Below are 115343 nucleotides of genomic sequence, written 5' to 3'. Positions count from 1 at the left end.
ATTATGAAATTTCGGAAGAGGTATTTGATTATTTAGTGGTGGTTCAGCCGGATGCCCTTGTGGCGAAGGATGTGACCCGTATCCGTCAGTTCGTAGCAACTGAATTAAATGATACGTTGATGTCTGCTGCGCCGGTTCATGTGGCCCTTTTCAGGTCGGCTTTTCCTGAGCGCTTTCAGAACGATTTTATCAATATGCTGGAAGAGGTAGCGCGCAAGCAGGCCGGATTTGCCATTTATACGGCAAAGATCGATGCTTTGCGGCATGCAGATGGCCATAACAGTGTATTCATCAACGTGGCGAATCCCAAGCCTTTGATGGATCTGCACCGGAGTATTATGCAGACATTTGAGTTAAAGCCACAGTCATTCAAGCCGCATATTATGCTGGCGAGGGGATTGCAGGATGCGGAGGTGAATATGATCATGCCGTTACTGGCGCAGCAGATTTTTGTACGCAGCTTTAATTGTCATTGTTTCAGCCTGTTGAAGCGACCAGCGGGTGGAGGTAAGTACGAACGTGTGAAAGATTTTGTTTTTGGAGACATTGAACATATGGTTGGCTCCTTATTTAATTACGCGGCTGCATAAGCTGTCAGATATTGTCTGATTCAGGAATTGCCGGATGGTAGATTCGCAGGATCGGTGAAGGAGAGACGGATAAAATAATTTGTTATCCCTCTATATCCATTTTCATCGGTGTTTGTTTCCCCCAAGTTAACCATCCTTTCATACTGTTGCTGTTGCTGCTTTTCAGTTATTTAGCAGTTGTCTGTTAAGCGCAATAGTTATTGAATCCGTCGGTACACCCTTTCGTTGGTGCTGCGGGTCCTTAATCCGGTAAATCCTGGTTCAGATAGTTGTTTGTTTTACCAATTCTTCCCGATCAGTATGCCTTGAAGGCGGCAGATTTGTAATTAGTTTTCTGGTTGTTTGTATCTTTGACGGAAATTTAGTAAGTTCTTTAGTGTGTCTTGTATTCATGTGGTATAACCCCATCCGAAGAAGACCATTACGGGGTAAATCGTTATAAATTTATGGCAACCAGGACAATTGTACACAAGGAAATCATTGTGAAGGGCCGTGTGCAGGGAGTAGGATTCAGAGCTAATGCAAAGCGTGTAGCCGATTCAATGCAGGTACAGGGACAAGTAAAAAATTTGCTGGATGGAAGTGTGTGGATACTGGCAGAGGGAACAGCGGAAAAGATGGAAGATTTTATTGCCTGGTGCAGGTCGGGACCAGCTATGGCGGCAGTGAGGGAAGTGGAGATCACTGACGGAGAGGTAGAACATATCAAAGGGTTTACTATCCTTTATTCATAAATCCCCTGGTCCGGTAACAGCAGGTGCTCGTTTACCTATGCCAATTAATCGCAGACAAAAAGTTATCCGTGACCGGTAGACAACTGGCGCAAAGAAATTTTACGGGGCAATCGCAACTGAATACAACCGTGAAAATTTCTTTGCGCTTTGTCATGCATGTTTATGGACAGCAATGTGTGGCGCCATATATGCGTAGTATGAAGGGCGTACGCGCACTAGTTGTTGCTGGTATATCTCTTTTGGAGTGTTTTATCCAGTGCAGCTTTTGGTACTACAATGGTAATCGTATTTACAGCGAAATAAGCTTCCGATACATTCATATAGCCGCCAAACGGACTGGAGTTTTTACCCCATGAATTTTTTACCAGGAAGAAGGTTTTACCTTTTGGTGATTTTTCAATCCCGGTAATATGCATCAGGTGATCATCCTGTGTAATCAGTTCCTCGTAGAGTTTTTGACGTGAATCCTGGGTATATGCAGCTTCTGTTATATCCGGATCTATGCTGTCTTTTTTAGCGCCGGCATCCGGGGAGGTGAACAGGGCGAAGCCTTTGCTACTGGCGAATCCATGATTGCTCACATCGGCATCCCATAATACCGTATAGCCTTTTTGGAGAGCTGTTTCCGTGATACTGGTCAGTTCCTTCAGTGGTATGTTATAGTAGGCGCCGTTGGAGAAGTTGTCCGGTACTTCCAGTATAAAGGATTTGTAAAAAGGGTGGTGAGTGAAAGAAGTCAGGAAGACGTAATCGTCTTCGTTGAATTTTACCACTTCTTTAGCAAAGGTTTGCGGCGTATAGGTTTTTCCATTGTATTCAAAAGTAGCCGGGGGAGCGCCCATGTATTGATCGAGTATACCGGTAAACTGGGAAACCCAGTTGTCTGGTACCGGAGATACCTTAATGATGCTATCCAGGTATTTTTTCATGGACACCACCATTTCTGAATGGTTATGAATGGTGGCGTTTCCTTTAAGGCCACTGTAAACGCTTTCGGGCTCAATGCCATAGGTAGCAATGGAGTGGATCACATCGTGTGCGAGGCCGCCTTCATCAAAACGGGCAAATCCCTGACGGCGCACATAGTTTTTTGCTTTTTCTATATAGATATTGCGGGCGGTAAACATTTCGGACAGGTCCAGTTCGGGCAGTCCTTTACGCAAACACTCCGATTCTACCATAGAAGTAGAGGAGAAAGACCAGCAGGTGCCTGTCATGCCCTGGTTTTTAACCGGTGTGGCCGCGTTGATTTTTCCGTTTTCCAGGTTGCTGATGGTAATGCCCTTTTCCTGTGCATTCGCCGCTACAGCGGCAAACATGGCAAGGGTAAAACAAAATGCTTTCATAAACTATCTCATTAAATTATTATCCTAAAGATAAGTGAACCCCTATAATAAAAAATACCATTACCGTATGAACGGTAATGGTACGGATGTAATCTGCAATAGAATGACAGTAAATCAGTTTTTTATCTCTGTACGACGGGTCTCCATATTGCTGGTCATCGTAATCTGTTTGCCCTGCAGGTATTTGCTATACTTGCCGGCAATGTTGTCTGGTTGTTTTACCCCATTGATGAAAAGTCCGTTGTCGTTTTTTTCCAGTTTATAGTTATTGGCGTCAAGCAGTTTTTCGGCGGCCATCTGGCTGATCATTTCTTTATAGCCGGTTTGTGCTGCTTTGGCTCTTTCTGCGCTTTCTTTGGCGCGTTCTATGGATTCTTTCACACGTTTTTCGGATTCTGCTGCTCTTTCAGCCGCTTCTTTTTGTCTTCTTTCCATATCTTTCGCTCTTTCGGCGCCTCTCTCCGCAGCTTCTTTTTGTCTTCTCTCCGCATCTTTCGCTCTTTCCGCACCTTCTTTGGCACGTCTGTCGCCTTCAGCGGCTCTTTCGGCTGCTTCTTTCTGTCGTTTAGCCGCTTCTATGGATTTTCCGGTTGTATCCAGGGGCATTCCTTTGCCTTTGGCAACCGCTTCCCGCTGGCGGCCGGCATCGGCTCTTACCTTTGCTGCGTTTGCAAGGGCTGAGGCTCTGTTCTTCCTTACTTCATCCATGGAGGCAGCAGCATATTGCCGGGATACGTCTGCAGCCTGGAAGCCAGCTTTTACATCCTGCCTTATTTTTTCATAGATCGCTTTGGAATTGGCGCCCATTGCGGCAGATGTCAGTTGGTTATTGAGTGCAGTGAAGTCAATTTTATTCAGGGCTTCCGTTGCTTCTTTTTGTGCGTTGGTAATCTGGGTCCAGTCGATATTGTTCAGTGCTTTGATGCTTTCCTCTCTTGCTTTGCGTGTTTCTTCCGAAAGTTCCTGCCAGTTGATATTTTTGGTAGCTTCCGCTATTTCCGCCTGCATTTTCTTTACATCCACATTCTTCATTTGTTTCATTGCCAGCTGCATGCTTTTCTGCGCTTCTTTGACCTGTTTAATGATCTCTTCTTTATTGGGCTGCTGGAACTGATAACTGAAAGAGGATTGATGATTGACGTTTTTGTTTACCTGTACGTTTGTTTTTACATCTGCTTTTACATTACTCATATCTACCACCACGATATCTGAGAGGTCAGTAGAGAGATCTCCCTGTAAAGGAGCCAGCGGGGCAAGGGGGGCTGCTACAGGCGTCTGGTTGGGTGAAGGGGCCGGATCAGGTGCCGGAGCCGGAGCAGGCGGCTCAGGTGGCGTTGGAGGTGCAGCGGGCGCCGGTATGGTGCTGTCGCATGCAATGGCATCCAACTGTTGATAGAAGCTATTGATGGGCGATGTTGCTACAGCTGCTTTTGTCTCGTTGCTGCTATTAGCGGTTACTTTTTTTGTTATCGCAGCTGGTTGCTGTGTACTGTTATCTTTCCCTTTAGCAGGATTTAACCAGGCAATGGATACAAGGCCGGTGGCGATGATGAGTACAGCTAAGAATTTCTGGCTATAATTAAGATGTTTAGTTTTCATTTCCATGATGCGTTTAATGCGGTGAAACAGATGTTGTTTACTGTCTGCAGCAGCCATGGTAAGCCGGTTGGCCGTAAGTCGGTATTCTTCCAACGCCACCAGTGCATGTGCGTATTGCAGCGGCTGGACGGTACTGGCAATGACCAGGTCGTCGCAACAATGTTCCCTTTCCATACGGATGATTTTGGAAATCAGCCATATAAAAGGATTGAAGAAGAGAATCGTTTCAACAATTGATTGGAAGATATTCAACAGATAATCATTGCGTTTGATATGGGCGAGTTCGTGTAGCAAAACTGCTTCCAGCTGGGCTTCGGAAAGATTGTTCACCATCGCTACAGGCAGGAGGATGAGAGGTTTAAGGAAACCAAGCATCACCGGAACCTGTACATGTCTGGAGATCAGGAGTTTCACCTTGCGGGGAATCTGCAGCTGTGCTGCCAGTTTATCGAGGTGTTTCTCCCAGGCCGCACCCATGGGCTCTATCCTGGTGGTGCGTATCTTCCGGAGTTGAAATAAATCCGACAGCAGTTTGCCGGTCATGGCTGCCATACCGGTAATATAAAGTGTTACCAGGATGGGAAAACAAAGTTCAAGATTGGGAAACAGCCATATCAAAGGCTCCTGGCTGGGATACACGGCAGTAATGTGAATGGGTTCGTGTATAGCATTGTTGCCTGTGATCTGAATGGCGGTTTCTCTTGCTTCCTGTAACCGTTGTACATGCATATACAAGGTGGCAAGAAACCAGGTAAATATTCCGGAGAGGGAGAGGAGCGACAGATTGTATTTTATCCGTGCGCCCGCCTGTGGCCAGAGTTTGAATACTATCCGCAGACAGGCATAGATAAAGAAGGCCTGCCACATGGAATGAAGGATCGTCCAACCAAGGGCGCGTACAAAGTCGCCCGTAATAGGTAATAGATTCATAGTACTAGATTTACCTGTTGTCCTTTTGTTGTTTTTCGATTGCAGTCAGATATTGCCGGATCTTTTCGATTTCTTCTTCAGACGACTGATGATGACCAAGGGCCTGCATCACTAATTGGGAGGCAGATCCGCCAAAGACGGTATCTATCATTTTGTTCAGTAACTGTTGTTGTGTTTTTTGCTGTGAAATGGCGGCAGTATATACATGTGTTTTGCTGCTGGTATCGCGTTGCAACAGCTCTTTCTCATGCATGATCTGCATCAGTTTAAGGGTAGTGGTGTAACCTGCATCTTTCGTCTGAGATAAGATATCATGTACCTCGCGAACGGTGCTGGGGCCTTTTTCCCAGAGTACCCCCAGGATTTCTAATTCACTTTCTGTAGGCCTGATCTGTTTCAAAGCAATGATTTATGGATGATCAATTGTTGTACGAATATCTTCGTAAACAAATGTACGATAGTTTTCGTAATAGCAAAATATTCGGGTGTATTTTTTTGAAATTGCTCTTTTTTTAACAAATGGAGAAGTGATATGGTAGGAGTGGAGCGGGTATGATGTGAAGGCGGGAAGCGCCTATGGGAGTGGTTGGAGAACTGATAGCAATGTTGTCTTTTGCAGGTTGCCGGAGGTACTCTGAGTGGAATGGAAGTATTGGGGGACAGGAAATGGAGCGATTAAGGAGCTAGTAACAACGTTATTCTCTGTACAATCTGAGAAGCATGTTGCGCAAAATTGCCCGGATGATTTGCATGTTGGATCAGCCTGTGGTGTTTTGTTCCAGCTCTTTCCTTAACTCACGGGTAGTTTTCCTGCTGCCATCGGCGCTCCAGCCGGGTGCATTGAATACATACCCGATCGCCTCCCGGAGAGAGCGGACCTGCCGAACATCGCGCCAGATATCTACCCATTCGTGGGTAGCAATCCGGAAGGGGTTATAGGTATGGATATTTTTGGTAAGGCCATATACCGGGCGTTGTTTTTCCGGCGTAAACGTGCCAAACAGGCGATCCCAGATAATGAGGATGCCGGCATGGTTCCGGTCGAGATAATCAATGTCGGAGCCGTGATGCACGCGGTGATGAGAGGGCGTATTGAAAATGAATTCAATGGGAGCTGGCAGCCGGTGAATTACTTCTGTATGGATCCAGAACTGGTAAATCAGGCTGATGGCCTGCATACTCATTACCATCACCGGATGAAATCCGAGCAGCGGCATCCATAGCCAGAACACGAAGGTGCCGGTAAGATTCCCGGTCCAGTTCTGTCGTAAAGCAGTGGCGAGATTGTATTTCTCCGAAGAATGATGGATCACATGTGAGGCCCAGAAAAACCTGATCTGGTGACTGCAGCGGTGAAACCAGTAGTAACTGAAGTCATCTGCAAAAAAGCACAACACCCAGGCCCACCAGGTAAAGCCGAAAGTAAACAGCCGGTATTGATAAATGAAGAGATAAACGCCGAAAATAACTGCTTTGGTAAAAATGCCGATAAACACATTGCCCAGGCCCATAGCGATACTGCTAAGGGCATCTTTGGGTTCGTACATATTCCTTTTATCAATGGTAGTAAAAACTATTTCCAGCAGCAGGAGCAGCACAAATCCTGGAATGGCATATGTTATCAGGTCGGGAGCCATGGTGTAATTACTTTCTGTTATGGAAGTTACTGAATTTTTGCCGGTCTTCCCGCTGTGCATAAAGCAAAAATGCAGCGGAGAAATTGCTTTTCTCCGCTGCATTTCGCATATAGGTATTACTAACTATTTAAACGTCTTCTCCGCCCGGCTAACAGCTGAGGTACCAAACCAGCCCAGGATTCTTCCTTTGCCGGAAGGGGTGGTATTCTGTACATTGCTTTTTACGTTTTCCAGTACTTTGGCAAAGAGGCCGCCGGCATTTACCTGGGCGTTCACCTGGGTAAGGAAATCGTAGCTTGGACGGGTAAGGGAGAGCATTCTTATGATCACCTTTTCATTCTGCTGGAAAGGTTTGGAATAGTCCGTGATACCTTCTCTGATCGGCAAAAGGAAATTATCACCATCTGTAATGCCTTCGTCAAATCCACCATCTATCGCGAAGTTGTCCTCGAGACGTCTGATGGTATCATTCCGGTAAGAGCGTACCCAGGAATAATCAGTCGCCCCGGGAAGATCTTTCGCATAGAAAGTGGCGTAATAACCCTCTTTACCGCTAATGGCTTCTTCTTTCTTTTTGAATTCGTAAGTGATGGAATCAATGGGTGATACCCTTTTGATGCTGTCGAACGCTTCGAATATTTCACCTTTCAGCTCTACATGCAGTTTGTATCCGTGTCCGATCACGCCTATGGCTTTAGCGCTGGCATCGTAGGTGTATTTATTGTCTTTGAATGCAAATGGATAAGATTCACCGCTAGTCAGATCGAAGAGGGTGATTTTTGCATCATCAATGATCGGCGCCGGATTGTTATCTGTATAAGGTACAGACATGGTAAATTTAATCGTCTGAACACCCTTTTCAGTAGTGATCCATGCATCCAGTACCGGATAGGATATTCCTTTTGCAATATTCAGGTCGATCTTGTCTTCGCAGGCCGTAAGACCTGCCACAGCAGCAAACAATATGAGGAATAATGATTTTTTCATCTGATCTTGAATTTTGGACAATTAGAACTTAAAGTTGTATGTGATACCTGGAATGATGGATCCTATGATAGACAAGCGGGTAGCTTCTCTCTGGGTAGGATCATCTTCATTCTGTTTGAAGTAGATGGTGTAGGCATTTCTGCGTCCATACACGTTATAGAGTGAAAACACCCATTCTCCTTTCCAGCGTTTCAGTTGTTTGCCTTTGAGTGTCATCGACAGATCAAGTCTGTGGTAGGCCGGCAAGCGATAGTTGTTTCTTTTTTCGGTACTGTTGTAAGGAATATCCCAGTCCTGGAATTCCAGTCTGTTGTCCGCAAAAGTACCTGGTGTGCCGGAGGCAAATACCCAGTTGGCCGACAGGGAAGTGCGTTTGGTGAAAGTATGTGTTAATACCAGGTTCAGGTTATGGGTACGGTCGTAGCGGTTCAGGAACCACTCGTTCATGCTGATACCTGGCGTTTTTCTTTCAGTACGTGACAGGGTGTAGCTTACCCAACCGGTGGTTTTACCGATATCTTTTTTCAGATACAGTTCCAGTCCGTAGGCGCGTCCTTCAGAAGGCAACAGATCTGCTTCGATCTGGGGATTCAGCTGGAGGTTGGCATTATCGATGTAATCGACCTGGTTGTCGGTTTTCTTGTAAAATACTTCTGCTGAAAATTCATATGCGTCGTTAGGCGCATTATAGAAATAACCTGCGGTATACTGGTCGGCTACCATTGGTTTGATGTTGTTGGTGCTCGGTGTCCAGATATCCAATGGTGTGGGCGATGCAGTATTGGAGAGCTGGTGCATGAACTGGGTAGTTCTGCTATAGGCCAGCTTTACAGCATGTTCGTCTGAAAACGCATAACGGGCGCTGATTCTTGGTTCAAAATAATAGTATCCTTTGATCAGGTCATTACCGTTATAGTCTTTGGTACCAATGAGCCTTTTACGGATACCGGGGGTGGTATCAGCGTAGTAGTAAGCGGTTCCTTTACCTATGAACTGATAAGCAGAAAGGCGGCCGCCGTACTGGATACCGAATTTCTTTGATGGCTTATACTCATGATCCAGGTATACAGCAGATTCCAGCGCATGTTGATCGTTGATCTGTTTGACATGTTCGGTTGAACCATCTTTACTGATACCGGTACCTGGTTTGAAGGTATAATAGATACCCTGTACGCCGAAGTGCAGGCTGTTGGAGGAATTGATATAATAAGTAAAGGAAGGTTTTACGCCGTAGTTGATGATATTGGAAGTCCAGTCGTAGGCCTGTGAATCTTCATTGGTTTTTTCCTTCTTGCTTTCGTTGTTGAAGCTGAGGCTATAGTCGTACTTACTATAATAAGTAGTGAAGTTCATGAACAAGCGGTTGGTGAAAACGTGGTTCCATCTCACGGTGGCAGTACTGTTGCCCCAGTTCATATTTACTTGTTTACCAAAGCCGAAAACATCTCTTCCGAAATAACCACTTACAAACAGGGAGTTGTTTTTATCAAATTTGTAGTTGGCTTTAGCGGTGATATCGTAGAAATTGAGTTTGGTATCTTTCATATCTCCTTTTACAAATGGCTTCATCAGCAGATCTATATAAGATCTTCTGGCAGCCACGATGAAGGAGGATTTATCTTTTACCAGCGGGCCTTCTACTGAGAGGCGGCTGAAGATGTTACCGATACCACCGTTTACGTCAAACTTCTGGTTATTACCGTCTTTCATGCGGATATCCAGTACAGAGGAGGTTCTGCCACCATATTCAGCGGGGAAGCCACCTTTGATGAGGTTGAGGCTTTTCACGGCATCCGGGTTGAATACAGAGAAGAAACCGAGCATGTGGGTTGAATTGTATACCGGCGCTTCGTCCAGGAGGATGAGGTTTTCATCGCTGTTACCACCGCGTACGTTGAAGCCGGAAGCGCCTTCGCCTACTGTATTTACGCCGGGGAGCGTCTGAATGGCCCGCAAAACGTCTACTTCACCCATGAAGGTGGGCATCTTTTTCATTTGCGCGATATCCAGTTTATTGATACTGGTATTGAGGGTATTGACGGTTTTTTCCTGTTTCAGGCCATTTACGGTTACCACATTGAGCTGGCTGCTGGTGGATTCCATGCTCACATCGATGGTGATATTCTTTTTCAGGCTCACCGTTGTTTTGTAGGTACCATATCCCATATAGGTGAACTGCAGTTCATGGTCTCCGGCGGGGAGTGTCAGGGAGTAAAACCCATACTGGTTAGTAACGGTACCTGTTGTGGTGCCGGGTTTACCAATAGAGATGCCCACCAGGCTTTCTCCGTTTTGTTTGTCTTTTACATAGCCGCTTACGGTATAACGTTGCTGCTGTGCGTTTGTTGATTGTCCTGCCAGGATCATGAGCAGCAGCGACAGCAACATGGTTGCCTTAGTTTTCATAAAAATCAAATGCGGTTTTATATTAGATCTATTGCATTTTCGTAGCATGCATATAAGACGTTGCAAAAGTATTGTACCCCTACGTTAATAAATTATTTTTTTCATGCATGAATGTGTTATAACGTCAATAAAGCGAAAAGGAAGACCAGTGGCCTTCCTTTTCGCTTTTATCTGAAGAAAATGCTTCGTTAATCCAGTATTGCACAGTTAAATCCCATCAGGCTTACAAAGTCGATGATGGTTTGTTCGGTCAGAGATTGGGGACTGTCTATACGCAATACTTTATCGCAGTCTTCCAGGTCTACACTGCAGGCATTGATGGCAAATTGTGCTGAAATGGCGTTAATAACGTTGTTTCTATCCTGAACAGTTGTAATATTGGTACGGAATATTCCCAACATAGGTTTTTGTTTTTTTGATGAATCGGAATATTTTTATGCAAATTTGCTGCTGTTATCCCATATAACTGTTACACGAGACGGATTATCAATTATACGAAACGGATTATTTTATGGGCGTAGTTATTACAGATGAAGCCAACCAGGTACTGTTAACGGAGGACATGCCTTTCGATTACCATAAGATCCGATCCAGGGGAATGATTGAAGAAACCCAGGTGATGCGGGAGGATTTTGGGGCTGCTACCGTACACGAATTTAATTTTGAAGGTACCAGTATTGCCTGTTGCAAAGCAGAAGTATATAAAAATATCAATATCCTTTCGGATTACCGGGAACCCCGTGTGATGATGCTTTTTATGGAACAGGGTGATATTACCACCCGTATGGAGGGGATTTCAGATCATTTCAGGTTTTCCACGCTGGAGCATAACCTGATGTTCAGCCCGGGAGAGGCAGACAGTGCGGCCGTAAAGAAGCAGCGGGACATTCTTTTTTTCGGAATGAGTTTTACGCCGTCCCGTTTCCTGGAGCTGGCAGAAAATAATGGAAAAGTGCTGGATGGGTTAGCCAATCATGTGGCGGGTAATAAGTCGGCCCGGCTGGCCGACAAGATCAATCCCCGGATTACGCCGCGTATGCGGATGGTTATGGAAGAAGTGCGTCAGTGCCGATTCCAGGGAGGATTGAAAAAGCTGTTTTTACAGTCGAAAGCCATAGAACTGCTGGCATTGCAATGCGAGCAGGTGGAAACGGCCACCGCTACTGGCATTTCTTTATCTGCCAAGATCAATCCACAGGACGTGGAAAAGCTATATTACGCCAGGGACCTGTTGTTGCAGCACATGCAACAGCCGCTCAGCCTGGAGCAGCTGGCCCGTAAAACAGGATTGAATGAGTTTAAGCTGAAATCCGGCTTCAAAGCGGTTTTTGATAATACAGTATTTGGTTACCTGAACGATCACCGCCTGGAATTAGCCAGGGAACTGGTGCTGTCGGGAACTTTGCCTATGGCGATGATTGCCGAGCAGGCAGGTTATTCTTCTCCCCAGCATTTCAGCACCGCCTTCCGTAAAAAATTTGGTGTCAGCCCCGGTAAAATCAGGGGTTAAAAAACAGGAACAGGGATCCTCCTGTTCCTGTCAGCTATTTTAATAAGCCAGTGTGAATCTTTGTTTGATATGTTCTGGTTGTTCCAGTTCATCCAATAAGGCTACTGCATAATCTGCAGTAGAAATCCTGCTCTCTCCTTTATCATTGAACACTACCTGGTCTGTGCCTAAGCGGAATTTGCCGGTACGTTCACCGGGTTCTATCATCATGGCGGGACTTAATACGGTCCAATCCAGGTCGGCAGACTGTTTAATTACGTTAAATGCGTCGCGGGTGGCAGAGGCGCCAGCTTTCCATTCGGCCGGAAATTCCGGGGTATCCAGCAATTGTACGCCTGGTTTCACTTCGAGGCTGCCAGCACCGCTTACCGCGAGGAAGCGGGTAATACCAGCTTTTTTGGTGGCATTGATAATAGCGTTGATGGCTTTGAGATAGGTAACGGAGTCGTGTGCACTGTAAGAGCTGATCACGGCTTCGTTTCCAGTCAGCAGGGTAGTTAATTCCGCTTCATTGGTGGCGTCTCCCTTTTTTACGGTGAGATGTGGGTTGGTAACAGTAATTTTTTCGGGGTTACGCACAATAGCTGTTACTTCATGACCTCTGCTCAGCGCTTCGTTTAAAATGGCTGATCCTATAAATCCGGATGCTCCGATGATGGCAACTTTCATAATTTTTATTTTTTGTAGTGATAAGTAATACAGCCTGCCCGTGCTGATTGTTTTAATTGTTACGATAAATATTACAGTTTGGCGGATAAAAAAACAGATCCGCTTGATCTGTAATAAAAATAATTACAGTACGAAGGTAGGAAGGATTTTTTAAAAAGCAAGGGCTGACTAAAATATTTTAGTCAGCCCTTGCTTTTATGTTATGTGTATGTTTATTTCTTTTCTACCACCGGGTAAACAGCTGCCACTGTTTTGGCTGCTGGTGCTGTGGGGATCGTTTTCGCAGTAGGCGTTGCCGGTACATCTTTGGTATGATACATCTGCGCCAGGGTAGGTGCAATCACCAATGACACGATAGACATCAGTTTGATGAGGATGTTCATAGACGGACCAGAGGTATCTTTAAACGGATCACCTACAGTATCGCCGGTTACAGAAGCTTTATGTGGTTCTGATTTTTTATAATATGTTTCGCCGTTGATTTCCACGCCTTTCTCGAAAGATTTTTTGGCGTTATCCCAGGCGCCACCGGCATTGTTCTGGAAGAGACCCATCAGTACACCGCTCACGGTAGCACCGGCCAGGAAACCGCCCAGTACTTCCGGACCAGCCAGGAAACCTACCAGGAGTGGGGAAATCAGGGCAATAGCGCCAGGCAGCATCATTTCACGGATAGAGGCCTGGGTGGAGATTGCCACGCATTTATCGTATTCCGGTTTACCGGTACCTTCCATGATGCCGGGTATTTCGCGGAACTGGCGTCGTACTTCTTCCACCATGGCCATGGCAGCACGACCTACGGCCGCGATAGCGAGGGAGGAGAAGATGAACGGAATCATCGCACCTACAAACAAGCCCGCGAGTACGTTGGCTTTATAAATATCGATACCTGAGATACCGGCTACGCCTACAAAGGCCGCAAACAGCGCCAGGGCAGTGAGGGCAGCAGAAGCAATGGCAAAACCCTTACCGGTAGCGGCGGTGGTGTTACCCACTGCATCAAGGATATCTGTTTTTTCCCTTACTTCTTTCGGCAGTTCGCTCATTTCGGCAATACCACCGGCGTTATCAGCAATAGGACCGAAGGCATCGATGGCCAGCTGCATCGCTGTGGTGGCCATCATACCTGCAGCGGCAATGGCCACGCCGTATAATCCGGCCAGGTGGAAGGAGCCCATGATACCGGCTGCCAGCACAATGATGGGCAGGGTAGTGGATTCCATCCCCACAGATAAACCACCAATAATATTGGTAGCAGCACCGGTAGCAGATTGACGGATGATAGATTTCACCGGGCGTTTACCCATCGCTGTATAGTATTCCGTAATAATACTGATTACGGTACCCACTGCCAGTCCAACGAGGATAGCACCAAACACCTGTCCACGGGTAAAGTCGTGACCACGGAGGGTCATTGCGCTGTCCGGCAGGATCCAGTTCACCAGGAAGTAAGAAACGATGGCGGTTAATATAATAGAACCCCAGTTACCCATGTTCAGTGCTTTTTGCACTACACTGGTACTCAGTCCGGAAGTTTCGCTGATGCGTACAAAGAAAGTGGCGACCATAGAGAAAAGGATACCGGCGCCGGCAATAATCATTGGGAGCAGGATGGGGGCAATACCGCCAAAATTATCATGGGAAATGGTTTCAGAACCCAATACCATGGTAGCTAATACCGTGGCCACATAGGAACCGAACAAATCGGCGCCCATACCGGCTACGTCACCTACGTTATCGCCTACGTTATCCGCAATAGTAGCGGGGTTGCGCGGATCATCTTCCGGAATGCCGGCTTCTACCTTACCTACCAGGTCGGCGCCCACATCGGCTGCTTTGGTATAGATACCACCGCCTACACGGGCAAACAGGGCAATACTTTCAGCGCCGAGAGAGAAGCCGGTGAGGACTTCAATGCTTTTGATCATCTCAGCGGTATTGGCTTCTGCCCCGAAGTATGCTTTCAGTATAATAAATAAGGAGCCGAGTCCGAGTACGGCCAGACCGGCTACGCCCATACCCATTACGGAGCCGCCGGTAAACGATACCTGGAGGGCTTTGGCCAGGCTGGTACGTGCCGCATGCGCGGTGCGTACGTTGGCTTTGGTGGCTATTTTCATTCCGATGAAACCAGCGGTAGCGGAAAATACAGCCCCTATCACAAAGGCCAGTGCGATAGACCAGTGCGAGTTTTCATGGGTAGCGCCCATATAGCCCAACAGCAGGGCGGCAATAATAACGAAGTAAATAAGGACTTTATACTCAGCTTTAAGAAATGCCATAGCGCCTTCAGCAATATGCTGAGCTATCTCTTTCATTTTTTCGTTACCTGCATCCTGACGTGACACCCAGGAGCTTTTAACAGCCGTAAATAGCAAAGCCAATAATCCAAAACATGGAACGAGGTAAACTATATTCATGTAAGCGAAATTTATTTATACGTGGTTGACAAAAAGAGTTTATTAGTTAAAAAGTTATAGGATTCCAAAAAAATATCTCAAATGAATATAAAACATAAATTATTAATTGTGTACGCAGTAAATAAAATTATTGTACACATGAGCCATGAATCAGTATTTCCGGGGAAAAAAAATAAAGTTGTCAGATCCCTTCCTGGAATGCTTTACCCAGGTAACTGATAATATCTCCTGCGGTCATGGCCTCCTGGGAGAGCTGTGCTGCGGCGAGGTCGCCCGCATAGCCGTGCAGCCACACGCCCAGCAGGACGGCCGCTTTGGGGGTGTATTCCTGCGCCAGTAAACCGGTGAGGATGCCGGTAAGTACATCGCCACTGCCGCCCGTTGCCATGCCAGGGTTACCGGTATTATTAAAGTATACGGCGCCATCCGGGCAAGCTACTGCAGTGTAGCGGCCTTTCAGTAAAATATAAAGCTGCAGGTTGACGGCCTGCTCCGATAACTGTTGCAACCGTTGTACCTCATTTTCTGTTTTTCCGAAAAGACGTTCAAATTCTTTGGGATGGGGGGTGAGGATACTGCCTTTGGGTACCTTATATAACAGGTATGGATATACGGAAAGAAGATTGAGGGCGTCTGCATCGATGACCATGGGGCGTTGCCATTCGTCCATCAGTACTTCCAGCGACTTGGCGGTACCAGGTTGTTTATCCAGTCCGGGGCCTATGCCAACGGCTTTATAGCCGGCTGTCCGCACGTTGCGGTGGAAATGCGTACTGAAATGCGTGTCTTCGTCGGTGATGCACATGGCTGCGGGCTCACTGATCTGCATGATCTGGGTGCCACATTGGGGCACATGACAGGTGAGTAAGCCAACGCCTGCGCGTAAACAGGCCCGGGCGCTGAGCACGGCGGCGCCCATTTTTCCGTAGCTGCCGGCAATGAGCAGGGCATGGCCGTAGGTTCCTTTGTGTGCAAACGGATCCCGTGGCCGGTAAATGGTCCGCATCATTTCCCGGTCGGCCAGGTGATAGCGTACGGGCGTTTGCGTTATGTAATCCGGATGCAATCCGATAGGTAAAACAGACACTGCGCCTGTGCAGGCGGCATTTTCCGGGAGGAGGAAAGCCAGTTTATAAAATTCAAAGCTAAGGGTGTTATGCGCCTGTATCACCGGGGTATGCAGGCTACTTTCATCTGCGCTGAGGCCGGAAGGCATATCTATGGCGACGATGGGATGTTTCTGCCGCTGATCGTTGATCTGGTGGATGATGCCGGCTACCCATCCGTCTACCGGGCGACTGATACCAGTACCAAAAATAGCATCTATGATGACGGCATTCGCTGGTAGTTCCGGGAAATCGGATACATCGCCGATAGTATGAATAGTGAAAGGATATTGTTGTTGGAGCAGTTGCAGTTGTATATCGTGGTCGGCACTGGCACGGCTGCTATGCTGGAGTATGCCGGTATAAACCTGGTAGCCGTGCTGCAGCAGTAAACGGGCTATGACCAGTCCATCTCCCCCGTTATTTCCTTTCCCGCAAAAAATATACATGGGATGCGCGGTGGAGTAGTGTTCTTCCAGCCATGCTGCGCATTTACCTGCGGCTCTTTCCATCAGGTGTGTGCTGCTGATGGGCTCATGGGCGATGGTGAAGGCATCTGCCTCTCTGATCTGTGCAGCGGAGAAGATTTTCATGTCCGGTAGTTGAACACTAAAAATACTCCAAAATAAGGAACATAAAAAAACGGACCATGCTTGCCTCATGATCCGTTTGTAATGAAGTGGTCGCCGGTTTAGAAAGTATATCTGGCAGACACACCGCCGATCTCCTCACCAAGATAGTTGGTGGGTCCAACAAACTGTACGTAAGGTTTCAGATCAGCACTGATGTTTAAAGGAATTTTCTTGAAAGTATATTCGATACCAATGATCGCATCCAGGCCGGGTGATACATAGGTGCCTTTCCCTTTGTCTACATAACGATCCCAATCATAATCACGACGGTCGTAGAAGCCCACATGCGCACCACCACCGGCATACATGTTCAGTTCAGGTAAACCTATATTCCAGTTGTATTCGTATAATGCAGTAAAAGTAACGTTGGATCTGTGTGAGTGATTGGTGCTCACGATACCTTCGATGGCATGAGGTCCCTGAATAAAATGTTTAATGGTAAAGCCCACTACCCATGGGTTTAAACGGACACCCAGTGCTGTTTCATAATTGGATGGATCACTGCTCTGGTAGCTTTTTTTCTTCTGCGCGTTTGCCTGAACTGCGAGCATAGCAATAAGGCTAAAAAGTAACACGACTTTTTTCATAGATGTGTTGTTTGAATGAAACTTAAAAATATACGTTGAGAAACGTTGGCATGTCCTCTAAAGTATATACACGACGAAAATTAAATCACGGATGCTTTGCAAGAACAATGCCAACCGGTTTCAGCATGCGCAGAAAAATAAATCCTGCGATGCCTGCAACGAGGGATGCTACAATAACAGACATAATGGCGATGATCTGTAATTCCCTTTCCAGGTAAGCCAGTGAGGAGATAAAAATAGACATGGTAAATCCGATGCCGGCAATTAGACCGACGCCTGCAAGCTGTAGCCAGCCTGACTTTGAGGGGAGGCTAGCCAGTTTCAGTTTTACCGCAGCAAACGACATGATAAAAATACCGAGTGGCTTTCCGAGTACCAGCCCGGCAATGATACCATAGCTGATATTATTTTGCAGTGCACCGGCGATATCTGACGGTAATTGTATGGCGGTATTGGCCAGCGCAAATACAGGCATGATCATAAAATTTACCGGATCATGGAGGCTATGTACGAGATCGGCTATACGTTGTTGCGGAATACAGAAGGCCAGTAATACCCCTGCGATAGTAGCGTGTACACCGGAGTTGAAAAGACAATACCACAGGATGATACCGGGGATATAATAAAATATCAGCCGTTGTACTTTCAGGTAATTCAGTAATACGGGGATCAGTAATACGCCGCCACCGATCAGTAAATATTTCAGGTCGAGGTGCGGTGTATAAAAGATGGCGATGGTGAGGATAGCGCCCAGGTCATCAATAATAGCCAGTGCCATCAGGAAAATCTTTAGTCCTACCGGTACTCTTCTTCCCAGCAGGGACAGGATGCCGAGTGAGAATGCAATGTCGGTGGCCATCGGAATACCCCAGCCGTGAGCGTAAGGTGTGTTTTTATTAAAGAGCGTGAAGATCAGCGCGGGGAAAAGCATTCCGCCGATAGCTGCCAGTACGGGCAAGATAGATTTGCGCAGGGAGGATAGTTCTCCTACGGTTAATTCTCTTTTTATTTCCATGCCTACCAGGAAAAAGAACAGCACCATCATACCATCGTTTATCCATAACAGCCAGGAGTTGGGCAGATGAAGTGAGTAATATTCGTAGTGATGTCCACCAGCCGGATTAAACAGGGTATTCCAGAAGCCAACATATGCATCCTGTACTGCTGAATTGGCCAATACCATAGATATGAGAGTACATATCATCAGTACAATTCCCACCGCACGGCTATCCTTTAAAAAAGTGTGGATAGGGGATATCAGCGTTTTTCGGATGATGTCGACAGTTTTCCGGATCACAGTAAATTATTTTGGTGAAAAGATGATTTCGGAGAGATGTAATATTGGAAATGGCTTCTGTGAAGAAGCCATTTCCAGGTTTTTATCTTTCGAAAATTATTTCATTAATTCATATTTCGTTTTAGGTTGCCGTTTGATGTCCCATTTGAAATTTTCCAGTTGAAGCTGTTCCATAGGGCGTTGTGTAAACGGATACACGGTACCTTCCACGTCTTTGATCTGCACTACTTTTTCTACTTCTCCTTTTTTAAAGAAGATATTGATAATAGCGCATTGGGCTTTATTGACGCTCATATAGGCGCCTAATTTGTCTTTGATAAAGTTGATCGTTTCTGCATTTCCTTCCACGTGCATCCAGTCGAGTGTTTCTCCCAGCACATAACCGGTGATAACATTGCCTTTGATCTGGTTGAACATTCCCGGGCCGGCTTCATTGATAATAAAGCCGTTCGTTTTCAGCAGCATTTTATCCGCGGTCTGATTTTTTGTGAACATCAGGATGGTATCGCCGCTCAGCTGGGTGGTATTATTAGACCAGAGTACAGGTTTACCAAACAGGCGGAACACGGAATCCTGGGAGGAGTAGTATACGCTATCTGCCACGCCCTGCAGGGAATCGGAGAATATTTTTACGTTATGATAAGCCAGTATGTAGCGTTGTTCGGCGGTATCTTTTGGTGCAGAGAGGGCCATGCTGTCTGCATGATGTTTGATTCCCGGGAGGGAATCACGCATCACGATATCTTTGATGGGCGCTACTTTCACTGTTTTTACCAGGCCGGAATCCATTTTTTGCCTGGTTTTGGAAAGTGTGCTATCTGCGATAAACGCCATCACGTTGCCGGCTACGTTTTCCTGTTGTCGCCGCGCAATGGAATCTCCCAGGGCAATGGGAGAGATGGTAGCGGTAAACCGTTCCGGCGGTCGTATATTTTTGATCGTTTTCAGATTCTTGGTAGGAGATTCCGGTATACGTTTCAATCCTGCTACAGACGGAATAGACAAGCTGTCGCCTGGTTTGATGACGCCCGAAAACAGGGTGTCGGCAGACATATACACGGTGTCTTTACTCTTTTCCATGATCAGCAAAGGTTTCTGGATGGCCAGAATTGTTTTCTCGCGTTGATTTGCGATGCCTTTGTTGGCCAGCAGTGACATTTTGCGGGCGGTATCTTTATAAACCATATTCCCGGTGGCATAGGCCATTCCGGTGAGCTTATCCATTTCGATATTATCGGCGGTGATAGTGCCGGAGCTATCTTCAATGGTGGGGCGGTTATCGAAGTTGCCATAACCTTTCTCCGTGTTATAGTAGCCACTGGTGACGTACATCACGCTTTTGTCGTTACTGTTGATGGTGGTAGGGGCTAAGATGGTGGCTATTTTCGTATCGGTATTATAGCGCAGTTCACTTGTGCTCAGGGTATATTCCGGGTCTACCAGTAATACATTCCGTATGAAGTGCATTTCTTTGGTATCGGTGTAATAGTATCCTTCATCGCTGGTGAGTACACTTTTGCCATTGACAAGCTGGCCGGTTTTGGTATAGGAACCAATTTTGGCGTTCATGTCGTACTGTAGTTCCGGGCCGGTGATGGTTACTTTTCCGTCTGTCAGTTTTGCATTTTCCGTGAGGAGTGCAATGCGGGTATTGGCATCGTAGTTCAGGTAGTTACCGTAGATGTGTACGCTATCGGCCTGGTTGATATGGATATGTCCATATGCGTCGATAATATTGGTCTTATTGTCTTTTACGGCGCTGTCGCAGGTAAACAGGGTAGTCCCCTGTTTGAAAACGGCGTTGCCGATGAAGCGGGTGATACTGATTGAATCTTTGTCATTCATGATCAGTGAATCCGAGTGTATGATTTCTATTACTGACCCGGGTTTCGGCTTTGGTTGGGCCGGAAACTGGGCGCTGGCCGTCCCTGCGAAGAAGCAGATGACGGCCAGAAAAATCCCTGATTTTATGTATCGATGCATTGAATCTTATTATTGTACCGCTATTGAGTCAGAAGGTAACGGTTTCGTTTTATCTTTTTTGCCGAACAGGGAGAAGTGTACGTAACGTTTAGGATTTACCCGGAGGTCTTCCAGCAGTTTATTCAGGTTACCCAATGAGTACTGAAGGTTGTTATACACTTTTTTGTCGTTGAGCAGCAGACCGGCGGTTCCGTCGGTGTTATTGAGTTTCGCGATGGTCTGGTTCAGGTTGGTGGCAGTTTGCTGCAGTTGCTGCAGTGTTTTGTCGATATTGCCTTTGGCCAGTGCGTCGGTGGCTTTCTGTGCGTTATCGAGGATGCCTGTAATTTTTGCGTTGTTGTCTTTCAGGTTACCGGTTACAGCAGCCAGGTTGTTGAATGTTTTCTGGATGTTGCCGTTGTCGGGATCCAGCATACTATTCAATGAGGCGGAAGTATGCGTGAAATTGCGCATGGTGCTGTTCAGGTTACGGATGGCATCCTGGAGGTTACCTTTAGCGGTAGTATCGAGGATAGCATTTACGGACATGAGTACGGAGTCGATGTTAGACAGGGTGCCTTCCAGTTTTTTCACCAGCGGGTTAAGCTGTTCTTTGAGGGCGTCTGTCATGGAGCCGTCCACTGCTGCGTAGATGGTATCGCCGCTTTTCAGATATTCGCCGGCGTTACCCAGGTCGAGCTGCACGGTTTTGGTACCAAGCAGGTCGCTGCTGATGCGGGCTACGGAGTTGCGGGGAATTTCAATTTTTTTGGTAATGGTGATGGCTACCAGGATGCGGGAGGCATCTTTATCCATTACTTCGAGGTTGGCTACGTTACCTACTACCAGTCCATTTACCTGTACAGCATTGGCTGGCTGTAAGCCGTTTACCTGCTGATATACGGCATAAATGGTTTTATTATGTGAAAAAAGGCTTTTTCCTTTCAATAAATTAAAGCCCAGTACAAGTAAGGTTATACCCAGCACCGTTAGTACACCTACTTTGGTTTCATTAGATAATTTGAGCATGAGATTCGTATACGTTCACGCAAAAATAATCAAAAAGCGTGCACGGGAAGTGATCGTGTCAAAATGTTGGTAATAAAAAAGAGGAAAGGGGGGAAATAATGATGGGGAAGGGGTAGGTAGTATGATTAGCAGGAAGTTACGAAAGCATCTTTGAAACCCAGTTTGCGGGCTTTGCGGAGGGCGCCGGAGGCTTGTTCGTCCGTTTTAAACCGTCCCCAGATATATTTGTTGAGTTTTTTTTTATTCATCACGATGGGTTGGCGGTTGATATCACCATGGAGCTTCCTGAAAATGGAAGCTCCTGGTTTATAGAATTTATCAGTGATCAGCAGTTGAACGCAGTACCTGTCGCCGGAAGCCGGGGCAGATCTGTTTTCTTTACTGTTGCTGGTAGCCTTGAGGTAAGCAGTGGTATTGTTGTTTTTACCATTGTTTTTGGTGGTAGACTGCTGGGTATTGCGGTTATTCGTAAACCTGTCGAGTTCCTCGCGGTAACGCTTAATGGCTTTATAGATACAATTGGCCAGTTCCTGTTGTCCGTTGTTGGAGTTGAGGTAGTCTTCCTCTTCCGGGTTGCTGATAAAGCCTAACTCCACCAGTACGCTTGGCATAGCGGTGGCAGACAGCACCCAGATACCCTTTTCATTCCTTTGTCTGGCGCCCCGGCTGATACGTCCTACCCGGGTAAACTCATCTTCGATGAGGGTAGACAGGCGGAGGCTTTGGTCGAAGTAGGCGTTTCTCAGGGTATTGAGGAGGATGAAGGTTTCCGGATCGGTATCGTCCATCAGTTGTTTTGTTTCTTCGGATTCAGCGTCGAGTACGATTACAGAGTTTTGTTTGAGGGACTCCATTTTAGCGTTATTCTTGCTGGTAGCCCATATATACGTTTCCGTGCCTTTTGCATTGCTGGGATAATAAGCGTATATAGGTTGTTTTACAGCTACTTTCTTTTTTCCTTTCTTATGGTATACGGTTTTATAACCGGTTACCTTGCGGATTTTACCGGTAGAGTTACAGTGGATAGACACGAACAGTTCGCCTTTATTATCGTTGGCGATCTGGGCTTTTTTCCGGGGATCGTCGAAGCGGTCGGTTTTTCGTGTATACACCACCTTTACATCGGGCATATTTTCTTCCAGGATTTTCCCCAGTTTCAGGGCTACTTCGAGGGTGACCTGTTTTTCGGTAGAATAGCTGCCTTTGGCACCGGGATCTTCACCGCCGTGGCCGGCATCAATCACAATAGTTCGTATAGGCTTGTCCTGTTTGTCAGAAACGGGATTATTTTTGGCCTGAATAAAAAAGGTACAGGTGAATAGTGTTCCCAGTCCTAAAATCCAAAATCGGTTCCAGCACATGATTCTCATTTTAATGGGTGCTGTTTATCACAAAAAATAAAAAAATAAGTTTATCTGTTAAATTAATAATCCGCTTGCTCCATGCGTGTTTCCACTACCTTTCCTTATATTACCTTACAAACATTACAAGTTACCATTTGTAATAAATTGTATAAAATCTTGTAGGTTTGTGGCCGCCATAACACATGAACGCTAGCTACAAAAATAATTATAAAAAGTTTTTTCGACATACATACCTGGTTTTTGCCGGTATGTTCATCGCCATTCCCTTTATTATAGATGCAGTTGCAGGCGTAAGGCCACAAGCTGTATCGTTTTTTAACAAAAGTTTGGCAGATACGACCCCGCTGATCCGGAAAGATACGGGCAAAATTCCAAAGCCGGCAGCAATTCCCCCTACTATAGCTGATTCTACCCAATTATCAAAGGGCTTGGATACCAGCGGTGGAACAACAGTAGATACCTTATTTATTCCAAAGATATCAAAAGACACGCTGGATGCGCCCGTAAATTATAAGGCGAAGGACTCCATTATCCTGGTGGTATCCGATAAACGCTTTTATTTATACGGTGCTGCCAACACAAAGTACAAAACGATTGATCTTTCTGCGGAAAAAATGAATTTTGACCAGGAAACAGGTATCCTGGAGGCCACGAACGCGAAAGATACCGCCGGCAAGCTGTTTGGCGGCCCGGTGATGAACGACGGGGGACAGAGCTTTGAATCGGATACCCTGAAATACAATTTTACCTCCCAGAAGGCAAAGATCTATAATACGCGCTCCCAGTATGGCGAAGGCTACATTCATAGCCAGCAGACCAAAAAGGCGGCGGATAACACTATTTTTGGTTTTAAAAACGGTTATACCACATGTAACCTGGATACGCCCCACTTTAGCTTCCGGGCCCGTAAAATCAAGGTAATACCTGATAAACTGGTTATTTCCGGTCCGGCTAACCTGGAAATAGAGGGCATCCCCACACCTTTATTTATACCTTTTGCTATTTTTCCTATTACCCAGGGACAGCGTTCCGGGATCCTGCCTCCACAATATGTGGTGAACCAGCAGAAAGGGATTGGTCTTGAAAACGGGGGGTACTACATTGGCCTGGGGGAGCATTTTGACCTGACCATGAGAGGGGATGTGTACTCTTATGGCAGCTGGAGCCTGACAGGTAGCCCGACTTACCGAAAGCGGTATAAGTACAGCGGGGGGCTTAACCTGAGTTTTGCCAATACCCGTTTCGGAGATCCGGCAGTGAAATCGGAGTTCAGTACCTCCAAAGATTTCCGTATTACCTGGAACCATAGCATGGACAGTAAGGCCCGTCCGGGCGTGAACTTTGGCGCAGCGGTGAACTTTGGAACCTCTTCCTATAACAAATACAACGTGTATGATTACAATACCCGTGTAAACAATAACATCGGATCGTCCATTACGTATTCCAAAACTTGGCAGGGGAAGCCATATAACCTTACTATGGGTTTGAACCATTCCCAGAACTTAAGTACCCGGGATGTGTCTATTTCCTTCCCGGATGCGACTTTCACGGTGAATACGATCTATCCTTTCCAGCCAAAGGAAATGGTAGGTACGCCAAAATGGTATGAGAAAATCGGTGTGTCCTATAATACAATCCTGCGTAACCAGGCTAATTTTAAGGATTCGCTGTTTGGCAAGCAGGCCATGTTCGATGCGATGCAAACGGGCATGCAGCACAATATTCCGATTTCATTCTCCATCCCGGTGTTCAAAACATTCACCTTATCGCCAGGGATCAACTATACCGAATACTGGTACACGAAGCAGTTTAACCGTAAATGGGATCCCAACAAGTTCAACCCGGGTACTGGTACCAACGGAGCTATTGATACTGCCTACCAGGCCGGATTCTTTGCCGCCCGTGATATCAGTGCCAGCATGTCTTTGTCTACTGCGCTGTATGGTATGTACCAGTTCAGTAAGACCTCGAAGATCAAAGCGATCCGTCACGTAATGCGGCCTACACTGAGCGCCAGTTACCGTCCGGACCTGAACAGCAAGAACTATTACGAATTGCAATACAATAAGGACGGGGATAAACAAATGGTATCCAAATTCGATGGGGCTATCATCGGGGTGCCTTCTCCGGGTGCTTTTGGCGGTTTGAACTTTGGATTGGATAATAACCTGGAGATGAAGGTATTTTCTAAAAAAGATACAACAGGTAACCATGAGCGGAAAGTGAAGTTACTGGATGGTTTTGGTATCAATGGCAGTTATAACCTGGTGGCCGATTCCTTTAAACTGTCTACTTTCAGTTTATATGCCCGTACCAACCTGTTCGACAAACTGAACATTTCGGCGAGCGGTAACCTGGATCCTTACCAGGTGGATAACCGTGGACGACGCCTTGATAAATACGTATGGCAGCAGGGTAAGCTGAGCTTAGGCCGCTTAACCAACGCCAGCATTTCCATGAGTACCTCTTTCCAATCGAAGGATAAAAAAGCGAAGGCGAAGGAAGAAAAGATTGATTCCATGGAGAATGTGCAGGGCGCCGACGCCGCTTTTGCTGCGCAACAGCGGCAGTTGCAGATGGTCCGTAACAATCCGGGCGAGTATGTGGATTTTGATATTCCATGGCGCCTGGATCTCTCCTATAGCTTATCTTATACCAATACCATCATCCCAGATTCTGGTGGTGTAGTAAGACGTATCACGCAATATGTGAGCTTTAACGGTGATTTCAGCCTTACGCCAAAATGGAAGATCGGTTTGAACAGTGGTTTTGATTTTACGAATATGCAGATCGCCTATACGAATATGTATATTTCGCGGGATCTGCACTGTTGGCAGATGTCGATTAACCTGATTCCGTTTGGTACTTTCCGGCAGTTCAGTATTACGATTAATCCTAAAGCAGGTATCCTGCGGGATCTCAGGATAAACCGATCGAGACAGTTCCAGGATTTGTAACACCGCATGATATAAAAGAAAAAGGATCGCATGAAGCGATCCTTTTTCTTTTATACGAAGTGATTATTTCGTGTTGTTTGCCAGATAATAATCCCACATCAGCCGGAATACTTTCTCTTTAAAAGCAGGCAGATCATCTTTTGTGAGTCCTGTAGTGGGCAGTGGTGGCAGGAAATGAAAGGCAATATGATGTGGCCAGGCATAAAATTTCTTTCCTACAGGTAATATTTTTTTGGTGTGAAAGAGCAGGGATGGCATGAGGGGCGTTTGTGTATCTATTGCCAAAGCAAATGCGCCATCATAGAAATCCTTTAACGGTTGATCGGTGCGGTTACGGGTGCCTTCCGGGTATAACAGGATATGAATGCCCAGGCTAAGGGCATGTTTCATATCAATAATACTCTGTTTACGGCTGGCTTCACTGCTGCGGTCTACCAGGATCCCGCCGATACGGTATAATACGCCAAACAGCGGTATTTTGCCCATAGACGCCTTTGCCAGTGTTTTGTTGATACCAGGAATTTCGGCAGACGTTACAGGCACATCGATCAATGAATTGTGATTACATACGACTACATATGTTTGTCCGGGTGCGAAATATTCCATGCCTTTCTTGCGTACAGGGCAACCGATCAGCGGCATGTATACTTTCATCCATATCCGGCCGATAGCGAGGAAGCCCTTTGTTTTGCGGGGTTCCGGCCAGAAGGAAATAATCCAGACGGGGATGAAAATGACCAGCATGGTCACTGCGAACATCAGTAACATCCATGCTGCGAATATTCTGCCGAAGATATTTTTAAACATAACGTTAGTTTTATAGTCTCCAGTCTACCGGTGCTATTCCTGCTTTACCGAGAATTTCATTGGTCCTGGAGAAATGCCTGCATCCAAAAAATCCTTTATCAGCACTGAAAGGTGAGGGGTGTGCTGCTTGTAAGATATGATGTTTCGTGGCGTCGATGAGATATTGTTTATCCTGTGCAAAGCGTCCCCAGAGCAGGAATACGACATCACTGCGCTGCTCGGAAATTTTTCGTATTACCGCATCCGTGAAATCGCCCCAGCCTATTTTGCTATGAGAGGCAGGTTCTCCTGCGCGAACGGTAAGGAATGCGTTCAACAGCAACACACCGTTTTCTGCCCATTTGGTGAGATTTCCGCTGGTAGGGATTTCCAGACCGAGGTCTGTTTTCATTTCTTTGTAAATATTTACGAGAGAGGGTGGAGGTTTTACGCCATCCGGTACGGAGAAGCTGAGTCCATGCGCTTGTCCTGCACCGTGATAAGGATCCTGGCCGAGGATCACTACCTTTACCTGGTCTATCGGGGTTTTATCAAAAGCATTAAAGATCAGGTTACCGGCGGGATAGATTACTTTACCCAATGCTTTTTCATGTTTCAGAAACATGACGATCTGATCGAAATAGGCCTTATGAAATTCATCTTTCAGCGCTTCCTTCCAGCTAGATTCTATTTGTACATCCATAGTGTTCACATCAATATTTAAAGAAAAATAAATTAAATTTGATTTATTGAGAGAAATTTACATAAATTTGCACTCCCAAAACGCGAGATAAATATAGCAATTTATTTCACATTTCAAGGGAAAAGAGAGATGTAAGTCTCGGTAGCTCAGCTGGATAGAGCAACTGCCTTCTAAGCAGTAGGTCATTGGTTCGAATCCAATCCGGGACACAGAAAGAAGCCTGCATTTTATGCAGGCTTTATTTTTTTAAGCAGGTTTATAATAGGTTGTTTGCTTTGCGTGTGCAGCTTCACTATTACTTACGCCTGCAATTTTGTTAACCTGCATAATGCATCAAATACCGCGTTGTCATTTTTACACCGTTTTTCTCTGCTGTCCCCTGCTGATCAATCGTATATCCTTTATTTTTTGCACAGTTTTCAAAGGTGGTTGATGGTTCATCTCAAAGCTCCCTGGCTGTAATCTACCATTGGTTTTTATGGTAATCCTCAAAAGCATATGGAGGCTATTCAATTGCCCATGGCTGTAATGAGGTATAAAATAGTAATCGATACAAGCTATATTTTAAAAAGTTCAACACCACGGAAATATTACAAGAGCAAAGAGCCGCCTTGATTAGCAAAACGTGTACATTAGTGTTAGGACGCAAAATAAATTTTGGGAGATACTTTTACGATATCTTTGTATAGATCATCGAAACAATAATGATTAAGTATTATGAAATTTATAAAGTGAGGGGATAAGTATCTTTTTTGTAAAGTATATAAATTCGCAGAGAATACATCTGCTCCAATGTTTCTTTTCCTTCGCAAATCGGTTATATACAAATATCAGCGCTAACAGATGAATAGTATGACACAAAACAAGTTTCTAATTGTAATAGCCGCTATGCTCATGATTACCATTACTTCCTGTAATGGTAATGTCGGATCTCCGGAATATATGCAGGCAAAAGCCCGCATACTGAATCATGTAAAGTTCTCCGGAGAAATAGTTTGGTTGAAAGCCTCGGGCAACCACGATTATGGGATTATAGGGATAAAGGTCTCATCCGCAAGTATAAATGAGTTTTATGATTCTATAAAAGGTGCCATATTCCCGTATAGACTACGGGGAGAGTACGCAGAGTTTTATGGTTATGTACCTTTTAAAGCGAAAATTGGGAATAAGATTATACTAGATTCGGATAAACGAATGATGGATATTTATGATAATGATACATTGATTATACGAACTGATGTTGAAGTTTCTTTTGAAGAAAGAAATATGAAATTTGTCAGGAAAAACTCAAAGTTTAAGGAGTAAAGGGAAAATATATCTAAGGTCAATGTCTTCCTTGTAAATAGATAATAAAAATGGACCACGCCTCAAAGAGAGTGGTCCATTTTTATTAATAGTTTCAAATAATACTGGTTGCACTTACGCCTGTAGCTTTGTCAACCTCGACAACTCATCAAATGCCGCAGTAATTCTTTTACCATTATTTTCTGCTACGATCTGGTTCTCCTGTTGATCTATCGTGTAGCCTTTGCGCGTTACATAGTTTTTAAAAGCATTCCGGTGATTCGTTTCAAAAGTGGAAATGAGTTCCGGAAAAACGGTGCTAATCCTCGCAACATCGTTGCTGTTGTTTTTATCTATGATCGCTGATTGAAAAGTAACCAGCATAATGCCCTGACCATAATCCGCCAGGTAATAGGCACTGGTATTGAACATTCCGGAAGCGATCATACCAATCAGGTGAAGGTCATTGATCTCCGCATCAAATTCACTATGTTTCAGCAGTGGAATTTCATGTGCTTCACCATGATTTTTCAGATACAGGGCTTGTTGCAGCAGGTTGGGTGGAATACTTGATTTATCATTGGCCCATGCCCATAGCCAGGTTTTCGAGGAGTGGGAAAAAGTGCCAAGTACCTGGATGGGAAAAGCAAGTTGACCGCCAAAACTGATCTCTCCTTTGCTGAGATCTGCATTCCATGCGTTATTGCCGATCACTTCGTAGAGATTGCGTTGTTTGTCTAGGCCGATACCACCATATTGTTCCAGCAGTTCCTGTTCTGTTTTTCCGTGTTCCTGGTTTGCTGATTGAAGCGGATTGTCTTTGGGGGATTCTTCCTCTTTCCCGAATAATTTCTTTAAAAAACTCATGACATTATTTTTTGGGTTACAAGCAAAAATAAGGAATAAATGAAAAGGATTGTCCAACGTATTGAAACGCAGCTTTGTATTTTTGCAATCCTGTCATGTTGCCTGTGTCCGATTTTATGGAAATGATGTATTTTAATTAGGTTCAGGAGAAATTTCAGACTATTTCTGTTATTTTACCGGAAATAGTCTCTCCTGATGCTGTAGTATTAGCCCTGATAAGTAACATAGACTATTAATATTCCACTCAAAATAATGCCCTATAGCTATGCAATTGAAGCAACTGATTGTTTGTTCCTGCGTCTGCCTATTTTTTAGTGTTGCAGTTCCTGCGTAGGTGGTTTTTAATAAACAACAAACTGGCGCGGTAGGAAGTCCTCCAACTATGTCGGATCTTAATCTGGGAGCCACGGTAGATCAGGTAGATTACCAGACGGTAACCGTTAATATTAATATACCTATTTATGAAATTAAAACCCGGGGCCTGACGATTCCTATTTCGTTGGGACACCGGCGCTGAGCAGGAGCTACTTCAATCAATAAAGAAATTTCTGAACCAGAAGTAAATTATGATAATATGAAATCACTTGAAGAGATTAGGGAGATGTTGGAATCTGAATTGAATCGATGTATTCCAATAACAAAGAAAATTGCGGGACCAATGGAGTATTTTAATGAGTATCTTGGAAATACTTCATTTTTATTAGTTGGTTTGCTAGGGGCTCATTTAAGAGAGGATAATGATAAATGGATATCGATAAGATGGATGGATGATAGTCTTATAACAGATTTCAATTTAACAGATCATAGTCTGTCCATCAAAGGAATAGCAATATGGGGTATAGAAAATGATATGGAGCAATGGACAGAACCATTTATTTTTGAAGTGGCACTCGAGAATAATGGTGCTGTAGACACGAGTAGTTATTCTTTTTTATTTGGAAAAACAGGGTATCCTGAAGTGAGTTATGACTATTTCAGGAAAGACCGCAGTATCTGGGCAAGCAATAAAGCGGCATGGCGATACGTAATATCCATTAAACCTGAAAAATCTTTTGAGAGTACGAAAGAATAGACTAATCAGTTAGTTCGTAATATTATCGTTTTCAGTAGCAGGAATTGTGTTGTCTGTTAGGATTGTAAAATATTGGTTGAGTCAGCGCGCGGTCCCTGTTAATAAAATACTATTATTGTTGTTGCCGTAAAATGGAAAAGTGCCAGGCGGTTTGCCTACCACTTTTTTGATCTCCCATCCCACCGGGCTTCCCCGATTTCTCCCTAAACTTGCGTAGTTTTGCTCCGCTTTATTATACATAACCGGCATTACTCATGGGGTACAAAAGTTTACAGGACTGCGTTAACGATCTGGAAAGAAATGGACATTTAATCCGCATAAAGCAGGAAGTGGATCCGCATCTGGAAATGGCGGCCATTCATCTGCGTGTGTATGAGCACCAGGGGCCGGCACTGTTTTTTGAAAATGTGAAGGGAAGTCCTTTCCCTGCTGTATCCAATCTTTTCGGTACCCTCGACCGTTCTAAATTCATGTTCCGCGATACGCTGGAGAAAATCAAGATACTGGTAGATATTAAAGGAGATCCGGTAAAGGCCATCAAACGTCCTTTCAGCTACCTGAATGTGGCCGCTACTGCTTTGTCGGCGTTGCCGATGAAAGTAGGAAAAAATGCGCCCATCAGTTTTGGCCGTACACGGATCAGTGAATTGCCGCAGATTCTTAACTGGCCTATGGATGGTGGCCCTTTTGTAACCATGCCACAGGTATATACCGAAGATCCGGATAAACCAGGTATCATGAATGCCAACCTGGGTATGTATCGTATCCAACTGGGAGGAAATGATTATATTCCCGATAAGGAAGCAGGCTTGCATTACCAGCTGCATCGTGGTATTGGTATTCATCAAACCAAAGCCAATGCAAAAGGCCAGCCGCTGAAGGTGAGTATTTTTGTAGGTGGTCCGCCTTCGCACCCGTTATCGGCGGTGATGCCGCTACCGGAGGGACTGTCAGAAATGACGTTCGCTGGTGCACTCGGTAACCGCCGCTTCCGTTATTTTTATGATGAGGAAGGTTTTTGTATTTCTGCAGATGCAGATTTTGTGATTACAGGAACTGTGATGCCGAATGAGAACAAGCCGGAAGGGCCTTTCGGCGATCACCTGGGTTACTACAGTCTCACGCATCCTTTTCCCCTGATGAAGGTAAACCGGGTATATCATAAAAAGAATCCCATCTGGTCGTTTACAGTAGTGGGCAGGCCGCCGCAGGAAGATACCAGTTTCGGCGCCCTCATCCATGAAATTACCGGTAATGCTATCCCGAAAGAGATACCGGGTGTACATGAAATTCATGCGGTGGATGCGGCAGGTGTACATCCTTTGTTGTTCGCCATCGGAAGTGAACGGTATACGCCTTATCTGAAGGAACGCAAGCCCCAGGAGATATTGACGATTGCAAACCATATTCTCGGCAGCAATCAGTTGAGCCTGGCCAAATACCTGTTCATTTCTGCAAAAGAAGATAATCCATCGCTGCATGTACACGATATTGCAGGATTTCTGATACATATGCTGGAGCGTGTGGATCTTACCCGTGATCTGCATTTCTATACCAACACCACCATCGATACGCTTGATTATACCGGCAGTGATCTGAATGCAGGTAGTAAAGTAGCGATTGCTGCAGCGGGTGATAAGCGCCGTGAGCTATGGCGGGAACTTCCCCCGGAATTCGGTCTGCCACGCCCTTTCACACAATTTAAACTGGTGATGCCTGGCGTATTGGCAGTGGAGGCGCCGTCTTATAGCAGTGAGCGTGATACGCTGCAACAGGTAGCCATTCTCAACGATCACCTCAAATCATCGTCTACCGAAGGTTTGCCGTTGATGGTATTGTGTGATGATGCCGGTTTTACTGCTGCGAATATCGATAATTTTGTGTGGGTGACTTTTACCCGTAGTAATCCTTCGCATGATATACACGGTATTGATAGCTTTATCTCTCATAAACATTGGGGGTGCAGAGGGCCATTGATCATTGATGCACGGATCAAGCCTCATCATGCGCCGCCATTAATCAAAGATGCGGCTACAGAGGCCAGGGTCGATGAGTTGGGCAAAAAAGGTGGCGTACTACACGGAATTATATAGTAAATAAAATAAAAAGAAAGACCAGGATATCCTGGTCTTTCTTTTTATAAGATGTTGGGTTATCTGGCAGTATCCTTCAGCCACGGTCTTCTGCCGGCTTCCAGTATCGGTAAATTAGCCTCTGTTGGTACATAAATCACTGCCTGAGGATTTTTCTCAATGTTATCGATCCAGAGCCAGTGCAGGTATGCTTCATTATTGCGCAATGATTCACCGATAATCTGGTTGGACCGGGCTACGCCATGGGCGCGGATTGTATCTGCGGCGGCCAGCATGGCGGCACTCTCCATTTTGGCACGGGCTTCTGCCACAGCTACTTCTTTTGAAGCCTGGGCATGCGCCAGCAGGGCTTCTCCTTCCATGCGCTGGGAGTATACCCTGTACTGGGGGCAGCCCCATAAACCGAGAATAACCAGGCCGGTAAACATTAACAGCACAAAAGTAGATAGCGAAATCAGTGATCTTGTATTCATATAGGAGAAGGGGTTTGGTTTCGGGATCAAAGATAGGAATTGGACTATTCACGGGAACGGCTATGCGGAAAAACATAGTAATTTCCTTTTTTGTATACTTCATCTACTTCTTCCCCGTTTATAAAAATTATATTTGTAGTGTTTTATTATTGCCATTATGATCGCATCCATATTAACCAGGCTTGAAGCATCCAGGAAGGAGTTACTGGATCTGGGCCTCAGAAATCCATTGTTGAATTACAAGTTGCCAGCCGGCAAAGGTTTACATATAGTAGAAGAACAATCTGCCGCCATTTACGAGATATTGGTGCGGGAGTGTAAAACCCTGTCGTTCCTGGGACGCCCGGAAAAAAAGCCCGAAGAAGAAACGGTGCAATACAATGAACCGGTATCGAAAGATGCGATTACTGATACCCGGTTACAAACCAATGAAAACCAGGTCACTTTACATGCCCGGCTCCTGAATACGTACTACGCCGCGAGGATGAGCATGGAAGAACAGGGGGTGAATATCCTGTATATTTCCCTGGGAATGCTGCAATGGTACGAAGTCGGCAGCGAAGAAGCCCGCTACGCACCGCTGATCATGGTACCGGTATTGCTGGACCGCTCCAGTGCGAGAGAGCGTTTCCGGATCAAATATTCGCTGGAAGAAGTAGGTACCAACATCTCGCTGCAGGCAAAAATGAAGGCCGATTTTAACCTGGATATCCCGGATCTTCCCGATGCGGAAGATTTTGATGTAAATGCTTACCTGGCGGAAGTGGCGACCGCAGTGGAGCCTATGCCGGGATGGAAAGTTGTTCCGGATACCATTGAACTCGGCTTTTTCTCTTTTGGTAAGTTTATGATCTATAATGACCTGGATGCCTCCAAATGGCAGCAGGACGATGATATGTTGACACACCCTGTGATCCAGAGCCTTTTTGGTGGCGGATTTCAGGATAATCTATCCCAGCTGTCTGATGATGTATTTATCGACAACGAAACGCCCGCGCATGAATTGTTCCAGGTAGTGGATGCCGATAGTTCCCAGATTATGGCGATGCTGTCGGTAGAGGAAGGCCGCAACCTGGTGATACAGGGCCCTCCGGGAACAGGCAAATCACAGACCATTACCAATATCATCGCAGATGCCATTGGTCGCGGTAAGAAAGTATTGTTTGTAGCAGAGAAAATGGCCGCACTTGAGGTGGTAAAACGGCGTTTGGATAATATTCAGCTGGGAGAAGCCTGCCTGGAGCTGCATAGCCATAAGGCCAATAAAAAGGAATTGCACCAGGAGCTGCGAAAAGTACTGGAGCTGGGCCGCCCATCTATCCAGAAACTACAGGAAGAAGTACTACTCTTAGAGAATTATAAAAAGGAATTAAATGACTATTGCCTGTCGGTGAACGGGGCCATTGAAAAAAGTGGTTTAACGGCCCACCAGGTGATAGGCTACCTGTTACGGTTAAACGAAGCTACTGCAGGTATTGAACTACCGCCGCTGCAGTTACCCGATATTGCCAGCTGGGATGCCCCGGCCATGAATAAGGCTACCGCAATGGCTTTGCGCATACAGGCCTGTTTGCAGGAAATCGGGGTGCCGGCTAATCTTATTTTCCGTGGTAGCCGCTTAACGGTATTACTGCCACACGAGCAAACTGCTTTTATCCAGATACTAAAAGACGCTCTGGCCGCCCAGATTGCATTACAGCAAACCGTTGCTGTTATTGCAGGAAAAATGGGTATTCCGGCTCCTCATCATATTCCTGCTGTACACGTGTTGATTGGCATCTGCGAATTGCTGGCCAGACAGCCGGATCTCCAGGAACTGGATATACTGAACAAGGCATGGCTACAGCAGAAACAGGATATTACAGAGTGGCTGGCAGCAGGCGAAGCCGCTACTGCCGTTCAGGAGCAATATCAGGAAGTATTTATTCCCGAAGCATGGGAACAGAATATGATGGAAGTACGTCAGGACTTGCTGGCACACGGTCATAAGTGGTATAAGTTTTTAATAGGGTCTTATAAACGAAGTAACCGTCAGCTGGCAGCCTTGTGTAAGCAATCATTGCCGGATGATAACGAAGAAAAATTACAGTATGTAGAGGCCATCATGGAGTTCCGGCGTCAGGATGCCCTCCTGAAAGAGCATGCAGCATTAGGACGCAGTCTGTTCGGTAGCCGCTGGCAGAAATCACATACCGACTGGGCCGCTTTGAGAGAAGGGACCACGTATCTAACGGAATTGCATACACGTATTGCGGCAGGGAACTGTCCGCCGGAAGTGGCCACCTGGCTGCATAGCCACCGCGATGCGGCAACGGCTGCAGCAGATCAGCAGCAGCTGACACAGTTGCTGGTAGATCAGCAACAGCGGGTTACAGCGGTACTGCAACGACTGGAAATGGCGCCCGGTTATTTCCCGGAGCTATTGGAGGCACAACAGGTGCAGCTGCAAACATGGGCCGACCGCTTACCGGAAATACATCACCTGATTGCCTGGAACAATATAACGGAAACGGCTATACAGGAACAACTGGGATGCCTGATCAGTGTGGTCAGAGAGTGGGAAGGAGGCGATAGATTGCTGACAACGGCGCTGCAGAAAACCTGGTATGAATACCTGGTGGAAACAGCTGTAAAATCACAACCGTCGCTGCGCAAGTTTGAACGCGCCGGTCATGAAGAAATCGTGCAACAGTTCCGTAAACTGGATGTGCTGAACTTACAGTATAACCGTGCCCGTGCCGCACTGCAACATTGGGAGCAGATGCCCCGTGCAGATGCTGGTGGACAGGTAAATATTCTCCGTACAGAATTTAACAAGAAAGCACGTCATATGCCCATCCGCAAACTTATGCAGGAAGCGGGACTGGCAATACAGGCCATTAAGCCGGTATTTATGATGAGCCCTTTATCCATCGCTAATTTCTTACCGCCTGCTACATTGGAATTTGACCTGGTGATTTTTGATGAAGCCAGTCAGGTGAAGCCGGTAGAAGCGCTGGGCGCCATTTTGCGTGGTAAGCAGTTGGTGGTAGTGGGAGATAATAAACAATTACCCCCTACCAGTTTCTTCGATTCACTCACAAAAGAAACCGATGATGAAGAAAATGTGACTGCTGATATGCAGAGCATTCTTGGCCTATGCGACGCCCAGGGTGCGCCGCAACGTATGCTGCGCTGGCATTACAGAAGCCGCCATGAATCGCTGATTACTTTATCGAATCATGAGTTTTATGAAAACAAGCTGGTGATCTTCCCTAGTCCCGGCAATAAAGAAAGAAAAGGACTGGTGTTTCATCACCTGAAAGATACCGCGTATGATCGTGGTAAAACCCGCACCAATCCAAAGGAAGCGGAGATAGTGGCTGATGCGGTGATGGAGCATGCACGAAAAAATCCGGCGCTGAGTTTGGGTGTAGTGGCGTTCAGTACTTCGCAGCGACAAGCCATCAGTGACGCCCTGGAGTTGCGCCGGCGTAAGTCGCCCGAGCTGGAATCCTTCTTCATGGCGCATCAGGATGAACCATTCTTTGTGAAAAACCTGGAAAATGTACAGGGAGATGAAAGAGATGTGATCTTTATCTCTATCGGTTACGGACGTACGGAAGAAGGCTATGTGGCCATGTCGTTCGGACCGCTGAATAATGAAGGTGGTGAGCGCAGGCTGAATGTACTGATTACACGGGCAAAGACGCGTTGCGAGGTGTTCACCAACATCACGGCGGATGACATCGATATCAACCGGACCAAAAGCTATGGTATCCAGTCGCTCAAAAACTTCCTTTACTTCGCCCAGCATGGAAAGCTGTATATGACAGCAGAAACAGGACTTCCGGCGGATAGTCCTTTCGAAGAGAATGTAGCGGCGAAGCTGGAGGCCCTGGGATATATTGTACGTAAACAGATAGGATCAAAAGGATTTTATATAGACCTGGCTATCGTAGATGCAGAAAACCCGGGTCGTTATATTTTAGGAATAGAATGTGATGGCGCCGCTTATCATTCTGCCCGTTCTGCGCGCGACCGTGATCGGTTGCGGCAACAGGTACTGGAAGCGATCGGCTGGAAAATTCACCGGGTGTGGAGTACCGACTGGTTCCGTAATCCGGAGCGGGAACTGAACCGGCTGGTAGCCGCCATTGAAAAAGCGAAAGCGGCAGCTGCCATCGACGACCAGGTAGCGGAAGATGTGATGAAGGAAGCCCCACCCGCGTTGGCCCGGGAGGCGGTTACAATCACTGAAGAAGAGGTGCCCGTGTATGAAACAGCTGTGTTGCCGGATGAAATTCGGGAGCAGGAATTTCATCTCTCTCCCATCGGAAAATTATGTAACTGGATAGAGCAGGTAGTAGTAGTGGAAAGCCCCGTGCATTTCGATGAACTGGCACGACGGATGGTAGAAGCCGCCGGGATTACCAGGGTAGGCCCGCGTATCCGCGAAATACTGCGGCATGCGGTGCGTCATTCTGATGCCAGTAAACGGATTAAAATCAAAGGCCAATTCCTCTGGGATACTTCCCTGCCTACGCCTGTTGTCCGTAATCGCAGCCATCTGCCTTCTTCTGCCCGCAAGATCAATTATATTGCTGCAGAGGAAATAGGAGTGGCGCTGGAAAAAGTAGTAAAAGATGCCGTAGCCATCCAGCGGGAAGATGCCGTGCCTTTTATCGCTAAAATGTTTGGCTACAGCCGGGTAACCGAAGAAATGAAAGAGGAAATCCTGAAAGCGATTGATATCAGTATAGAGAATAACATGGTGCAGCAGGAAGGTGAATTGCTGAAGGCATAATATCGTACAGATATTGTATCAAAACCGAACAGATATATTTTAATTATATTTGTTCGGTTTTGATTTTTAATGAACATCCAGGATGGCATGCTTTTGCTTTTCAAGTTGCAGAAGAGAGCTTTGTGAAATTGATATCAACCTAAATTATTTCCGATGTTTCGTAATTATCTCCTGATAGCCTGGCGCAACCTGTTGCGGTTTAAATATTATTCGCTGATCAACATTGCCGGGTTATCGATCGGTATGGCGGCCTGCTGGTTACTGCTCCTGTATGTGCAACGCGAAACCAGCTATGATAATTTTCTTCCACACGCCGATCGTATATACAGGGCCGTTAACCGCGCTACCTGGACTGGTGGAAACCTGAACCTGGCCACCACTTCCGCGCCTTTTGCCGCTGCGCTCAAAAAAGATTATCCGGAAATTGCGCAGACTACCCGCATAGATCCCGAAGGCGGCGCTGCGCTGAAATATGGCGAGAAGAAGCTCGAAGTGGGTGATATGCTTTTCGTTGACAGTACTTTCTTTGATGTTTTTAGTTTTCCTTTTGCAGAAGGGGACGCATTCAGTGCTTTATCGCAGCCGAACTCGCTGGTAGTGACCCGCAGCCTCGCAGAAAAGTTACTGGGCGGTGCGCGTGATGCGGTAGGAAAAACGGTACTTACGGAAGACAGCACCGTCTATTCCGTGACGGCAGTGATCGAGGATGTGCCGGCCAATTCGCATTTGTCGTTCAGCGCACTGCGTTTACTGCCTCCTCATTACAATGAAAATGGCTGGCAGGATTTTAACGTATATACCTACCTGTTATTACAGCCGGGTACGGATGCACGAACACTGGAAAACAAGCTGCCGGCGTTTTTTGAACGGTATTTAAAACCAAGGATGGGAAACGTCACCTACAAAATGGAGCTGCAATCTGTACGTGATATTCACCTGCACTCTCACCTCGACTATGAAATTTCCTCCAATGGAAATATCCTTTATATCTATATTTTTCTTTGTATAGGATTGCTCACGCTTCTGATAGCCTGCATCAATTATATGAACCTGGCTACTGCGAGGGCTGCTACCCGCGTAAAAGAAGTGGGTGTGCGCAAAAGTATGGGATCGGGCCGTGAAGATATTGCACGGATGTTCCTGACGGAATCCATGTTGCTTACCTTTTTCTCCGCATTGATAGCGATGGGCCTCGTAGCGGCGTTATTGCCCTGGTTCAATACCTTTACCGGCTCTCATATTATACTCTGGCAGTTTGGCGTGGTAAAAACGCTGGGTGTTATTGCCTTACTGGCCGTATTTACTGGTTTACTGGCGGGTATTTATCCGGCAGTGTTTATGTCCGGCTTCCGGATCATTAATTCACTGAAGGGTAAGATGGGCGGTACCAGTCATGCGGGCTTCCGTAAGGGCCTGGTGACGTTTCAGTTTATCATTGCCATTGTGTTAACAGCCAGCACCATGGTGGCTTATGACCAGTTACAATATGTGATGCGCAAAAATCTGGGCTTTAATAAAGACCAGGTGTTATCATTTCATATACCAGATCAACAAATGCGGAGCCGGATCCCGGCATTGAAAGAACAGTTGCTCCGTAATCCGCAGGTATTGTCGGTTGCATCGGCCAGCAATCCGATCGGGCGCAATGATATTGGTGGACACGGTTACTACTTTGAGGGAAAAAACGGGATGCAGAATTCTACCTATATGGCCCAGAATTATATGATAGATGCAGACTATCTGAAAACGATGGGAATTACTTTGCAAAGCGGCCGCAACTTTTCAGATACCGGTGAATCGGACCGGCTGCATGCCGTGCTGGTAAACGAAACACTGGTAAAGTCGCTGCAATGGGATCAGCCTCTCGGCAAACGGGTACAATTGATGAACAATGCAGATGGCAGCCGCGAAGAGCGTATAGTAATAGGCGTTATGAAGGACTTCCATATTTATTCCTTACAGCATAAAATAGCACCATTGGTGTTACAGATGCCTGGACAGGCGAGGGATGAGGATAATATTTATGTAAAGGTGGGAAAGACCGGTATTCCCGCTACGGTGGCATATATAGAAAACATTTTTCGCACTTTCGACCCTGCGCATGAATTCAGCTATAGTTTTGTGGATCAGAATTTCGCAAAACAATATGCCGGGGAGCAGAAGCAGGAAGTGATTTTTATGATGTTTGCGGTACTGGCCCTGTTTATTGCCAGCCTGGGACTCTTTGGCCTGGCGGCTTTCACAGCGGTACAACGGACTAAGGAAATAGGAGTACGTAAAACCCTGGGTGCTTCCACAACCAGCATTGTAAAATTGTTGTCGAGAGATTTCCTGCAATTGTTGTTAGTCGCTGCGGCATTGGCCTTCCCGCTCACCTGGTGGATCATGGATCGCTGGTTGAATCATTTTGCCTATCATGTAGGAATCAGTATCTGGGTATTTGTGCTGACAGGAGGCACCATTGTGGTAATTGCACTGGCTACGGTAAGTCTGCATGCGTTTAAAGCCGCAACGGCCAATCCTGTAAAGAGTTTAAGAGCAGAGTAATTGTTCGTTAGTAAATAGTAAAGCGGCCGTATCATATATTGATACGGCCGCTTTACTATTGGTGGTATTCCTCACTATTATTTTCCGTTTTGCGTAAACCATTTTCCCGAATCCGAAAACGAACTTATCATGGCGACTGTATTTTTGCGCCTGATTTTTCATCGCACTTAATTGACCTATATGTCTTTATTTACCAACCGGAGTATCGCATCCCTATGCCTTTTATGTATGGTTTTCTTTACTGTTACGGCATCTGCTGAAACAGAACCATTATCTGCCATTAAAGGGGTGGTTATTACTTCGGATGGCACGCCGGCCGCCTATGTAGCGGTTCAGATCAAAGAAAAAAATAAGGGAACGCTCACCAATGAAAAAGGAGAGTTTGTGTTCAAAAGAATGCTTCCCGGTCGTTATACCCTGCAGGTTATGCTGATGGGGTATAAAACATTGACACAGGAAGTGGAAGTGATAAAGGACCAGATTGTTCAGGTACAACTGCAGCTGGAAGCATCCGATAAGCAATTAAAGGAAGTAACTGTCAACGGTATGAAGAACCGTTATAAGAATGATAGTCTTTCCGGATCGCTGCGTTTGAAAACGCCTGTTCTCGAAGTACCGCAAAACATCCAGGTGATCTCCAACACCGTGATGGCAGATCAGCAGGCTTTTGACATTGTAGATGGTATTACCCGCAATGTGAGTGGCGCCAGCCGTGTAGGGCACTGGGATAACCAGTATGCACAAATCAGGATGCGCGGTTCTAAAATCCCGGCTTTCCGTAATGGTATGAACATAGAAGCCAGTTGGGGGCCCACTGCAGAAGATGCTGCCATGATTGAGCGTATTGAGTTTGTAAAAGGGCCTGCAGGATTTATGCTGGCCAATGGCGAGCCGGGTGGGTTCTATAATGTGGTGACCAAAAAGCCAACCGGTAATACGAAAGGTTCGGCTACCATCAGCATGGGAAGTTTCAGTACTTACCGGGCCGCACTGGATTTCGACGGAAAACTGAGTAAAGATGGAAAGCTGCTGTACCGCTTAAATGTGGCCGGTCAGCAGAAAGATTTCTATACCAAATACAATTACAGCAACAGGTACCTGTTTGCGCCGGTATTAAAATACCTGGTAGATGATCGTACTTCCGTTACGCTCGAATATACGTTCCAGGGATCGAAGTACCTGTCGAACGGTAACTATGCCTTCTCCAAAAAGAAATTACTGGATGAAAATATCTCCAACGATTTCTTCTACGGGGATCCTTCCCTTGAACCTGGTCAGCTGAGAGATCATAGCGTTTATCTCTATTTCGATCATAAGCTGAACGACAGGTGGGAAGCGCATGCGCAGGTAGCTTACTTCAATTTCAGCATGGTGGCCAACAGCGTATGGGCCGGCAGCATGGAAGATAACGGCGATATGAAACGTTATTTCAGTGTGGGAGATGAAGCCGGAGAGAATCGTTTTGCCCAGGCGTCCTTTTCCGGTGAAGAATATACCGGGTCTGTACGTCACCGGATATTGGGAGGCATTGATATGGGTAACAAGAAATTCTGGGGCGATTTCAGAACACTGACGCCTTATCTGCAATTGCCTAAGGGCGTGCCGTTCAACGTGTACAATCCCATTTACGGTATTGCCTTCGACTCTATCCCTAAAATAGACCGGAGCCAGAGCGTGAGAACCCGCGCCGGAGCAACTACCTACGCTACGGTAGTAAATTATACGTCTGCCTACCTGCAGGATGAACTCGGATTTTTTGATAATAAGCTGCGTTTATCCCTGGCAGCGCGTTTCACCTATGCAGAAACAGTAGGTAAAACAAAAACGGCGCAGCTGAAGGACAATGTAGTAACACCACGCGTTGGTCTGAGCTATTCTGTAGATAAAAGCACCAGTGTGTACGCATTATTTGATAAGTCTTTTGTACCGGTACCGGGAGTGGATTCCAATTTGAATGCCTTCAAACCTATTACCGGCGTGGATATTGAAGCCGGTGTTAAGAAAGAATGGTTTGGTGGCCGCCTGATGACCTCTGCTTCTGTTTATCGCATCAGACGCCAGAATGCACTGATTGCCCTGAATATTAAGGACAGTCGCGGTGCAGATGTGCAAGAGCAGCTGGGCGAAACGGAAACCAAAGGGGTGGAAATAGATGTAAATGGTGAGATCTTACCAGGACTCAATGCCACGTTGAATTACGCCTACACGGATTCCAAAATATCGAAAGAGCCGGCGAATGCAAAAACGAAAACGCTGGGTAATATTACGCCTAACACAGCAAAGCATATTACCAATGCCTGGCTGAACTACAGGCTGAATAAAGGATTGCTGAATGGATTTGGCGTGAGCGGTGGTATCCAGTGGCTGGCAGACAGGGTAGTAGGAAGCACTTCTACCACACCTAATATTCCGAATTATTTCCGTGCAGATGCCGGTTTGAATTATGCAAAAGGAAAATACAATGTTTCCCTGCTGGTGAATAACCTGCTGAACGATCAGAAGTTGCTGACAGCTGCGTCTATACCCGCTCCAGGTGGTATTTACAGCTATATTGTGGAAGCGAGACGTAATTTCAGGATGACGATCGGATACCGTTTTTAATATCTCCCGATATCATATAAAAGAAGATGCCGCCACTTTACAAAAAGGGCGGCATCTTTTTTTAATGGATGTTTTTATGCGGTTTTAAAACAGCGCATACTTATGCTGCCGTTTTGTATTTCTTCGTAAGTGAATTGTATTTCTTCCTGTTTATCTACCAGTCCCAGTGTATAGATCATAGGGAGATAGTGATCATTGGTAGGAATAGACAGCTGTGCTTCCCTGCCCAGTGTATGATAATTGACCAGATCATTGAATGCGCCTTGTTCCAGTTTCTTTTTCACCGTTTCATCGAAGGCAATGGCCCAGTCGAATGGTTTGGCGTTATCGGTGAAAACAACCTGGCGGAGGTTGTGTACAATATTTCCGCTACCCATGATCAATACGCCTTTATCGCGCAATGCTTTGAGTTCTGCGGCGAGTTTGAAATGGTATTCCGGTGGCTGATGATAATCGATACTCAGTTGGTATACGGGTATATCTGCCAGTGGATACATATGTTTTAATACCGTCCAGGAGCCATGGTCAAGGCCCCAGTGGCCGTCTTCGATCACCTGGGTGGAGGTAATAAGTTGTTTCGTTTCGCGGGCCAGTTCAGGTGCGCCGGGGGCCGGGTATTGAACGGCATACAGGGCTTCAGGAAATCCGCCGAAGTCGTGGATGGTTTCCGGTTGCGGAGCTACCAGCACATGTGTGCCTTTGGTGAGCCAGTGAGCAGAAATAACAAGAATAGCGCTGGGTGGTTGCGGCAAATCCTTGCCCATTTTACCGAGGGCGCGGGTAAAATCGTTTTCCAGGATGCCGTTCATGGGGTTACCATGACCAATGAACATCACGGGCATCCTGGTGCTGTGTTTGAATTCGTTGGTAATATTTCTGAGATCGTTCAGTTGCATGCTCTTCCTCCTGATGGCAGCAATGCCTTTGATGATAAAAACTTATTGGAACTGGCGCAGGAAATCGGCCAGGCTCATTTTTTCCAGTTTGTGCAGCAGGGCGCCTTCTATTTCCTGGTAGAGGTGGTCCAGATGCTGATTAATCTGTTTCCCTACATTACAATCGGGGTTGGGCTGATTTTTACTGTTTCCCAGCAGGGAAGCCTGTTGAACGGCATGGTATACTTCCGAGAGCCGGATCTTATCTGCAGATCTGGCCAGGGTGGAGCCTCCGTTTTTTCCTTCCTTGCTTTCTATCAATCCGTGGTTGCGGAGATTGCTGATCTCCTTGCGTACCAGTACCGGGTTAATGTTGATGCTGCCGGCAATATAGTCGGATGCCAACAGTTCCCCTTCCGCGCTGGCCAGCAGCGTGAGAATATGCAGTGATATGGGAAATCGTCCGTTGTTCATTCTGTAATCGACTTTATTACAGTACAAAAGTACGATAATAGGGGGGAACGGAAAAATTTATCTGTGGGTATAGAAGTAGACGATACTGGCTATGACCAGGACCAGGACGATCAGTACAATGACACAGCCGTTTTTACTGGGTTGTTTGATGGCGCTGGTGAGGCCACGGGAAAAGATCAGGTTTTCCACGGCATCTTTTGCCTCCCGGAGGCCGATATTGTTGCCGGGTAGTTTATTCATTTCCGTCAGATAGTACTTAATGGCGACGATTTTGCCACCGTGCATGGCTAGTTGTACGGTTTTTTCCTCGATAGCGCGTTGCGTGGAGGCATTTTTCTGTTTTCCCAATGGGGCCGGGTCATTAATTACCTTTTGACAGTGTTGGCAGACAACCATTACGTGAAATGGGTCTTTTTCTGGTATAGTACGGATCACATCCGTGCTGCCACACCAGGGACATACTTGTTCAGTGCTCATTAATGGTGGAACTTTTTTTATAACTGCTGCATAAGTTAATAAAAGTTTTTTAGGTTTTGGCGATTAAATGCAGTGGGGAGGAGTGAAACGGGTTGTTTTTTCCGGATCCGGCTATTTCGGAGAACAATGTCCGGGCTTTTTTGAGGGTTCAGGGATATAATTTCGGGAGATGAAAAACAGCTACTGCTGTTTCTCATCTCCCGAAAACTTAAACAGGTGGTCTTTATCAGGGCTGTTTCTTCAGATGGGCGGCAAAAGCCTTCCTGAATTTCTCCAGTTTGGGTTTGATCACAAAGGTGCAATACGGTTGTGAGCCATTCTGGTTATAGTAATTCTGGTGGTAATCTTCCGCTTCATAGAAGGCAGTGAGCGGTGCAATTTCTGTGACAACCGGTTTGTCGTATGCGCCGGATTCCTGTAATTTCTTCTTGTAGAACTCTGCTTTTTCTTTCTGGTCTTCACTATTATAGAAGATTATACTGCGGTACTGGGTGCCTACATCGTTACCCTGCCGGTTGAGCTGGGTAGGGTCGTGGCTGAGCCAGAAAGCCTGTAACAGGTCTTCGTACTTGATTTTAGCCGGATCATAGGTAACGCGGATGACTTCCGCATGACCGGTAGTACCGCTACATACCTGTTCGTAGGTTGGATTGGCTACCGTTCCGCCGGCATAGCCGGATTCCACTTTCAGTACGCCATCCAGCTCCTGGAACTGCGCTTCTGTACACCAGAAGCATCCGCCTCCAAAGGTAGCGGTGGCGGTTTTTTGATCTTTGCTAACTTCCATGTCTCCGGCAACTTGGTCTTTTTTTGATTGGGCACAGGCGAAAAGGGCCATTGCGATCAGGCAGATGAATATTGAATACTTCCTCATAAAATAAAATTTTCAAGATGGCATTTATTTTTATATGTCCTGGATGCAGCACTGTATAAGGATTGCAGCCATTTCATCCATCTTTATGATCCCCTTGTTTCTTATAATTTACGTAATATATGATGCAGGAGAACGACAAGTTAAGTAACTTTAACATTCTTTTGCAGTTTCCAGGAACCCAGGAGCGCCCTGAAAACCACCCAAAAGCATACGTCAGCAGCAGCAGGAACAGGTCCAAAAACCGGAATTGCCGGATAACGTTTGATATAGCATAATGACAATTTGATGAACAAGAATTAAGAATTTTCCCGGATAAAACTTCCCCGCCACAACGATGGCCGCGCTTTTACGCGCATGAACGTAAACCTTTTACGCAGACACGAACAATACCTGAGATTGTTGGTGCCTTCTTACTTTAAATATATTAACACTTGAAATATTTTCCTGAATCTGCGTTGATGCAGTTGGAATTCGATAAGGTACAGGCATTGCTGCAAGAGCATTGCAAAACAGAACTGGGCAAGGAAATGGCCGCAGATCTCCGCCTGCACACGCACATAGATTATGTTAAAACAGCCCTGCAACAGGCACATGAATATAAACAACTCACCCTGTTACAGGAGAATTTTCCGAACGATTTTATTCTGAACCTGAAAAAAGAACTGCGCCTTTTATCTATCGAGGGCGCAGTACTAACCGGGGAACAAGCCATGCTGCTGCGTAAACTGGCAGAGAGCATGCATAGCATCGTCAGGTTCTTTGACCATGACCGCCGTACCCAGTATTCGTCGCTGTACGAAGTCATCAAAGAAACCCATTACGAGAAAAAGATCACCGCTACCATTGATGAGGTATTGGATGAACTGGGACAGGTAAGAGATAACGCATCTCCTGAGCTGGCCCGCATCCGTATTTCCCTGTTCCGTAAACGCACGGAGCTGCGCCGCGTATTTGACCGCATCCTGCAGAAGTTGCAGAAACTCAATTACCTGGCCGACCAGGAAGAAGCATTTCTCAACGGCCGCCGGGTAGTGGCGATCTACGCAGAGAATAAGCGCATGGTAAAAGGATTGATTCATGGTGAATCCGATACCCGGAAAACATCTTTCCTGGAACCGGAGGAAACAATAGAACTCAATAATGATATCCAGTCGCTCGAAAGAGAGGAAGGACGCGAAGTATACCGCATCTTAAAGGCCATGACGGCCGCTTTAAGCGGATATTCCTTCCTGCTGAACGGATACCATGAAATACTCGGGACCTTCGATTTTATCCGTGGAAAGGCCAAACTGGCGCTGGATATGGATGCGAACTATCCCATGCTGTTGCCGCATGCACAGCTGAATCTTATACAGGCTTATCATCCGTTGTTGCTGTTGTATAACAGGAAGAACAACAAGCCTACTATTCCGGTAAATATCAACCTGGACAAGGATGCGCATATCCTGGTGATCAGCGGACCCAATGCCGGTGGTAAAACCGTGACCCTGAAAACCATCGGTCTTATTCAGTTGATGCTGCAATCCGGGTTACTGGTACCGGTACATCCGTCGTCGCAGTTAGGCATTTTCAAGCAACTGATGATTCATATCGGGGATACGCAATCGCTCGAATTTGAGTTGAGTACTTATAGTTCCCATCTTAAGAACATGAAACATTTCATGGAGAGCGCCAATGGCCGGACGCTTTTCTTCATCGATGAACTGGGTAGTGGTTCCGATCCCAACCTGGGTGGGGCTTTTGCCGAAGTGATCATGGAAGAACTGGCCAAGAAGCATGCCTTTGGGGTAGTTACTACGCACTATCTAAACCTGAAAGTAATGGCCAATAAGGTGAAGGGTATTATCAACGGAGCCATGGGCTTCGATGAGCAAACCCTGATGCCGATGTACAAACTGATGGTGGGTAAGCCGGGTAGTTCCTATACCTTCTCAATAGCAGAGCGTATCGGGCTGAATCCGGCACTCATTGCGCGGGCTAAGAAGCTGGTAGACGAAGGCCATTTTCAGTTGGATAAGCTGTTGAATAAAGCAGAACAGGATCTCCAGAAAGTAGAGCATAAAGAGAAAGAGTTGCAGAAATTGCTGAAGGAAAATGAGCGTTTGAAGAAGGAATATGAAATACTTGCGGATAAAGAACGCAAGCAGCAGCAATATACCCTGTTGAAATTACAGAATCAGATCAAGGAAGATGACCTCCAGTACCTGAAAGATATGGAGCGTAAGCTGAAACAGATCGTGATAGAGTGGAAGCGTGCGGATGATAAGGAGAAAGTAATGAAGCAGGCAGAAATTCTGTTGTTCCGTCGCCGTGAGAAGCAGCACAGCGAGCAACTCAACAAAAAAGTGCAGGATAAATTTGAAGAGATAAAGGGCCAGATAGAAGTTGGAACTCAGGTAAAAATAGTGACCAACCGGCAGGTGGGTAAAGTACTGGAGATCCGCGACAAAAGGGCCATTGTGAAAATCGGTAATATCCCGATTAATGTGAAGCTGAGCGATCTTGTACTGGTGCAGGAAAAACCGGCGGAAAAAGTAGATGAAGGAAAGTGATATAGCGGATCATCTATAGCGATATAGAAATTATCTATGCCGCGTATAGTTGGATGAAAGATGTATAATCAGCTACCTTTACGCTGTCAAATTTGAACAAACAATTACCCGAAAAGTATTAAACCAATGGAAGCAGTAGCAAGTGTTGCAACACGTATTTCTGATGTGCAGGTTTATAACTGTGATTATACTGATGGCGCTCATTTTTTTATGGGTGAGTGGAGAGGTTCTGAGGTTTGTGTAGGGGAAATGAATGTACCACACCGGCATAACGGATATAGTATAGATATATTAATTAAAGGTCGTATTACGCAGGTGATTGACTTTAAGAAATATGAGATGGAAGCACCGGCGTTGATGCTGATGGAACCTAACCAGGTGCATCAGCATGAGATGACCTCTGATGCGGAGCTGATCAATCTCTATTTCACTAACGACTTCCTGGTTCCTGAAATGCAGGGAGTCGTTAGCTGCTGGCGCTGCATTTTCAGTTCCGGTATGGTACCGCTTACAGAAGATCAGCTGGAAGAAGTGTTGTCTTATGCAGACCTGATCCGCAAGGAGTATAACAGCGACAAATTACGCAAGGATGCTATTATCCGTAATTTATTAAATGCTTTTGTGATTGCCTGTGGCCGGATTTCCGAACCATCGGGTAACTGGATGAATGCAGAGAGTTCGCAATATAATATGGCGCGGCAGTTTAAGATCCTGGTAGACCAGCATTTTCATGAAAAAGCACAGGTATCTGACTATGCAGAAATGTTGTATGTTTCGCCGGGACATTTGAATGACACAGTGAAAGCGTTACTCGGAAGAAATGCAAAATTTATCATCGATGAGAAGCGGATTATGGAAGCAAAGCGGTTACTGTATTGGGGAGAGCACTCCATCAAGCAGATTGCGTCGCAGTTGAATTTTGAGGATGATGCCTATTTCAACCGTTTCTTTAAAAAGCATTCCGGGTTTACACCGGCCTCTTTTCAAAAGAGTATCCGTGAAAAGTACAACTAAACCCGTAATAATTTAAGCTTGCGTTAACTTTAAATATCTATTTTTGCATTGTGTTTAAAATAATGATGTCGCCCGTGCATCATTTAAAATTTGAGAACCGATGAGAATTTTTTAGCGGCCTACCGCAACCTTCAATTTCTTTTTTACAGTAGTAACATATTGCTGTACTCATGCTTGTAATGTGCTGTAACATTACCGGTGACTGAGTATTGCGGGCTCCTACCTGTATTTACACTACCCAACTGCTGTCACTTATTGATTGCTACGACTCATGTACACATTAAACTGTGCATGAATCGTGATGGGATCCTTATTGTTTAGAAGTTTAAAAAAAAAATCGTATGAATTCATTGAAATCAACATTAACAAAATTGCCGGCAGGCATACTCTATAGCGCTATCATTCTGGCTGTTTTATCAGGATGCGGTGCATCTCAGGCAAAAACAGAAGCACCGAAGGCGGCATCTCTGCCTGTAATTAAAGCAACTACTTTACCTGCTACAACGTTCCAGGATTTCTCTGCTTCGGTAGAAGGAACCCGTGATGTGGAAATAAGGCCACAGGTAGATGGTTATCTAACGAATATTTCGGTAGATGAAGGCGCTTACGTTAGTAAAGGTCAAACACTTTTCACGATCGACAGAAGGCCATATGTAGAGCAACTCAACACTGCCACTGCAAATTTGCAAGCTGCAACAGCGGCATTGGAGAATGCACAAATCAACGTTGATAAATTGAAACCGTTACTTAGTAATAATGTGGTATCGGATGTTCAGTTAAAATCGGCCGAAGCAAGTTACAATTCAGCGAAAGCGAATGTTGCCCAGGCACAGGCCCAGGTAGAAGCTGCCCGTATCAACCTTGGGTTCACAAATATTAGTGCACCGAGCGATGGTTATGTAGGTAGTATTCCTTTTAAAACAGGAAGCCTTGTTAGCAGAGGCATGGCAGGCGCACTGACAACTATTTCTGAAGTAAAGGATATGCGTGTTTATTTTTCTTTGAGTGAAACAGATTTCCTCAAATTCAAGGAAAAATATCCAGGTAATAGCATTGCTGAAAAAGTAAAAGGAATGCCAGCAGTAGAATTAATCCTGGCAGATGGCAGTGTTTATCCTGAAAAAGGAAAGGTCGAAATAGTGGAAGGGCAGTTTGACAAAACTATCGGTGCAATTAGTTTACGTGCCAGCTTTCCTAATGCACAGGGAGTACTCAGAAGTGGTAGTACCGGTAAAGTGAGAGTACCTACTTTACATGCTGCTGCGTTGGTAATTCCTCAGGAAGCCACGTTTGAATTGCAGGACAAAGTGTTAGTCTATACAGTGGCCGATAGCAATAAAATCGTTACAAAACCACTTACCATTTCCGGCAAAACGTCTAATTACTATTTCGTTACTGATGGCGTAAAGGAGGGAGACAGGATTGTATTATCTTCTCAATCTACTCTGATGATGGGCGGTTTAAGAGATGGCGTTGTTATTCAGCCGCAGATGGTATCTATTGATAGTTTGTTGAAAACAAAACCACTGCTTTAAAATAATTAAGCGTGTAGGCACGCCAGTGCTAAGAACGTTTACACACAACATTATTCAAATTGCGACGCAGGCAGTGTTGTTACACACATGCACTGTTTGTGTTCGCGCGGACATACCGCAACCATAATTGTTATTTATGTTAAAACGATTTATTGAAAGGCCGGTGTTATCAACGGTTATTTCTATCATATTGGTTATACTGGGAGGGTTGTCTTTATTCTCCCTGCCTACGGCTTTATTTCCTGAGATTGCGCCGCCATCTGTACAGGTTATAGCCAATTACCCCGGCGCCAACGGGGAGGTGATAGCCCGTACAGTTGCTACCCCGATAGAAGAATCGGTAAATGGTGTGGAGAACATGACGTACATGACCTCCAATTCCAACAACGATGGTAGCTACATCTTGACAGTTTATTTTAAACAAGGAACGGATCCTGATATTGCGGCGGTAAACGTGCAAAACCGCGTATCTAAAGCTAATAGCCAGTTACCTCCCGAAGTATTACAAGCCGGGCTTTCCACACAGAAAGTGCAGAGCAGCTTCCTGATGTTTGTGGCGATATACAGCGAGGATAGCGTTAAGTATAACGAACTGTTCTTAAATAACTATGCAAGAATTAATATCATCCCTCAGTTACAACGTATACCAGGGGTAGCACAGGTACAGCCGTTTGGTTCAAAAGATTACTCGATGCGTATCTGGTTGAAACCCGATAGGCTTGTTGCTAATAATCTCTCTACAACAGAGGTGATGAATGCAATCAGAGATCAGAACGTAGAGGCTGCACCAGGACGTTTGGGACAAAGTAGTAAAGAATCTTTCGAGTATATTATTAAGTATAAGGGAAAGTTAAATAAGCCTGAGGAGTATGAGAATATGGTGATTAAGGCAAAGAACGATGGTTCTGTTCTTCGCCTTAAAGATCTGGCCAGGGTTGAACTTGGTGGCTATACTTACACTGCCTCGAATTTGCTCGATGGTAAGCCTGCTACTGGTTTTGGTATTTTGCAGACACCGGGTTCCAATGCCAATGAAATTCTTACCGAACTGGAAAGACAGATTGGAGAATTTGACAAGGCGTTACCTGATGGTATGAAGTTTAAGATCATGTATAACTCGAAAGAGTTTTTGGATGCATCCATCGACCAGGTAAAAGAAACACTGATCATTGCGTTCATCCTGGTGGCCATCGTGGTTTTCGTTTTCCTGCAAGATGTGCGCTCTACATTGATCCCGGTAATTGCTGTTCCGGTTTCGATTATAGGTACCTTCTTCTTCTTACAATTATTCGGCTTTAGCATTAACCTGCTTACATTGTTCGCATTGGTACTGGCTATCGGTATTGTGGTGGATGATGCCATTGTGGTTGTGGAGGCTGTACACTCAACGATGGAACGTGAGCATTTACCGGCGAGAGAGGCAACAGTAAAAACGATGAATGAGATATCCGGTGCGATTGTTTCAATCACATTGGTAATGGCAGCCGTGTTTGTACCAGTGAGCTTTGTACAAGGTCCTGCAGGGGTGTTTTATAAACAATTCGCTTTTACACTGGCCATTGCGATCGTTATTTCTGCGGTGAATGCGTTAACGCTAAGTCCGGCGTTGTGTGCTTTATTCTTAAAGAATCAGCATATCGGCGAAGGTGGAGAGAAAAAGGGTTTTGGTGCCCGCTTCTTCCATGCGTTTAATACCGCTTTTAATGCAATGACGGCAAGATATATACGGAGCATTAAATTTCTGTTGAAGAACAGATGGGTGGCCATTACCGGATTACTGCTTGTGGTGGTTGCTACTTTTTGGCTGATCAAAACAACACCTACCGGGTTTATTCCGGATGAGGATCAAGGCTTCGTAGTTGGTATTACCCAAACACCTCCCGGAAGTTCACTTAGCAGAACGGAGAATGCAACGAGCCAGATTAGTAAAATTACGATGAATGATGAGGCTGTGAGTGATGTTTGGGCTGCAAATGGGATGAACTTCGTAACAAATGCGAACGCTTCTCCTAATGCTGCGATCTTCGTAAGATTAAAAGATCGTAAAGAGAGAGGTGTTGTAAAAGACCCTACTGTTATTGCAGGCGGTTTGTTAGGCAAATCAATGCAAGTACATGATGCCTTAACTTTCTTTGTTGGTTTTCCAACAATACAAGGTTTCGGTAACGTGAGCGGGGTAGAAATGATGTTGCAGGACAGAGCAAACGGATCACTGGAGAAATTGGCAGGAACGGCATGGGGTTTTGTTGGTGCATTAAGTCAGCGGCCGGAAGTGGCAAGTGCGTTCACTACCTTTAATACAGGTAACCCACAATACACAATTGATATAGATGAAATAAAAGTGAAACAATTGGGTGTATCTGTTGGTGATTTGTTGAATACGCTGCAAACCTACTATGGTAGTAGTTTCGTATCAGACTTTAACCGTTTCGGTAAATATAGCCGCGTAATGGCGCAGGCCGACGTTTCATACCGGATGGATAAAAGTTCGTTGGATGCTATTTACGTAAAAAACAACCTGGGTACGATGGTACCGGTAAGCACAGTGGCCAAATTCACACGTGTATATGGTCCGGAAACAGTTACACGAAACAACCTGTATGGTGCTGTTACCATTAATGCTACACCCAAACCAGGTTATAGTACCGGTGATGTAATTAAAGCCATTGGAGAAGTATCGAAAAATTCATTGCCCAAAGGATATGCCTATGAGTTTACGGGTATTACGAGGGAAGAGATAAGAGCAGGGAACCAGACTGCGTTCGTGTTTTTATTGAGTGTATTGTTCGTATTCTTCCTGCTGGCTGCACAGTATGAAAGCTATATCCTGCCGCTGGCAGTAATCCTTACTGTACCTACGGGTATATTAGGTGTATATAGTTTCATCGGCTTTAGTGGCATAGAGGGCAATATCTACGTACAAATAGGTATGATCATGCTGATAGGTTTATTGGCTAAAAATGCGATCCTGATTGTGGAGTTTGCGGTACAGCGGCGAAAGGCAGGCTATAAGCTTGTTGAGGCGGCTTTGGAAGCAGCACAGCTTCGTCTTCGTCCAATATTGATGACTTCCTTTGCATTTATTGTTGGTATGTTGCCATTAATCTTTACACAGGGTGCATCTGCCAAAGGAAATCATTCCATTGGTTGGAGTACTGTAGGTGGCATGTTTACCGGTGTGGTCCTGGGGGTATTCATCATACCTGTGCTGTTTGTAATCTTCCAGTTCCTGCAAGAGAAAATCAGCCGCAAGCCGATAGTGGAAGTGGAAGCAGGACATGAAGCAAAGCTGGTGCACTAAAACATTAGCATTATCTATTATTAGAATCAGAAAAAAGACAAATGAAAACAAGATATAGCTCATTTTACTTTTTGTTGTTCTCCTTAGTTGTAGGATTAGCAGCATGCCGGGTTGGCCGCAATTACGAGCGGCCACCGGTGGCGCTGCCCGAACAGTACAACAACACGGCAGCACCATCAGATAGTAGCATTGCCAGTATTGCCTGGAACCAGTTCTTTACTGATGCAACGCTGCAACAGTTAATAGGTAAGGCGCTGACAAGTAACTATGATTTACTGATTGCAGTTAAAAGGGTAGAAGAGGCACAATCGTTCTTACGTCAGGCAAAAGCTGCCTGGTTGCCTTCCATTAATGGAACTGCATCTGCAAGTACCAATTTCCCGTCGAAGAATAGTTTTACAGGTGTGAACCTTGCGGCCAACAACCTGGGAGAACACCTGGAAGATTATAACCTGGGTGCTGGTCTTTCCTGGGAAATTGATGTCTGGGGAAAAATCCGTCGTCAGAAAGAAGCTGCCCTGGCTGATTACCTGCAGACCTACGAAGGGCAGCACGCTGTGCAAACAGGCCTGGTTGCTTCCGTTGCTAACAGTTATTTTAACCTGTTAATGCTGGATAACCAGTTGCAGATAGCTAAAAGGAACTTAGCCCTCAGCGATACCGTTGTAAAAATGATACAACTGCAGAAAACTGCAGGCGAGGTAACTGAGCTTGGGGTTCAACAGGCTATCAGCCAGCAACAGCAGGCCGAATTACTTGTACCTCAGTTAGAGCAAGGTATTGCTATCCAGGAAAATGCGCTGCGTATTTTAACAGGTGAATTACCTGGTCCGGTGAGTCGTACCAGCCAGTTAAGCAGCTTTGATGTACCAGCATTCCTGCCTTCAGGCGTGCCGGCAGAACTGATCAGTCGTCGCCCGGATGTTAGATCCCAGGAAATGGCATTAGTGGCTGCAAATGCACGTGTAGGAGTTGCGCAGGGCGCCATGTATCCTAGCCTGTCGATCACCGCCAGCGGAGGCTTAAATGCCTTTAAGGCGAGTAGCTGGTTTACGATGCCTGCATCGCTGTTCGGAACAGTGGCTGGTAGTCTTACCCAGCCTATTTTCCAACGCAGAGAATTGAAAACTCAGTTGGAAGTGGCTAAGATCCGCCGGGAATCCGCAGTATTATCTTTCCGTCAGTTAGCCTTACAGGCAATTGGAGAAGTGAGTGATGCATTGATCCGGTTGGACAAAGTGAAATCACAACAGGAAATCGCCCTTCGCCAGGTAAATACTTCCCAGTTGGCTGTACAACAGGCGCAAATGCTGTTCCGTAGCGGTATGGCAAATTACCTGGAAGTAATCACTGCTCAGTCACGTGCCCTGCAGGCAGAACTGGGTCAGGCTGATATTGACCGTCAGCGGTTAAGTGCAATGGTAGATCTATACCGTTCTTTGGGCGGTGGATGGAAATAATTGATGCGAATGACGGATCAAAGCGAATGGCCAACAGGTGAATTTTTTGAATCATTACGAAAGATGAAGATCGCTTAGGTCCGTCATTCGCAGCAGATAAATCCCGGTTTACTTATTGTAGGCCGGGATTTATTGTTTGGTAAATCCGCTATGGTGGCTGTTCTTAAAAATAGTTGCCAAATTTTTTGTTGTTTTCAATTTCTTTTATACTTTTGCGTCCCTGGAGAGTTGGCAGAGCGGTCGATTGCGGCAGTCTTGAAAACTGTTGACTGTAACAGGTCCCGGGGTTCGAATCCCTGACTCTCCGCAAAAAAGGAGTAATCATTCAATGATTACTCCTTTTTTTTACGCCATATTGGAGCCACTATCCTCATGCTTCGGGTGTCCTTATGACGATTAAATCGGTATTAGTTTTTGATCTTAATAGATTACATTAGCAGAAGTTGAAATAGTAACATCTATTCAGATAATTATGACAGATGTACACACCCGTGAGCGAAGAAGTTACAATATGAGCAGGATAAAAGGGAAAGATACCAAACCAGAGCTGGTGGTGCGTAAGTTTCTCTTTTCTCAGGGGATAAGGTATAAACTGCATGATAAAAAATTACCGGGTAGGCCAGATATAGTTTTCCCGAAATACAAAACAGTTTTGTTTGTAAATGGATGCTTTTGGCATGGGCACACCGGTTGTAAATATTTTGTTGTTCCCAAAACGAAAACGGAGTGGTGGTTGGACAAAATCAACAAGACTGTCTCAAATGATGTTGTTGTAACAGAGCGTTTACAGCAGTTAGGCTGGAACGTACTTGTAGTGTGGGAATGTGATTTAAAGAAGGACAGAAGACCTGGTTGTCTTATGGATATTCTGATCAGAATTAAGGAAAGGAAAAAATAGTAGCATATAAAGATATAATGATACCAATAATTGACATTTTCGCAGGGCCCGGAGGATTGGGTGAAGGATTTTCATCGGTGTTTAACTCCAGACATGAAAGGGTTTTCAAGATCAAATTATCCATTGAAAAAGATTCCTATGCACACCAAACATTACAGCTTAGAAGTTTTTTCAGACAATTTCCTGTTGGAGAAGTACCGGAGGAATATTATCAGTTTGTCAGAGGCAAAATCTCGCTGGAGGAATTGTATGAATTGTACCCTGGTGAAGCCAGACTTGCTGCTGATGAGGCATGGTGCGGTACTTTGGGAGATCCCGATGAAAAGGATACAAACGGCGTCAGCAATGAAGAGGTAGATAAAAGAATATCAAGAGTACTCAGGGGGGCCGGGGACTGGGTTTTGATTGGTGGGCCTCCTTGCCAGGCTTATTCACTGGCTGGACGGTCAAGGAGACAGGAGAAGAAACTTGACAGCAGTAAGGATAAACGAGTTGGTTTATATAAAGAATATCTTCGAATTATAGCTGTTCATAAGCCCGCAGTATTTGTAATGGAAAATGTGAAGGGGCTATTGTCTGCTCAGACGGAGGAAGAATATGTGTTCGGTAGAATTTTGAAAGATCTTTCGGATCCCGTCTCAGCTTGCATTTCTGAAGGCGAGACTATTGATGCAAAGAAGAAAATGATAAAGTACAGGATATATTCGCTTACTACAAAACCTACGCAGTATGATCTTTATGGCACACCTTCCTATGACCCGAGAGATTTTATAATAAAAGCTGAAGACTATGGGGTTCCTCAGAAAAGACACAGAGTGATTTTGCTTGGGGTAAGAGAAGACATCAGCGCTCCCCGTAAGGTTCTTCAAAAGCAAAAGGAGGTGACGTTAAAATCGGTGATCGGAAGTCTTCCTGTTATTCGAAGCGGTGTAACAAAGGAATTTTCCCATATCACTACCATTCAGGATGAGGAAGGCAATGAGAAAAAGAAAAGACACTATAAAAATGTGGAGGATAATGAGGAAAGGTGGCTGAGGTATATTCAGAGATATACCCGGCAGGTTGACAGGATATTGAAAATTGAGGAGGATAGGGAAGGTATTGTATATCCGTCAAGCCTTGGGAAGGAGTTTATGGGGCCTGGGAAATTCAATCTTAAAGTTGGTCATCCGTTGAGGAGCTGGTATGCAGATGACAGATTGAACGGTGTAATGCATCATGTATCCAGGAAGCATTTGGTACAGGATCTTAAACGCTATCTGTTTGCTGCGCGTTATGTAGAGGTGAATGGCAATTTTCCGAGAATGGAAGATTATAAGAAAGCTGGCGCTGATCTGTTGCCTGATCATGAGAATGCCGACTCGGGGAAATTCTCAGACAGATTCCGGGTGCAGTTGCCAGACTCTTCTGCAACGACCATTACGAGCCATATTGCCAAAGACGGTCACTATTTTATACATTATGATCCGGTTCAATGCAGAAGTCTTACTGTAAGAGAATCTGCAAGGGCGCAAACATTTCCTGACAACTACTACTTTTGCGGGGAGCGTACGCAACAATTTCATCAGGTTGGCAATGCCGTGCCGCCGTATCTGGCTTATCAAATTGCTCAGATTGTGCAGGACATTTTTTATTGAAGAGAAGGATGAATTTTATAGATAATTACCGTGCAACCCCTCAAAATCGTATATTACTTAAGTGATATCAGGGCAGGTGTAGAGTATCCCTATGGATTCTTACTGTGTAACCCATGTGATATATAAATTTTACGTGATGCGAATGGACTATTCCCTTTACAGCACCAGAACTGCTGACCCTGCAGCGCCCCAGATCCTCAAATCTTTACGGGCTATAGGTTACAGTCTGGAAGCAGCTATGGCAGATATACTAGATAACTCTATATCGGCAGGCGCAAAAAGCATCTGGATTAATTATGTATGGTCCGGTTCAGAAACTTCTGTCGCCTTTATGGATGATGGTTGTGGTATGAACGATGCTGAATTGTTGGAGGCAATGAGACCTGGAAGCAAAGATCCTGAAGACGAACGAGCCTCGGAAGATCTTGGGCGATTTGGTCTTGGGTTAAAAACTGCGTCATTTTCCCAATGCAAAATGTTTTCAGTTATGTCCAGAAGGGCAGAGCAACAGGTTGTATTTCTTACATGGGATCTCGACTTTGTATGTGATCATTCACGAAAGTGGGAATTATTGGAATACATGCCAAAGGGAGACTGGGCTGATGAACTTGGAAAACTGGAATCCGGAACAATTGTTTTATGGAATGATCTGGACCGTTTGGTAGGTGGTGTCCGGAAAGATGACCCCAAAGCTCAGAAGTTATTCGAAGAAGTCATGATAAAGGCCAAGAGACATCTGGGACTTGTTTATCATCGCTTTTTGGAAAGCAGGAAGGTTAAGATCTACTTTCAGGGGCGTGAAATAGAACCCTGGAATCCATTTCTCCCGACACATTCTGCAACACAAAGCTTTCCTGAAGAATTGCTTGATAACGGGCGGGTTAAACTTCGTGGTTTTGTCTTACCACATCAGTCAAAATTGGCGAGGGGCGATTATGAGCGTGCCGAGGGAATAAATGGATGGTATGCCCAGCAAGGATTCTATGTTTACAGGAATGAGAGGTTGTTGCTGGGAGGGAGTTGGTTAGGCTTATTGCGTAAGCAGAAACTTTATACATTGTCTCGTATAATGCTGGATCTCCCAAATTCAATGGATGGAGAATGGCAGATTGATATTAAAAAATCAATCGCCCGTCTGCCCGTCGGATATATTGATAGAATTAAAGCATATGCTGCGGCAATATGTTCTAAATCCGCTGAAGTTTATAATCATAAAGGAAAAATAATTAGCAGGAAAAACATCACGGAGGAAAACTTTCAACCTGTATGGTTCGAAAAACAGAAACATGGACACCGATTTTATGAAATCAACAGAAATCATCCGGTGGTACTGAATTCTGTTCAGACAAATCTTTCTCCCCTGCTTCATTTGCTGGAAGAAACAGTTCCGGTAAATGTACTGGACTTTTCTGCGGGGCAGAATGTCGAAGATGTCAGCAGGCCTTTTGAGGGTGAGAAATTGAAGGAGTTAAAGAAGTTGTTGAAAGAAATGTATGGTGTATTGATCAGAACATCTACGCCTGGGGAGGTAAAATCCAGATTAATTTTAATAGAACCATTTAATGAATATCCAGAGTTAATTGCGAGCTTATGAGTAATTATGACCAGGCAAAGAATGTATGTATAACCCTGCTTTCCGGCACAACTGAAATAATCAATGCAGATTACATCAGGGAAACAATCGCCAGGGCTAATCTGTTATTCGGACTGGATGTGCCGTTGCTTGCCAGGATGCAGGAAGAACTTGAAACCCTGTTCGCGGTTTTTTCAGATCAGTATAGAATACTTGATGATACAAGACCAGAACCCTGGGTTAAAAATGCAAAGGCAAATGTATCCTGGAGTTTCTGGAATCGGTATAGAAGGTTACTGGAGAAGAAAAATTATGCGCCCGATACAATCAACAAACTGGATAACCTGACGGATGATATTCTGGACCGGTTACCGGAACCAGGAACAAGTGAACGATATGATAAACGAGGGTTGATTGTCGGACAGGTACAATCCGGCAAAACGGGGAATTATATAGGCTTAATCTGTAAAGCGGCAGATGTAGGATACAAAATAATCATTGTACTAGCCGGTGTCCATAATAGTCTGCGTTCGCAGACTCAATTGCGCATTGATGAGGGATTTCTTGGATTTGATACACAACAGGCACGCAGTCTGAGTCAGACAAGTAACAGGATTGGAGTAGGGAGAATTAACCCTAATCTGGCTGCACATTCTTTGACTACAAATGCGATAGATGGTGATTTCAGCCGTCAGGCTTCCGAAAAATCAGGGACTAATATAAGAGGAAATGATCCCGTTATTATTACAGTTAAAAAGAATGTGACAGTATTGAGAAATCTTCTTGGGTGGCTGTATAGCAGGGGGGAAACAATGAGTGATCAGATGAAGCTGATTAAGAATGTCCCTTTACTTATTATTGATGATGAGGCAGATAACGCGTCAATAAATATCAGCAGAAGCCAGGTTTCCGGCGTTAATGCCTGTATAAGGGCGATGATAAAATTGTTTGAGAAAAGCGTATATATTGGTTATACTGCCACACCTTACGCAAACATATTTATCAAGCAGGGTGGAGGCGAGGATGAGAAGGGGTTGAAATACTCTGTGAACAATATGGCTTTTACGCTGGGTGAAGATATTTTTCCGAAGAATTTTATTGTCAACATACCTGCTCCTTCCAATTATATCGGGCCTGAGAAGGTATTCTTTGTGGATGGCAACAAGAGTGCTGATCAGTCGGAAGAATTTGTGAAACTGTACGAAATAGTAGACGATTATGATTCCTATATAAAAGAAGGACATAAAGCCTTTGTGCCCGGTCCTGGGTTGACGGATTCCCGGATGACAGATCTTCCGCCCAGCCTGAAAAAGGCCGTCAGATGTTTTTTTCTGACATGTGCCGCCAGAAGGGCAAGAGGACAGGAAAAAGAGCATAATTCAATGCTTGTCCATATGTCAAGATTCACATCCTGGCAGGATCGTATCGCGGATCTGGTTCTGGAAGTTGTAAAGGATTATGCAGGCAAAGTAGAGCTGAGTGACCCTTGTTTTCTCCGTGAACTTGAGGTACTCTGGGTAAATGAATTTGTACCTGTTACACGACAGATCATTGATAACGGGCTGGTAAGGGACAAAGGCATCGTTACCCTTGACTGGTTGGACCTGCTGCCTCATCTGCATCCGGCAACGGCCAAAATTGAAGTGAGAGCGGTACATGGAGATACCCGGATTGAAAATCTGGAACATAAAAATATCCGGCCATTAGACTATTATGATAATCGGGAATCCGGATTGTCGGTGATTGCGGTGGGAGGTAACAAGCTTTCACGTGGTCTTACTCTGGAAGGATTGACTATAAGCTATTTTCTACGTGCATCAAAAATGTACGATACGCTCATGCAGATGGGACGCTGGTTTGGATACCGGCCGGGTTACCTGGATCTCTGCAGGCTATTTACGAGCAGTGAGATGGTAGATTGGTACAGACATATTACCATTGCGACGGAAGAAATGAAGGCTGAATTTGATCACATGAGTGACCTTGGCCGCATCCCTGCAGAATATGGGCTGAAGGTAAGAACGCATCCCGGCTCATTGGTGATTACTGCTGCCAATAAATTTCGGTATAAGAAAATCATGGAACTGAGTTTTTCCGGGATTTTGATAGAAACCTATACATTTAAAAAGAATGATCGAAAACGTCATCTGCAAAACTATAACAGAACGCTTCGGCTAATAAATGAAATTGGCCCTCCTGGTATTGCTCCGAATACCGAATCCAGCTTTAAAAATCATTATATCTGGCAAGGGAAAGATAATGTAGACCAGGTGCTTGACTACCTCAATGATTTCATCACGGATCAACCTTCTTTCAACCGGGTGCTGATTACCAGATATATCGCGGCGCAAATTAATCAGTCAGTATTATGCAACTGGACAATTGTACTGATTACTAATACGGAAGATGCTGGTAGGTTTGACATTAACAAAGATGTAAAAGTTGGTAAAACCCGAAGGGCCGATAAGGGAGATCGCTATAACTATACAATTGCGAAATCGCGGTTGATTGATCCCAGGCATGAATTCATTGATTTGACAGATGATCAGATCAAAAGAGCGATGGATAATACCATCGTAGATGCTGCCAAAGCAGGAAAGGATGCCGGACGGGTGAGCATCCCCTCTCCTTCACGTATCAGAGAGCAAAGGCCAGTTTCAAATGGGCTATTGTTAATTTATGTCCTGGACAATATACCCGAAAAGGGAAAGCCCCCTGTTGCAGAATTGCCTCTGATAGGGCTTGCCATAAGTTTTCCTGATATTTCAAAAGATACGCCAATCGAGTATGCGGTAAATGAGCAATTCCTGAAAGAATTGAATTACCCGGAGGAACTGGATGAGCAGAATGAGGATGAACTGTTAATCGAGACAGAAGACGAAGTTGACAGACTTCAGCAAGATTTGGATTCTTTTTTAGATGGACTGGGAGGGGTAAATAAAATGCTCAAGGATTTTCATATCGATGGAACAAAGGTTACCTTCAGCACCACGCTGAAGAAAAATGACAGCCAGGTAATAGCTGTCCCTGCAGCTATCAGGCCTGAGGACAGTTTCCCGTTGTTCAGGGCAGAAGATATTGAACGGTACTATCTAAAGGCAGAATCGGAATTTTGGGTTGTGAATGGCAGTGCTTTGGATGCAGGTGAAGGTGTTGTGATTGCTCCCCGAATATATTCAGACCAGGCTTTTGGTCTTTATTTCGGTAAATATGTAATTTATGAAGACTGTATTGCAATCAGCATTGATGGTGTTCCTGCTGCGTATTTAAGTGCACTGTTGAACTCAGTTGTATTTGCCTACGATTATAAACGTAGGAATAGCGGTGCGAAGGATACAGTCTCCATTGTGAAAGATTTTCCAATTGACAGAAGGGCCATTGGAAATAAAGGGATAGAGACATTGGTCAGAAGCATTCAGGTTCTCAAATCAAAACAGCTTTCCCGGGAATCAGCTAAATTAGCATCCTACTTCATTAATGTGTTAGATGTAGCAGTGTTGGAAATTTATTTTTCTGAGGAGTTTAGTAGAAGTAAATTATCAGTGCTGGATGAATTGGATATGCTTCCAACCTTTGTTAACTCGTTGGAACAATTTCAATCATACTATGACAGTATGAATAAACCCGACAGCAGTATAAAAAAAGCGGTGTATGCAGTTACTGCCATTGACAAGATTAACTATATGTACAGAAATCTGTAGTATGACCCGTTATGAAAATTAAAACTATCCTGGTTAGCAATTACCGTGCTTTTCTGAATCATAATGATGAAGAAAAGGAAAGATATCAGATTGATCTCCCACTCGGGGAGAATCTTTTGATCTATGGAGAGAATGGAAGTGGGAAATCTTCCCTTTACAAGGGATTGAAAGACCTTTTCCTGTCAGGGAAATCTAATGCACATATCTTCAAAAGGAATCTTTTCTGTAAGCAGGATAATGTGTCTGATCCGCCCCACATCCGTATAGTGCTGGAGGATGGGCAGAGTATTTACTTCTCGTCAGACCCTGCCCTGACCAACACATCAACCAGCCATCTGATAAGGGAGGCAAATATCCTGAAAGGATTTATCAGTTACAGAGATCTTTTGAAACTGCATTTCAGAGAGAATGAAGAAATGCCTGATCTGACTGCTTTTTTCCTGGGGACAAACGGACTTTTTACCGATCTGGAATTGCCGGCACCTGTGAATCCTGCTAATAAAATGTCATTCGGTGATTTATGGGAAAAGGTCGTTACAAACAGGCAGCAGCGGGATATTGATGATTATAATCTGAATGCTTATGCATTGCTTGAAAATTTACAGTCAAAAGCTAATATGCTTCTTTCCATATTTCATAGGGAATGCGAACTCAGTATAGTATATACTGATTCCCGAGTTCTCGATGGAAATGTTATAGCGCCCGGAATATCTTTTGATGTAAGTATGTTTGGAACTAATATATCAGGACATCATGAGTTTCTGAATGAGGCAAGATTAACCTCTATGGCCATATCTGTATATCTTGCCCATTTATTGACATTACCTCCTGCTACGATCAGACTTCTTTTTCTGGATGATATTTTTACAGGGCTTGATATGTCCAACAGAATTCCCCTTATAAAAATTCTGTCGGCAGAAGATCTTGGTGATGGAAGTTCTTTCCGTGATTTTCAGATTTTCCTTACAACATATGACAGGGAATGGTTTGTAGTAGCGAAAAGTTACCTGAAGAAAAGATGGAAGCATTTTGAGTTTTATGTAGATAATCATGCCCAGCAGCCTGATAGACCATTCATCAGGCGCTCTGATACTTACAAGGAAAGAGCCGAATTTCACTTCATTCACTGCGATTACCCCGCAAGCGCAAATTATTTGAGAAAGGAATTTGAGCGTATTTTGAGAATTATATTGCCCGAAAATACTGTGCATCCAGGATTTGCTGCGGATGATGGAGAGAATAGTGCGATGGTGATTGCGAAGGATAAGTTTGCTATTTCCGATAACAACGATTCGTGGTTTTTCAGGGTCAAGGATACCAACGGTACAGTTTCAACGCATCCTGTGAGGTTTACAAGTCTTCAGAGCCTCATAAATCAGTTTCAGCGTCTTGTGAGTCAGTATCGGATACCTTTTCCCCATATTGATGAACTATCGGCAATTAAAAACAGGTTACTGAATCCACTCTCTCACGATGACCTGACTTCCGTGGTTTTTAAAAACGAACTACGAACTGCATTTGCTATTTTGACCGAGCTGGAGAAAATTGTATCCAAGATTATTGTTCATCTGTCCAACGAAGGAGCTATTCAACTATCCTGTTATAAAGAGGACTACAGACAGCAAAACTGTCGCTACAGATTCGAGGTATACGAGAATATACGTTATTTTCAATATGAATCCTTTCGGATTTTGTTGAATGCGAAATGCAGGTCTTTATACAAGGTTGTTGAGGGAAAGTCAATAGAAATTAATGAAAATAACTATTTGACTATTAATAAATTATGTGAATCTGTCTTTTTCGCGTCTTCCGCTCCCGGCGCATCCGAAAAATTAGATGATCGCTTTATCTACGATGAAATTATTACGGAAGAGGGTAAAAAACTTTCAGAGCTGATCTAAACTCATCGCATGGAAAATAATGAACTGAATGTCTATTATACAGAATTGATGCAGGATGTTCGGAGTGAACAAATTGCAGTAGAGGATGGTGGATTTCTGGAACAAATCTTTACAGCTTATGCAATTAACCTGCTGTCGGAAGCTGGGGAAACTGAAAACTATCGGCTTGCTTACAGCGAGAGTCTGATCCCGCGTAACAGGCATAAAATTAATGCCTATTCTATTGCAGATAACCATGAGACGGTTGATCTTTTTGTTACCATCTTTAACCAGCTGGATGACATACAGAGGGTATCAAAAGCAGAAATTGACAATGTCTCTAAGTTAGGGATAAGCTTTTTCAAGAAATCAAGGTCTAAAAACTATGCAGGCGAGTTGGAAGAATCTACAGACATATTTCAGTTTGCAAGAACACTCGGTGAGTCTGAACAGCTTAAGGCTAATCTTGTGAGGGTTAATGTCATTATACTAACTAATGGGTTATTTAAGGGAGAAATACCGGAGGATAGAGAATCATTTGGTTTCCCTGTTTTCTATAAAGTAGTAGATCTCAATTATCTTTTTAATCTCACTGAAAAGGAGCATACACCTATAGTCATTGATTTTTTGGAAGAGGGATTTAATGTTTCCTGCATAAAGGCCAATACAGAAAATCCTGCCTATCAGTCGTATCTGGCTGTAATCCCCGGATCGGCACTTGCAGCGATTTATGAGAAATATGGAGCGCGATTGCTGGAACAAAATGTCAGGGCATTTTTACAGTTTACGGGTAAGATTAATAAGGGAATAAGATCTACCATCATGCGGGAGCCACATATGTTTCTTGCATTTAATAATGGTATTGCGGCAACAGCAAATTCAATAGTTTTAAGAACTACCGAGGAAGGACTACTTATAGAAAGCATAGACGATCTGCAGATCGTGAATGGTGGTCAAACCACTGCCGCTATCTACCATACCTTGAAAAAGGACAGATCGGATATAACCAAGGTTTTTGTGCAGATGAAGTTATCAGTAATAAAAGATAAATCCAACTTCAGTGGAATCGTTAGCCGGATATCCGAGTATGCCAATACACAAAATAAAATTTCTGTTTCTGACCTAAGTTCCAATACCCCATTCCACGTTGAAGTAGAAAAGCTGTCCCGGAATACCTGGGCTCCCGCCAGAGGGCAGGTATTGCAAACGAGATGGTTTTACGAAAGGGCCAGAGGGCAGTACAAAAATGCGCGGCTTAAATTTGGCACGACTAAACGGAAATTGCAGGATTTTGATAATAGAAACCCCCGGACGCAATTCTTTACGAAAGAGGAATTAGCCAAATATATCAATGTAAGTCAGGAAAGGTATTTTGGAAGTAAACTGATGACCGGCCCTCATATGGTAGTCCGTGGAAGTCAGAAAAATTATACGCAATTTGTTGTGTACAACCTTCCTTCACATCCGAATTTATTCTTTTTTGAAGAGCTTATTGGGAAAGCAATTATTTTTCGTCATGCCGAGTGGATTTATGGAATTAAGCCGAATTCAATTGGGGACATGAGATATATTACCGTGCCATATACTATTGCATGGCTTTGCTATAGAACGAATGAACGAATTGACTATCGAAAAATCTGGAAAGCACAGAATATATCTGCGAACCTTGAGAAGGTTCTGTCAATAATAATGAGGAGAGTCGAAGCGTTTATCAAGAACAATGCACCTGGCTCGCTATACGGCGAATGGGCTAAGAAAGAAGATTGCTGGAGTGCAGTAAAGGTTCAGAAGTTTGGCATAGACTTTCAGGAAATAAGAACTGATGTAATTAGTGCGGTAGAGAAGAATCGGAGGGATAAGGAAATGGCAGCATCTTCTGAAGAAGGTCTTAGGGAGTTTGAAATTAATACCATATCTTCTATCAAAAATGAACAATGGAGGAAATTTGGTACCTGGGGTAAAGAGACAAGACTACTGAATGCCCGCCAGCAGGCAGCTGCGCTGGATATTGCAGATAATTTAAGTGAGACAGATTTGGAATTGCCTGAATCTCTCCTGAAAGTAGGACTGAGAATTATTGAAATTGTCAGTAAACATGAACCGGGACTATTTCAATAAGTGTGAACCTAAAAAATAAAGGTTTCTTTTATAGGTTAGGTGCTAACCATTTTGTCAAAGATAATTAAGAATTGAGTTGAGACACTATCTCATAAACTGTGTAAATCATAAAGATCGGGGTGTTTCGCCTCAATTTTTTAATTTTAAAAGATATACAGTTTTATGAAAACAGAAGATTTTTTATCAGATGATTTTCTGAAGCAGTTTAAAACGGCCGATCAGCTAAATGGTTTCCTTGCCCAGATTCAGAAACGGGGTATTAAAAAGATGCTGGAAGGTGAGTTGGAAGCCTATAAATTGACGTTTCCACTGCTACGATCAGCCACATCACCAGCCGTGTGACCGAAGATATTGTTGCCTGGCAAAAACAACCTCTAGATGATGAAGCTGTCCTTAAATCAGTATACCTGACTTTGAGGGAAGTACCAAAAAAAGACCATGCCCATTAGAACTGGGGAATGATCCTGAATCAGGTTTTAACTATTTTTTGATAAAAGAGTGAGAATTTAATTATGAATTTGATCCCCGATCTTTAAGTTTACACACTTAATGAAATAATCCCTGATTTGGCATCATGCCCCGGTTTTGAAGTGCCCCCGAGTTTTTGACAACTTCATCTTTATTCTGTAGCGAATATATAGATACCTGAATAGCGGATGTACTATCTGTGATCATCTGTAAAATCTCGATTACAAATACTGCAACCGGGATTTCTTACTGTAAATATCCTCAGCACTTTAGTCGGTTATTCAAAAGCCGTGTTGGTTATGCGTCCAATGAATACAGATCTTTAAATTAATATGACTATGCTAAAGTTATTTATAAAAGCTAAAGTCTAAGAAATTACAAGTAACTGTTGTTAGTTATTTACATCGTTTTTAAACCTTCTGGAAAAGTTAAAAGGGGTATCAGGTGTTCGACTGTCATCCCTGACTATCCGCTAAAGGAGACAATCAAAACTGATTGTTTCCTTTTTTATGTCTGTATTTTATTAATCAGCAAGATTTCTCATCTTCTTTTTATTGATCCAAAATAGCGTTCGGGATTTTTAGAGTATCAAGGCTACGTATCAGATCTTACAGTAAGAGGGTGTGCTATTATTTTGATTATAAATATCCTCTTTCAGATAAACGTATTCATTACTTAACAGACCCTTCCCAGTGGCTACCGCTGGTTTTAATAAGAGATCCAAAATGAATAAAGCAATCATAAGAAAGTTGCTGGTTTATTTCTTACTCAGGGATATTCGCCTTATGCTTGTTATGTCAGGGTTAATGGGGGAAGTGCCGTTAGTGAGCTATTTTGTAAATCTGTTTAAACCAACCTTGCTGGCTTCTGTTCTATTTTATATCATGCCACTGACTATTTTAAATGGGTTGCTTTTTGCCTGGCCTTATGTCTACTTTTTCAAGCGTTTTAAAGAGGATGGGATGCGCGGCGTATTAATGCAGGATACTGCGTAGGAAAGCGCATAGTTTTCCCATTCATATGAACGTCGCCACTTTTAGCGCATTCAAACACGCAGGATGGCCCATGGATTAATCGACAGCAGCAGGGCAAAATCGTGTAACCGAAGTCTGTTTTACGTCAGCGCCGCTATAATACAGGAAACGTTTACCTACAGTAACCATTTCCTGCTGCATCCAATAGCTTTGTCTTGTGTTATAGCCTGTCTGTCGGGATTCTCTCCATTAATACAAAATTAGCTTTACGATTTTAGCCCTAACAATTTATCGGCATTGCTGTGAGCAATCTTGGTAATCTGATCATCAGGTAAGTCAATTGCATTTAGAAATTCCATACCCATTTCGTTAGTACTAAACGGATAGTCTATGGAAAATAGGATATTGTCTACACCAAAAGTATCCAAAGCAATCCTTAATGGGGGTTGTGTAAAGAAGCCACTGGTTGTGATGTGTACCTGCTGATGAAAAGTTTCGGCAAGACTACGCTGGTTCGCCCCTCCGTTTCCTGGTTTGAATGCCCGTTCTGATCTTGCCATCATCATCGGGAGTATTTCTCCCATGTGGCCAATAATGATGTTGAGATTAGGATACATATCAAAAATTCCGGCATAAAGCAATCGTAATACATGTATAGCTGTTTCTGAATGTCATCCCCATCCATAACATGCAATTGCTTCTGCCATTCCCGAATGGTTAGGCAGCCCACTATAATATATATCGGCTACTTCTTTTGGTGGCAAGCCAGGGTGGAGGTATATGGGCACCCCAAGCTTTTCAGCACGTTCAAATATGGGCGCAAATTTTTTGTGATCCAGAAAAAGGTTTTCTGTCATACCCCGGATCATCGCACCACGAAAATGATGTTCCTTTACGGCACGTTCTAATTCGTCTGCTGCAGCGAGTGGAGCTGTTGTTGGCAAATGGGCAAAAGCCGTAAACCTGTCTTCAAAACCAGCAATATGACCAGCTATGAGATCGTTATACTCCCTTGCAAAAGCAGGACCTTTCATATCATTTAATAAATTTGCACCAGCGCTGTCAACAGAAAGTACCTGCATTGTAATGCCATTTGCATCCATCGATTTCAAACGGTCTCCTGTTATATCTGCGAGTTTGGGAATCAGTTGCAGCATCCTTTCGGATTGACCAAAGCCACCCAATGCTTCCTTAGGTATTTTATTGGCCATTTCTGGGAAAGAGATATGCTCTTCGAGTGTTACTATCCTCATGATATAATACAATTTGTCAATCAAAAGTTAAAAGCAAAGTATTGGGACGTATCTCACGAATGATGGAAGTTATAGTAATGTCCAGAGATAGTGTTCCTCATAAAGATCCTTTTTTAAAGCAAATCAAGAAAACTAGCATCATAGTAGCTTCCCTTCTTAAGGTGCTTAAAATATTTTCTCCGGGCTGGGGTGCAATGGTAGGTGGCATTTTCCCGTTTTTTTATGAGCGTTTATCTAATTTGCCTCCAGGTCCAATACATAGTATAGCACATCTTCGCTGGTTCCATCAATCCAGTTGGCTGTTTCCCGATGACTGTATTGAAAGTTAAAGCGCTGGTTGGCGGCTTTGGAAGCAGTGTTGCTTTCCCGGTGACTTACACTAAGCCGCTTTAGCCGCAATTCTAAGGCTAAGGCCATCCTGATCTTATAAAGAAGAGCGGATAATCCTTGTCCTCTATGTTCTTTTTTTATATAAGACTGCCCAAGGTAGCCTTCATGGTCATTCAATAGTAGTAAACTGGTCATACCCACCAGTTCATCGTTGGCAAAAAGTCCAAATACCGCTCTGGGGGCTTTTATGCGTTCCTGCCATTGTTCGTCAGTAAGATCAGCTTCAGCGGGTGTGGTGCATCTGAACATAGAAGGTTCGGTTTTAATCGCTTCCAGGCGCATGGATTTATAAAGTAGGGCTTCCTCTTCCCGGAGCCTGCGAATATGGTAAATGCCTGATTTAAATTCGAGCTGTTGCGCGTCCATACGTTATCCTTATTTTTAATAAAGCTATTAAATTTTCTTATGGTGACAGCTATCTGGATGTGGCCAACTTTTGAAACAAACGGTGGTCTTTAAAAGGAAGAAAAAAATACCTACTTCTTAGTTAACGCAACTTTTATTCCCATGAAAATGATGGCTACCCCTGAAATCTTGTTGACCAGTATTCCGACTCCGGGGTTTGATTTAAGTTTCGCCGAAAAGGTGGCTGCAAAGAACGTGAGCCCGGTAAACCATATCATACTAAGCATGGCATAAATGGCCCCTAAAAGAAAAAATGGTATTTTATCATGTATATATTCGTATTTTATAAACTGCGGGATAAATGCTAAAAAGAATATGGCTACTTTGGGATTGAGTGCATTTGTCATTAAGGCAGTCCAGTAGGCCTTTTTATTAGATATGAATTTTACCTGGTTTTCTTTATTGATAATGTGCTGTTTTGAAAATAGTTTAGTGATCCCAATATACACCAGGTAAATGGCACCTGAATATTTAACAATAGTAAAAGCGGTAGCAGATTGAGCTAATATCAATGATAATCCGAAGGCAGCGAAAGAAGTGTGTACCATCACACCGGTTACTTTACCAAGCGTAGCATAAAGACCTGTTTTTTGCCCATGAGTCAGGGATTTATTCAGAATGAATATGGTATCAATGCCAGGAGATATAATAAAAAGAAAAGACGTTATCACGAATGATGTAATGTTAATAATACCCATGATGCAAATGTACCAAAAACAATTTGGGCCTGAATACCCCTTTTATTGGCGCAGATGGCCCTCTCTGTTATGATGTATTACTTTATTTTTGACTGGTATCGGAATAAATCTGTATTGAAAAATAGAAATCTAAATCTGATCAAATGAGAAATATAGTCTATGGTATCAATCTGACTGCAGATGGTTGCTGCGACCATACGCAACTTAGCGGCAGTGTAGAAGTCCACGAGTATTTTACGGATCTGATGCGGGATGCAGACCTGATTATTTACGGACGTAAAACCTATGAGTTGATGGTCCCTTACTGGCCGGAGGTAGCAAAGAAACAATCCGGGACCAAATCGGAGAATGAATTTGCACAGGTATTTGATGCCATTGACAAAGTAGTTTGCTCCCGTACACTGGAGCATGTAGAAGGTAATACGAGGATTATCCGTAGTAACCTTGCGGAAGAAGTACTGAAACTAAAACAGGCTCCCGGTAAGAATATATCCCTTGGTGGTGTAAGCCTGCCAGCCGAACTGATAAGGCTTGGTCTGGTAGACGAATATTACTTTCTTGTTCATCCTGTTCTTTCAGGTCAGGGTAGACGATTGTTAGATGAGGTGGTTCTTCCTGAGAAGCTAAATTTACAGCTAGTGGATTCGAGGGCTTTAAAATCCGGATGTATGTCGCTTCATTACCGCAAGCAGTAATAGCACGGTTGTGTCGTAGGCCGGATAATTTTATAGAGATGTATTCCAGCAGCATATTTAAGAAGATAAAAGCGTTTAATATTTTAAGAAGACAGCGAAAAATCAGCCTGAAAGAAATTGCTTTCGGCAAACAATAAATAGATAAGAATGGGTTAATTTTCAGGCTGAAAAGGAACTTATGAAGAAAATAGGATTTTTATCATTTGGGCATTGGTCTGACCACCCTGCCTATAAAGCCCGTACAGCAGGAGACACGTTGCTTCAATCTATCGATCTGGCTGTTGCTGCCGAAGAAATTGGTTTAGATGGCGCCTATTTTCGTGTACATCATTTCGCAGCTCAGTTAGCATCCCCCTTTCCTTTGCTTTCGGCTATCGGCGCCCAAACAAGCAAAATAGAGATTGGAACAGGTGTGATTGACATGCGTTATGAGAATCCACTGTATATGGTGGAAGATGCGGGAGCTGCTGATCTGATTTCAGAAGGAAGATTACAATTGGGAATCAGCAGAGGTTCGCCTGAACAGGTAATTGATGGATGGCGCTATTTTGGGTATGAGCCAGCCGTAGGAGAAACGGACGCAGATATGGGTCGCCGCAAAGCGCTGGAATTTCTGGATAAGCTAAAAGGTGTAGGATTTGCTCAGCCTAATCCGTATCCGATGTTTCCGAATCCACCAGGCCTGCTACGTTTGGAGCCACATTCGGAAGGATTGCGGGAACGCATCTGGTGGGGCGCAGCTTCCAACGCTACGGCTGTTTGGGCAGCCGAAAACGGCATGTATCTTCAAAGTTCTACGCTGAAGTACGATGAAAGCGGTAAACCTTTCCATATACAACAAGCCGAGCAGATCAGATTGTACAAAGATGCCTGGAAAAAAGCTGGCCACCAAAGGGAACCAAGGGTATCGGTAAGCCGGTCTATTTTCGCATTGGTAAACGATCAGGATCGCTACTTCTTTGGGCAGGAATCGAATCGGAAGGATAAAATCGGAATGATTGAAGCTGACAAGCGCGCTATTTTCGGAAGAAGCTATGCTGCAGAGCCGGATCAGCTGATAAAAGAATTAGCTGCCGATGAAGCTATCCAGGAGGCAGATACCCTTCTTTTGACGATACCTAATACATTGGGTGTTGATTACAATGTACATGTACTGTCGTCTATTCTGGAGCATGTAGCACCCGGATTGGGTTGGCGTTGAGTTTTAATAATAATAGTAAATAATTATTTAATCTCATTTCAAGAATATTAAGGGTGTAATCAGATATTCGATTGTGTTGCTGATTGCGCGCCTGGAAAGCGATGGATATCTATCCATCGCTTATTTTTTGGGGAAAATAATTGGACTAGCGCTCAGGTTTTTCCATTTTCATTTTTTTTTCTTCTCATTTATTTATTTTTTATATTTTCGCTGATATTCAACGTAGTAATCTCTATATTATCGATAGGAAGCCTTATACCATGTAGCATTTCACTATTAGTAATCTGAGTATTTTTAACCCGTACCGTAAACTACATTTGTTTAAAGTTTTTGGGATACGTATCGTATGCAATCTTTATACCATGAGATATTTACTATCGCTATTTTTTTTCTTTGTTTGCACTGTATCATTACATGCTCAGAAATATGTTGAGCAAGCTGTTCTGACCCAGGGAGGACTAGGTAAACTTCCTTCTGATGCCGGTTTTAGCATCCAGAAGCCTTCCAGCGGTATTCATTATAATGGAACACTTGATTTTACCTATAACCTTTTTCCTACGCAGCTATCTAATCAATTGTTATCATTTACTATTAATTATAATTCAAAGGGAATTAAAGTAGATGAAGAAGCTAGTGAGATTGGACTTGGTTGGTCGCATAATTTTGTTGGGAGAATAGCGAGAACAGTCAATGGCTATGATGATTTTACGAAGGGCAACGCGAATGGTCAGACTATTTACTTTAATAATGACATACAGTTTGTAGATACTGTGCCATATCCGCTTTATCAGATGAGCTATAATCTGAAATATACACTACCTGCTAAAAAGGTACGTGAAATATATATAAATGGTGCAGAGGAAGCCGGGAGTCAGTTATATCTTCCTTTTGTGAGACTGGGAGGAGCTGAAACGCAGGTATTCAATGTTAGTTCGCAGTTTTCTGTGAATGAAACTGTCATTAATAATGAGTATGAGCCAGATGTGTATAATGTAGAAGTACCGGGGTTTTCGGCAGAATTTATTATAGACAAACGTGGCAAAGTATATGAAAAGAATAACTCTGGTGCAAAATATAACTATACCTATAGCTATAACGTAGCCACTAATAAATACGATGTTACCTGGAAAATTGTGGCTCCTAATGGAGTTATTTACTATTTCAATAAATATGAAGAACGATTTTCTCCCACAGGGCAGATAGCTTTGCCACCATGGTCCATTGCCAATTGGTATTTGACCCAGATCGTTACTCCTCAGGGAGATAAAATTGATTATAAGTATACCGCCAGAAGTTATAATTCAATAAAGAATTATACAAGTCGAAATGAGATCGAGGTATCGGGAGTCCCCGTAATTTCCTACACCCCACTAATGGATTTAAATACCTGGGTTTTGGATTCGGTGATAGCCCGCAATTTTAAAGTAAGTTTCTTTAGAGAATCCCGTAAAGATGTATCGGTAGGAGATCGGATAAGTGCTATCCGGTTACATCGTATTCAGCAGGGAATTCCTGTGATTGATTCAGTCCATTTTTATCAATCTTATTTTATAGGTACCGGAGGATATAGTAATGGTATACCTTCAGAATTTAACTATAATGCAGAGTATCTTACGCACCGGCTAAAGTTGGATTCGCTATCGATCAATATTGCCGCTGCGAGAAAAGATGATCAGGTTTACAAATTTGAGTATAATGATACTCCATCTCCTCTTCCTGCAAAAAACTCTTTCTCCAGGGATTTATGGGGCTACTATAACGCTAGTGGAGCAACTTCCCTTTTGCCGAGAACAACGATGTATCTACCTTATCCGACTGGGGCTTTGATCACGATGGGAACCGCAGACAGGTCTGCCGGTGTATTGGATGAGGTACAGAAATATGTGCTCAAAAGAATTAAGTACCCAACTGGTGGTTTTACTGAAATAGAATATGAGAATAATGAGTTTAATATAAAAAAAACGGAACTCTATAACTTTACTGGCTTTAATCTAATGGATCAGTCACCACCAGAGGCACCGAAACTGGAGAGTGGCTATCCTATGGATGCTTTTGGAAGTAAAGTAAGGACAATGGATTTTTACATCCCTGCGACAGATCTTCCTCCTTCAGCTAGTCCCAATAATGCTGTAGTTTGTACACTTCAGGTCGTTGCTCCTGTAAATTATCAGTATTTTAGCCAGAACCCTAATTATCAGGTTACTTTCCTTAACATATATGATTCTTCGGGTGCGGTGGTCTATTCGGCAGACGCAGGTCTACGTAATATAGCCTATAATTATTTTGATCCAACAGGGAAACAATACATTTTAGATTCACGTCCTTCTTTAAAGCCCGGGAAGTATAGAATGGAGTTCAGCTTTGATAAAAATTGGCAGTTTATACAAGCTTACCTGCTGATTCGTATTAATTGGCCGAAGACGCTTACTACGCTTGTTGATTCCTATCCTATGAAAAGAGGCCCTGGTTTGAGAGTAAAAAAAGTGGTACATAAAGCGGATCAGGCATCTATCGCATCTACCAGTCTTTATAACTACAACTATTATCAGCCAGGGAAAGATGCAAATGGGATGGATATAATGGTACGCTCCACATATGGTGTGTTAATAAACAGGCCGATCAATTTAACCCAACGAGTAACCAGGTCATGCTTTGCGCCAAACAGCCCGACAGATATCAGGCTGTTTTCCGGGATGCCGGCAGCTATTACTACAGATGACTTAGGGTATAGTCGTATTGAAGAATTGCAAGTTGGTGGTGGAGACACTTTGCGAAAAGTGTATGACTATAGTTTAATTCCAAGCGCTACTGCCAATTATGATGGAATGTATACAAGTGGGCTGAAGTATATTAATTTTCCTGTAAATGGATTCTTAACAAAGGAAAGCAGTTATCTCGGCAATACAAATCAGCTTGTTCATTCAAAAACATTTAAGTATTTATACGAACTAACAAATGAGATATGGGGAGTGAAATATTTCAGAGCAAGTAGCGGCACAATTTTACCTGGAAATTGTATGAACCCGGATGATGTAATGATGATATTTGCCTATCCGGTTATGAACGCAGGATATTTGAAAAAGCTTAGTGAAGAAGAAACCTACTATAATAATGGGCAGGAGCTGACTAAAATAACCAATTTCCAATATAAGGATTACAATAAGAATTTTATTGCATCTTCTACCTACAGTAATTCAAAAGGAGAGATAGTATTGGACTCTGTTATGTATGTACAGGATTTTAAAGGTACTTCTCCCGTAGTGGATACAATGATCAATAGGAATATGTTGGGAATAACTCTCGAAAATGTAAAGAAAGTTGGTGGCGTGCAGGTAAGCAGGGAGAAGACCACCTATGACCTTTGGAACAATAAAGCGATAGTGGCACCTTTGAAAGAAGAAAGGGCGCTTATGGCAGGAGCAATGGAAACAGAAGCCACCTATGAGGCATATGATTTGTATGGTAATCCACTGCAGTTCAGAGGCAAAGATGGTATAGTGACGAGTTTGGTATGGGGATATAACAATAGTTATCCGGTGGGGAAAGGGGTTGGTTTAACCTATAGTTCTCTGGCAGCTGTTATCAACAATGGTATTGTTGCTAACCCGGCGAATGACTACACACTTAGAAAGGAAGCAGATAAATGGAGGAATAGTTTTCCTAATGCCTTCATCATTAGCAATACCTATAACCCTTTGATTGGTATTACTTCCCAGACCGGTGTGACAGGAAATGTCAGTTATTATGAGTACGATGGCCAGGGCCGATTGAAAACAATCAGAGACAAGGATAGTAATGTGGTTAGACTACTTGAGTATAAATATTCAACTAATCAGCCTTGACAACAGCGACTATCTGTACAACTATTTTTACGTTATAGATTTCTTACCATCCCAACATTTTTATGCCTCTGATATTTAAACTCAATAGGTCCTTTTCGCTGATCTCATTTTTTGTGGTAGGTGCATTGACGATAAATGCACAGAATATCCCCAATAGTTCGATCCAGACATCTGCAACCCCGGTAGCACAACCCACCCCTTATCAGGGTGCTTTGAATTATATACGTATATGGGAGCCCAATATGCGTATCATAGATCCATTACAGGTATCGGGTAACCAAGATGTTAATGCAGTGAAGCAGACAACACGCTATTCTGATGGTTTGGGGCGGGAGATACAAACAATTATAAAAGGGAATAGTCCTGGTGGAAAAGATGTAGTAACGCCGGTACTGTATGATTATATGGGAAGAGAGGCATATCAGTACATGCCCTATGTTGCACTGTCTGGTGATGGCAGTTTTAAACCCGAGATCTTTTCAGAGCAGCGACAGTTTTTAGCCTCCCAGTTTCCAGGTGAGAGTATATTTTATAATGAAGTACAATATGAGAAGTCTCCGTTAGGTCGGGTAGTCAAGAATTTGCCAGCTGGAAACAGCTGGGGGGGGAGTGGAAGAGGTATATCTGTGCAGTATAGCATTAATACCACAGATGATGCCGTGAGAATTTGGGATCTTACTGCTGGTAGTATACCAGTAAGTCCGGTTGGGAAAATCTATTCAGCAGGAGAATTGTACAAATCAGCATCTACTGATGAGCATGGTTATCTGTCAGTGGAGTTTAAGGATAAAGAAGGGCATTTAATATTGAGAAAAACAAGTATGGTGGCTAATCCTTCTCAGGGTTATGAGAACTGGGTAAGTACTTACTATGTATATGATGACTTAAATAATCTGCGCTTTATAATATCACCCAAAGCAGTGGATCTTATCAAGAGTTCCTGGGTTATCAGTCAGCAGATCGCCGACGAACTTTGTTATCAGTATCAATATGATACCCGTAATCGGCTGATTGTAAAGAAAATGCCTGGAGCTGCGCCTTTAGAAATAGTTTATAGTACGAGAGGCTTACCTGTATTTACAAGGGACGGTAATCAGAAAGGGAAGCTTCAATGGATGGTCACTTTTTATGATGAGTTAAATCGACCTATTTCGACGGCATTATATAATTCTATCGCCCTTAGGGAAGATTTGCAGGCTCAAATGAATACTGTAGTAACAACCAGCCAGCCTCTCTCATATCCAATTCCGGGACGGGCTGATGTGACATTGACCAGCTATGATGGTAAAACAGGCATTTACCAGGCAACAAACTCTATTACGCTGCTGGATGGTTTTGATTCCGGAGTTGGCAGGGAGATAACAATGGAGATCAATCCATCTGCTACAGATGGCCAGGTGAACATAGTTGCATCTAATGTTTTGCCAGGATTGGATCCTAAGAAACTGTACCCGCTTACTTATTCATTTTATGATAAATATGGCTTTAATGGCGTCCAAACATCTGTGCCTGACGAATTAAACAAACTTCAACCCGGTACTAATAAATATCCTGTATTAGCCACTATTGGAGGCAGCATGCTTGGGATGGTGACAGGAAGTAAAGTCAGGGTCTTAAATTCAGATCAATGGCTGACTACTACTAATTATTATGATGATAAGGGGCATCTGCTTCAGGTTGTTCAGGATAATCTTACCGGTGGGAAAGATATTATCAGTAACATGTATGATTTCAGTGGTAGGAAAATATCGGTCTATCATCATCATACAAATCAGCGAAGTAGTACTACATCAGACACAAGAATTTTATCAGTATTTAACTTTGATGCGTTTGGAAGATTAACTGAGGTAGTAAAGCAAGATAATGATAACGGGGTGAATAAAATTATACTACACAACGATTATAATGAGCTGGGGCAGTTGAAAACAAAAGTATTGGGGAATAATATGGAAAGCCTGGCCTACGACTATAACGTACGTGGCTGGCTGAAGGGCATCAATAAGGACTATGCCAAAACTGGCCAGGGTACACATTTTTTTGGATCAGAATTGCATTATGACTACGGATACAGCAACCCTCAATATAGTGGCAATATCTCGGGTATAACATGGAGGAGCAAAACAGATAATCAATGGCGTTCTTATGGATATAATTATGATGCTGCCAACAGAATGTTGCGAGCTGACTTTACACAGAATAATGGAGGTTGGAATAATACCGCAGGAGTAGATTTTAGTGTGAAAATTGGAGATGGAATGAACCCCGGTAGCGCTTACGACGCAAATGGGAACATACTTTCAATGACACAACTGGGGTTGAAAGGAACAACGAGTTCTCCTATCGATAAATTAACATACACTTATTTCCCTGCCAGCAACAGATTAATGGGCGTCTCTGATGAAATAGTTGATCCTCTATCATCGCTGGGAGATTTTAAGGAGTTAAATGGTAAGAGTAATAACGATTATCTATATGATGTAAATGGAAATTTAACACAGGATCTTAATAAGAATATTACAGCTAATGGTATAGTGTATAATCATCTTAACGCGCCTGAAAAAATCACTATCGCCGGAAAAGGAGTTATTGAATTTGTATATAATGCTAATGGAGATAAACTTAGAAAAATTATAACGGATAATACAGTTACTCCTTCTAAAGTAACTACCACCGATTATATATTAAACCTGGTATATAAGAATGATACTTTGCAGCATTACGGAAATGAGGCAGGGAGAGTAAGAATACTTTATAAGCAGGGAAACGCTCCATCCAGCGTGTATGATTATTTCATTAAAGATCACCTGGGTAATATCCGTATGATACTTACAGAACAGTCTGATGTTTCCTCCTATATTGCTACCATGGAGACATCGAATGCTGCTAAAGAGAATATACTTTTCAGTAATATTGATAATAGCAGGAGCAACAAGCCTCCTGGATATCCTTCAGAGGAAAACGTTTCCGAAAATAAGTCTGTAGCAAAGTTGAATGCATCGGGTGCAGGAAAGAAAATTGGGCCCTCCCTTGTTCTTCGTGTAATGGCCGGAGATAGTGTTCAGATCGGAGCAAAAGCTTTCTACAAATCTGATGGTCCTCAGACCAGGAATAAGGAGGATATCCCAGCGGGGGCGATGCTGGCTGATTTACTTCAATCTTTCGGAGGGCAAGGTGAGACATTAGGAGCCCATGGGAACCTATCTTCAGGCAATAATCTGTCGCCGTTCAACGCGAATTTTTATAATCAGGATTATCAACATCTTAAGATGAAAGAAAAAGATCAAGATGCGGATAAGAAGCCGAAGGCTTACGTTAATTATGTTTTGTTTGATGATCAATTTAAGCTGGTAGAGGAGAATAGTGGTGTGAAACAAGTGAAAAATGAGCCTGATCAGTTGCAAAGCTTAGCTGTAGAGAAGATAGCCATGAAGAAAAGCGGCTTTCTTTATATTTATACCAGTAATGAAAGTCCTCAGGATGTTTTCTTTGATAATCTTGCTGTAACGCAGAGTACGGGTCGGATTCTGGAAGAAACGCACTATTACCCCTTTGGATTGACCATGGCAGGTATCAGTAGTAATGCACTGAAGGGAACTTCCTATCCTGAGAACCGAATGAAATATAATGGGAAGGAGTTGCAGGAAAAGGAGTTTAATGATGGCAGCGGGTTAGAGTGGTATGCTTATGGTATGCGGGACTATGATCAGCAAATAGCCAGATTTATGAGGGTTGATCCACTGGCAGGCGAGTTTGTGCAATTGAGCCCATATCAATATGCAGGTAATAATCCAGTCAAAAATATAGATCTTGATGGTTTAGAGCCTAAGACAAGTGTGGAATCCTGGGATAGGAGAACGGAAAATAGCTATACTTATCCGAGTGGACAGAAAATCATAAAGGCTGATAGTTATTGGGTGAGTGAGCAGCAAGGAAATTATAATGCAGTATTCCAGTATTATGAAAAGGGAAAAGGCTGGCAAGAGTTTACTCCCAAAACGGAGGCAGATTTTATGACGGAACGGGCGCATAATATGGCAAAGCTTGCTGATGGGTTCGCAATTGGTTTAACTTCAATGTTGACTGTAGGAACAGGGATGACCAGTAATGCACTTACTTTAGGACTTACATATTCTAGTTTGGGAATGGGGGCGGCAGATGCAGGAGTTCAGATGTTAGCAAGCGGTGAAGAAGGATTAATAAATAAAGCCAAAGATATAAATCTGACTAGTGTTGCTCTGACAGCAATTGCGAAAAACCCGTTTGTGGGAGCTATGGGATCGAGTGCATTTGATTATAGAGCAAAAGGCGGTTGGGAGAATGCCTTATGGAATGATAAAAAGGATGCGAGAACATTTATGCTGGAATCCCTGGTGACAGGCATAGCTGGTAAGTACGCTGGAGCCGGGCTCGATTATCTGGGTGCTGGGAGTTCTGCTGGTTTAAAATCTTTAATTTCCGGTGGCTTGAAAAGGAGTGGGGCTGTAACTATTCAAGTTGGTGCTGGAGCATTTACCTGGACTCAACTAGGAGGACTTACCGCTGCTATTTTGCAGGCACTTCAGGAAAACACGAAAATAGACAAGTAGATCTTGATAGGAAACATTACTTATGTGTGACTTATAAATAGAATAAAGGATGAAGAAATCAGTAAAAAGAAGAATAATCAGGAACACAGTAAAAGGAATCCCTTACATTATAATACTAGGGTTCGTAATTGCTTTTTTTAGGTCATGTGGGAGAGAAGAGCAGTTGATGAAGAATTATACTTTTACCAATGGAACTGTATTGCGTTTTTCTCCTGACTATCGGGGAGCTGGAGGTGGAATTACGTATGAATTCGTTGTAAACGGTATAAAATACGAAAACAAAAGTTTGTATGCTCCCATTTATTCGTCAAAAGGTTATTCCTTTGTAGGAAGGAGTTTTCCCGTTGCTTATGACAGCACTAATGTGAATAATAACACGATATTAATACTCCCTATGGACTTTAAGAAATTTCACATTTCATTTCCAGATTCCCTTGAATGGATTCGGCAATATATAAGACCAGACAAACGCTCTTAAAACTCATCTGATATATTTCCGACTGGTGAAATACTTTTATTTTTTATAAGCTGTGAGCATACCTAAATCTTCCTCTCCCAGAGGTTAATTAAACGACTTCCTGAACATCAAAGGAGAAAGATGCGTTTTGCTCTTAAACAGTTTGCTGAATGATTGAGGATGTTCAAATCCTAACTCATATGCAATCTCACTTACCGACAAACGGGTGGCAGATAATTTTTCTTTCGCTTTTTCTATAATGGCGTCTTGAATATATTGTTGCGTGTTCAGTCCTGTCAGTGAACGCAGCATATCACTTAAATAGCGGGGCGATAATTTCAGCCGTGTGCTGATGTACCTGACAGACGGCAGTCCCTTTTTTAATCCATTTTCTTCATCAAAATAGGTATGCAGTAACTTGTCTAAAGCCGTGGTGATCTCTGTATTTACGGCTTTTCTTGTAATGAATTGGCGATTGTAGAAGCGATTGCTGTAATTCAGTAATAATTCTATCTGTGAAACCAATACATCCTGGCTAAACTGGTCAATATTAGTATCCAGTTCATCTGCCATCGCATTAAACATGTTATGGATGATTTCTTTTTCTTTTGCAGATAGAAATAATGCCTCGAACACATCATAAGAGAAAAAACCATACTGATTGATAGTATTGCCCAATGGATAATTCCGGATGAAGTCGGGATGAAAATAGAGCGCATATCCCACGTAACTATCCGCATTTTCTGGTGATGTAACGATTTGTCTGGGTTTCAAAAAAGCCAGTCCTCCTTCTTCAAAATCGTAATACCCCTGCCCGTATTTTGTTCTCCCGTAAAACGTTGGTTTGAAGGATATTTTATAAAGATCAAGACTTATTTTTTGACTTTTTTTAATGACTTCCACCGGCACATCCTTGTAATCTACCAATGCTATCAGGGGATGTAATGGCGCTGGCAATCCCAACTCCATCATTAGTTGTGATATACTTTCAATATGCAGTATGTCTGGTGATTGTTGCATTGATAGTACCAAATTAATCAATTTTGCACTGCAGGACGAATCACAATGTCGCCAATTTCTACCTCTTTTGGTTGGCTTATCGCATAAATAACTGCATGGGCAACAGCTTCCGGATTTATCGCAATTTCTTCCATACGCTTTGCAGAAGCAACTTTCATCTCTTCATTTTTTAAATTACTTACAAAATCGGTTTTTACAAATCCGGGCGAAATTCCTGTAATGCGTATACTGCCATCAGACTCCTGGCGGAATGCTTCTGCAATGGTGCGCACTGCATTTTTTGTTCCGGCATACACTCCCTGCATAGGAACAATTTTTAGTCCTGATGTGGAAATAATGTTGATGATATGCCCCGATTGTTGCTGTTTAAAAACGGGAATGGCCGCAGCCATTCCATATAGAACACCTTTAAGGTTAATGTCAATCATTTCTTCCCAGCCATCAATGTCTAAATCATCGATCCGGCTGATCTGGCTTACCCCTGCATTGTTTACAATGACATCCAGTTTCCCGTATTGTTCAACTGCCAGATTTACGAGATGGGTGAGCGCATTCCGGTTTCTCACATCAGTAACAGCAAAAGTTGCTTCCCCTCCGTTTTGATGAATGTTATCCACTAATTTTTGCAACTGTTCTTTTCTGCGTGCACCTACAATCACTTTGGCGCCATTTTTCGCCAGTTCTATTGCTATCGCTTTTCCAATACCGCTGCTTGCCCCTGTAATAACTACTACTTTTCCTTGTATGTTTTGCATGTTTTTCCAATTTAATTTCAATACAAAGGTCCCGTTTGTATTTTACTAAAAGTAGCTGGATTGGTATTTGTTGTAGTCAAACAGGTAGGTCGCTTATTTTTGTTTGGGCAGGGTTAGCTTTCGAATTTTCTCGTATGCCAGAGGTTGAGCAGTATTATTGTTAAAGTGGCTATTGACACCCTTAAGGACGTGCCCGCATCCACGCATTGGCCAGTTAAGACCCCGGTGCATAAATTTTAATACCGCATAAAGACTTTTTGATTAAAAAATTGATGAAATTTAAATATTGTTTGTTAAAGTCTTTTTTTATAAAAAATTAAAAGGAGGAGCTTGTTTGGAAAGAATAGAGGAGAAGTTAAAAATACTTGCAGATGCCGCGAAATATGATGTTAGCTGCAGTTCCAGCGGGAGCAAGAGAAAGAACACCGGAGGTATTGGTGACGCATCTTCATCAGGTATTTGCCATACTTACACAGAGGACGGCCGTTGTGTTTCTTTATTAAAAATTTTACTGACCAATCATTGTATATATGATTGTGCATTTTGTGTGAGCAGAAAAAGCAATGATGTAAAGCGCGCCGCTTTTACAGTGGAAGAGGTGGTGGAGTTAACGATGAATTTTTACCGGAGGAATTACATCGAAGGTTTATTTTTAAGTTCAGGCATTTTTAAAAATGCCGATTTTACGATGGAGCGCTTGCTCCGCGTGGTAAAGAAGCTTCGTACTGAAGAACGATATAATGGTTATATTCATCTGAAAACCATTCCAGGAGCCAGCGAAGAGTTGATCAAAGAAGCCGGTTTGTACGTGGATAGAATGAGCATCAACCTTGAACTGCCTACAGAAGCGGGGTTGAAATTGGTAGCGCCGGAAAAAGATCACGAGTCTGTGAAAAAACCGCTTGCTTTTGTGCAGCAACAAATTCAGGAATACCAGTCGGAATCCAAATTGATTAAGCATACACGTCAGTTTGTGCCCGCTGGCCAAAGTACGCAGATGGTCATCGGGGCTACTCCTGAAACTGATTTTGAGATAATGGATGTAGCCAGAACGTTTTATGACAACTATAAGCTAAAGCGGGTATATTATAGCGGTTACATTCCCATAAATAGTGAAAATTCCCTGTTGCCTCAGTTGGGGACCCGTCCTCCGTTGATCCGTGAAAACCGCTTGTATCAGACGGATTGGCTATTGCGTTTTTATGATTTCAAGCTGGAGGAGATATTAAATACACAATACACCCAACTTGAACTGGATATAGATCCTAAGCTGAGCTGGGCTTTGCGTAATCCACATTTTTTTCCGGTCGACATTAACCGCGCTGATTATAAGCAGATCATCAGAATTCCGGGGATAGGCAGGCAATCGGCCATAAAGATCATCCAGGCGAGGAAATTCGGCCAGTTGCATGAGTATCAGGTATGTAAAATGGGCATTGCGTATAACCGCGCCCGATATTTTATGACTTGTGCAGATAGCCCTGTTGTGCTTGGTGCTCCTTCTATGGATCAAATCAGGCAACGGATTTTACAGAAAAATGCTTTTAATGCTTCAACAACTGATATTCAGTTAAGCCTTTTTTAGATGATTTACATATTTGATGGAACATACCAGGGTTTTTTATGCTGTGTGTTTACATATTTTGAATACAAAGACACCGCCGTCCGGCTTCAGTTGTCGGGGGATGACGCTTGTCAGACTGATATGTTTAGTGCAAGCAGATCCATTGTGACAGACGTGCCAAAAGCGCAGAGGGTACAGCATGGTTTGCAAAAGCATGTAGGCAGTACCGTAGCTATGGATTTTTTTAGTGTCCTCCTTTCAGAGGACCGAAAAGCGTGGGCTGCCGCTTTTTATATTGTATGCCGGATATTTTCCGGTCAGGCAGATATTCTTGAGAATTTTGGAGATGACCAGGTGCTGTATTTTACACAGACTGTAAAAAAAGTAAGCCGGGAACGTCATCGGATGAAAGCTTTCGTTCGCTTTCAGAAAAGTAATGATGGTTTATTTTTTGCTGTTATAGAACCGGATTTCAATGTGTTGCCATTGATTGCGGATTTTTTCAAAAAAAGGTACGCCGATCAAAAATGGCTGATCTATGACGTAAAAAGAAAGTACGGCTTATTATACGATAAGCGAACGGTGTCGGAAGTAAATATTTCTCCGGAAGATAAACAGGCTTTATCGGCAGATGAAGTGATTACATTAGATGAAAAAGACGAACACTTTCAGCAACTATGGAAGCGCTATTTTCAAAGTACCAATATCGAAGCCAGGAGAAATATGAAACTACACTTGCAGCATGTTCCCAGAAGGTACTGGAAGTACCTGGTAGAGAAACAATAAATGTGATAAATTCAACAGCCCAATAAATTAGATCTATAATCCGGAATCAACACTTTTAAATTTATAAAACCATTTTGCTATGAGTACCGAAAATCTGAATAATGAAGACGCCATCGCAAAGCTGCGTGAGTTAGTAAATAAAATCGATGTCGGGATGCTTTGTACCTATCCTGCAAATGAAACTTATGTGCACACCGTGCCTATGAGCAGGCAGGAAGTAGATGAGCAAGGAAATATCTGGTATCTGTTTTCTTCCGAAAGTGAAACGTATGCGAATTTGAAGGTCAATGACAAGATAAGTATTTTATTTTCTCAGGTAAGCGATTATAATTTTTTGAGCTTGAATGGAGTCGCAGAAGTATCACAGGACAAAGAAAGGATCGAAAAGTATTGGAGTAAATTCGTTGAGGCCTGGTTTGAAAAAGGTAAAGAAGATCCGCATATCCGTATTTTGAAAGTAAAAGTTAAGGATGCTCATTATTGGGATAACAAGACAAATAAACTCGGAACATTTTTAAAACTTGCGGCCAGTGTGGTGTCTGGTCAAAAGCTTGATATAGGACGTGAAGGGGATTTGAATGTTTAAGTGAGTGCCGGCATTGTATTTAGGGGCCTGTGCAGGCTAGCATCTCATGCCCGGAATCATAGAACAACATAGACCAACTGCCTTCTAAGCAGTACTCCATAATGTACCTCGTCCGGTAAAAACGAGGTGTAAGGAAGTCGAACCCGTGCTCAGCGGATCAGGGGTTCGAATCCCTCTCTCTCTCTGCATAAAACTCCGCAGATCACTATGAAAATATGACGACACAAGGTCATGCCTCCTGATTCACCACATTTTCTTTAACCCAGCGTTCCACATCTACAGTTGGAATACGATGTTGATAATTGAAAGTTTGTGTCATTGGCCAGGTAACACCGGGATTTGTAAATACCAGCCGGTAGCGGTTGAAAACATCTGCTGGATCCTCGATTGCGGCTTTCTGCAATTTAGGAATGTCCCAAAGTTTACGTTTGAATTCCATATTGAAAACCTTTTCCAGCGTGTTGGCCAGCTCTTTAAAAGTCAGGGTGTCGCCGGCAATAAATACTACCTGGTCTGAAATTTCTGGCTGCCGGAACAAAATTTCAATAGTCAGGCGGCCGATATCTTCGCAGGAAGTCAGGGTAAGTGCATGTTGCCAGCTCCCCAGCGCGCTGACGGTTTTATCAGATAAACTCACCACGCCGAAATCCTCCCGGAACAGGAAACTGGTGATCATCCCAGTAGAAACGATGATCCAATGGGTGTTGTGCTGCGCCCTGAGTAAGTCTCTGACATCTAATTGCTCATCAAACGAAGGTTGTGCGCTGCCTCGTCCGATCTTGTCGTAATCCACACCGAATTGCCAGGGAATATATCTGCTGACACCGGCATCAAGTACTGCTTTAGTAATTTTTACCTGCATGCCTTTGCCTGTCGAAAAACCGCTGCAGCATATTACGGTATCGTATTTTTTAAATATTCCGCTTAATGCTGTGATGTTTTCATTTACCAGGTCAGCGGTTTCCACAGTAACATTTATAAATTTCGGATTGTTTTTTATTCTGGCCACACTGCTGGCCAGAGGCTGTACGAGAACCGCTATATCCAGCGGCTGTCCATGTTTTTCCTGGTAATCATACAGGCTGTTTAATATAGCAAGGCCTACCTCACCCGCACCAATAACTAAAAATGATTGTTTCATTGCTTAACTTTTTACAAAGCTACGTTGGGAGAGAGTTGTGGCAGGTACAAGAATCCAGGAGATAGTTACAAAAAAACTAGTTATTCCTGAAGTCGAGGGGAGTATGACCAGTTTGTTTTTTATAGAAATTCTGAAAATGGGAGGTTTCCTGGAAATGAAGACACCAGGCAATTTCTTTAACACTGTAGTTGGTATGCTTTAACAAAATATTTGCTTCTTCAATGATACGTTCGTGAATAATGGTCTGTGTTGTTTTTCCTGTCAGTTTCTTTAAAGCTTTATTCAGCTGATCCACAGAAGTTAATAGTAATTGCGCAAAATAGGCAGGGGATTTATCTTCCAGGGGCATCTCTTTGCTGATGTTGAAAAAAGCATTCTCTATAAGTTTAAAGAAGCGGTTTTCGAGGCTTTCTTCCTGTGCCGGAATAAAATCAGATAAGCTGTTGTTTAATTTCTGCGTGTAATGGATAACATCAAAAACCCTGTTGCGGATTAATTCTTCTTTGAAAATATAATCAGACTTGTATTCATGTTGTATTTCATTGAAAATACGCAGTAATTCCGCGTACTGCTCACTACTTAAGGATTGTGTGTAAATATTTCTATCTTTAAAAACAGGCCAGTTATTCAGCGATATTTTACTGGTTCCTCTGAGAAAAGGCTCACTGCACACAAGGTATCTGCCATTAAAATTTTCATCAGATGTTTTAAAACTGAATCTGATCAATGGATCTGTAAATACAATCGTGTATCCTGAAATAGTAATTTGTTTGTTGCCGGAGTGATAAACGGCTTCTCCTTCAAGTAAAGCGATTTTATAAAAAGGTTTGCGCTGAAATTTAGCACAGGCAGCAACATCTTTCTGAAGATTTTCCCACAATAAAAAGTCAAAATGCCCGGAGAAGCGCTTCTCTGCGGAGCGCCCGTCATTCACATATTGATCATAAAAATTATTGATGCCGGTATTGTACATTCAGAGAAATTGCTTTGGATATACAAAGGTAAGTTTTAATGGAACCCTACGCGCTTTTAAATCTACGAACAGACGATTGGTTGCTGCAAGGGGTTGTACTACAGTGACTTATCAATGGTGGCCGTTTCCTGTAAGGGCTTCTTATATATGTAGATGGCCGTCAATACAGTCAATATAGCGATCCCATACAACATTCCGGGGTTGTAAAAATAAACCGCGGCAGCTCCTAACGGAATAAGCATGTTGTTCAGCGACTGCAAACTCTGGTTCACACCCTGTAATTTTCCTTGTTTGTCTTCGTTAACAGATCGCGATAAGCTACCATTGTAGGTTGTTTCGAATAAGCCTGCACCGGAAATGATAAAGGCGATGGCTAATGAAATGATAATGGCAGAATGAATAACCGTGCTTGCCAGGATCAGTGCTAAACCGCTTCCAAGGCCAATCAGCCCGGATATTCCAATGCTTCTTTCGTTGAAACGTTTTAATAGCCAGGGTAACAATAACGCTCTCGTGAAGATATCGCAGACGCCGACAATGGTTAACATACTGCCTATCACGGCGGGTCCCCATTTATACACATCTTTCAGAAAAATGATAAAGTTAAACTGGAAGATACCCTGGGCGGCATAGAAAAATACACCGGGTAGCAGCAGTAGCTTCAAGGCTTTCAGACGGAAGATATCCCGGAAATGGGAAAACGTATTGAAATTGGCAGCTGTTATATGTTTTACCCGTTTTTCAGGAGGCAAAGATTCGGGCAACAGGAAATAGGTGAGTAAGCCGGAGAGGAAAATCAACCCGGCCGTAACAAAGAAGGGTAGTGAAAGCTGAATGCTTCCCAGCAATCCGCCTAATGCCGGACCACCTATCTTTCCCATTCCCATAACAGAGCCGATGTACCCAAACCATTTGGTGCGTTCATCCGGTTCCGTATTGTCGGATACAATGGCGAATAGTGTGCTGATATTGCCGGCGGTAATACCGTCTATTATCCGCCCCAGGAAAAGTATCCATAAGGCTCCTCCAATACCAAATATCACATAGCCAATTACAGAGCCCAGTAAGCTGACGATAAGAATGTTTTTTCGTCCATAGCGGTCGCTGAGCACGCCAAGGATAGGAGCAGAGAAGAAGGTGCAGGCAGCAAATACAGACATTAACAAACTCATACCCACTACCACCTGTTCGGATGGCAGGTATTTACCGACCAGGAACGGCAGTAGGGGAAGCACGATAGACATCCCGATAGAATTCAACAACACAATGGCTATGACTATCCATAATTTTTTCTTCGATTTCATTATCATGTTTAGTTGTGATGCCCACCGAATATGCTCAGCATGTTATGCAGGGCATTTTTCGAATGCATGCGTTCGCCATTGTCGAGTGATTGTTTCGCTGCTGCAGCCGCTCTTTTGCGCATGTTGGTCTCATATGCAGAAATAGCCTCCTGCATTGTGCCGTACTGGCCGGAGGTCAGGTATTCGCTTAATTCCAGCGCATCCAGCATGGCCATGTTGGCGCCTTCTCCGGCAAAGGGGGGCATTACATGCGCCGCATCGCCCAGTAATGTCAGATTGGAAAGCGTTGTCCAGCTTTGATCTAAAGGCATGCAGTAAATGGGGCGGGGGATAAAAGGTGTGGCCGCATTTTCAAACAGTTCATACCAGATGTTGCTCCAGCCGGCATATTCATTTTTGAACCATGCCAGTAGCTGGGTTTTATCTGAAAAGTTGATACCGCTATCAGTGGCCCAGTTTGCAGCGGGTTTGAAACTGGCGTAGAACGTCAGGTCCCCGTTGCCTTTAAGCCCCATTAACAGGTTGTGCTCATGACCATACGCCATTAATTTGCCGCCATTTAACAGCGAATAAATATGAGGCGCCGCATTGCTGGCATCCGGAATATTGCCTTCCAGCATGGTTACGCCGGAATAGAAAGCTTTGATACTGGTCAGATAGGGACGTATTTTCGAGTTAGCCCCATCAGCGGCAATCACCACATCTGCATAAACGGATGAACCGTTTTTGAAATGTAATAACCAGCCTTCTTCTCTGGCCTCCATCGACATAAAATGACTATCCCATACCATGGTGCCTGGCTGCAGGGATTCCAGTAGCAGCGCTCTCAGCGGCCCACGGTCTATTTCAGGATGAAAATGCGGATTATCAAAATCTTCCGCAGGTTTGGTGTCGTGGTCGCTGAAGAAAATTTTGGCCTGCTCGTCTACTATGAGTTTCCTGTCTGCACCAGGACGGAAATTCTTCTTAAACGCCTCCAGTAAATTAGCTGTACGTAACGCCGTTAATCCTGATCCTTCGTGCATATCCAGCGGAGAGCCAATGAGACGGGCATCTTTATTAACATCCCGTTCATACACTTTTACGTTTGCTCCTTTCAGTTGTAATAGCCTTGCCAGTATAAGACCACCAGGGCCTCCTCCTACGATAGCTACTTGTTTGCTGTTCAGTAACATAATTGACTTGTTTAATTCAATGTAAAATTAGGACGTATTTTAGAGGTGGAATAGCTACATTTGACCTAAAAATAGTCGTAAAAGACTTTTATGAAAACAACTGAACCGAATATTTTAAAGCGGTTTGCTCACCTGTTGGGAACAACAGTTAAGCATGGCAGGGTAAACATTCCAAAGAAATTTGGGAAAGGCTATTGTGAGGGATTTGTTTTCAATGAGCATATCCGGATTCTTTTCCTTAATTACGAATTAAAGGAAGAACTGGTGATTACCAACCCGGACATTGATGTGCCGGGAAGAATGATCCTGTTTAAGTTTCATAACATTTTCCCCAGAGCAGATGCACCGTCTACAGGAAATGGAATAAAGGAAATGCCTTCTGTTTTAATTGCTACCAGCACCATGAACACGGATGTAGTGATTCCTATCCAGACAAATATTGCATCTGTAAACATCGAAGTAGATGCAGACTATCTGAACGGACTTTTCGAGTTATCGGATAAATCACCGGTGTTGAAGAGTCTTTTGCAGAATACACAACCATTGTTATTCGACCAGGTCATCTATCCTTCTTTACAAAAGATAGTAGATGAAATGCTCACAGAGCCGGTGGAGGAAGCGTTTAAGCTTTTTTTTCTGAGGGTGAAGGCAGAAGAGTTGATCTGCCGGTTGCTGATGGAACTGGAAAAAAGGGACGAGCAACACCTGTTGGCTTTAAATAGCAACGATATACAAACCATTTACAAGGTAAGGGCTCAAATGCTGGAACACCTGGATACACCACCACTGATCGGTGAACTGGCGCTGGTCGCAAACATGAGCCCTACCAAACTGAAACGTTTGTTTAAGCAGGTTTTCGGGAATAGTATTTTCAGCTACTACCAGGAATTCAGAATGAAAGAAGCGGCCCGTTTGCTAAGAGAAGAAAAACGGTCTGTGACAGAGGTTGGTTACCAGTTGGGCTTTATCAACCTGAGTCATTTTTCAAGGGTCTTTCATGAACACATGGGTATGAATCCCAAAAAATATACGATGCTATAACGCTGAACGCAAGCGGATCATATTTCCTTCCGTATCTGCTATCAAAGCAATAAAGCCAAATGCACCGGTATCCAGTTTGGGGCGGATGATTTTTCCCCCGGCCGCTTCCACCCGGCTTAGTTCTTCGTTGATATCTTCACTTGCAAAGTAGATCAGGGTACCGCCCATACCGGGTTTGGCTTCTTCTATCTTCACCAGCGCGCCATTGAAGCCGGATTTGTCTTCACTATCCAGGAAGGTAGCGTATTGCATCTGCGTATGCCTGTCGCTCTTCATAGGCACATCGGTTAACTTGCAGTTAAATACCGTGGAGTAGAATTTTTTTGCCCGGTCAAAGTCTGTTGTATAAATTTCAAACCAGTTAATTACGTTTCTCATGATGTTTGTTTAAAATGAATAGAATACTACAAAAGTAGCTGCTGTAAAGAGAAACGTACTTGCCATATGACAAGAAATACTAACCGGCGGCAATTTCTTTCCGGATCCTGCTTAACGAAGTATCGGTAATGCCTAAATAGGACGCGATGTATTTGAGCGGGGATTGTTGTGTAATCTGTGGTCTCTCGTTGATAAGCTGCAAATACCTGTCTGTGGCATTCATCGTCAGTATGTTGATGGACCGCTGTTTCATGGAGAATAGTTCGCTGGTGGCCCAGGTTCTTCCCCATTCCCGGAAGGCTTCGGTTTTCTGCAGCAATGCCTGGAAGCTGTCGTATTCAATTTTCCAGACAACTGCATCTGTGATGGCCTGAAAGTTTTCCCTGGAGGGTATTCTCTGGAACAGGGAAAAAGATTCTATCAGTATTTCGTTGGCGCAGTAAAACTCGGTCGTAGTTTCGTTACCGTTATAATCATAAAGAAAAGACCGGAACAGACCGTTTTCTATGAGGTAAAATTCTTTGGCCGTTTTCCCGATCTCAAGTGGCATGGCTCCCTGACGGAACGCTATCCTGGTATGTGCTTTGCCGATTTCTTTGTAATCTTCTTTTTTGAGAAGAGGATGCTGATATATGATGTCAAAAAAGCCTGTTACCATCTTTATTCCGGGTTTTATACCTGAATTTACCTTTTTTCGTGCGCAAATAATGTCTTCTTTATTGGTTAAGAAAAGAGGTAGGAGTAAGGCTGGTAAACAGTACGAGCGCATCAAATGGTTTGATGGGGTCACTCGTTGAATAGGTAACGTCCTGTCCGTATATATCAATGATATTAAACAAGGGGGGCACCTGTAGCCGGGTAAAATCATCCGGAAAAAGGATACCGCCGTTATCCGGATACTTTAGTTTTAGCAGGTAAGCGGCAGACGCTTTACCGGCACTTCTTTCTGCTGGTCCAAACTTATTCTCCGAGATCAGGTGAATGTTGGCTTTTCCTGAAAAATCTGTGAGAATGGAATAAAAAGGAGTCTGCATGTCTGTCAGAAGGAGGCCAAAATTTTTGCCTTCCTGTTGCTTGTGGAGCTTAATGCGGGAAATCATTTCATTATCGCCCCAGATGATTGTTTTCTTCTCATCTGCAGTGGCAGCCACTGCCTGCCGGGCCATACAGCTGTCGAAGAATACCTGTCCGTTGTACATGTTTTCATTTAACATCCACTTTTTACAGTTCCCGATGTTTTCCAGATCATCTGTCAGTTCCTGGTACCACGGTTGACGAGCGTGTATCGCAGCTTTGTCGGCTGCCCATTGCTGTACCTGCGCCAATGCAAAAGTGTCATTCCTTAGTTTGGTAGACCATCCTTTCATCATCTCTATGCCTCGCAGACTATCATGTGGCATGATGTACCGGGACATCAGGTAGATGATAGTCGGAGGCGGGAAAAAATTCATACCTTTTAATATAACCGGATCGTTGACATGCCGGAGATTATACACTTTTATCCAGCCCAGCAGAGCGGCAAATTCCCGGGTGTTGTGAATGGTGTTTTTCGTTACCTCCTTTACCAGCATCACTTCGATATCCGCATTACTGGCAGCGTTGCTGGTCAGATAATGGTTCAGTCGTCTCATGCCCCAGTTATTCCGGGGTAGCAGTATCGTGCGAAATCCTTTTTTCTCCACCAGGTATTGTATCATGTGTTTGCTGAAATCCACCGGTTCCGCAGCGGTATAAGCCACATCTCCTAATCCAACCACACGGATGGAGGCGGGAATACGATGCCCGAATGTACTATCCAGAAAAGCATAGGTAGTATCGTTTTTATAAGCCGCCGGGATATCGGCCGTTAATTTTTGTGCCAGTACTGCTGTTGTGGATGATACTGCCAGCAATACCAGCAGGAATAATTTTTTAGGGTTGATCATAGGGTAAAACAGGCGTTAAACGGTTAAAGATAACAATGGCATCAAATGCCTGTCCATATCCTATGAGACTATTGTTGCCATAGGCATCTATATTATTCATCTTTACAGTTATTTTATCCTTTTGTAAGTCGTCATGAAAGAATATACCATTGGCTGCGTGGTATTTTTTCAATAGCTGCCGGGCAGCTGTTTGTTTTTGGGAAACAAATTCTTTTGTGATCATGAATGGACCTTTAGGATCTTTATTAAACACGCTGACGTTCGCATCACCTGAAAAATCGGTAAGAATCGTATAGTAAGCGGCGCCTATTCTCGCGTGTGTCATATTGCCAAATGTCATCGCTGTTGGCTCTTTATCAAGATGTACGTTATGCGACCAGATAATAGACTTGCCGGTGGAGCGTTGGCGCACATTATCCGCCATGATGCTGTCGCGGAAGAAGCCCCCTTTATAATAATTGGTTTGGTTCAGCGTATTATAGACTGCGCAATTGTCTGCATCTTTCATATCTGCCTGCAATTGCTCAAATTGCGCTTTACTGAGCCTTTCTTGTAATATTCCAGATCTCTGTGTGAACCATTGTTTCAGGTCCAGCCACCGGAGAGAATCCGGTACGCCGCTGCTCCACTTATATTGTAGCTGTTCTGCGGAGGTGTAATCGAATGGAAGCAGGAAATTGTAGAAAAGGTAATTTGAAAAAGATGGCCACATTCCGATAATATCTATACCAATCACCTGAACGGGATCACCGGGATGCGTCAGGTTAAATTTTTTCAGCCAGGTCATCAGGTCTACTGTTGTTTGTATGGTCATCGAACTCGAATAGAAGGCATGGTCTACCAGTCTTCTTATCTGGCTGACATCTTTTTGTTCATTATCTCCCAGGAAAGCATTTAATACCTTGAGATCTACATTTGTAAATTCTACCAGCAACTTTCTGAAACCCTTTTCAGTGACCAGGTATTGAATCATCCGCTTCTTGAATTGCATCGCTTCCTGCGCGCCATGGCTCACTTCTCCAAGGCCCACTACCGATATGCCGGATGTTATTTTTGTGTCAAAAATGTTGTGAAGTGAGGTGATGGATGAATCCTGTGAAAGGTCCGGCAATTCGTAACCAGGCGCCGTTGTATGTTGTTGTGCGAGGGCCGGTTGGAAAACAGATAACATGAATACTATTGCCAGTTTCAAAGCATCCCGGATATTATAACGGTTATTCATGTGCTTATCATGCATTTTTAAAGCGGTAATATGTCGATCATTAAAAATAAGAAACGGGGAATTGAATTACAAATTAAAGGATGAGGTATCAATATAAAATAGCCTTTCGTTGTGGCTGGTTTTTATATACAAAAAGATGCCGTCTCTTGTTGGGAGACGGCATCCGGGAAATATACTTGTCAGGTTCCTTTTTACAGTTTTACTATTTTAAACGTTTTTGTCTTGTTACCTCCTTCCAGCTTCAGAATATAAGTGCCACCAGCCAATGAGCTGATATCCTTGCTGAGCTGTTTTTCACCTTTCGGGATGATCCATTGGCCGAGAATATTACCTCGTATATCCGTCAGTGTGAGTAAACGGTAGGAGGTATTGTTCAGGTTGATGGTCAACATCCCGTTGGTTGGATTGGGATAAGGCAATAGCTTTTGGGTATCGGCGTTTTCTACCGGAACCTCCGGTTTACCGAATGCCATCCGGGCTATGGAAGAATCTATCGCACAGTTGTCGATACTGAACCAGTTAAATCTGAAACTACCCGAGCCTACGTGTATACCTGTGTAGCTGAGTGCTGGCAGGGTGATGGTGGCTTTGACAGTTTTCCAGGTACCACCGGTAGAAGGAATGGTAATAGTGCCAAAATTAAACCCGCTATGTCCTATCCATGCGGTGGATGCCGCAGTAGACCATACGCGTAAACTGATAGTATACCTGCCTTTCACGGGAACGTTCAACGTACTGTAGGCAAACCAGTCGTTTACTTTCAGGTTAGTGAAATCCTGGCCACTTCCCACATCTGTGGTGGTGCCCAGTACGGGTCCGGTAGCGCGGTTGGAGGCGCTTTCTGCTTCATACTTATCATTCACGGTGCAGGTATAGCCGGTAGTCACAACAGCCGTGGCAGACAACGTACCTCCGCTGGCGGTTACGCTGTAGGTGCCCGGTGCGTTATCTGCGGTGAAAACGCCGTTGGTATCTATCGTGTTGCCGGAGGCGGTAGTACTCCATACCGGTTTAAAAATGAAGATACTATCGCGTTGATCATAACCTTTGACAACAAACTGCTGCGAGGCGCGCAAAGGCACCGTGATGGAATCTGGTATGATCACAATACGTGTTAATGCAGGTGGTGTGATAACGCGGACAATAGCGGTATCCCTGATGGCGCCTGCAGTGGCCTGTACCAGGTAGTTGCCAGTAGCACTGGCGGTAAAGAGGCCATTGGCACTGATACTGCTGCTGCCGGGGCCGGAAACGGTCCATACCGGCGTAATGACAAACGTGCTGCTATCCTGTCCCTGTCCGGTGGCCGTGAATTGCTGTGTTTGCCCCATGTTAAGGGTTACGCTGTCGGGTTTTACCAGGATACGCGATAACGTGATGGAATCTGCCCGGAAAATACTCAGCCAGTTGAAGTTCCAGCCATCTTTATTGGAAACAATTTTGATGGTTTGTTGTCCCTGTTCCAGCCGTATAGGCGCCGACGTTACGGTGATCCATTTCTGCCATCCGCCGCTGGCAGGCAGGTTTACTGTTTGCAGCAGTGTTGAGTCCAGCTGTATCTTTAGGCTGGCAATGGAATTTACCGCTACCCGGAATTGTATGCGGTAGGTATCTGCACGGGGTACGTTGAGATCATATTCAAACCAGGTACCGGCGCCGATGTAGCTTACATCCAGGCCGCCACCGATGTCGGCAGTGGCTTCGGTACAGCAGGCGTTGCTATTGTCGAAGTTTTCCGCCTGTATCTTCACCGGCACATTTTTGTAATTGGCTGGCCGCCCGTTTACATTGGCGGCACCGGTTTTAGTGGTGGTATCTACTGTGGCCGTGGCAGTCACTTTCCCGGAACTGTTGAGTGTAGCCAGTCCTGTGGCGGTAATGGTATTGCCGGCGCCGGTGATGCTCCACACCGGGGTAATAGCGATGGGATAACCGTTCTGATCAAAGGCTTTGGCGGTATATTGCTGTTGCTTGCCTGCCAGGAAGGAAAGGTCTGCAGGTGTAACCACAATATTATCCAATACGGGTGTGCCAAGGCCTTTCTGGTAAATGCGTGCATAATCCACCACCATGCTGTCCGGCCAGTCGGCTTCTGCGATAGATCCACCCATACCTCCGCCAATCGCCAGGTTCAGGATAAGATGAAATTTCTGGTCAAAGGGCCAGTCTTTCCAATCGGTATGCGGATTAGCATAGGTCAGGATCCGGGATGTATCATAAAAAAAGCGGATCGTATCTGGTTCCCATTCCATGCTGTAAACATGATAGGTGGTATCGGCATCCATTAGTTTTTTAGTGTTGCTGATACCGCCCACATTGGTCCAGTTGCGGTTCTGGGTATGTATGGTCGATAGTACTGTTCCAAAATTGTTACCTACATGTTCCATTACATCCAGCTCACCGCTTTTAGGCCAGCCGCCATAGGCGCTGGTGGTGGGCATGAGCCAGATAGCGGGCCAGGAGCCACGGGCACGGGGTAGTTTGGCCCTTACTTCTACTTTGCCATAGAGGAAATCGAATTTACCTTGTGTGATCAGTCTTGCAGAAGACCATGGCTCGGTAGTGTTGCCTGTAGGAAAATCTTTTTTCCCGGTGAGTACCAGCCGGCCATCTCTTATCCTTGCGTTATCGTGAGTGGTATCCGTGTATACCTGTTGCTCTCCGTTGATCCAGCCTTTAGGGCGTGGATCTACTGTCCATTTGCTGGCATCCGGAATACCGTTTGTATTGAATTCGTCTGCAAATACCAGCGTCCAGTTGGGATTCCCTTCAAACGTTACATTTCCTTTTGCCGTATAGGCGGCTACGTTAGCGCTGTCCAGTTCTGTTCCGGCAACGCTGAGCCGGAGGGTAGTCCGGGAATAGTTGGCAGCGGAATTGCCACTGAGCGTAATGCGGGCGATGCTGTCATTTACCCGTTGTACGCTACCGATGGTAACGCCGGGAGGCAGATTGGAAGTCACCCAGTTGCTGGCGGTTAATGTGGAACGCCAGGCGCCTCCATTTACTTTGGCGGTGAGGATAGCGCCATTTTCACTACCCATACGGATAGTCGTGTCCTTTAGGGTGATGTTGGTAGGATTAGGCGCTTGTACGAAGTCGAAATATAAAATGCCATTTGCCTTTTTTCCGTCAATAAACTGTATGGCGATGGTGTTGAAGTCCGTACGGTTTTTTACACTCTGGAAGTTGAACGTAGCTTCTTCCCATTGATTTACGCGGGTGGGCTTGTAGGTGAAAAAGACGGCCTTGCTGTAATTTGTTCCCGGCTGGATCTTAAACATGATTTCTTCCTGTACGTTGCTGTAGATTAACATTTTGAAGGTACTGTTGGAAGACAGGTTAAAGGAATCTTTCAGGGAGCAGGAAGCGCTCATGTACTCAAAACAGGAAGTATCTTTTGTGAATTTAGCGACCAGTGTACTGGTGTTCAGGCCGGAGGGATTAGGATTGGGTACGCCGAATTGCACTTTCCCGGTGGTGGTGTTACCGGCGTAGTAAGTCCATTTCCCGGAGGCGGGACCATGTCCTTCCATATCATCCAGCAGGAGGTATTGTGCGTGGAGCTGACTGCATAACAGCATGCACCACACTACTAAGAGTGTCGATATTTTTTTCATAACGCTTCATTTTTGGTTGAATGGATCAGCCCCGCATTTGCGGGACTGATCCGGGTTTTCAGGTTTATGTGGCGGAAGTCATTATTGCTATCGGGTCTTTAGTTCATCAAAAGGATCATAGATTCGGGTTTACCACGGCATCAGCGCCGGGTATAGGCATCCAGTATTTAGCTTTGGTGATGGTGCCGGATGGCTGCAGGTCGCCGGGGTTTTTATTGGCATTGGCTGCTTCTACCAGTTCCAGTCTCACAAGATCAAACCAGCGGTTCCATTCTCCGGCAAATTCCCAGGCGCGTTCATTCACCACGGCGGTGGCGAAATCGGCGCCGGACAATCCTTCCGGCAGATTGAGCAATCCTGCCCTGCGACGTACTGCATTTATAGCCGTATAGGCGTCGCTGTTAGGGGTGCCGGTAGCGCGTGCCTGTGCTTCTGCATAAATCAGCAATACATGCGCATACCGCATCATGATTACGGGGTTAGCAGACATGTACACGTTTTTAGCGCCGGACTGAATCGTGAACTTTTTATAGTAGGGATGTTTGGTAGTAGTTTGTTCCCAGGTAATAGCAGCGCCACTGCTGTTGGTGAACTGTGTACTGAAAGTAGCATCTTTCCGGAGCCCTGCCGGGAAGTTGTTATAGAAATTCAGTTCAGGAAAGAAATCGCTCCAGCCCCCTTCATCTTCCGGCATGGTGGACAGGCCGTAGAAAGAATTATAGGTGATCCACTGGCCACGTGTAAAGAGTGTGAACACATCTTCAGAGGTGCCTCCGGCAAAGATCTTCAGGTAGTCACCCTGGTAAAGATCAAAGCTGTAAGCTGCTTTGTTGTCTATCACTTCTTTTGCTTTAGCCGCAGCCAGTGCGTATTTGGACTGGTCTTTCAGCGGCCATCCGGCTTCTGTAAGATATACATCTGCCAGCAGGGCTTTGGCACTGCCTTTATTGGGCCTTCCGGAACTACGGCGGCCATTGGGAATCCATTCTTCTGCTCTTTTCAGGTCGGCTTCAATCAGGGCATATACTTCCGCCGGTTTACTTTTTTTAAGCGTCAGGTAATCCGGCGAGTATATTTCTGATGGGATAATGGGCACTTCTCCCCACAGCCTGGTGAGCCAGTAGTAGCAGAGGCCGCGCAGATAACTGGCTTCGCCTACCATCGCGCGGATGGAATCGGGATTGCCGCCTTGTACGGCAGTATAATTGTTGATGATGTTGGTAGTGGATTGTATGGTTTTGTAGCAGCCGAGCCAGATAGGCGTCATCCTGCTATTGAGGGATGATACGGTAAAGCGGTCGAATTCCCTGAATTCTTCCTTGTTGGAACCGGGATGTGTAGTGAGATCGTCGCCACCCATAGCCAGCGCTATCTGGGATACGGTGGTAAAGCCACTGGTCCAGGGTACGAGCAGGCTGCCATAAGCACCGGAAAGCACGGTTTCCAGGCCAGCCTGGCTGCTCAGCGCGTCTTTACCGGCCACCAGCCCGCGTGGCTCTTCTGTTAATTCTTTGCTGCACGCTGTCACCAGCACCAGGCAAAGAACGAGATATATTGCATGTTTCATGTGATATCGTTTATTCATAACTGTTAGGTTTTAAAAACTGAGGGTAACACCCCCGGTAATTGTTTTTGCATTCGGATAAGTGCCAAAGTCAATACCCTGGCGGATGTCGCCCGCAGAGGAATTGCTTTCCGGATCCAGGCCGGAGTAGTTGGTGATCGTCAGCAGGTTGGTGGCACTTACGAATAGCTTTATACCTACTGTGTTTTTTAATGCAGATTTAGGCAGGGCATAGGACAGACTGATATTTTTCAGCCGGATGAAATCTCCTTTTTCGAGGAAGCGGCTGCTCTGTGTGAAGTTCCGGTTGGTAGTGCTGAAGGCTGGTATATCGGAGGTTTCGTTTACGCCGGGGATATACCTGTTTTTGATATCCGCCAGCGTGGCTTCTCGTGCATCACCGCCATAGAACATGGCGGCAGCGCTGTTGTAATTGAGCCGGTCGAATCCGAAGAGCCCCTGGAACAGGAGGTTCAGGGTAAATGCCTTATAGGTAACCGTGTTGTTCCATCCGATAGATGTTTTAGGAATACCGGTGCCTATTACGTGATAATCGCTGGCGTCGATGGTGCCGTTATTATCCAGGTCGAGGTAACGGGAATCGCCCGCTTTGGCACCATATTGATTGGCTTTTGCATCGCCTGGTTTCCAGGTGCCGAGATAGGTGAGTCCCCAGATAGCGCCGATAGACTGGCCGGGCATGATCACGAATTCAGATTGTGGCGACATACCTCCGCCGATTCTGCGGTTGTTGGGATCAAAGATCCTGGTTTTGCCCTCACCAAGGGAAATGACTTCGTTGGTATTGAACGACACGTTGAATCCTGTGTTCCAGGTTACCGCATGTCCGCTGAGTACATCGCCTTCAATGGCAAATTCCCAGCCTTTGTTCTGAACGGATCCTACGTTCCTGGTGATAGAATTGCCACCCAGGTACATGGGTACCGTTTCCTGTAACAGCAGGTCGCGTGTGTCTTTGATAAAGTAATCTGCGGTTACATTGATTCGGCCTTTAAATAATCCGATGTCGATGCCCACATCTTTCTGTTCTGTTGTTTCCCATTTTAGATTTGGATTACCGATGTTACCCATTACGAGGCCAACGAGGTGGTTATTGTTGGTAAAGGAAGCGGCTATATTGGAATAGGAGGAAAGCGTACTATAGGGACTGATGGCCTGGTTACCTGTGAGACCCCAGCTGCCGCGCAGTTTCAGGTTGCTGATGCTAGTTACTTCCTGCATGAAAGGCTCATTTGTCAGCACCCATCCGGCGGAAACAGAAGGGAAATAACTATACTTGTTGTTGCCCTGGAATTTGGAAGCACCATCGCGACGAAGGGCTGCTGATAACAGGTATTTGTCGTTGTAGGCGTAGTTGGCGCGTCCTACCAGCGAAAACAGCGCCCACTTCGAATAACCGGAAGAAGGCGTACCGGGTGTAGCCAGTGCCAGGTTATTCCACTGGAAATTTTCGTAGGTAAGATTGGAAGCACCGGCAGCGGAATAGTTATAGGTAGATTGCTGGTATTCCATTACTGCCGTCAGATCCAGGCTGTGTACTTTATTAAAAGTTTTCCGGTAGTTCAGTGTATTGGTGTTCTGTAATACGATTTCCTTGTTAGACCGTATACCGGAAGTGGAAGTATTGTTGTTGGTGATTTTACCGGCAAAGCTCTTATCGTCGTACTGCAGGTAATTGGCGCCGTATTGCAGGTTGAAGGTCAGCCCTGGTATGATATTGAACTTGAAGCCGCCGATCATATTTGCCAGCATGCGGTCTCTCACAGCCAGCCTGTTGGTAGTTAACGCCAAAGGATTATAAGAGATAGAACCTACCGGATCACTGATCACAAAGCTGCCGTCTGCGTTATATACCGGCGTGGTGGGCGCCCAGGTGATGGCCTGTGCGAGCGGACTGCTGGGACCATCTGCAGGAATGTCTACGTTTTGCGCAGTACTGTAGGAACCCGTGATGTTCAGGAAGGTAGATACTTTGTCGGACAGTTTGGAATTGATATTGGAACGGACGGTATAACGCTTGTAAAAAGAATTATTAATGATACCGTCCTGGTTCAGGTAATTGCCTGAAATGAAGTAGCTGGATTTATCGTTTCCCCCGGAAAGATTCAACAGGTACTCCTGGCTGGGTGCTGCTCTGAATATTTCATCCTGCCAGTTGGTGCCGCCTTTGGCGCGGAATTCAGAGATCTGTGCGTCCGTGAATTTTGGCGCAGTACCTACCGCAACCGCGTGTGCATTGGCGGTTTCGGCAAAGTCTGATGCATTCAGCAGGTCCAGTTTTTTCAGCACGGTAGAAGAACCGAAGCGCGAAGTGAAGTTTACTTTCAATCCGCCGTTGTTGCCTTTTTTGGTGGTTACCAAAATCACCCCATTGGAGCCTCGGCTGCCATAAATCGCTGTAGCGGCAGCATCTTTCAATACCTGGATCGACTCAATATCGTCCGGGTTAATGGCGAAGAATTCAGCGCCTACAAAACCATCCACAACATACAACGGATCGTTGCTGCCATTGATGGAGTTGGAACCACGGATCCGGATACGCACCCCTCCACCGGGAGAACCGGCAGAATTAGTAACCTGCACACCGGTGGCACGTCCCTGCAGTACCTGGTCGAGGCGGTTTACCGGTGCATCCTGGAATGATCTGGATGAGATGGAAGAAATGGAGCTGCTGAGGCTTCCCTTTTTTTGTTCACCATAGCCCACTACCACCAGTTCGTTGATATTGGAGGCAGATGGTTGGAGGGTGATGGATAATTCCCTTCTGCTACCTACCGGCATTTCTATTTTGTTGTAGCCAAGGGAAGATATCACCAATATGGCATTATCGTCCGGTACAGTAATGGTGTACTCGCCTTTCTCATTGGTAGCTACGCCCTTATTGGTACCTTTTACCTGTATAGTAACGCCTGGCAGCGGTTCTCCGTTGTTGTTGGTGACCTTTCCGCTGATTTCTTTTTCAACGATGGCAATTGTAGCGTCCGGGGCAGGTTTCCGTTTCACGATAATTACCTTGTCTGAGATGGAGTAAGTCAGCGGTTGATCCAGGAAACAGGCTTCCAGTGCCTGCTCCAGCGGAGCATCCTTTAACTGCAGGCTGACTTTACGTCCTTGCAGCAATTGTTCATCGGTGTACAGGAAGGTATAACCGGTTTGCTTCCGGATCTCCTGGAAAACTTTGTCCAGCGGCGAGTTACGTTGTGAAAGGGTCACTCTTTGTGCATACCCGGCTGCATGTACCTGTAGCAGGGTAATGGTCATCAAAAGCACCGTTAATTTCATGATCAGTAACGTTTTTGCAGATAATCGTGGAAAATGTTTGCCCCACGCAGCGCATAGTTGCCTGCCTTGGGAAAAAAGCATCAATTGCATACATTTGTATGGTTTGGGTAAATAATGAATAATTGCTGTCAGCGATTGTACATACAGGCCCAGGCTTTTTACCGGGAGCGCGGGAACGCTTCCGGTTTTTTTAGGCCCATATATGTAAAGGGATAAGTGGAATTTACGGACTCATGGTATCAGTTTTTAAAACATATAGGTAAAATCAGGGAGATACGATGATCTGTTTTCCCCTGATGTCGAAATGCACTTCTCCTGTCATCTCCATCATTTTTAACACTTGTGATACGGGTACATTTCTCGGAATGATACCGCGAAAGTGCGCGGTGACGGGCGCTTTATACACTACTTCCATGTCGTACCAGCGCGCTATCAGGCGCATGGCGGATGTAATGTCATTTCCTTCCAGTTGCAGGTAGCCATTTTTCCAGGCCACGGCTTCCTCTGTGTTTACCTGTGGGAGTACGGACAGCAGATGATCCTGCCTGTTGAGATATGCGCCCTGTCCGGGAGCCAGCTGCTTACTCGTATTTCCATGACTAACTTTCACTGCGCCCTGGAGCAGGGTGGTATTGATCGCGGTTTCATCTTCGTAGGCCATGATATTGAATTGTGTGCCCAGTACCGTTACTTCCAGCTGATCTGTTCCGGTATGAACATTTACCTTGAACGGCATATCAGCCCGTTGGACTACTTCAAAATAGGCTTCTCCGGTCAGCTCCACCTGTCTGCTGCGGCCATTGAAGGCAACAGGGTATTTCAGGGCACTGGCTGCGTTCAACCACACTTTGGTACCATCAGGCAAGGTCACCTGGAATTGGCCGCCTTTTGGGGTGCGTAACGTATTATAGGATGTGGTTACGGCATGGTCTTCTGCCAGCGGAGTATACATCAGTTGTCCGCCGGCGGGTCTGCTGATCCGGGTATTGCCTTGCCGGGTGAGCGTTCCGTCGCCGCTACTGTCTAGCGGTACCTGTGTACCATCTGCCAGCGTGAGGATGGCTTTGTTGCCACCGGGCGCTATATCATTTTTAAGCAGCGGCGCTGTTGTGGCCATTTCCGGTGCGTGAGCAGCGGGGCGCAGAAGCCAGTATGCCCCGGCCAGTAAAAGCAGCAATGCGGCAGCAGCTGCTGATAACCAGCGCAGCCTCCCAAGGCGTACAACCGGCGCCTGGTTTGTTTCCGGAAGGTGATCTGATGCCAGTATCTTCCCGGCAATATTATCCCAGTATACGCTGTCGTAAGCGTCGGATGGCGCTGCGGGAATCTCTTCCTGTAACAGCTGTTCCAGCTGCCGGGTAATATCGCCTGCCTGGTCATCCCTGACGAGGTTGGATAATTCCTGCAACTCTGCGTCAGTGGCGGAGTAGTTCAATGCCTGTCGTAACAGGTAGCTAAGACGGTCCTGGATAGACAATTTTGGTCGTTTTTGTGATGCTGAACGTGGTATTTAAAGCAACGTGAAATAGTCCTCTCTATACAAACAGACGCGCTAACAAATATTTAGGACCTATCGGAATAAAAAAAAATTATAACCGCAGTAACCACACTATCAGCGCGGGTAACAGGTGACCTGCACCTTCCAGGTGCTTGCGGATGGATTGTAATGACCGGACCAGCGAATTTTTAACGGTATTGGTGGAAAGAGAAAGTTCTCTGGCAATCTCGGGTATCTTCAGCCCTTGTTCCCGGCTGAGCAGGTATATCTGTTTCGCACGCGGGGGAAGCTGTGCCACGGCAAGGCCTACCTGTTTCATCATGGAATCATAAGCCATATTTTCTTCCATGCTGAAAACCGGTTCCACCGGTGCCAGGGTATCCATCGCTTTGTGGTGTACCGCCTGTTTCCGCAGGTAAGTAAAAGACTGGTAAAAAACGATGCGCAGCAGCCAGGATCGTGGCTGTTCTATTTCAGGCAGTTTGTCACGACTGACCCATAGTCGCAGAAATGTTTCCTGGATGATGTCTTCGGTAACGGCCGCTGTTTTGGTGATGTGCTGGGCTATGGGACGGAGTTGCGGCACATATTTATGAAACAACCGCCGGAAAGCGGTTTCATCGCCTTCTGCGATGGCCAGAAATAATTCTTTATCGTCGTATAATTGCGCATGCATGCCGGAAAGCCCCTGTTGCTAAAGTAGCAAAATCTTGCGGAAGATAATTTATTTCCGGGCGCGGCATAAAAAAAGGATGTCTCCTGTTCTTATATAAACAGAGAGACATCCCGTTTTTTTACTTCCGTGTGGCCGGTACAAATAATACGGCATCTGCTACTACAGTGCCGGATGATTTACCTGTCTGGAATTCCACCCAGGCGCCGGGTGTCAGCTGATAGGTACCCAGGTGTACCCACTCTCCCGATGTTTGTCCTTCTACTTTCACACCACCCGCATCGATACTGGTATCGTGGGATGTTTTCCCGTCATAGATGGTCACGCCTGTATGCGGCGCCTGGCCTTGTACACGTGGTACATAAGTATATACCTGGTACTTGCCGGCTTTCTTTACTTCCGGAGAATAACGTACACTTTTCTCGCCACCGTTACGGTCAACCAGCATGGAAGGGCCATAACCGCCATGACGTTCGGTCTGCCAATCACCTTTGATGACTACACGCTTGCTGTCATTGTCGTCCACCAGGATTTCCGGTGTACTGTTATCCGCGAGTGGATTCTGTTCCAGGATACGTTGTACTTTGGTAACATCTGTCTGCTGTACGGAAACACCGTCGTTGATCGCTACTGTAGCGGCTGTGGCGGCAGATTGTGCCAGCACCATGAACACGGGTTCCATACGGATAGAGCCATAGGCAATATGTGTGGCCGACAGGCAAACAGGTACCAGCAGGTTACTGCACTCACCTGTTTTCGGTATAATGGAACGATAGGAAACCGGGTAAGGGCCAAAACCACCAACCTGTACATCCCCTTCATTTTTAACCATACCGTTTACGACTACACGCTGGCAGTTGTGGGAATCCATGGTATATGCGGCCATACCAACGCCATCGGTTACTTTTTCCTTGCCTTCACAATTGGCTTGCGTCATTACATATTCACCCACCATGCGGCGTACTTCGCGCACGTATAACTGCGGCGACCAGTGTCCGTTGTTGGTGTATTCATCTTTCGGATAGCCCCACTGCAGCATCTCTTTGCGGAGATGTTCCGGTACACGGGGATCATGACCAATGAAATACAACAGCCCTTTGGTGTAGCTTTCATGGTTCTGGATGATACGCTTCCTGGTGGCGGCATCTCCTTCGGCGTACTCATAATTTTCACCGATCATATCGGTAGAAAAGGCGCCGTTGTTGTTGATGTCCGTTTTACCATTGGGCATATGGTCTATTTTCAGGATAGCGCTCAGGCTTTTGGGATTGGTTTTTTCCAGTAAACGTATAAGCAGTTCATATTTTTCTGGTTTATAGTCAGCCGGCTGCGGAATCTCGATACGGTTTTCCGGTACATTGGACAGGCAGATCCGGAAATTATAGGTCTGCAGTTTTTTGTCGCCCGTGCCGGGTGCATCCAGTGTAGCCGGACTGATGCCCCAGAGCAGGCCGCTTTCCGGTTTGCCGGGTACTTTATACGGATCAACACCATCCGGAAACTGGTGGTATTGTTTCATCTGTACGCCATTGTATGTTTCGTTGTACTGGGCATTGGCTTCCCGGCCTACGGTGTAGGATACACCGGCTTTTGCCATCAGGTCTCCTTCATAGGAGCAGTCGATGAACATTTTTGCACGGATAGTACGTGTATCCTTTCCTGTTATGGTAACGGAAGTGATGGCGCCGTTGGATTTTTCTACTTTATCCAGCTGGTACTCGTACAATATCGGCAGGCTGGCGGCTTTGATATACTGGTCAAAGGTTTGCGAGGCCACATGCGGTTCAAAGATCCACTGTTCGAAACGTCCGTAGCGGGTACCTATCTTCCGGTAAAAATCCCTGGAGATACCAGTAATAGCAGATTTATTACCAATGTCTGTATACCCCAGTCCGCCTGTGGTCAGTCCGCCGAGTTGTTTTTCAGGCGAGATAAGTACCACGGTTTTGTTCAGCTTTTTGGCGGTATAGGCGGCAATGACACCGGCAGAGGTGCCACCATATACGCAGATATCTACTTGTTGCGGAGGAGCCGTTGCTTTCGCCGCAAAACCCGTCGACAGGGTTGCTACAATTAATAACAGATTCAGTTTCATAGTTTGTCAGTTGTTTGAATCAATACCCGGGATTCTGATCTTTCACCGGATCGATGGCTTTATTGTAATTGTATTCAATCGTTGGAATGGGCCAGAGTAATTGTTTATCGGCCATAGTAATACCTTTCATGTCTTTTATCACCTGTTTCGCCGTACCGAGCCGCTTCAGGTCGTGCCAGTGCTTGGCTTCGCAGCAATCTTCATAAGTCCGCTCTTTCACCACCAGGTTCACAAATGCATCCAGGGTAGCATAGTCGGTCAGTTTGAAATCTACAGTTGCATCGGGAATAGCGGCAGGTTTACCATACGCCCTGCGATGTACCCTGTTCAACATTTCCATGGCATCTGCATCCGGCTGTCCGGCTGCACGTGCCTGGCATTCGGCGTAGAACAGCAGTACATCCGCATAACGATACATGGGGTAATCGTTACCACCGGCGGTGGTAGTGGTCCGGTCGCTGAATTTTTTATTTAAAATGGTGCTGTTGCCCAAACCAAATGTCTGACTATACCAGTTAAAAGTGTACCGGAGATCTTTCTTGTCCCACTGACTTACAAATTTATTGGTAACCGCATCGCTGTAAAAGGTATAATATCCTCCGGGAGGATAGTAGCCGGAATTAGGATAGTGCGCATACATGGGGAATTGGAAGCCCTGATCTGCCGGTGTTCTGGAGAATTTCAGATAAAAGATTTCCTCGGCAGAGCTTTGTACATCGGGACCAAATAATTTATCAAAGTCATCTGCTACGGTAACGGGTACCAGGGAGAATTTGTTGCTGTTGATCACTTCTTTGGCGGCATCGCGCGCTTTCGTGTAGTCGTGCAGGTTCATGTATACATCTGCCAGCACCGTCTTCGCCGCCCATTTGTTAGGAGCGCCGGCCAGCCGGGGTACTTCCGGGAGATTGGTTACGGCATAACCAAGATCATCCAGGATAAAATTATAGACGTCCTGTGCGGAACTTCTCGCGAGGTTCTGCAGGGTCATATTGGCTTCTGTTCTTAAGGGTACGCCTCCCCAGTTACGGACCAGGTGAAAATAGAACAGGCCGCGCATGAAGCGTGCTTCTGCTACAAATCTCGCTACATCTGTTTCACTTATTTTCTTGCCGGAGGGAGTTTTCTGTATCACCAGGTTGGCGTTGCGGATAGATTCATAGAACCCGGCCCACATGTCGCCCACGCGGGTGATGTTGGTATTGTCGAGGCCCTGGTAGTCGTTCAGAGGGGCATGACTGCCGCGTCCATACATATATTCCGTATAGATTTCCAGCTGGCATTGATAGAGGGCGCCCATATTGCCGCCTTGTCTTACCGGTTTGTAGATGGCGTTCAGGCCGGCCTGTACTTCTCCGGGAGTATTATAAAAGGTTTCTGCGGCAATGGCCTGTGGTTTCTCTTCCAGCAGGTTGGAGCAGGAGGAAAAAAGTACCAGCATCAGTATATAACAAAAAATATTTTTCATAACGATCGTATAAAATTTAAATAATCAGAAACCACAACGTATGCCTACTGTAAAAGATTTACTGATAGGATAAGTAGCATAATCAATCCCCTGGCTAACGGAGTTTTCAGAGCCATAGGCATTGATCTCCGGATCGTACCAGGAATATTTGGTAAAGGTGATCATGTTCTGTGCGCTTACATATACCTGGGCTTTACGGAACCATTTCTGGTGTAATTTTTCTACCGGGAGATTATAAGCTAACTGGATATTTTTAATTTTCAGGTAAGAACCGTTTTCGACGAAACGACTGGACATATTCGCTGCCAGGTTCCGGGTAATTTTCGGATAGGCGGCATTGGTATGCTCCGGTGTCCAATGGTCTTCTGCCACGGCTGCAGGAAGATTCAGCCCCATTCCCAGATCCAGCGTAGCTGCCTTATTCAGGTTGAAGATATCATTGCCTTGTGAGCCCTGGATAAACAGTGATAATTCAAAGCCTTTATAACTGGTCACAGAATTGATACCATAGGTGAAATCAGGATTGGGATTACCGATGTATGTTTTGTCGGCGGCACTGATCTTCCCGTCTTTGTTGAGATCTTCATACTCAAGATTGCCGGTGCTGCTGTAGCCTTTTTCCACATAACCGTAGAATATGCCAAAGGGTTGACCTTCACGAAGCAGGTTTACATAGTCGTTGAGGGAACCGGTGTATAGTGTGGCGCCATAGATATCCTGGCCGTTGTAGAGTTTTATCACTTTATTCCGGTTAAACGAGATGTTGGCGCCTACATTCCAGTTCACGGCCTTGTCCATTACTTTTACATCCACGGCGTATTCCATTCCCCGGTTCTGCATCTCACCTACATTCTGCACGGTGGTGCGATATCCCATGGAAGCAGGTAGCTGCACATTGTTGAGCAGGTTTTTGGTGCGTTTCTGGTAGAAGTCGGCCGTAAAGCGCACCCTGTCGCGGAACAACGCCACGTCGAAGCCAAAATCTGCCTGGTAGGTTGTTTCCCATTTCAAAGTATTCGGCAATGCAGTACCGGGTGCATAGCCGGTGTAGGCGGCATCGCCAAAGATGGTGGTGCCGGGTGTAAGCAGGTTCAGGGTCTGGTAGGGAGTAATACCGGTGCTGCCGGTAGCGCCGTAGCTGGTCCGGATCTTCAGGTCATTGATCACGCGGGATCCTTTCAGGAACGGTTCTTCAGACGCACGCCAGGCGATAGCAGCGGAAGGGAAGTTCCCCCATTTGTTATCCTTTGAATACCTGGAAGAGCCATCGCGGCGCATACTCACGGTGAAGAGGTATTTATCCTGTAGGGTGTAATTTAGTCTTCCGATAAAAGAGAGCAATACCCATTTTTCATAGGAACTAGAAGGAACGCCCGGTGTGGCAGCACTTCCGAGGGAGCCGGTGTTTACGTTATCGCTCAGGAAGCCGATGCCGGAGCCCTGCATAACCGTCACTATATTATCCTGGTAGGTAAAACCTGCGGTAGCATTGATTGCATGACGTCCGAACTTTTTCGAATAATTCACCACGTTTTCGTTGAGCAGACTTTGTGTCTGTGCGGTATTAACCTGTGCTCTGCCTACTGAATTGGTGGAGGGTTCTATATTAGCGTAGATATCTCTTCTGTCGTCCTGGTTATTGATACCGCCGGAAATGCGGATCGTGAGATCCTCGAAGGGTCTGATGGTAACTGCAGCATTCGAAAATACGCGGTTGGCTTTCAGTCTTTCAGAGACTTCATTGATCGGCACCAGTGGGTTGATGATCGCATTGGAAATGAAGGGATAGGCGGTGTTGAGCCGGCGGTAGCTGCCATCAGGCAGGTAGGGCGACAAGGTAGGGGGCGCCATGAGCATAGCGGAGATCAGATCGCTGCCACGGTTGCCCAGGCTGGAATTCTGTACTCTTGTATCGATCTTCGTCAGCGTGGCATTGTAGGAAAGCGAGAAAATCCTGCTGATATCATGTTCGATGCTGGCTCTTATAGAATAGCGTTTATAGTTGCTGTTGCGCACAATGCCGTCCTGGAGGTAGGCGCCTGCACCCACAGAAAAACGGGTTTTCTCATTTCCTCCGCTAACGGTAACGGCTGTATTGGAAAGCGCCGCATTCCGCATTACCAGGTCCTGCCAGTCGGTTCCTTTCATGAGTCCGAAGGAGTCGATCTGTTGTTGCGTAAAATAGGGCGCCACGTTGTCGTTTTTCGCCTGTTCGTTGTAAAGGGTGGCATATTGGGCCGGCGACATCAGGCGCATTTTTTTGGTAACAGACTGTATACTGTATCCTGTGGAGAAATCAACAGTAGTACCTTCTTTCTTTTTACCGGCTTTAGTGGTAATCATGACAATACCATTGGCGCCACGGGAACCGTATATAGCGGTGCTGGAGGCATCTTTCAGTATTTCCATGCTCGCGATATCCGAAGGCTGGAGGAAGTCGGGGCTACCGGTGAAAGGGAAGCCATCTATTACATACAGGGGTTCGTTGCTACCCAGGATGGAGTTCACACCCCGGATACGAACACTGAGTTTTCCTCCGGGTGCGCCATTGTTCTGCATTACCTGTACGCCGGGAGCGCGGCCGGCGAGTGCCTGCATGGCATTGTTGAGTGGTTGTACACTGATGTCTTCCGAACGTATCTGGGATACGGCGCCGGTGAGATCTGATTTTTTCGCGATGCCATATCCTATCACTACTACTTCGGAAGACTTATTCACCGCTATTTTCAGGACGATGTTGAGCGGACTGCCAGCGGTGGCGGTTACTTCTTTTGTTTCATATCCAAGGTAGGATACCACCAATGTGGCGCCGGGAGCGGCGTTGATCTGGAAAGTACCATCGGCTTTGGTAAGGGCGCCAACGGTGGTGTTTTTCACGACCACCGTAGCACCGGGTAGTGGGGAGCCATCGTTCCCGCTTACTTTTCCGGTGATCTCCAGGAAACCGGCGGTAACGGTGGTGGGAGTGGGGCGGAAGGAGATAACGATGTTTTTTCCAACCAGCGTGTAAGTGAGCGGCAGGTCTTTCAGGCAACTTTCCATGACAACGTTGAGCGGCGCCATCTTCACATCGATGTTGACGGGCGGCGCTATGTCCAGCTGCTGGTGATCGAAAAAGAAAACATATCCTGTCTGTTTTTCGATGGCCCTGAATATTTTTTCCAGGGACATATTCTTCTTCGACAAGGTAATTTCCTGTCCGTAACCTGTTGCGCTGACCTGCAGGCATGCTGTACATATAATAATGGCAGCGAATTTCATAACAAGAAACGTTTTGTTGAGCCACAGTGGTTGATGTCCTGTGTGCCGGAGAATAGCTTTAAAATTCATACATTTGATTGGTTTGGGTAATAAAATCCCGCCCGGCGTAAGCCAGGTGCTTTGTGGAAGTCATGGAACGATTTTCTGGAGGTTACCCGCCATTATTACCGGAGGTGTTAGCGCACTTCCGGTTTTTTTATGCGTAGATAACGGTGATGCTTATTTTTTCATAACGGTGTTGGCTTCATGGCTGAACGATGATTTTTTTGTTTATCAGTTTAACGTGAATATTACTGAGTTTTAGTATCCTGATGACATCCTCTATACTGCTGCTTCTGGCGATCTTTCCACCAAATTCCCTTTCTTCGGGGATTTTGCCGGCGTATTCAACTTCTACGTCATACCAGCGGGCTATCTGGCGCATGACACCTGGTAATTTCTCATGGTTGAAAAGGAAGTACCCGTTTTTCCAGGCTACTACCTGGTCTACATCTGCATCCTGGTGAAGCTGGGTTTCACCATTGGATTGTGTGGTGGCCGCCTGACCAGGATACATACGTGTGGTGGCCCTGTCAGTTTTTACCTGCACGGCGCCTTCCAGCAGGGTGGTGCGGGTTACCTGCTCTTCGGAGTATCCCATAATATTGAAGCTGGTGCCGAGCACCTGTACCAGTGTATTATTAACTTTTACACGGAATGGCTTTCCGGAAAGGGCAGCTACTTCGAAATAAGCTTCTCCTGTCAGTTCCACTGTACGGTCGGCATTGGCAAAGGAGGCCGGGTAACGTAGCACTGACGCGGCATTCAGCCATACATTGGTGCCGTCGGCCAGGGTGATACGGAATTGACCTCCGCGCGGCACCTGCAGGGAATTGAATTGGGGGGGCGCATCTATGCTGCTGTGTTCTTTATAGGCCAGTTGCCCGCCGCTGACTTGTACAATATGGGTATTTCCCTGCGTGGCAATGGCGCCGGCGCCGGTGCTGTCGAGCGTCACCTGCGAGCCGTCTGCGAGTGTGAGTATGGCTTTATTGCCTCCCGGCCGGATGATGGGCTTGGTAGCGGCTATTGCTGTTGCTGGCAGTTGTTTTGATGGTTTGGGATACAGGTAAATCCCTGCGGTGATGAGGATGCCGATGGCAGCCGCAGCGGCCATGAGGGGGCGAATCCGGCGCCGCCACACAGGGTGGCTTTCCTGCTGGTTGACTGCCAGCCATATACGTTCTTTCGTATCATTGCCGGTAACAGCGGGAAATTCATTGCTTTGAAGTATCCCGTCAATGGCCTGTTGCCACTGCTCGCGGTTTTCATCTCGCAAAAGGGCTTCCCTGAAGCGCTCCAGCTCTTCGGCGCTCAGTTCATCTTTCAGATAACGGGACAATAACGTGGCAAAAATATCCGGATGCATGAGGATGATTATATCTCTAAAGACGCATCAAAGGGAAAATAGGAGGTGGTATCTTAAAAAAAAATTAACAGAGGGGAAATGCCAGCAATAAGGGCAGCAGAAAATTGAAAATATGTGCGGGTAGCCATTTGCGTAGTGCTGCCAGAGCCTGAACGATATAACTTTTTACGGTTACTTTGGAAATACCCATTTCTATTGCAATTTCTTCGTGACTGAGACCTTCCAGTCGGCTGAGCCGGAAAGCCCGTTGCTGCTGTGGCGATAACTGGCT

Annotated in this window: 77 protein-coding genes, 2 tRNA genes and 1 pseudogene (2 of these 80 cut by a window edge); 34 read left to right on the top strand and 46 right to left on the bottom strand. The window is 44.8% G+C overall.

Features of this window, described 5'->3' with window-relative positions:
• Both BMW79_RS27430 and BMW79_RS27425 read left to right on the top strand, forming a co-directional pair.
• Nucleotides 1-590 carry the 3' portion of a 2'-5' RNA ligase family protein gene (locus BMW79_RS27430; protein WP_089900773.1) on the top strand. It extends 10 nt beyond the left edge of the window, so the window shows 590 of its 600 coding nt (coding positions 11-600); its start codon lies beyond the left edge, outside the window; the stop codon is at nt 588-590.
• A gap of 446 nt (nt 591-1036) precedes the next feature.
• On the top strand, nt 1037-1324 hold the full coding sequence (locus BMW79_RS27425) for an acylphosphatase (protein WP_089900770.1): 288 nt from the start codon (nt 1037-1039) through the stop codon (nt 1322-1324).
• A 215-nt stretch (nt 1325-1539) separates the two neighbouring features.
• On the opposite strand, the gene BMW79_RS27420 is transcribed toward BMW79_RS27425, so the two are convergent.
• The 7 genes from BMW79_RS27420 to BMW79_RS27390 all read right to left on the bottom strand — a co-directional run bounded on the left by BMW79_RS27420 (nt 1540) and on the right by BMW79_RS27390 (nt 10630).
• Nucleotides 1540-2670 carry a C1 family peptidase gene (locus BMW79_RS27420; RefSeq protein WP_089900767.1) on the bottom strand — a complete coding sequence of 377 codons (1131 nt, stop codon included), beginning with the start codon at nt 2668-2670 and terminating at the stop codon, nt 1540-1542.
• 114 nt (nt 2671-2784) lie between these two features.
• Nucleotides 2785-5199, bottom strand: coding sequence for a M56 family metallopeptidase (locus BMW79_RS34350; protein WP_089900764.1), 2415 nt, complete (start codon nt 5197-5199; stop codon nt 2785-2787).
• A 10-nt stretch (nt 5200-5209) separates the two neighbouring features.
• Nucleotides 5210-5599 carry a BlaI/MecI/CopY family transcriptional regulator gene (locus BMW79_RS27410; protein WP_317042907.1) on the bottom strand — a complete coding sequence of 130 codons (390 nt, stop codon included), beginning with the start codon at nt 5597-5599 and terminating at the stop codon, nt 5210-5212.
• Between the two features lie 358 nt (nt 5600-5957).
• Nucleotides 5958-6836 carry a sterol desaturase family protein gene (locus tag BMW79_RS27405; protein WP_089904330.1) on the bottom strand — a complete coding sequence of 293 codons (879 nt, stop codon included), beginning with the start codon at nt 6834-6836 and terminating at the stop codon, nt 5958-5960.
• Nucleotides 6837-6959: 123 nt separating this feature from the next.
• The gene (locus tag BMW79_RS27400) at nt 6960-7823 is read right to left on the bottom strand and encodes a DUF4249 domain-containing protein (protein ID WP_089900757.1); all 864 of its coding nucleotides are present in this window, start codon (nt 7821-7823) and stop codon (nt 6960-6962) included.
• Between the two features lie 21 nt (nt 7824-7844).
• A complete protein-coding gene (locus BMW79_RS27395; protein WP_089900753.1) occupies nt 7845-10229 on the bottom strand; it encodes a TonB-dependent receptor in 2385 nt (794 codons plus the stop codon).
• A 188-nt stretch (nt 10230-10417) separates the two neighbouring features.
• Nucleotides 10418-10630, bottom strand: a complete 213-nt coding sequence (locus tag BMW79_RS27390; RefSeq protein ID WP_089900750.1) for a hypothetical protein — start codon at nt 10628-10630, stop codon at nt 10418-10420.
• Nucleotides 10631-10740: 110 nt separating this feature from the next.
• On the opposite strand from BMW79_RS27390, the gene BMW79_RS27385 reads away from it, so the two are divergent.
• Nucleotides 10741-11739, top strand: a complete 999-nt coding sequence (locus BMW79_RS27385) for a helix-turn-helix transcriptional regulator (protein WP_089900748.1) — start codon at nt 10741-10743, stop codon at nt 11737-11739.
• 39 nt (nt 11740-11778) lie between these two features.
• On the opposite strand, the gene BMW79_RS27380 is transcribed toward BMW79_RS27385, so the two are convergent.
• From BMW79_RS27380 to BMW79_RS27345, 8 genes are all read right to left on the bottom strand, one after another.
• Nucleotides 11779-12408: an NAD(P)-dependent oxidoreductase gene (locus BMW79_RS27380; protein WP_089900746.1), complete on the bottom strand. Its 630-nt coding sequence runs from the start codon at nt 12406-12408 to the stop codon at nt 11779-11781.
• Nucleotides 12409-12620: 212 nt separating this feature from the next.
• Nucleotides 12621-14828: a sodium-translocating pyrophosphatase gene (locus tag BMW79_RS27375; protein WP_089900744.1), complete on the bottom strand. Its 2208-nt coding sequence runs from the start codon at nt 14826-14828 to the stop codon at nt 12621-12623.
• A gap of 181 nt (nt 14829-15009) precedes the next feature.
• Nucleotides 15010-16527, bottom strand: a complete 1518-nt coding sequence (locus BMW79_RS27370; RefSeq protein WP_089900741.1) for an NAD(P)H-hydrate dehydratase — start codon at nt 16525-16527, stop codon at nt 15010-15012.
• 98 nt (nt 16528-16625) lie between these two features.
• Nucleotides 16626-17153 (bottom strand): hypothetical protein, encoded by a 528-nt coding sequence (locus BMW79_RS27365; RefSeq protein ID WP_089900738.1) that lies wholly within the window; start codon nt 17151-17153, stop codon nt 16626-16628.
• A gap of 85 nt (nt 17154-17238) precedes the next feature.
• A complete protein-coding gene (gene nhaA, locus BMW79_RS27360) occupies nt 17239-18450 on the bottom strand; it encodes a Na+/H+ antiporter NhaA (protein WP_262487497.1) in 1212 nt (403 codons plus the stop codon).
• A gap of 96 nt (nt 18451-18546) precedes the next feature.
• Nucleotides 18547-20433, bottom strand: a complete 1887-nt coding sequence (locus tag BMW79_RS27355; RefSeq protein ID WP_089900736.1) for an OstA-like protein — start codon at nt 20431-20433, stop codon at nt 18547-18549.
• A gap of 9 nt (nt 20434-20442) precedes the next feature.
• Entirely contained in the window at nt 20443-21441 is a 999-nt protein-coding gene (locus BMW79_RS27350) for an MlaD family protein (protein WP_089900733.1), read from the bottom strand.
• A gap of 125 nt (nt 21442-21566) precedes the next feature.
• Entirely contained in the window at nt 21567-22802 is a 1236-nt protein-coding gene (locus BMW79_RS27345) for an N-acetylmuramoyl-L-alanine amidase family protein (protein ID WP_177192356.1), read from the bottom strand.
• Nucleotides 22803-23131: 329 nt separating this feature from the next.
• Between BMW79_RS27345 and BMW79_RS27340 the strand changes: the two genes are divergently transcribed.
• A complete protein-coding gene (locus BMW79_RS27340) occupies nt 23132-25762 on the top strand; it encodes a putative LPS assembly protein LptD (protein WP_143059281.1) in 2631 nt (876 codons plus the stop codon).
• Nucleotides 25763-25825: 63 nt separating this feature from the next.
• On the opposite strand, the gene BMW79_RS27335 is transcribed toward BMW79_RS27340, so the two are convergent.
• Nucleotides 25826-26569, bottom strand: coding sequence for a lysophospholipid acyltransferase family protein (locus BMW79_RS27335; RefSeq protein WP_089900725.1), 744 nt, complete (start codon nt 26567-26569; stop codon nt 25826-25828).
• A 10-nt stretch (nt 26570-26579) separates the two neighbouring features.
• A complete protein-coding gene (gene ung, locus BMW79_RS27330) occupies nt 26580-27251 on the bottom strand; it encodes a uracil-DNA glycosylase (RefSeq protein ID WP_089900722.1) in 672 nt (223 codons plus the stop codon).
• A 135-nt stretch (nt 27252-27386) separates the two neighbouring features.
• On the opposite strand from ung, the gene BMW79_RS27325 reads away from it, so the two are divergent.
• Together BMW79_RS27325 and BMW79_RS27320 are read left to right on the top strand one after the other, a co-directional pair.
• Nucleotides 27387-27460: transfer RNA gene (locus BMW79_RS27325), tRNA-Arg, on the top strand.
• A gap of 643 nt (nt 27461-28103) precedes the next feature.
• The gene (locus BMW79_RS27320; RefSeq protein WP_143059280.1) at nt 28104-28556 is read left to right on the top strand and encodes a hypothetical protein; all 453 of its coding nucleotides are present in this window, start codon (nt 28104-28106) and stop codon (nt 28554-28556) included.
• Nucleotides 28557-28670: 114 nt separating this feature from the next.
• Here the strand turns inward: BMW79_RS27320 and BMW79_RS27315 are convergent, their stop codons facing one another.
• Nucleotides 28671-29402 carry a DUF6882 domain-containing protein gene (locus BMW79_RS27315; RefSeq protein ID WP_089900717.1) on the bottom strand — a complete coding sequence of 244 codons (732 nt, stop codon included), beginning with the start codon at nt 29400-29402 and terminating at the stop codon, nt 28671-28673.
• A 574-nt stretch (nt 29403-29976) separates the two neighbouring features.
• Here BMW79_RS27315 and BMW79_RS27310 point away from each other — a divergent pair.
• Entirely contained in the window at nt 29977-30474 is a 498-nt protein-coding gene (locus tag BMW79_RS27310) for a hypothetical protein (RefSeq protein WP_089900714.1), read from the top strand.
• A gap of 254 nt (nt 30475-30728) precedes the next feature.
• Complete coding sequence (locus BMW79_RS27305) at nt 30729-32567, top strand: UbiD family decarboxylase (protein ID WP_089900713.1); 1839 nt, start codon at nt 30729-30731, stop codon at nt 32565-32567.
• A gap of 59 nt (nt 32568-32626) precedes the next feature.
• On the opposite strand, the gene BMW79_RS27300 is transcribed toward BMW79_RS27305, so the two are convergent.
• Complete coding sequence (locus tag BMW79_RS27300; RefSeq protein ID WP_089900710.1) at nt 32627-33040, bottom strand: hypothetical protein; 414 nt, start codon at nt 33038-33040, stop codon at nt 32627-32629.
• Between the two features lie 157 nt (nt 33041-33197).
• Here BMW79_RS27300 and BMW79_RS27295 point away from each other — a divergent pair, with 157 nt between their 5' ends.
• The 3 genes from BMW79_RS27295 to BMW79_RS27285 all read left to right on the top strand — a co-directional run bounded on the left by BMW79_RS27295 (nt 33198) and on the right by BMW79_RS27285 (nt 42974).
• Nucleotides 33198-37826 carry a DUF3320 domain-containing protein gene (locus BMW79_RS27295; protein WP_089900706.1) on the top strand — a complete coding sequence of 1543 codons (4629 nt, stop codon included), beginning with the start codon at nt 33198-33200 and terminating at the stop codon, nt 37824-37826.
• Nucleotides 37827-37979: 153 nt separating this feature from the next.
• Complete coding sequence (locus tag BMW79_RS27290) at nt 37980-40373, top strand: ABC transporter permease (RefSeq protein WP_089900702.1); 2394 nt, start codon at nt 37980-37982, stop codon at nt 40371-40373.
• Between the two features lie 180 nt (nt 40374-40553).
• Nucleotides 40554-42974: a TonB-dependent receptor gene (locus BMW79_RS27285; RefSeq protein WP_218150462.1), complete on the top strand. Its 2421-nt coding sequence runs from the start codon at nt 40554-40556 to the stop codon at nt 42972-42974.
• 74 nt (nt 42975-43048) lie between these two features.
• Here BMW79_RS27285 and ygiD read toward each other — a convergent pair whose 3' ends face one another.
• The 4 genes from ygiD to msrA all read right to left on the bottom strand — a co-directional run bounded on the left by ygiD (nt 43049) and on the right by msrA (nt 45674).
• A complete protein-coding gene (gene ygiD / locus BMW79_RS27280; protein WP_089900694.1) occupies nt 43049-43870 on the bottom strand; it encodes a 4,5-DOPA-extradiol-dioxygenase in 822 nt (273 codons plus the stop codon).
• Nucleotides 43871-43912: 42 nt separating this feature from the next.
• The gene (locus BMW79_RS27275; RefSeq protein WP_089900690.1) at nt 43913-44323 is read right to left on the bottom strand and encodes an Rrf2 family transcriptional regulator; all 411 of its coding nucleotides are present in this window, start codon (nt 44321-44323) and stop codon (nt 43913-43915) included.
• A gap of 57 nt (nt 44324-44380) precedes the next feature.
• On the bottom strand, nt 44381-44800 hold the full coding sequence (locus BMW79_RS27270) for a hypothetical protein (protein ID WP_089900687.1): 420 nt from the start codon (nt 44798-44800) through the stop codon (nt 44381-44383).
• Between the two features lie 226 nt (nt 44801-45026).
• Nucleotides 45027-45674 carry a peptide-methionine (S)-S-oxide reductase MsrA gene (gene msrA / locus BMW79_RS27265; RefSeq protein ID WP_245752699.1) on the bottom strand — a complete coding sequence of 216 codons (648 nt, stop codon included), beginning with the start codon at nt 45672-45674 and terminating at the stop codon, nt 45027-45029.
• Between the two features lie 431 nt (nt 45675-46105).
• On the opposite strand from msrA, the gene BMW79_RS27260 reads away from it, so the two are divergent.
• The 14 genes from BMW79_RS27260 to BMW79_RS27195 all read left to right on the top strand — a co-directional run bounded on the left by BMW79_RS27260 (nt 46106) and on the right by BMW79_RS27195 (nt 68806).
• Nucleotides 46106-48226: an endonuclease MutS2 gene (locus BMW79_RS27260; protein WP_089900684.1), complete on the top strand. Its 2121-nt coding sequence runs from the start codon at nt 46106-46108 to the stop codon at nt 48224-48226.
• A gap of 126 nt (nt 48227-48352) precedes the next feature.
• Nucleotides 48353-49240 (top strand): helix-turn-helix domain-containing protein, encoded by an 888-nt coding sequence (locus tag BMW79_RS27255; protein ID WP_089900681.1) that lies wholly within the window; start codon nt 48353-48355, stop codon nt 49238-49240.
• A gap of 341 nt (nt 49241-49581) precedes the next feature.
• Nucleotides 49582-50775, top strand: a complete 1194-nt coding sequence (locus BMW79_RS27250; protein ID WP_089900678.1) for an efflux RND transporter periplasmic adaptor subunit — start codon at nt 49582-49584, stop codon at nt 50773-50775.
• 136 nt (nt 50776-50911) lie between these two features.
• On the top strand, nt 50912-54076 hold the full coding sequence (locus BMW79_RS27245) for an efflux RND transporter permease subunit (RefSeq protein WP_089900675.1): 3165 nt from the start codon (nt 50912-50914) through the stop codon (nt 54074-54076).
• 41 nt (nt 54077-54117) lie between these two features.
• Nucleotides 54118-55536 (top strand): efflux transporter outer membrane subunit, encoded by a 1419-nt coding sequence (locus tag BMW79_RS27240; RefSeq protein WP_089900672.1) that lies wholly within the window; start codon nt 54118-54120, stop codon nt 55534-55536.
• A gap of 222 nt (nt 55537-55758) precedes the next feature.
• Nucleotides 55759-55843 (top strand) — tRNA-Ser (locus BMW79_RS27235).
• Between the two features lie 165 nt (nt 55844-56008).
• Nucleotides 56009-56434 (top strand): very short patch repair endonuclease, encoded by a 426-nt coding sequence (locus tag BMW79_RS27230; RefSeq protein WP_089900670.1) that lies wholly within the window; start codon nt 56009-56011, stop codon nt 56432-56434.
• Nucleotides 56435-56451: 17 nt separating this feature from the next.
• Nucleotides 56452-58071 (top strand): DNA cytosine methyltransferase, encoded by a 1620-nt coding sequence (locus BMW79_RS27225; RefSeq protein WP_089900667.1) that lies wholly within the window; start codon nt 56452-56454, stop codon nt 58069-58071.
• Nucleotides 58072-58213: 142 nt separating this feature from the next.
• Nucleotides 58214-59665: an ATP-binding protein gene (locus tag BMW79_RS27220; protein ID WP_177192355.1), complete on the top strand. Its 1452-nt coding sequence runs from the start codon at nt 58214-58216 to the stop codon at nt 59663-59665.
• Nucleotides 59662-63345, top strand: a complete 3684-nt coding sequence (locus BMW79_RS27215; RefSeq protein WP_089900661.1) for a Z1 domain-containing protein — start codon at nt 59662-59664, stop codon at nt 63343-63345. Before BMW79_RS27220 ends, BMW79_RS27215 begins: the two co-directional genes overlap by 4 nt.
• 11 nt (nt 63346-63356) lie before the next feature.
• Complete coding sequence (locus tag BMW79_RS27210; protein WP_089900658.1) at nt 63357-65246, top strand: AAA family ATPase; 1890 nt, start codon at nt 63357-63359, stop codon at nt 65244-65246.
• Nucleotides 65247-65255: 9 nt separating this feature from the next.
• Nucleotides 65256-67343: an AIPR family protein gene (locus BMW79_RS27205; RefSeq protein WP_089900656.1), complete on the top strand. Its 2088-nt coding sequence runs from the start codon at nt 65256-65258 to the stop codon at nt 67341-67343.
• A 162-nt stretch (nt 67344-67505) separates the two neighbouring features.
• Nucleotides 67506-67685 carry a hypothetical protein gene (locus BMW79_RS27200; protein WP_089900653.1) on the top strand — a complete coding sequence of 60 codons (180 nt, stop codon included), beginning with the start codon at nt 67506-67508 and terminating at the stop codon, nt 67683-67685.
• A gap of 851 nt (nt 67686-68536) precedes the next feature.
• Nucleotides 68537-68806 carry a hypothetical protein gene (locus BMW79_RS27195; protein WP_089900649.1) on the top strand — a complete coding sequence of 90 codons (270 nt, stop codon included), beginning with the start codon at nt 68537-68539 and terminating at the stop codon, nt 68804-68806.
• Nucleotides 68807-69051: 245 nt separating this feature from the next.
• Here BMW79_RS27195 and BMW79_RS34290 read toward each other — a convergent pair.
• The 3 genes and pseudogenes from BMW79_RS34290 to BMW79_RS27180 all read right to left on the bottom strand — a co-directional run bounded on the left by BMW79_RS34290 (nt 69052) and on the right by BMW79_RS27180 (nt 71531).
• Nucleotides 69052-69942: pseudogene (locus BMW79_RS34290) on the bottom strand (amidohydrolase family protein).
• Nucleotides 69943-70272: 330 nt separating this feature from the next.
• Nucleotides 70273-70794 carry a GNAT family N-acetyltransferase gene (locus BMW79_RS27185; RefSeq protein ID WP_089900645.1) on the bottom strand — a complete coding sequence of 174 codons (522 nt, stop codon included), beginning with the start codon at nt 70792-70794 and terminating at the stop codon, nt 70273-70275.
• Between the two features lie 110 nt (nt 70795-70904).
• Nucleotides 70905-71531, bottom strand: a complete 627-nt coding sequence (locus tag BMW79_RS27180; RefSeq protein ID WP_089900642.1) for a LysE family translocator — start codon at nt 71529-71531, stop codon at nt 70905-70907.
• 143 nt (nt 71532-71674) lie between these two features.
• On the opposite strand from BMW79_RS27180, the gene BMW79_RS27175 reads away from it, so the two are divergent.
• The 5 genes from BMW79_RS27175 to BMW79_RS27155 all read left to right on the top strand — a co-directional run bounded on the left by BMW79_RS27175 (nt 71675) and on the right by BMW79_RS27155 (nt 82333).
• Nucleotides 71675-72226, top strand: a complete 552-nt coding sequence (locus BMW79_RS27175) for a dihydrofolate reductase family protein (RefSeq protein WP_089900639.1) — start codon at nt 71675-71677, stop codon at nt 72224-72226.
• A gap of 178 nt (nt 72227-72404) precedes the next feature.
• Nucleotides 72405-73427 (top strand): LLM class flavin-dependent oxidoreductase, encoded by a 1023-nt coding sequence (locus BMW79_RS27170; RefSeq protein WP_089900636.1) that lies wholly within the window; start codon nt 72405-72407, stop codon nt 73425-73427.
• Nucleotides 73428-73789: 362 nt separating this feature from the next.
• Nucleotides 73790-77269, top strand: coding sequence for a hypothetical protein (locus BMW79_RS27165; RefSeq protein WP_089900634.1), 3480 nt, complete (start codon nt 73790-73792; stop codon nt 77267-77269).
• Between the two features lie 242 nt (nt 77270-77511).
• A complete protein-coding gene (locus BMW79_RS27160; RefSeq protein ID WP_177192354.1) occupies nt 77512-81855 on the top strand; it encodes a DUF6443 domain-containing protein in 4344 nt (1447 codons plus the stop codon).
• Nucleotides 81856-81904: 49 nt separating this feature from the next.
• Complete coding sequence (locus tag BMW79_RS27155; protein ID WP_089900628.1) at nt 81905-82333, top strand: hypothetical protein; 429 nt, start codon at nt 81905-81907, stop codon at nt 82331-82333.
• Between the two features lie 84 nt (nt 82334-82417).
• Here BMW79_RS27155 and BMW79_RS27150 read toward each other — a convergent pair whose 3' ends face one another.
• Nucleotides 82418-83332: a helix-turn-helix domain-containing protein gene (locus tag BMW79_RS27150; protein WP_089900626.1), complete on the bottom strand. Its 915-nt coding sequence runs from the start codon at nt 83330-83332 to the stop codon at nt 82418-82420.
• Between the two features lie 17 nt (nt 83333-83349).
• Nucleotides 83350-84087, bottom strand: coding sequence for an SDR family oxidoreductase (locus tag BMW79_RS27145; RefSeq protein ID WP_089900623.1), 738 nt, complete (start codon nt 84085-84087; stop codon nt 83350-83352).
• A 286-nt stretch (nt 84088-84373) separates the two neighbouring features.
• On the opposite strand from BMW79_RS27145, the gene BMW79_RS27140 reads away from it, so the two are divergent.
• The 3 genes from BMW79_RS27140 (at nt 84374) to BMW79_RS27130 (ending at nt 87023) form a co-directional block, all read left to right on the top strand.
• The gene (locus tag BMW79_RS27140) at nt 84374-85672 is read left to right on the top strand and encodes a putative DNA modification/repair radical SAM protein (protein ID WP_245752696.1); all 1299 of its coding nucleotides are present in this window, start codon (nt 84374-84376) and stop codon (nt 85670-85672) included.
• A complete protein-coding gene (locus tag BMW79_RS27135) occupies nt 85673-86437 on the top strand; it encodes a TIGR03915 family putative DNA repair protein (RefSeq protein WP_089900621.1) in 765 nt (254 codons plus the stop codon).
• A 79-nt stretch (nt 86438-86516) separates the two neighbouring features.
• On the top strand, nt 86517-87023 hold the full coding sequence (locus tag BMW79_RS27130; protein WP_089900618.1) for a pyridoxamine 5'-phosphate oxidase family protein: 507 nt from the start codon (nt 86517-86519) through the stop codon (nt 87021-87023).
• A gap of 229 nt (nt 87024-87252) precedes the next feature.
• On the opposite strand, the gene BMW79_RS27125 is transcribed toward BMW79_RS27130, so the two are convergent.
• The 4 genes from BMW79_RS27125 to BMW79_RS27110 all read right to left on the bottom strand — a co-directional run bounded on the left by BMW79_RS27125 (nt 87253) and on the right by BMW79_RS27110 (nt 91616).
• Complete coding sequence (locus tag BMW79_RS27125) at nt 87253-88164, bottom strand: aromatic alcohol reductase (RefSeq protein WP_089900614.1); 912 nt, start codon at nt 88162-88164, stop codon at nt 87253-87255.
• 76 nt (nt 88165-88240) lie between these two features.
• Complete coding sequence (locus tag BMW79_RS27120; protein ID WP_089900611.1) at nt 88241-89137, bottom strand: helix-turn-helix domain-containing protein; 897 nt, start codon at nt 89135-89137, stop codon at nt 88241-88243.
• A gap of 98 nt (nt 89138-89235) precedes the next feature.
• Entirely contained in the window at nt 89236-90441 is a 1206-nt protein-coding gene (locus BMW79_RS27115; protein ID WP_089900608.1) for an MFS transporter, read from the bottom strand.
• An 8-nt stretch (nt 90442-90449) separates the two neighbouring features.
• Complete coding sequence (locus BMW79_RS27110) at nt 90450-91616, bottom strand: FAD-dependent oxidoreductase (RefSeq protein ID WP_089900605.1); 1167 nt, start codon at nt 91614-91616, stop codon at nt 90450-90452.
• A gap of 90 nt (nt 91617-91706) precedes the next feature.
• Here BMW79_RS27110 and BMW79_RS27105 point away from each other — a divergent pair, with 90 nt between their 5' ends.
• The gene (locus BMW79_RS27105; protein ID WP_089900602.1) at nt 91707-92657 is read left to right on the top strand and encodes a helix-turn-helix transcriptional regulator; all 951 of its coding nucleotides are present in this window, start codon (nt 91707-91709) and stop codon (nt 92655-92657) included.
• On the opposite strand, the gene BMW79_RS27100 is transcribed toward BMW79_RS27105, so the two are convergent.
• The 14 genes from BMW79_RS27100 to BMW79_RS27035 form a co-directional block, all read right to left on the bottom strand.
• The gene (locus tag BMW79_RS27100) at nt 92652-93035 is read right to left on the bottom strand and encodes a VOC family protein (RefSeq protein ID WP_089900599.1); all 384 of its coding nucleotides are present in this window, start codon (nt 93033-93035) and stop codon (nt 92652-92654) included. The two genes, BMW79_RS27105 and BMW79_RS27100, sit on opposite strands and share 6 nt — an antisense overlap.
• A gap of 79 nt (nt 93036-93114) precedes the next feature.
• Nucleotides 93115-93693: a Crp/Fnr family transcriptional regulator gene (locus tag BMW79_RS27095; protein ID WP_089900595.1), complete on the bottom strand. Its 579-nt coding sequence runs from the start codon at nt 93691-93693 to the stop codon at nt 93115-93117.
• Nucleotides 93694-93751: 58 nt separating this feature from the next.
• Nucleotides 93752-94960, bottom strand: a complete 1209-nt coding sequence (locus BMW79_RS27090; RefSeq protein ID WP_089900592.1) for a TraB/GumN family protein — start codon at nt 94958-94960, stop codon at nt 93752-93754.
• A complete protein-coding gene (locus BMW79_RS27085; RefSeq protein WP_177192351.1) occupies nt 94947-96182 on the bottom strand; it encodes an erythromycin esterase family protein in 1236 nt (411 codons plus the stop codon). Before BMW79_RS27085 ends, BMW79_RS27090 begins: the two co-directional genes overlap by 14 nt.
• 191 nt (nt 96183-96373) lie before the next feature.
• Complete coding sequence (locus BMW79_RS27080; RefSeq protein ID WP_089900586.1) at nt 96374-99802, bottom strand: carbohydrate-binding protein; 3429 nt, start codon at nt 99800-99802, stop codon at nt 96374-96376.
• Nucleotides 99803-99917: 115 nt separating this feature from the next.
• A complete protein-coding gene (locus BMW79_RS27075) occupies nt 99918-101369 on the bottom strand; it encodes a RagB/SusD family nutrient uptake outer membrane protein (protein ID WP_089900585.1) in 1452 nt (483 codons plus the stop codon).
• Nucleotides 101370-101399: 30 nt separating this feature from the next.
• Nucleotides 101400-104669 (bottom strand): TonB-dependent receptor, encoded by a 3270-nt coding sequence (locus tag BMW79_RS27070; protein WP_177192350.1) that lies wholly within the window; start codon nt 104667-104669, stop codon nt 101400-101402.
• A gap of 265 nt (nt 104670-104934) precedes the next feature.
• Entirely contained in the window at nt 104935-106146 is a 1212-nt protein-coding gene (locus BMW79_RS27065; RefSeq protein WP_089900580.1) for a FecR family protein, read from the bottom strand.
• 112 nt (nt 106147-106258) lie between these two features.
• Nucleotides 106259-106843, bottom strand: coding sequence for an RNA polymerase sigma factor (locus BMW79_RS27060; RefSeq protein ID WP_089900577.1), 585 nt, complete (start codon nt 106841-106843; stop codon nt 106259-106261).
• A 118-nt stretch (nt 106844-106961) separates the two neighbouring features.
• Nucleotides 106962-108935: an FAD-dependent oxidoreductase gene (locus BMW79_RS27055; RefSeq protein WP_089900574.1), complete on the bottom strand. Its 1974-nt coding sequence runs from the start codon at nt 108933-108935 to the stop codon at nt 106962-106964.
• Between the two features lie 19 nt (nt 108936-108954).
• Nucleotides 108955-110403 carry a RagB/SusD family nutrient uptake outer membrane protein gene (locus BMW79_RS27050; RefSeq protein ID WP_089900571.1) on the bottom strand — a complete coding sequence of 483 codons (1449 nt, stop codon included), beginning with the start codon at nt 110401-110403 and terminating at the stop codon, nt 108955-108957.
• 24 nt (nt 110404-110427) lie between these two features.
• Nucleotides 110428-113733, bottom strand: a complete 3306-nt coding sequence (locus BMW79_RS27045; RefSeq protein WP_218150459.1) for a SusC/RagA family TonB-linked outer membrane protein — start codon at nt 113731-113733, stop codon at nt 110428-110430.
• Between the two features lie 175 nt (nt 113734-113908).
• On the bottom strand, nt 113909-115072 hold the full coding sequence (locus BMW79_RS27040; protein ID WP_089900569.1) for a FecR family protein: 1164 nt from the start codon (nt 115070-115072) through the stop codon (nt 113909-113911).
• 64 nt (nt 115073-115136) lie between these two features.
• Nucleotides 115137-115343, bottom strand: the final stretch of a protein-coding gene (locus tag BMW79_RS27035; protein WP_089900566.1) for an RNA polymerase sigma factor. 390 nt of this gene lie beyond the right edge of the window; only the last 207 of its 597 coding nucleotides appear in the window; its start codon lies beyond the right edge, outside the window; it ends in the stop codon at nt 115137-115139.

It is taken from the genome of Chitinophaga arvensicola (genome assembly GCF_900110835.1).
GTDB classification, from domain to species: domain Bacteria; phylum Bacteroidota; class Bacteroidia; order Chitinophagales; family Chitinophagaceae; genus Chitinophaga; species Chitinophaga arvensicola.
The sequence above is the reverse complement of the archived record's forward strand: the minus strand, read 5'-3'. Positions and strand labels throughout refer to the sequence as shown.

Excerpts from the sequence above, each read along its gene's own strand:
- BMW79_RS27400 (WP_089900757.1), bottom strand. The coding sequence starts at position 7,823 with ATGAAAAAATCATTATTCCTCATATTGTTTGCTGCTGTGGCAGGTCTT.
- BMW79_RS27355 (WP_089900736.1), bottom strand. The coding sequence starts at position 20,433 with ATGCATCGATACATAAAATCAGGGATTTTTCTGGCCGTCATCTGCTTC.
- BMW79_RS27345 (WP_177192356.1), bottom strand. The coding sequence starts at position 22,802 with ATGTGCTGGAACCGATTTTGGATTTTAGGACTGGGAACACTATTCACC.
- BMW79_RS27385 (WP_089900748.1), top strand. The coding sequence starts at position 10,741 with ATGGGCGTAGTTATTACAGATGAAGCCAACCAGGTACTGTTAACGGAG.
- BMW79_RS27405 (WP_089904330.1), bottom strand. The coding sequence starts at position 6,836 with ATGGCTCCCGACCTGATAACATATGCCATTCCAGGATTTGTGCTGCTC.
- BMW79_RS27055 (WP_089900574.1), bottom strand. The coding sequence starts at position 108,935 with ATGAAACTGAATCTGTTATTAATTGTAGCAACCCTGTCGACGGGTTTT.
- BMW79_RS27120 (WP_089900611.1), bottom strand. The coding sequence starts at position 89,137 with ATGTACAATACCGGCATCAATAATTTTTATGATCAATATGTGAATGAC.
- BMW79_RS27165 (WP_089900634.1), top strand. The coding sequence starts at position 73,790 with ATGAGATATTTACTATCGCTATTTTTTTTCTTTGTTTGCACTGTATCA.
- BMW79_RS27090 (WP_089900592.1), bottom strand. The coding sequence starts at position 94,960 with ATGATCAACCCTAAAAAATTATTCCTGCTGGTATTGCTGGCAGTATCA.
- BMW79_RS27420 (WP_089900767.1), bottom strand. The coding sequence starts at position 2,670 with ATGAAAGCATTTTGTTTTACCCTTGCCATGTTTGCCGCTGTAGCGGCG.
- BMW79_RS27180 (WP_089900642.1), bottom strand. The coding sequence starts at position 71,531 with ATGGGTATTATTAACATTACATCATTCGTGATAACGTCTTTTCTTTTT.
- BMW79_RS27050 (WP_089900571.1), bottom strand. The coding sequence starts at position 110,403 with ATGAAAAATATTTTTTGTTATATACTGATGCTGGTACTTTTTTCCTCC.
- BMW79_RS27225 (WP_089900667.1), top strand. The coding sequence starts at position 56,452 with ATGATACCAATAATTGACATTTTCGCAGGGCCCGGAGGATTGGGTGAA.
- BMW79_RS27175 (WP_089900639.1), top strand. The coding sequence starts at position 71,675 with ATGAGAAATATAGTCTATGGTATCAATCTGACTGCAGATGGTTGCTGC.
- msrA (WP_245752699.1), bottom strand. The coding sequence starts at position 45,674 with ATGAGGAAGTATTCAATATTCATCTGCCTGATCGCAATGGCCCTTTTC.
- BMW79_RS27390 (WP_089900750.1), bottom strand. The coding sequence starts at position 10,630 with ATGTTGGGAATATTCCGTACCAATATTACAACTGTTCAGGATAGAAAC.
- BMW79_RS27195 (WP_089900649.1), top strand. The coding sequence starts at position 68,537 with ATGAATAAAGCAATCATAAGAAAGTTGCTGGTTTATTTCTTACTCAGG.
- BMW79_RS27125 (WP_089900614.1), bottom strand. The coding sequence starts at position 88,164 with ATGAAACAATCATTTTTAGTTATTGGTGCGGGTGAGGTAGGCCTTGCT.
- BMW79_RS27380 (WP_089900746.1), bottom strand. The coding sequence starts at position 12,408 with ATGAAAGTTGCCATCATCGGAGCATCCGGATTTATAGGATCAGCCATT.
- BMW79_RS27045 (WP_218150459.1), bottom strand. The coding sequence starts at position 113,733 with ATGAATTTTAAAGCTATTCTCCGGCACACAGGACATCAACCACTGTGG.
- BMW79_RS27205 (WP_089900656.1), top strand. The coding sequence starts at position 65,256 with ATGGAAAATAATGAACTGAATGTCTATTATACAGAATTGATGCAGGAT.
- BMW79_RS27080 (WP_089900586.1), bottom strand. The coding sequence starts at position 99,802 with ATGAAAAAAATATCGACACTCTTAGTAGTGTGGTGCATGCTGTTATGC.
- BMW79_RS27290 (WP_089900702.1), top strand. The coding sequence starts at position 37,980 with ATGTTTCGTAATTATCTCCTGATAGCCTGGCGCAACCTGTTGCGGTTT.
- BMW79_RS27070 (WP_177192350.1), bottom strand. The coding sequence starts at position 104,669 with ATGAAATTAACGGTGCTTTTGATGACCATTACCCTGCTACAGGTACAT.
- BMW79_RS27145 (WP_089900623.1), bottom strand. The coding sequence starts at position 84,087 with ATGCAAAACATACAAGGAAAAGTAGTAGTTATTACAGGGGCAAGCAGC.
- BMW79_RS27310 (WP_089900714.1), top strand. The coding sequence starts at position 29,977 with ATGAAATCACTTGAAGAGATTAGGGAGATGTTGGAATCTGAATTGAAT.
- BMW79_RS27210 (WP_089900658.1), top strand. The coding sequence starts at position 63,357 with ATGAAAATTAAAACTATCCTGGTTAGCAATTACCGTGCTTTTCTGAAT.
- BMW79_RS27185 (WP_089900645.1), bottom strand. The coding sequence starts at position 70,794 with ATGGACGCGCAACAGCTCGAATTTAAATCAGGCATTTACCATATTCGC.
- BMW79_RS27300 (WP_089900710.1), bottom strand. The coding sequence starts at position 33,040 with ATGAATACAAGATCACTGATTTCGCTATCTACTTTTGTGCTGTTAATG.
- BMW79_RS27115 (WP_089900608.1), bottom strand. The coding sequence starts at position 90,441 with ATGAAATCGAAGAAAAAATTATGGATAGTCATAGCCATTGTGTTGTTG.
- BMW79_RS27160 (WP_177192354.1), top strand. The coding sequence starts at position 77,512 with ATGCGTATCATAGATCCATTACAGGTATCGGGTAACCAAGATGTTAAT.
- BMW79_RS27425 (WP_089900770.1), top strand. The coding sequence starts at position 1,037 with ATGGCAACCAGGACAATTGTACACAAGGAAATCATTGTGAAGGGCCGT.
- BMW79_RS27095 (WP_089900595.1), bottom strand. The coding sequence starts at position 93,693 with ATGGTAACAGGCTTTTTTGACATCATATATCAGCATCCTCTTCTCAAA.
- BMW79_RS27155 (WP_089900628.1), top strand. The coding sequence starts at position 81,905 with ATGAAGAAATCAGTAAAAAGAAGAATAATCAGGAACACAGTAAAAGGA.
- BMW79_RS27335 (WP_089900725.1), bottom strand. The coding sequence starts at position 26,569 with ATGTTTAAAAATATCTTCGGCAGAATATTCGCAGCATGGATGTTACTG.
- BMW79_RS27295 (WP_089900706.1), top strand. The coding sequence starts at position 33,198 with ATGATCGCATCCATATTAACCAGGCTTGAAGCATCCAGGAAGGAGTTA.
- BMW79_RS27365 (WP_089900738.1), bottom strand. The coding sequence starts at position 17,153 with ATGAAAAAAGTCGTGTTACTTTTTAGCCTTATTGCTATGCTCGCAGTT.
- BMW79_RS27375 (WP_089900744.1), bottom strand. The coding sequence starts at position 14,828 with ATGAATATAGTTTACCTCGTTCCATGTTTTGGATTATTGGCTTTGCTA.
- BMW79_RS27275 (WP_089900690.1), bottom strand. The coding sequence starts at position 44,323 with ATGAACAACGGACGATTTCCCATATCACTGCATATTCTCACGCTGCTG.
- BMW79_RS27250 (WP_089900678.1), top strand. The coding sequence starts at position 49,582 with ATGAATTCATTGAAATCAACATTAACAAAATTGCCGGCAGGCATACTC.
- BMW79_RS27370 (WP_089900741.1), bottom strand. The coding sequence starts at position 16,527 with ATGAAAATCTTCTCCGCTGCACAGATCAGAGAGGCAGATGCCTTCACC.
- BMW79_RS27085 (WP_177192351.1), bottom strand. The coding sequence starts at position 96,182 with ATGAATAACCGTTATAATATCCGGGATGCTTTGAAACTGGCAATAGTA.
- BMW79_RS34350 (WP_089900764.1), bottom strand. The coding sequence starts at position 5,199 with ATGAATCTATTACCTATTACGGGCGACTTTGTACGCGCCCTTGGTTGG.
- BMW79_RS27215 (WP_089900661.1), top strand. The coding sequence starts at position 59,662 with ATGAGTAATTATGACCAGGCAAAGAATGTATGTATAACCCTGCTTTCC.
- BMW79_RS27135 (WP_089900621.1), top strand. The coding sequence starts at position 85,673 with ATGATTTACATATTTGATGGAACATACCAGGGTTTTTTATGCTGTGTG.
- BMW79_RS27230 (WP_089900670.1), top strand. The coding sequence starts at position 56,009 with ATGACAGATGTACACACCCGTGAGCGAAGAAGTTACAATATGAGCAGG.
- BMW79_RS27075 (WP_089900585.1), bottom strand. The coding sequence starts at position 101,369 with ATGAAACATGCAATATATCTCGTTCTTTGCCTGGTGCTGGTGACAGCG.
- BMW79_RS27150 (WP_089900626.1), bottom strand. The coding sequence starts at position 83,332 with ATGCAACAATCACCAGACATACTGCATATTGAAAGTATATCACAACTA.
- BMW79_RS27285 (WP_218150462.1), top strand. The coding sequence starts at position 40,554 with ATGTCTTTATTTACCAACCGGAGTATCGCATCCCTATGCCTTTTATGT.
- ung (WP_089900722.1), bottom strand. The coding sequence starts at position 27,251 with ATGGATGTACAAATAGAATCTAGCTGGAAGGAAGCGCTGAAAGATGAA.
- BMW79_RS27170 (WP_089900636.1), top strand. The coding sequence starts at position 72,405 with ATGAAGAAAATAGGATTTTTATCATTTGGGCATTGGTCTGACCACCCT.
- BMW79_RS27240 (WP_089900672.1), top strand. The coding sequence starts at position 54,118 with ATGAAAACAAGATATAGCTCATTTTACTTTTTGTTGTTCTCCTTAGTT.
- BMW79_RS27320 (WP_143059280.1), top strand. The coding sequence starts at position 28,104 with ATGACACAAAACAAGTTTCTAATTGTAATAGCCGCTATGCTCATGATT.
- BMW79_RS27305 (WP_089900713.1), top strand. The coding sequence starts at position 30,729 with ATGGGGTACAAAAGTTTACAGGACTGCGTTAACGATCTGGAAAGAAAT.
- BMW79_RS27040 (WP_089900569.1), bottom strand. The coding sequence starts at position 115,072 with ATGCATCCGGATATTTTTGCCACGTTATTGTCCCGTTATCTGAAAGAT.
- BMW79_RS27130 (WP_089900618.1), top strand. The coding sequence starts at position 86,517 with ATGAGTACCGAAAATCTGAATAATGAAGACGCCATCGCAAAGCTGCGT.
- BMW79_RS27100 (WP_089900599.1), bottom strand. The coding sequence starts at position 93,035 with ATGAGAAACGTAATTAACTGGTTTGAAATTTATACAACAGACTTTGAC.
- BMW79_RS27315 (WP_089900717.1), bottom strand. The coding sequence starts at position 29,402 with ATGAGTTTTTTAAAGAAATTATTCGGGAAAGAGGAAGAATCCCCCAAA.
- BMW79_RS27105 (WP_089900602.1), top strand. The coding sequence starts at position 91,707 with ATGAAAACAACTGAACCGAATATTTTAAAGCGGTTTGCTCACCTGTTG.
- ygiD (WP_089900694.1), bottom strand. The coding sequence starts at position 43,870 with ATGCAACTGAACGATCTCAGAAATATTACCAACGAATTCAAACACAGC.
- BMW79_RS27245 (WP_089900675.1), top strand. The coding sequence starts at position 50,912 with ATGTTAAAACGATTTATTGAAAGGCCGGTGTTATCAACGGTTATTTCT.
- BMW79_RS27060 (WP_089900577.1), bottom strand. The coding sequence starts at position 106,843 with ATGCATGCGCAATTATACGACGATAAAGAATTATTTCTGGCCATCGCA.
- BMW79_RS27200 (WP_089900653.1), top strand. The coding sequence starts at position 67,506 with ATGAAAACAGAAGATTTTTTATCAGATGATTTTCTGAAGCAGTTTAAA.
- BMW79_RS27255 (WP_089900681.1), top strand. The coding sequence starts at position 48,353 with ATGGAAGCAGTAGCAAGTGTTGCAACACGTATTTCTGATGTGCAGGTT.
- BMW79_RS27220 (WP_177192355.1), top strand. The coding sequence starts at position 58,214 with ATGGACTATTCCCTTTACAGCACCAGAACTGCTGACCCTGCAGCGCCC.
- BMW79_RS27395 (WP_089900753.1), bottom strand. The coding sequence starts at position 10,229 with ATGAAAACTAAGGCAACCATGTTGCTGTCGCTGCTGCTCATGATCCTG.
- BMW79_RS27110 (WP_089900605.1), bottom strand. The coding sequence starts at position 91,616 with ATGTTACTGAACAGCAAACAAGTAGCTATCGTAGGAGGAGGCCCTGGT.
- BMW79_RS27270 (WP_089900687.1), bottom strand. The coding sequence starts at position 44,800 with ATGAGCACTGAACAAGTATGTCCCTGGTGTGGCAGCACGGATGTGATC.
- BMW79_RS27350 (WP_089900733.1), bottom strand. The coding sequence starts at position 21,441 with ATGCTCAAATTATCTAATGAAACCAAAGTAGGTGTACTAACGGTGCTG.